This is a genomic window from Pollutimonas rozaliensis (assembly GCF_048751585.1).
Classification (GTDB): domain Bacteria; phylum Pseudomonadota; class Gammaproteobacteria; order Burkholderiales; family Burkholderiaceae_B.
The window spans coordinates 54,862-166,692 of sequence record NZ_JAZHOB010000004.1; the positions used below are offsets into that span (position 1 = coordinate 54,862).

The window sequence follows — 111,831 nt, forward strand, 5'->3', positions numbered from 1 at the left end:
GCCGATGTCAGGCTGGTTTGCCGAAGCAGGTCCGGCAACAACACGGAAAGGCTGGAAAACAGGGGCCTCAGGTTATAGGCAATCAGCATCAGGCTGAAGCCCAGCAGGATTTGCGCTGCGCGGCTCCGGACGGGCGAAGTCGTGGGCGCGCTGTCGGCGCGGATTTCTGCGGAAGTCATACCTGTTCGTATCGTTATGCGGGTGGAAATTTCCCCAGCCATGATGATACCCTGGCAGTTCCGCGGAAATCGACAGCTGCCGCGTGCAACGATCAGGACTTGACCGAAATACCCGCGTCCTTGATGACCGTTGCAAACTTGACCTGCTCGCTTTGCATGAACTGTGCCAGGCGCTCGGGCGACCCGCCGCCGTCCTCGGCGCCGGCCTGGGCCAGCCTGGCAATCAGCTCCGGTGTTTGCAGGGCTTTGTTGAGATCCGCATTCACACGCGCAACCATATCGGGCGACATGCCGCCAGGCCCGACCAACGCAAACCATATGCTTGCCTCAAAGCCAGGATAGCCCTGCTCCGCAATGGTCGGTACGTCGGGCAGGCTTTTGGATCGATTCTGCAATGTCTGCGCCAGCGCGATGACTTTGCCCGATTCAATCAGCGGCTTGGCGGTCGTCATCCCCTCGAAGGCATAATGGATGTGGCCGCCAATCACGTCGGTCATCAATGGCGCAGAGCCGCTATACGGCACATGCAGCACGTTGATGCCGGCCTCGGCCTTGAATATCTCCAGCGCCAGATGCTGGGCCGATCCTGTGCCGGCCGACCCGAACACGATCTCGCCCGGCTTCGCCTTGCACAGTTCCACCAAGTCTTTCAGCGTTTTGGCCGGTTGGTTGGCGCCGCCTATCAGTATGGTGGGCGTCTTGCCGATAAGACCGATGGGAGTGAAGTCCCGCTCCACGGAGTAGCCTAGATCGGTACGCAAGCCGGGCCCTATTCCATGGCTGTTCACATGCGCAACCAGCAGCGCCGTTCCGTCGTTTTTCTGTTTCGCGGTATGGCGCGCGGCAATCACACCCGCCGCGCCGGGACGGTTTTCCACGACAACGGGCACACCCCACATGTCGGAAAACTTCTGGCCGAGCAGGCGCGCCAGCACATCGGTGCCGCCCCCCGCCGGAAATCCCACCACCATGCTGACCGTGCTTTTCGGAGCCACGGTTTGAGCCTTGAGCGCGGGAGCGGCGGCTGCGGCGGCCAATGCACTGCCTGAAATAAGAAAGCTGCGACGATTCATTATTTGTCTCTCTATATATAGGTATGTTGAAGGAGCCGGATGCTGGAATGTTTACCCAGGCATGGCCTGCGGCGCGGCCGGCTCCAGCTTTTCCAGTTCCAGGCGTAATTGCCTGGATTGCTGGACGGTGAGTTCCACCAAGGGGGGACGCACGATGCCCCATTCAGGAACGCCAGTTTCCCATGCTATCGCCGCCTTCATTGCGGAAATCAGCGGATAGGCCTGGAAGGCGGCACGCTTGCGATTGATTCGGGCTTGCCGGTCCTTGGCGTCCGCATTCCGCCAAGAACGATAAAGCGACATGATTTCTGCGGCATTTACATTGGCCGTAGCGGTGATGCAGCCCGCACCGCCCGCTTTCATCGTATCGAGCAGGATGGTTTCGGTCCCTGCAAAAACCTGAAAACCCGCAGGCTGGAAATTTCGGATCAGCGATTCCGTATTGCTCCAGTCACCGCCGCTGTCCTTGATACCCGCGACAGTGCCGGGAAATGCATGCAGCAGCCTTTCAATAAGCGCATGACTGATGCCGACCTGGCTTACGGGCGGGATATGGTACAGATACAAGCGCAGCCGCTGGTCGGCCACGCCTTCGATCACCGATGCAAAATAGCGGAACAGGCCTTCGTCGCCGACGCCCTTGTAGTAAAAAGGCGGCAGCATGAGCGCTGCGGCGCAACCCGAAACGACCGCATGGCGAGTCATTTCAATGCTTTCGGGTATCGAGCAGGCGCTTGTGCCGGGCATCATGCGCAACGGAGGCAGTCCGTTTTCCAGCAAAGCGTCCAGAAGCCGGCGTTTTTCCGACAGACCCATGGAATTGGCCTCGGAATTGGTGCCGAAGATGGCCAGTCCGACATCGTGCGCCAGCAAAGACTTGCAATGCTCCAGGAAGCGCGGAATGTCCGGCTGTAAACCGGCCGAGAAAGGCGTCAGTACCGGTGAAAACACACCACTGAGAACCGTGCTGGATGATGACATGAAGAGTCCTTTCTAACGATGGAAATGACTCAACGGACCGTCGTCCAGGCGCCATATCTGGCCACGGCCTTTTCATCGAATCCGAACCCCAGCCCGGGCTCTTGATGCAGGATGACCCGGCCGTCCTTCTGCGATAGTTGCCGATCGATCAGGCGGCGGAAGTTCAGTACTTGATCGTCCCAGAAAAACTCCACATATCGCGCATTGGGCGTGGCGGCCACCAGCGGCGCATGCAAATCGTGGAACCAATGGGGGCAAACCACGACCCCGTAACTGGCCGCCGTGGCGGCAATGCGTTTCCATTCAGTGATTCCACCGCAAACGGCGGCATCGGTTTGAAGAATGGATGCCGCCTGCTTGTCCAGCAGCTCTTTGTGGTACCAGCGGCCGTAGCCGATTTCGGCGGTGGCGATCGGCAGGTGGGTCAGCCGCGCCAGCTTGGCATGGCTGTCGACATCGTCGGGGCCGAAGGGCTCTTCGATGAAGTAAGGCTCATATTGTTCGAAGCGGCGTATGTATTGCATGGCCTGCGTCACATCCTGCCAGGCGTTATTGCAGTCCATCATCAGTTCCACGTCGGGGCCGACCGCATCGCGCGCGGCCTTAAGACGCGCCTCTTCCTCTTTGGGCGAATGGCGCCCCGTTTTCATCTTTACCGCCTTGAAGCCCAATGCCACATAGCTGGCCATTTCCTCGCCAAGCTTCTCGGGTGTTTTTCCGTCCAGGTAGTAGCCGCCGCTGGCATAGGCGGGGACGCTTTCCAGTTCGAACGCTCCAAGGTATTTGTGCAGCGGCAAGCCGCCGGCTTTCGAATTCATGTCCCAGATGGCCGTGTCCAGGGCGCTGATGGCGCGCATGACCGTACCCTGGCGGCCTTGCAGCAAGGCTTCCTGGTACATGGATTGCCAAAGGCCTTCGACACCATAAGAGTCTTTTCCTATCAGGACCTTACCCAGCAGGTGTTCCACGGCCGCCGTGAAAATCGGCCCTCCGTCGCTGCCTATATAGCAAAAGCCGATGCCCTCGATGCCTTCTTTGGAACGGACTTTGACCAGCCCGTAGTAGCGTGTGCTGACGCTGCGGTTGGAGAAAGAGGTGACGCGGTCCAGCGGTACCGATACCGCTGAGACGTCAATGGATTCGATGATAGGCACGGTCAACACTCCAAGATAAAAGAATGACCGTATTATTTAGTTTTTAAAAAGATGCCACAACCCATCTAAAACTTCTTTAGAATAAGGAAAAACCATCTTTTAAATGATGACGCTTCCATGGATCTACGCTTTCTGCAAACCTTTGTGCATGTGGTCGAGCTCGGTTCCATCGCCAAAGCCGCGCGCTTTCAAGACTTGACCCCCGCATCCGTGCAGCAAAGGCTCCGCGCCCTGGACGCATCGATGGGCAGTCAGTTGCTGACCCGCGCGGGGCGCACCGTGCAGCCGACTGTAGCCGGACGCCGGATACTGGAACTGGCCAAGAAGATACTTGGCGACGCGCGCGATTTACGCTCGCTGGCGTCGGACACCGACCTGCCAGCCGGCCCGCTGCATCTGGGCGCTACGCCCACAGCCTTGAACGGCGTCGTCCCGGGCACGCTTAAAAGCTGGTTTGCCCGATACCCGGCCATCGAGGTTTTCATCGAGCCGGGCTCATCCAAATCGCTCTATTCGCGTGTGCTCGAAGGCGCGCTGGATGCGGCCATTCTCGTACACCCCCAGTTCGATCTGCCTAAAAACTGCATCTGGATGGAAATCCATAAAGAGCCGCTCATGCTGATCGCCCCGGCTTCGCTGAAGGTCGCAGACCCATTGGAGACATTGCTGGCTCAACCCTACATCTGCTATGACCGTAGCGTGGTCGGAGGAAAAATGGCCGATGACTATCTGCGCGGGCGGTCCATCCGTCCACGCATAAGGCTGGAGTTGGACGGCATCGACGCAATAGGAAAATTGGTTTCCGAAGGGCTGGGCGTATCCATCCTGCCCGATACCGGCACGCTCGATACAGGTCCGCAAGGCGTGGCCAAATGGGCTTTGCCCGGCCCCGTTCCCATTCGCTCCATAGGCATGTGCTGGACCCGAAGCAGCATCCGCGCCCCCTTGGCGCAAGCGTTCGCGCAACTGATCCGTTAGCGTAATGTTGCTTCCTGGAAGCCTGTCATCATACAAGCGGACAGCTATAATGAATGATTGCAATCCCTTGGCGCGCGACCATGGCAACACTGATCCGTCCATCTCTTTCTCTTCAGCGGCCCAAAAGCCTGGCAGCCCAGCTGGCCAAGGACTTAAGCGACCGCATCGCCCGGGGCGAGTTGAAGCCAGGCGATAAGCTCCCCAGCGAACACGAGATGGTCGCCTCCTACGGCGTCAGCAGGACCGTTGTGCGCGAAGCCGTTTCCAGCCTTAAAAGCGCCGGACTGGCATCGGCCCGGCAAGGTGTGGGCGTGTTCGTCCTGGACGCCTCGTCCATCGCGCCATTTCGTATCGACCCCGAGGAGCTGGACACTGTCAAGGAAATCATCAGCTTGCTCGAGCTGCGCACCAGCCTCGAATCCGAGGCCGCCGCGCTGGCGGCGGAACGCCGCAGCGCCGCGCAACTTGAACGTTTGCGCCAGGCGCTGGAACTGATGGGCCGCGCCGTCGATACGCAGCAGGACGGCGTCGATGCGGATTTCAGCTTTCATCAAGAAATCGCGCAGGCCACCAATAATCGCTATTTCATTGAATTGTTCGCTTATCTGGGCATGATGGCCATTCCGCGATCGCGTATCGGCATGTATAAAAGCGACATTGCCGCACGAAACGCCTATCTGAAAAAAGTGGATCTGGAACACCACGCCATTTTTCAGGCCATAGCCGAAAAAAATGCGGAGGCCGCGCGCCTTGCCATGCATAGGCATCTGAGCAATAGCCGCGACCGGCTCAAGCGTGCCTCCGAAACAGCGTCCGGCTTGGGGACACATAAGACATAAAAGGCGAAAATTTTTCGAAAAGCTCATAATTTCTCTTGTACGACAACTGACAAGTAGATATGATGAACGCACGCAATAAAAATTCGATCACCCCATAAGGAAGCGGCGCCCTGGGCGCTGTCGAGGAGATAATCATGAAAACCTTCGTCAAAACAGCCATCGCGGCCTGCTGCATCGCCGTATTCGGCGCGCCTGCGCTGGCCCAGTCCGGCGCTGCAAACTATCCCGATAAACCCATCAAGCTGATTGTGCCCTTCCCCGCGGGCGGCACATCGGACGTGCTGGGCCGATTGGTGGGCGATAAGCTCGGTCAGGCGCTGGGACAGACTGTTGTGGTGGAAAATCGCGCCGGCGCCAATGGCAATATAGGCGCCGACTATGTCGTGCGCTCCGCGGCCGACGGCTATACCTTGCTGCTGGTCGACTTGGGCAACCTGAGCATCAGCCCCAGCGTCTATCCCAATATGCCCTTCGATCCCATCAAGGATCTGGCACCGGTTTCCATGCTGGCCTATTCGCCTCACTTGCTGGTGACCACCAACGCCCTGCCGGTCAAGACCCAAGAGGAACTCGTCGCTTACGCCAAGGCAAAGAAAGGCGCAATGAACTTCGCCGCCGCTGCCGGCATAGGCAGCGCGCCGCATATGGCCGGTGTGCTTTTCGCCCAGAAAACCGGCGTGGAGTGGGGCTATATACCCTATAAAGGCGGCGCCCAGGCACTCACCGACCTGATCGGCGGCCAAGTCGACGCCACCACCAACGGCATGGTTGCCACTTATCCGCATGTCAAGAGCGGCAAGATCAAGCTGCTGGCCGTGACCAGCAGCAAGCGCTTGCCTCAATTGCCCGACGTGCCGACCGTCAGCGAAATGATTCCCGGCTTCGTTACTGGAAGCTGGCAAGGCGTGCTGGCTCCCGCGGGAACGCCCAAGCCCGTCGTCGACAAGTTGAACACCGAAATGGCCAAGATCATGAAGATGCCCGATGTCCAGGCAAAATTGGAAACCCTGGGAGCCCAGCCGATCGAAATGACGCCGGACGAGTTTGGCGGCTGGTTGAAGACGCAAGTGGCCGACTGGGCCAAGGTGGTGAAGGATGCAGGCATAAAGCTGGAATAAAATCCCGCTCCCTGGCGCCGCCATGGGCCACATAAAGCGCGGGCCTGTTTAAGGGCCCGCGTTTGCGTTGCGGCGCCAAACGCATCACGCTCCGGCGATGCTTTTCAGCGCCTGTGTTGTGTGCCGGCCCCGGATTCAATACAAAACCATTACAAAACCGCCCTGGAAGGCGGCAAATATTTCAGCGCGCTGCAAAAACGCTTTACGTCCTTGTCCATATAAACCTGCATGGCTACTCTGGCTTCATCGACCATCAACAGGAGTTCGCCATGAAGCTACAGCGCAACGTCGCCCGCATCGCCGCCATTGGCCTGATGTCGCTGGCCGCCGCCGGCTGCGCCACTCATTACGATCGAAAAACCAATAACACCCTGCTCGGAGCCGGGCTGGGCGCCGCAACCGGAGCGGTATTTTCGGGCGGCGACCCTCTTTACACCCTGGGCGGCGCCGCGGCGGGCGGCGTGCTTGGCAACATACTGACCGAAGACCGGAGCGACCGTCGGGGACGCGATTGGGACAGGAAACAACGATCGTCCCGTCAAAAATCATACGATCGCGACAGCCGGCGCTGGGACGATCGCCATGACCGCCGGCGCCGCTGATCTTATGCCGTAAAACCTTGGCCGGCGATCCGCCATGTTAATCTACGGCCTCGGCGCGCCTTTGCGGAAAAGGCTGCCCGGATCCCGCCGGCCATTTGGTTATTCGCATGAGCTTCGACCCCCTTGTATCCCTATTGGCGGCGATCGGCATGCTCCTTATCGGGGCGCTGGTCAACCGCAAAATTTCTTTCCTGTCCCGCTACAACATACCGGATCCCATCACCGGCGGCCTGCTCTTTGCGATATTGGCGTCCATAGCGTTGGCCGCCGCCGATTTCAAGATAACGTTCGACCAGCCCATCAAGCCCATTTTCCTGCTGATGTTTTTCAGCGGCGTCGGCTTGTGCGCCGATCTGCGGATGCTAAAGCGCGGCGGCAAGGCCTTGCTTGTTTTCCTGGTACTGCTGCTGCCTTTTATCGTGCTGCAAAACGCAGTGGGCGTGACCTTGGCGAAGCTGCTGGACCTGCACCCCATCTTCGGCCTGGTGGCCGGCTCGATCACCTTGGTGGGGGGCCACGGCACAGGCGCCGCTTACGCGGATCGCTTCGCCGAAGTAAACAATCTGCAAATGGTCATGGATCTGACCATGACGGTGGCCACCATCGGACTGATTGTGGGCGGGCTGATCGGCGGCCCCATCGCGCAATACCTGATCAAGCGCCATAGATTGCGCTCATCCGCTGAAGAAGCCGCTGAATCGCATGAGTTCAATGAACCCGCCGCACCCTTGGACACCATCTCGGCCCTGACCGCCCTGGCGGGCATATTTGCCGCCCTGATTGCCGGCCAGTCGCTGGCCAGCCACTTCTCTGGTGGATCGGTCACCATCCCGGCATTCCTGTGGTGCATGCTTATCGGCATTGCCATCCGCAATCTGCTGCCCTTCATAGGCGTCCGGTTCGATGATCGCGCGGCGGAACTGATAGCGAACGTTTCCCTGTCGCTATTCCTGGTCATGACCATGATGACCTTGAATCTGGTCGAAGTCGCGCTATCCGCCGGCCCATTCCTGGCCATCATCCTGGCCCAGGTCGTCGTGATCTTCCTGTATGTCGTTTTCGTATGCTTCCGCTTCATGGGCCGCGATTATGAGGCGGCCGTCACGTCGGCGGCCTTTATCGGCTTCAACATGGGATCGACGGCAACCGCCATGGCCAATATGCAGGCCATTACATCCAGGCATGGCCCCGCTCCCACCAGTTACCTGATTGCACCTTTGGCTGGAGCTTTCTTTGTGGACATCATGAATGCATTCATCCTGACCGCAATGCTGGCCCTGCCCTTTATCGGAGGCTGACGATGCGGGCCGTTCTTGCTTGTCTGTTTCTTTTGTTCCTGGCCGCATGCGGCGCCGGTCCCGATACCGACACCTTGCGCGCGGATGTGGCCAAGCGGCTCGAGCTGGCTTTACCCAATAACGCCGTCGAGCTCGCCAGCCTGGAGCGGCGCGGCTCCCAGGCCGACACCAAGGCTCCCGTCGGTGAAGATCGCCGGACCATCTACTTTGACGCCGAACTCCGGCTCAAGCGAGATATCGACTTCGGCGCATGGAACGCCCCTGGTATCGCGGGACTCATCTCGGCGCTCGGCGCCGGCCCGAAAGGCATAGAGGGGATACGGTCGGGAGGGAACCGGGCGGGAGACCTGATAAGCGCCCACGGCATCGCCGTGTACCGCCAGGACGATGGGCAGTGGACGCCCGTTATGCCGGCCGGCTACCAGCCCCCTGTCGCGCCCGGATACGCCACGGGCGAAGGCCAAGGCACGGGCGCCATCCTTAGCGCCCTGCGCAAAGTGGTGGATGCCTTTCCCCGGGACAGCTCGCCGGCACAGCATGCCGCCATCGGAGAAGAACTCGCCGCCGCGCAGGCCAGCATACGGGCGCGGCTGGCCCGCATAGCAAATGGCTACGCCATCGCGGCGGGGGCCGAACATGGGCAATATCTGCGTCTGGCGCGTGCGCTGTCGCATGAACAGGACTCACGCATCGTGCCGCTGATTACGCACGGCGGTGAAGAGAATCTACAGCTGCTGCGTTCGGGCAAGGCCTCGGTCGCGCTGGCACAGGGAGACGCCGCCCTGGATGCCTACCAGGGAACGAATGCATTTCAGGACCAGGGGCCTTATTCCGCCCTGTGCGCCATTGCCAGCCTGTACCCCGAGCCCATGCATATCCTGGTCAGAGCCGATGGCAAGCTGGCATCGGTTGCCGACTTGAGGGGCAAGCGCGTGGCCATCGGCGAGCCCGGCTCGGCCTCGCGCACGACAGCGCTGCGCGTCCTGAAGGCCCATGGCCTGGAACTGCATGACATCTCTGCCCGCGAACTGAGCATAGGCGCCGCGCTGCTTGCCCTGCAAAACCAGGAAGTCGACGCGATAATGCAGGTCATCGGGGTACCCGCCGACAGCGTGCGGGACTCGCTGCGCGACATGCCCCTGCGCATGCTGCCACTGTCCGAAAACGCGGTGACCCTGCTTGCGGACAGCAAAACAGGCTACTTTCCTTATACGGTTTCCAAGGGCAGTTACCCCGGCCTGGATCGCGACATTCCAACCATCGCCACCGCCGCCCTTCTGCTGGCCGATGCCAGCCTATCGGATGCCGAGGTTGCATCACTGACACGCGACCTCTTCCGCGAAGGCCGCGATTTTTCGGCACTGGGCAGCGCACAGGGCGCACAGATATCGATTGCCTCCAGCCGCATCGGCCTTTCCGTGCCCCTGCATCCCGCCGCCGCCAAGGAACTGGAAAGCCTGGCGGCATCGGCAAAGGCATCGGAAGCCGGCGCAGAGCCGAGCGCATCACGATAGAGGGGAGCCTGGCATGAATACCGAGCGCCCGTTTCGCTGCTGCATGTATTGCTTCTGAAGTTACGGCTTCGCTTCAGAGTTTTCGATGAAATAGGAAGGAACTTGCGGCCCCCATAGGTAAAGGGAGTTCTCAGGCGGGTGATCACGCCCCGCCCATTGATAACCGGCCTCTATATAGTCTATGTGAGCCGAGTACTCTGCGAACGAACCCCAGGGGTCGCGCACATAATGGAAATAATTCGATCCGAGCACATGGCGTCCTGTTCCCCATCCTTCTGTATACCCTGCTATCGCCATTTGCTCCGCTCCCAACCCCACCTCGTCAACGCCATCGACATCCCAGGAAGAATGATGCCAACCGCGTACCGAGCTCTTGGCGAATGCAACCAAGTGGTGATCACAACCATGAGGAGCGTGCAGAAATGCCACTATATCTTGCGACCTATCGGAAAGCCGCAATCCGAGCCCTTGACAATAAAAATCGATACTGCGGGAAACATCGGACGAAAACAGCAGGACGTGAGAAAGTCGGCGAGGCCGCACTTGTGCCGCATCTCCGCGCCTTGGCGCCCCCCGCTCATTCGCGGCGATATTTACCCTTGGATTAGGGGTCTTGGCATCGGGGGATGTTTTAGGCCCGACCTGTAGATGGAGCAAATTGCCGTCAGGGTCATAAAACCAGTAATCAGTCGAACCTGTTAAGTCCAGGGGCTCCGCGTCGCGCGCACCCGCCGTTTTCAATTGCTTGCGAAACAAAGGCAAGTCGGCCTCGAAGCAATTAAAGCTTAGATACTTTAACGCTTTGCGCTGGCCTTGCTCGACCACGCCCCAGGCATGGCCATCCGCTGCTTTGATGATCAGCTTGCCGCCTTCATCCGACACATCAAGGCCGAAGGCCGTATAAAACCGCACTGCGGCCTTCAAGTCGGGCACAGTCAGGGCGAACCGATCAATTGAATGTACGCTGACACCAGCCAAGCCGGCGCTTTCGTTTGTGGAACTCATAATCTGCTCCTCTCCTTGCGGGGATATCCCATGGGGATCCGCTCGCTTACCGCTCGTTTTCGATTGAGTTTCGCAAGGTGCCAATTTGTGAGATCGACACCTCGCAGATGTCGCCTTCGCGCATCAGCAATCGAGGATCCCTAGCCCAGCCTATACCCGATGGCGTTCCGGTGACAATGACATCGCCCGCCTCAAGAGAAATGGCTTCGCTGAGAATGGAAATAAGCGTGGCAACATCGAAGAGCATGTCGTCGGTTGAAGCGCATTGCACCACCACGCCATTCAGGCGAGTCTCCAACGTCAATCCACGCCCTCCTGGGGGTAGCTCATCAGCCGTCACCAGGTCGGGACCAAAGGCGCCCGTATTGTCAAAATTCTTGCCTATCGTCCACTGCGGCGATTTGAATTGATATTCCCTTATCGATCCGTCGTTGAATACCGAATAACCGGCCACCCACCGCAAGGCGTCCTCTTTTGCAATATGCCGTCCGCCACCGGTAAGAACCACTGCCATTTCCCCCTCAAAGTCCAGCGAGTCCGACGCCAGTGGCCGGACAATGGGTTCTTGATGGGCAACCAGGCTGCTGTGGTAGCGAGGAAAAATAGTGGGATAGTCGGGCTGTTCGTAATCACTCTCCTTGGTATGGTCAGCATAGTTCAGGCCTACGCAGAAGATCTTGGGAGGCCGAACCAGAGGCGGAAGGAAATCCTTTATTTGCGCCTCATCCAGCGTAGCTGCATAAGGCTGATTTCGTCCGTACTCCGCCAGGTCCACTCCTCTTGCAAGCAAGGAATCAAGCAATTCATTGCCGAGTATATGAATCCTCTTCCCTTCCCTGATACCCAATACAGCCTGACCTTCGTGAATAAAACTGATGTAGCGCATGCATGTCTCCTTTGAGCGATAGAGGCCGTCCTAGTCATTGAATTTCAAATCATGCTTGACGGAAAATAATTAGATCACTAATATTATACTTAGATATCTAATTATATGCACGACTGATGATTTATCTGTGAAGACTTGATCCACAGAATCAGCGTCATGCGACACAGCAAGGGCAAGGAGAAAGCACGGTGTTGACCCACGAAGAAAATGAACTGCTGTGCCGAGTCGAAGGCGGCGCGGCAATGGGGCAGATAATGAGGCGCCATTGGCTACCAGCCTGTTTGGTGGAAGAGGTACCCGAGGCCGACGGCAATCCGGTACGAGTACGCATTCTGGGCGAGAATCTGGTTGCGTTCCGGAATAGCGATGGCCGTGTCGGGCTACTCGACGAGTTCTGCCCGCACCGGCGCGCCTCTCTGGTGTACGGCCGTAACGAGGAATGCGGACTACGGTGCCTCTATCATGGCTGGAAGATGGACGTGGACGGCAATGTGGTCGATATGCCGTCCGAGCCGGACGGCAGTGCGCTGGCGGAAAAGGTCAAACATAAATCCTACCCTGTGCGCGAAGCCAACGGATTGGTATGGGTATACATGGGGCCGCCTGACGCCATGCCCGAATTCGAACGTCCAGGTTTCGCCAATGGCTCAAAAGCCAAAGTAAGCATCGTCAAGGTGCATGTGGGATGCAATTGGGCACAGGTGCTGGAAGGGGCCATAGATTCAGCTCATAGTTCTAGCCTGCATTCCACCGATATCCGGCCGGCCCGCGTGGCAAACGCAGGAATGACCGAAGCATATATGACCCGTCCTTCAACGGATAAATCGCCACGCATTCAGGTCCAGCACACCGATTACGGGATGAGCTATGTTGCCATTCGGCGCCCAATTACTAACGCCGATACGCACAACTATTTACGGGTGACGAACTTCATCGCGCCCATCACCGTACAGATTCCGCCGAATAGCCAGTACAGCCTCATCCAGTATACGGTCCCGATCGATGACATCAATACCTTCCTGTATTTCATCGCCTGGAGCGACGATACGACGCCAGGCATTGGCATCGACCAGGAAAGCTGGCGCAAGTTCTGCGGAGCTCAGGTGGGCATAGACCTGGATGAAAAGTTTCACCGTATACGCTCACGCGACAACGATTATCTTCAGGATCGCAAGGCGATGAAGCTAGGCGACTTCACCGGTCTTCGCGGCATACCCAATCAGGATATTGCAATGTGGGAAACCATGGGAAGGATCGCTAATCGATCCGACGACAGGCTAGGCGCGAGCGATATCGCGATCGTCGAATTCCGCCGCATCATGGTCGAAGCAGCACAAGGCATCCTGGAAGGCAAACCCGCAATCGGCACTATTGGCCGCAGCACCCCGTTCGCAGATATCCGTTCGTACGAAGGAGTTACCGAAAAGGAAACGGATTGGCGCACGCTGATCACGGGCTTGCCCCTCAATCGCAGCAAGGAAATCAAAAGCGCCACATAAGGCAAAGCCGGACTCGATGCAGACATGATCCATTCGCGTCGACCTTACTTTACAGAAACTTGCTTGTGCGTCGACCGACGCAGGAGAAAGCCGTGAAAAAATTGTCCATTACCCTCGCCTGTGGTGATTATGATCGCGTTCAAGCGATACGTGATGGTCGCGTCCTTATTGAAGGCTGCGACCTGAACTTCATGACCATGGGGCCTGAAGAACTTTTCTTCCGCGCATACCGGAACGAAGAGTTCGATGTCTGCGAACTGTCGCTCAGCTCATATATATTGAACCTTAGTCGTGGTGTAGAAATGCCGTACGTTGCGATACCGGTTTTCATTTCTCGCACCTTCCGCCATTCGGCAATTTATATACGCACAGATTGCGGCATCGACTCCCCGGAAGACCTTAAGGGGAAACGCGTAGGAGTCCCCGAATACCAAATTACCGCAGCCTTGTGGGCACGCGCACTCCTGTCCCAGGATTACGGCGTGGAGCCTTGGGATTTCGAATGGTTCCAAGGCGGACTCGAACAACCCGGCCGTGTGGAGAAGCTCGCACTCAATCTGCCGCCCACCATACAAGTCTCCTCCATTTCATCAGACGCAACCCTGGACTCCTGGCTGCGAGAGGGAAAACTTGATGCACTGATCGCAATGCGCCCTCCCCGCTGCTTCACTGAAGGCGTGCCCATGGTTAAAAGGCTATTTCCGGATTACCAAGCGGCCGAGGCCACGTATTTCGCGCGTACAGGGATATTTCCCATAATGCATGTCATCGGTATCCGGCGAGATTTGGTGCATGCCCACCCCTGGCTGGCGAGCTCCGTCTACACAGCATTCATCAAGGCAAAGGAAATAGCGGTAACGGCGCTGGAGAACATTGCTGCATTGCCTATTACCTTCCCCTGGCTGGGCCCCTGGATGGAGCAAACCCGATCCCAGATGGGAGCCGACTATTGGCCATACGGAGTGGCCGAGAACCAGAAGGCATTGAGCGCCGTGGTGCAGTATGCGCACAAGCATGGCACAGCAGAGCGGCTTCTCAAGATAGAAGAACTCTTCGCACCTGGAACACTTGAGCGCCATAAGGTCTAACGGGACAAACGCCTGTCGATAGCCTGGAACCCGTCCTGCCGGGCTTCAAACAGAGAAATCACCATGTCAGAAGCAAAACAAATCGCAAATATGTCGCTGCTTGTTACCGCCGCCAACAAGATTGCGAGCGATACCATGAGTTTTCAGTTGCAGCGGCCGGACGGCGGCGAGCTCCCCACCTTCTCTGCGGGCTCTCATATATTCGTGGAGACGCCGAATGAGTTGTTGCGTCAATACTCGCTATGCAACGCGCCTACCGAGCTTAATCGCTATGTCATAGCCGTAAAGCGAGATGCCGCTGGACGGGGGGGCTCGAAGAGTATGGTCGATAACCTGAAGGTAGGCGACACCTTGCTCGCATCCGAGCCGCGAAACGCTTTCCCGCTCGTTCAAGACGCCGCCCGATACCTGTTCATCGCCGGCGGTATTGGGATTACGCCGATACGCTCAATGCTGCTGGCCTTGTCTGCCGCAGGAAGCAAACCATTCAAGCTCTATTACTGCACGCGCTCCTCGCAAGAAACCGCATTCCTGGGAGATTGGGAAAAACCGGAGTTCAAAGGGAAGGTCGTCATTCACCACGACGAAGGTAAGCCCGATCGCCGCCTGGACTTGTGGCCCATGCTGGAAAAGCCGGACCGCACCCACTTATATTGCTGCGGGCCGAACCCGCTTATGCAAGCCGTGCGCGATATGGCAGGACATTGGCCTTCGTCAAGCGTGCACTTTGAAGATTTTGGTGCGCTCAAACCCAAACCTCGGCTTGATGACCGGGCATTCACCGTGCGCCTGGCAAAGTCAGGAACGAAACTTACCGTGCCGGCCCAGGAAACCCTGCTGCAGACCTTGCGCAATGCGGGAGTCCGCATCGCCAGCTCTTGCGAGAGCGGTAGCTGTGGATCTTGTCAGGTGGGCTTGCTGGAAGGCGAAGCCGATCACCGCGATTTCGTATTGTCTGAAAACGAGCAACGCGATCGGATCATAAGCTGCGTGTCCCGAGCATGCTCTCCAGAGCTTGTTCTGGATATTTGAAATCAAGAGCCCCCGAATTTCTTTCCACGCCAGACATCCAAATTCAATGGAGGACGACGCTTATAAAGTATTGGTAGCCCAGCAGTGAAAACATAAGAAACAACAAGCAGTAAATAACCGCCTTCTTTCGATAGAGCGGGCAATACCATCATCCCAAAGGAGAGAAAATGTTAACCCTTTCAAAGAATATCGCTGTAGGTCTGCTAAGCTTGGCCACGTTCGCCGGCTGTGCATATGCGGCCCCGGACTATCCCAATCGACCTGTTAAGGTTCTTGTGGGTTACGCACCGGGCGGAACCCCTGACATCATTGCCCGCACACTCGGCGAGAAGCTGGGCAGCCTGCTGGGTCAATCGTTCGTTATCGACAACCGCCCTGGCGCTGGCGGCACGCTTGCGACCAGGCAACTGGCGAACTCGTCCCCCGATGGATACACATTGCTGGTTGCGGATATAGGACAGCTGGCTATCGCGCCTTATCTGTTCAAATCGGTCGGCTACGATCCTGTGAAGGACTTTGCTCCCATCAGCCTGGCTGGGATCACGCCCATGTTCATCGCCGCAAATGCAAAGACGACCTCGATCAAGACAATCCAGGACCTAGTCTCCCAGGCCAAGAAAGAACCGGGCTCCATTAACTATGGATCGTCCGGCGTGGGAAGCATTCATCAGATCGCGATGGAAGTGTTCAAGTCCGAGGCAAATATCAATTTGACGCATATTCCGTACAAAGGATCCGGTCAATCCGTTCCGGCCCTTCTTGCCGGCCAAGTCCCTGTTCTGATGACTGCACTGCCCACCGTCGGCCCTTATGCGACGACAGGGCAAGTCAATCTATTGGCCGTTACATCAGCAAAGCGATTTCCAGGAACACCGAATGTGCCAGCCCTGTCCGAGCTATTTCCCGGATATGACTTCCCCTCCGAAGTGGGCGTACTGGCTCCGGCAGGCACCCCGCCGGAAATTCTGGACAAATTATCCAAGGCCATCTCAAAGGCCCTTGATACAAAGGAAATGCGCGATCGTTTTGAAATCCTAGGGTCGATTCCGGTCTGGAGCACGCCTGAAGAATATGCGAAAAATATCCGTGAAAACCTTAAGAAATATGAGGCATCGGTCAAGCTGTCTGGCGTCGACCCGAACTAACCAGCATTGCCGGCCCACTGCTGCAAGAGTATGGGCCGGAAGATCCAAAAATCCATATCAACATCTGACGGAGCAACGGCTTGAACATTCCTGCGGATCACGCACAAAAAACCTCTGTGGCAATTGTCGGCGGCGGACCCGTGGGTCTGCTGCTGGCAATGTTTCTCGACCGGCACGGAGTCAACTGCACAGTCTTCAATACGGAGTCATCGGCGCGGATGCACCCCAAGGGAAGCACTCATAACTCGCGCACCATGGAGCATTATCGCCGCCTAGGTTTCGCCAAACGCATACGGGAACTTGGGCTACCCCTAGATCACCCTACCGATGTTGCATACTTTACCCGCTTCAACGAATGGGAGCTGGCAAGGCTACCTATGCCTTCCGAAACAGAAAAACGTCTAAGCGTAGCCGCTTCGAATCCGCTGGATCAAGTTCCCGAACCGATACATCGAGCCAACCAGATGTACGTAGAACAAGTCCTTCTGGAGGAGGCAGCCAAAAGGCCTCGCATAACCCTGAAGTTCGGCATGAAAGTCATAGGGATGCAAGAAGAATGCGATGGAGTCCGCGTTAATGCAATCGACGTCTCCACAGAAGCTCAATCTACCTGGAAAGCATCCTACCTTGTCGGCTGCGACGGAGGACGCAGCTTTACGCGAGGCGTACTGGGAGTCTCCTATGAAGGCTTTGACAATCTGCGCCAGGCTTTCTTTGGGGGGCGTATGGTATCCACCTATTTGCGCGCGCCCACGCTCTACCGCGACCATCTGCACGGGAAGCGGGCCTGGCAATATTGGATTGTCAATCCAACACTGCGCACAGCCTTGGTTCCATTGAATGGCGACGATGAGTTCTTATTGTGGACCCGCGACGAAACGCCTGATTCGGCCATCGATGAAACCGCCATTGTCGCGATATTGCGGCAATGCACCGGGACCGATCTTCCCGTTCAAGTGCTTGCGCATGCGAAATGGACCGCTGGCGTCGCACTTGTCGCTGAAAAATTCGCGCAAGGCCGTATCCTATTGGCGGGCGATGCCGTGCATCTGTTCACGCCGACAGGCGGCTTCGGAATGAACACGGGCGCCGATGATGCAGCCAATCTTGCCTGGAAGCTTGCGGCAGCCGTTCAAGGATGGGGAGGCAAGAATTTGCTTGCCTCCTACGAGCTGGAGCGCAAGCCGATCGCACAGCGCAACACGGCGGCAGCACGCGAACTGGCAAGAAATGTCGGTTTGGTGCCGGTACCGCCGGAACTGGATCACGATAGTCCCGAAGGTGCGCATGCGCGAATTGAAACAGGAGCCTTCCTGTCCACCTTCGGCGAAGAATATGCCTCGCTGGGTGTGCAGCTAGGCGCGCGCTACGACAGCTCGCCCATCATTGTCCAAGACGGGCGCACACCCGATGACGACTTAGCCAATTATGTACCGACCAGCGTTCCAGGCGGCCGCGCCCCGCACTTTTGGCTGGATAGAGGCCGAGAAGAAGGGGGTTCGCTATACGACCACTTGGGAATAGGCTTTACGCTGCTTTGCCTGAACAACGTGGGGTCCGATGTGGATGCTTTGCAGCGGGCGGCAAAAGCACGCGGCATACCACTAAAAGTGCTGCATATCGACAATAGCCAAGCTCTGGAAATGTACGGTGTGGGTAAAGCGCTCATACGTCCCGATCAGCATATCTGCTGGCGCGGCGACACGGTGCCCGAAGACGCCGAGGCCTTGCTGGATACGGTAACTGGAGCAAGCTAGTGGACGCCGATTCTCCGTCGCATGCAGCTTCCACCAAGAAAATAGAAGAGCCCCGGCGAAAACTGAAGCTTGGCGTCGCAGGGATGGGCCGCGGCTTTCTTGTAATGCAGCCCACCTTGGCCTTGCATCCTGATATTAATGTAGTAGCGGGTATGGATCCGCGTGCCGAGGCTCGCCAACGCTTTGTACAGGATTTCGGTGCGCACTCATATGAGTCGTTTGAAGCGCTTTGCGCCGATGCCGATGTCGATGCTGTCTATATTGCCTCCCCGCACCAATTCCATCGGGAACAGGTTCAGATAGCGGCTCGATATGGCAGACACATGCTAGTCGAGAAACCGATGGCGTTGACCTTGGATGATTGCCGCGCCATGACCGACGCGGCAAACGCAGCTGGCGTATGCTTAATCGTCGGACATAGCCATGGTTTCGATACGCCCGTTAGCAGAACCCGGCAACTGATTCAAAGCGGTGCCTTCGGACGGTTGCGCATGATCTCGGCATTGAATTACACCGACTTTCTTTATCGTCCTCGCCGTCGCGAAGAACTGCAAACGCAGCTAGGCGGCGGAGTGATATTCAGCCAAGGATCGCATCAAATAGACGTAGTACGAACTATCGCCGGAGGACGGGCAGCAAGCGTCCGGGCCTATTCTGGAGTCTGGGATCCGCAGCGGGCGGCCGAATCAGCCTATTCAGCGCTGCTCACATTTGAAGATGGCGCCGCTGCATCTATGGTCTACAGCGGCAACGCCCATTTTGACAGCGATGAGTTTTGCGGCTGGGTCGGCGAGACGGGGAAGCGTAAAGATCAACGCAGCTACGGTGCCGCGAGACGACTATTGAATAGCATGGCTCCTGGCGAAGAAGATACTTTGAAGCGGGATCGGGGCTACGGTGGACCGAAGTACATAGAACCCAACTTCGCATCCTCCAGCAATACTCCAAAGGTGCACCATGAGCATTTCGGCCTTCTGATTGCCTCTTGCGACCGCGCCGACCTCCGTCCAGGGCCTCGCGGAATCGCAATATATGATGACGAAGGCGTACGCTTCGATCAACTTGAAGATCCGGCTGTGCCAAGACGCGAAGTCATCGACGAACTCTACGCTGCCGTTATCGAAGAAAAAAAACCCATACACTCTGGCGAATGGGGTACGGCCAACTTGGAAATTTGCTTGGCAATACTGCAATCCAGCCGTGAAAATCGAGAAATCCCACTTTTGTACCAGATCAATGCAACCTAAGCATAAGTGGTGGTATAACCGTTCGATCATCTCTAATCGAACAGCGCTTCCATGCCTAAATCAAAGTTTGAAGCTCAATATGGGTCATCTCACGCGGTGCTGCGTCATTGGCGTGAAGCCGTGCCTAACGACCGGCTTGCCCACCTAATCAAAGATGCCATGCGAGGAGTGTCGCGAGCCCTTCAGATGCGCCTCATGGAACACTCCGTATCGTTCGGCCATTGGACCTTCCTGCGTATACTTTGGGAAAACGATGGCTTGACGCAGCGTCAGTTAAGCGAAGAGGCCGGCTTGATGGATCCCACAACACATTCAGCTCTTCGCGCAATGGAGAAGCTGGGATATATTTCTCGACGCAAGCTTCCGACCAATAATAAAAACATCCATATTTATTTAACGCCCAAAGGGCGTGCCCTGAAAAAAGTCCTGGTTCCGATTGCAGAAGAAGTAAACAACATCGCGGTTAAAGGCGTGTCTGAGTCCGCCATCCAGACAACCCGTAAAACGCTGCTCGCTTTAATCGAAAATCTTGCTCAGGACGAACAGGAATCACTCCAGAATAAACGCCATCAACCCTCTACGCGAGATCTGTCCGACCTGATTAATACAGCGGGCGCCGCAGACGACTAACATTAAGATTTGAACCACGTCACAATCCAGGATTAGCGCAACATCGCCGATTCCCTTGATATCCGTCATGTTTTTCTAAGACGTACCCGAGTAGCATGCTCGGGTATACCCCTAGAACTCAATACTGCATTGAGGCCCAGACATGGCCAAGAAATTTCCACTGAATCCCAAGCATCCCGAGCGCGTCTGCTGGGGCTGCGATAAATACTGTCCCGCCGACTCCATGCTGTGCGGCAATGGTTCCAGCCGCAGCCAGCACCCATCGGAATCGATGGGCGAAGACTGGTACGAGTTCGGAGATTGGAGCCTGGACTTCGAACCGCCGCCAGGTCGGCCGGGCCAAAAAACAGCGTAACCAGAACAGGCTCAAATACGAACGACTAAATAATTATCTTTCCGTTACCTGTCGTTATAAGGGCGGGACAGCCAGCCCTGGGCCAGCCTGATCCAGTAGCTGGCACCCAGGGGGATCAATTCGTCATTGAAGTCGTAGGCGGCGTTATGCAGCATGCAGGGGCCTTCGCCATGGCCCGGAATACGATGGTCGCCATGCCCGTTGCCTATCCAGATATAGCAGCCTGGCCGCTCCTGGAGCATCAGGGCGAAATCCTCGCCCGCCATCGAAGGCTGCACATTGGCATCCACATTACCGGCCCCGACCAGATCTTCAAGGACCTGGGCGCTGAAGGCGGTTTCGTCGGGATGGTTGTAGGTGGGGGGATACTTCCGATCGAAAACGTATTCAGCCGTACAGCCGAATCCCTCGCTGATGCGCTGCGCCAGCTCGCCTATGCGCTTGTCGATCAAGTCCACCGTCTGGGCCGTAAAGGCGCGTACCGTGCCGCGCAACTGGGCGCTGTCCGGGATGGCATTGTCGGCCGAGCCGGCATGAATCTGAGTAATGCTGAGCACAGCCGGGTCGTAGGGATTGCGGTTGCGGGTCACAATGGTTTGCAGGGCCTGGGCCAGATGGGTGGCCGCCATGATGGGGTCGCAACCCAAATGAGGCATGGCCGCGTGCGCCCCCTTGCCGGCGATGGTTATCGTGAAGTAATTGCTGGACGCCATGATGGGGCCGGCGCAAACCCCGAACTTGCCCGCCTCCAGACCCGGCCAGTTATGCATGCCGAAAACGGCTTCGGCGGGAAACCGGTTGAACAGGCCGTCCTCGATCATTTTCTTGGCGCCAAGCTGGCCCTCTTCGGCCGGCTGGAATATGACATACACCGTGCCGTCGAAATCGCGATGCTGTGCAAGATAGCGCGATGCCGCCAGCAGCATGGCCGTGTGGCCGTCGTGGCCGCAGGCGTGCATTTTTCCGGGATGCTTGCTGGCATGCTCGAAAGTGTTCAGTTCCTGGATGGGCAAGGCATCCATGTCGGCGCGCAGGCCGATAGACCTTCCGTTGGACGTTTTGCCGTGGATAACACCCACCACCCCCGTAATGCCCAGGCCGCGATGCACCTGCACGCCCCATGATTCCAACTGCCTGGCCACAAGATCGGAGCTGCGGTTTTCCTGGTAGGCAAGCTCGGGGTGCGCATGGATGTCGCGGCGAATGGCAATGATCTCGTCCTGCCACTCAAGTATGGGTTCCACTAGTCTCATGATGGCTGGTTCCTGTTATGTGCAGCGATCGTGCGCCGTCAGACAGCTGAAGTCTTGAACAATAGTGCTAATAATAATACCGGCCAAGCGCTGTGCGCACCCCTAGCCTCCATGGCCATACGCCGTGCTATTCGCCATCCCGCAAGGTATGCAGGAAGGCGGCGATGTCCCGCGCGTCCTGTTCGCTGAGGCCCAAATCGGGCATGGCCGACAATGGGTCGACCTTCGCGGGGTCGCGAAGCCAGCGCACCATGTTGGTCGGGGTGTTGGGAAGCACGCCGGCAATGTACTGCCTGTCGGCGATCCCGGCCAGCGGCGGACCCACATGGCGATTTGCACCCACGATGCCGGGAATCACATGGCATGTGGCGCACAGATACTGCTGCAGCGCCTTTTGACCGGCTACGGCATCGCCCAGACGCGGCTCTTGCGACGCATCCGTCGATGCCTCGGCTTTTTGAGCGGGCATGGGCGCATGCCGGCTGTCCCAGCTTTTGTAGTCCGCCGGAGATAAAGCGGGCAAGATTTTCATGAAGGCCACGACGTCCCATATCTCTTGGTCGCTCATCCGGTATTGCCATGCCGGCATGCCGCTCATCTTGATGCCATTGCGGATTATCCAGTAGGTCTCGGCGGCCGACCATTGCCGGGCTGCCTCGACCAGCGATGCGGGCGCGGGGGTCAGGCCCAACGCGAAAGGCTGCGGCGCGACGCCGGGAGCGCCGTGGCACTGCACGCAATGCGCACGGAAATGCCTGAAGCCGTTGACCATGCGAGCCGGGTCTTCCAGGGCCGGCGCCTCCGTGCCTGAAGTCCGCAGCTTGACCGAGCGCCGCAATGACGTTTCGAGCAGATGGTAAACAAACGCCGTGTGCTGGCTCGTCGCGCTGACGTCATACAAACCGGTGTACACAACAGCGCCTCCCAGCAGTGCGGCGGTGGCCGCCGATATTGCGAGAGTGATGCCGGCAATGCGTTTCCATGTCGTCATCTTGATGCGTCCGTGGCGTCAATGCAGGGTAAGCAGATAGGCGGCGATGTCCTTCGCGTCCGCTACGCTCATCCCCATATCGGGCATGGCGGTACGCGGATCCACCGCCGGAGGATCGAGCAGCCATCGCACCAGGTTTTCGGGCGTATTTGGCAACACGCCGCCCACATAGGCGCGTAATGCCATGTCTTTCAACGGCGGACCAACCCTGGATACGGGCCCCTTGACTCCTTCTATGGTGTGACAGGCAACGCAGCCATAGTCGGCGATAAGCTGCCGGCCGCGCATCACGTCGGCGCCCAACTGGCTGGCTTGCCCCCGTGGCGATAGTGGCGGACGCTTCTCTCCACAGCCTGTCAGCAGCAAGAGGACAATCATCCCGAGCAACATCGCTGCTCGGCGGGCGATCGGACTGGGCATCTGCGCATTTCACTATTCATGGATCCAAGCCAACACAGCAACTACTTTGCCAGGGGCGGATTACAAGGTTCGACCACCTTACACCTGAGCGACGTCCGGAGTGCGTGTAAATTTTTCAAAACAAGCCCAAAACATACCGAGAGGCGGCATCAGGCCGGCCGCAGCGATGCCGTTCCATTGGACGGACGCAGCGGAGCGGGCTCGGTACGGCATGTGCTGTATGCAAAGCCAGCGCCGCGCCGGCACGCCGTAAGCCGCGCTTCTTCGATAACGCCAATAGCCCGCCTCCATGCTCCACTCGCGCCCGACCGTACTGCTCGCCCTATTGCCGATTCAGGTATCGGCCGGCATGCAATCGGTTCTCCACCCCAATGGAGAGGGCGCCGGCCGCATTGCGGAAATCAGTTGGGTAATGTTTATCGGGGCGGGGATCATCTTTCTTCTTGTCATGATCTTGCTGACGCTGGTGCTATACGGCACGCCGCGAGCCAAAAGGCGCCTGGGCAGGCGCTCGCTGGTCGTGGCGGCAGGCCTTGCTTTTCCAGTGGCCGTCCTGAGCGCATTGCTTGCCTACAATTTGAAGGCGGCTTCATCGCTGATTGGAGCCGACGAGCCACCCGCGGTCCGCATTGCGGTCATCGGCGAAATGTGGTGGTGGCGGGTCCAATACCTGGATGCCGACGGCCAGTTGCTCTTCGAGACGGCTAACGACATCCGCATTCCATACGGGCTGCCCGTGGAGTTTGTGCTTCGGTCGGATAATGTGATCCACAGCTTCTGGGTACCCAGGCTGGCGGGCAAGCTGGACATGATTCCTGGCCATGTCAACCGCCTGCGCGTCCAGGCCAGCGAAGCAGGCCTGTTCCGAGGGCAATGCGCGGAATATTGCGGAGCCCAGCATGCGAAGATGATGTTCGACGTGCAGGCGCTTTCTCCGGCCGGCTTCCAGCGATGGATGACGGCGCAGCGTCAACCGGCGCGGGAACCGGCCAGCGCCAGCCTGTACCCGGGCAGGCGGCTTTTCATGCAGGCTTGCGCGCAGTGCCACACCATCCGCGGCACCCGGGCGGCCGGCACGCTGGGTCCCGATCTTACGCATATCGGTAGCCGCCGCTCGGTCGCGGCGGGAGTACTGCCCAACAACATCGGCACATTGGCCGGCTGGATAGCCGACAGCCAGCACATCAAGCCGGGCAACCAGATGCCGTCCTTCAAGCATCTATCCGGCCAAGATCTGCGCGCCCTGGCGCAATACCTGGAAAGCCTTGAATGATGCCGGGAAAACCGATGACTGGAACCACCATGCCGCCCAACCCCCTGCCTAGACCGGAAGGGGAGCTGGAGCAAATGCGGCGCATCTGGCAACGTCCCAGGGGCTGGCGTGCCGTCACCGTCGTCAACAACAACCATGTCGGACTGCTTTATATCGGTACCGCCGTGCTCTTCTTCCTGCTCGCCGGCGTGCTGGCGCTGCTGATGCGCACTCAACTGGCTGTGCCCGACAATGATTTGATCGGGCACGACCTGTACAACCAGTTGTTCACCATGCACGGCACGGTGATGATGTTCCTGTTCGCCGTGCCGGCGGTCGAAGCGATGGCTGTCCTGCTGCTGCCGAATATGTTGGGCGCGCGCGATTTGCCCTTCCCCCGTCTATCCGCCTACGCCTACTGGGCCTATGCCGTGGGCGGCATCATATTCTTTTGCAGCATCTTCGCCGGGTTGGCGCCGGATGGCGGCTGGTTCATGTATCCGCCGCTTAGCAGCTCCACCTATTCGCCTGAACTCAATGCAGATCTTTGGCTGCTTGGCATCGGCTTCATCGAGATATCGGCGATCGCCGGCGCCATCGAGCTTGCCATCGGCATACTGCGTACGCGTGCGCCCGGCATGGCGCTGGATAAGATGCCCATTTTCGCGTGGGTAATGCTGGTGTTCTCCGGTATGGTGATCATCGCCTTCCCCGCTGTCATCGTCGGCACCGCGCTGCTGGAGCTGGAGCGAGCCTTCGACATGCCGTTCTTTATCGCCCAGAGAGGCGGCGATCCGCTATTGTGGCAGCACCTTTTCTGGTTCTTTGGCCACCCCGAGGTCTACATTATTTTTCTTCCGGCGGCCGGCATGGTATCGATGATCGTCCCGGCCATGAGCGGTACGCCGTTGATAGGCTATCGGCTCGTCGTGCTGGCGGTCGTCGCCACGGGTTTTCTGAGCTTCGGCCTGTGGGTACATCACATGTTCGCCACCGGCATCCCCCAGCTTTCGCTAAGCTTTGCATCGGCCGCCAGCATGGCGGTATCGGTCCCAACCGGCATACAGGTATTCGCCTGGATCGCCACCATTGCCGCCGCTGTGCGATTGCGCCCCTTCAAGCTGCCCATGCTGTTCATCCTGGGTTTCTTCTTCATTTTCGTGCTGGGCGGGCTTACCGGCGTCATGGTGGCGGTTATTCCCTTCGACCTGCAGGCGCATGACAGCTACTTCATCGTCGCCCATCTTCATTATGTGCTGTTCGGCGGCATGGTGTTTCCGCTATTCGCCGCCTTCTACTACTGGGCGCCATTTGTCAGCGCGCGCGCCCTTTCCGACAAGCTTGGCCGCTGGGCGTTCTGGCTGATGTTCATCGGCTTCAATGCCGGCTTCTTCCCCATGCATTTCACCGGCCTGGCCGGCATGCCGCGACGGGTCTATACCTATGCCGACAGCCAAGGCTGGGGGATTCTTAACATGATGTCCACCGTGGGAGCCTATATGATCGCTGCCGGAGTCCTGGCATTCCTGATAGACCTGGCGCGCAATTTTCGGCCGGTTAGCGAATCCAATGCCGGCAATATCTGGGGCGCCGGCACCTTGGAGTGGCTGCCTAGCGGTCCTTACGGTACACGCAGCATTCCATTCGTGACGAGCCGCGAACCACTGTGGGACCAGGCCGGGCTAGCCGAAGACGTGGACGCGGGACGCTACTATCTGCCAAACGCGCCGACCGGTCGGCGCTCGACGCTGGTGACCAGCCCCATCGAGGCCAGCCCCCAGTATGTGCTGGAACTTCCCGGTCCTGGATGGTCGCCTTTGCTTGCGGCGCTGGGCACCGCCGGCTTCTTCCTGCTGCTTACCTTCAAGCTTGAGATTCTTGCGGGGGCTTGCGGAATTCTGGCCGTGGCGATGATATGGCGCTGGCTGTGGGACGCGGACACTGGCCCCATCCATCCTCCCGTCGACATCGGCGGCGGCCTACGCCTGCCGGTCTCGTGCCGCGGCAGCGCTTCCCATTCCTGGTGGGCGATGATCATTCTGCTCATGGTCTGCGCGAGCATCTTCGGCTCGCTGCTGTTCGCCTACCTGTTCCTGTGGCTCACGTCTCCAGAGGTCTGGCCGCCTGTGGCGAAGCTTCCGTCCTTGGCCGCGCCACTGATATCGGCCTGCCTGCTGCTTGCCAGCAGTGCATTGCTGCCATGGTGCAGCCGCGCCCTGGCGCGGGACAAGCAGGGACTGTTGGGATGGGCGTTACCATCCGCCATGCTGATGATCACGGCGGCGATAATCCTGGAGGCTTGCGGCCAATGGCAGACCGGCCTGCGGCCGCAAGATAGCGGCTATGCCGCCGCCGTCTATGCCATGATCGGCCTTCAAGGCGTGTTCGTGGCTGCGCTATGCTTGATGGGTGTTTTTACAGTGGCCCGATCCATGGCTGGAAGACTGGCGGCCGACCGACGCGCCTGCTTCGACAGCACGATGATCTTCTGGCATTACACGGTGGCTCAAGGCCTGCTTGGCCTTGGCGCGCTCCATGGTTTCCCGCGCATTCTGGGGTAAACGCCATGACAGGAAACTTCTCGCGCACATTCTTGTTCATGCTTGCCGGCCCGCTTATCTGGGCTGTGCATTTCTTGTTCATCTATGCCGTCAACGGCGTGAACTGTGCACGGCCGGCGCTGCGGGGCACAGGGATGGATGCGCAGGCGCCGCTGTGGATCATCGTCGCGGCCAGCCTGCTGGCGCTGCTTGCAATGGCCGCCATATTTCTACGCCAGTATTCGCGCAGGCCGCGAAGCGCCGACAATGGGTTCATCCTGTGGCTGGCCGGCGCGCTAAGCCTGCTATCGGCCGTCGCAATCATCTGGGAGACGATGCCCGTGCTGCTGGTGCCGGCTTGCGCTTAGAAAAGGATCAATCGACCGATGCGCCGGATTGCTTGACGGCCCTGCCCCATTTGGCGATTTCGGTGTCGATGAACTGCTTGCCCTCTTCGGGCGTATAGATCAACGGTTGGGCTCCACGATCCGTCAGCGTCTTTGCCGCCGCGGGCGATTTGAGAATCCCGTTGATTTTCTCGTTCAGGTATTTCACGACCTCGGCAGGGGTTTCACTGGGAGCGAAAACGGCCGCCCAGCCTACGGCCTCGAAACCTGGATAACCCGACTCGGCCACGGTAGGCACCTGCGGCAGTTGCGGCACACGCTCACGCGTGGTCACGGCCAGCGGATTGGCCGCCTTGGACTGCACATGGGGAAGAGCGGCGGTAACCGAGTCGACCATCAGCGGTACATGATTGCCCAGGAAATCAGCCTGCGCCGGACCACTGCCTTTGTAGGGAATATGCCGCAGTTCAATCTTGGCCTCGGCCTTGAACATCTCCGCCGACAAATGCTGGGTGCCCCCTATGCCCGCGCTGGCATAGGCCAGATCGTCGGGCTTGGCGCGCGCCTGCTCCACCAGTTGGGACAGCGATGTGATGCCGCTTTTCGGATTCGCCAGGAAAATCAGCGGCACGGTAAAGATGCCGCCCACCGGCACAAAGTCGGATTTCAGCGAATAACCCGGGTTGCTGTAGAGCGTCTGATTGACGGCGCCCGCGCTGCCGCCAACAGCCAGGGTGTAGCCATCGGGCTTGGCACGCGCCACGAACTGCATGCCGATATTGCTGCCGGCGCCGGCCTTGTTCTCGACGATGACGGGCTGGCCCACTTCGGCGGAAAGCTTTTCAGCTATGGCACGGGCGAAGATATCGGTCGCCTGCCCCGGCGGAAAAGGCACGACCATGGTGATGGGGCGATCAGGATAGGCGGCGTGCGCAATGCCGGCGGCGCCGATAAGTGCGCAAGCCAGCACGGTCTTGGGAAAAGGTAGGCGGTTCTTCATATACAGGTCTGGTAAGGTTCTTCAAGCGGTGTTGGTTTTCGCAACAATATACTATGCAAGCCGCAATCCAGTCCTAGTTGGCGACAATACCCGCCGACCGTATGACCCCAGACCAATGTTCGGTATCCGCCTTGACGGTTTTCCCTAGCGCATCGGGCGATTGATAGCGCGCCTCAATACCGGCGGCACGCGCTTTCTGAATGGTTTCAGGCTTTGCCAAACCGATCTCCAGGGCGCGGGTGATCCGCTCGATTGCGTCTGGGGGGGTTCCGGCGGGCGCGAATAGCGATACCCAGGCATCCAGTTCGAAATTGGCGAAACCCTGCTCAACCGAGGTCGGCACATCCGGCAGCATGGGGTGGCGCGATCCGCTGGCTACAGCGATGGCGCGCAATTTCCCTTGCTGGATATGGCCAATGATGGACGGCGGCGTCGTGATAAACAATTGCACTCGGCCCGAGAGCACATCCTGAATGGCAGGCCCCGAACCTTTGTAAGGCACATGCACCATATCGATCGCCGTCATCTGCTTAAGGAGTTCAGTGCCGACGTGCGGCACCGAGCCGCTTCCTTGAGAGGCGTAATTGATTTCGCCAGGATGGGCTTTGGCATACTCAACCAGCTCCTTCAAAGTGTGGACGGGCAGGGACGGATGAACCACCACCACATGCGGCGCCACAGCCAGCATGGCGACAGGCGTGAAGGATTCGGCGTTCCAGCGTAAATCTGAAAATAGCGACGGATTGCCGGCGTGATACATGGAGTACGACGCCAACAATGTGTAGCCGTCGGGCGCAGCTTGCGCGACATAACCGTAGGCAATATTTCCGCTTGCACCGGCGCGATTATCGACCACGACGGTCTGACTTAGTGCCTGGGTCAGGGGCTCGCTGGCCAGCCGTGCCGCCATATCGACGATACCGCCGGGGGGCACAGGCACGACAATCGTTATAGGCCGCGTCGGAAAGTCTTGCGCTGCCGCGCCCTGCATGAAGAAGGCCGACAGTGCGATGACAAGAAGTTTGATCATGGTGCGAAATCCATAGGGTTGTGCAATGGCGGGAAACATCAGCGTGAGAGCTCGTCCCGAACGATGCGCGCACCATCGACCATGGCCTTCATCTTGTCGTAGGCAACATGCCGGGGCAGATACTTCAGACCGCAATCGGGCGCGATCACCAGACGCTCGGCCGGCACATGAGGCAAGGCGCGGCGGATGCGCTGGGCCACGATTTCAGGCGTTTCGATGTCTTGCGTGGACAAGTCCAGGACACCGAGCATGATGGTCTTGGACGGCAGTTTCTCCAGAATGGCGCAATCGAGATTGGACTGGGCGGTTTCCACCGATATCTGGCTGGCCAGGCAGCCTTCCAGTTCGGCCAGGAAAGAGTACCCGGCGGGACGCTCATGGATGATGGCGGCATAGCCAAAGCAGATATGCACCGCGGTCGTGCCGGTGACGCCTTCCAGGGCGCGATTCAGCGTACGCACGCCATAGTCGCGTGCTTTTTCAGACCTGGCCTGCAAGTATGGCTCGTCTATCTGGACGACATCGGCCCCAGCGGCAAACAGATCCTTGATTTCCTCGTTGACGGCCGCGGCGTAGTCGTGGGCCATCTCTTCTTCCGACTTGTAGAAATCGTTCTGCGCCTGCTGTGTCATGGTGAAGGGACCCGGCACTGTGATCTTGATCTGGCGATTTGTATTGGAGCGAAGAAATTCGACATCGCGCACCTGTACGGAATGCCTGCGCCGGATCTTCCCGACGATGCGCGGCACGGGATTCGGATGCCCGCTGCGATCGAGCGCTACGCCGGGATTATCGATATCGACGCCGTCCAGGGCCGTGGCAAAACGGTTGGAATAGCTTTCCCGGCGCATTTCTCCATCGGTCAGCACGTCCAGGCCCGCGTTTTCCTGTGCCCGGATTGCAAGCAGCGTTGCATCGTCCTGAGCCTGCTCCAGCCAATCGGACTCAACGCGCCAAAGCTCCTTGGCCCGCACGCGCGGCGGAAAACGGCCACCCAGTTTGGCGCGATCAATCAGCCAGTCGGGCTGCGCGTAAGAGCCGACCAGAGTCGTAGGTAAAAGTATGGGCATGATTCGAGTCCAGTAAACGATGAGCCGGGCCTATGTGCCGCATGCCCACCGAAAAAATAAGGTGGCGCCGATAATACCCACTATCTTGAGCGTTTTTGTCAAAAACCGGAACTTGCGCCTCGACAAGCCTGATTTATAGGCGGATTTCGCGTCAATGTGAATTTCCCTCATGCAAACCATGAACGGAATAGAGACTGGCGATTCACCCGCGTTCGGCCCTTACACCGCCCGATCCAGGCCTTTCGCCCTCAGGCGGCTACCTTGCATAGCACCGGAGCAGAACGCAATAGACAACACCGGCGGCCAAGCTGGTGTGGCCGCTGTATACGACCAGCCCCAAGCCCCAACCCTGCCCGATCACCGCCACCCCCAATGCCGCCAGGAGCGCGCAAGCGCCCACCATGCGAAGTTTATGTGTAAGCGGGCGGGACAGGAGCCGGCCGAAAATGTCTTGTTGCTGGCGCTCCATGGCGCATGCCAGGGCGGCAAAACCAGCCAGGCACAACAGGATGGACAGCAGATGGTTCATGATTCGCCCAACGAAACCGGCGCTTGTCTTTGCTTGGGGTACCGTGGCCTTGCTCCGGGTGCACGCCGGGCCGTATGCCAAGCCAGCTTCGCATGCAGCAGCGCCAACGCCCAGCACATCAGGTCCATACCCGCGAATACCCAATCGCCATGACTCAGGCTGTGCCAAAACGGCCGAGAGGTGGTAAAGACATTCAGTACAGGCAATAGCGCCAGCATGATCGCCGACAGCCAGAGCTGTTCAATCCAGGCCGCCCTGGACGGACGCAGCACGGCATGTATCAAGGCGGCCGCCCACACCATGAAGAAAACCTGGATCTCGCTTGCCGCCCTTGCCGGCAGGTCTTGCGGCAGCAGCCGGTTGGCCCATAGGAAGGAAATCATGGCCACGGACAGGCCGGCAATGCTTGCGATATTCAGCCGCTCAACAAGGCGCAGGCCAAAGCCGGGCCGGCCGGCGCCGGACAGTTTCTGTCTTCGCTTTACCGTCCACAGCACCAGGCCGCTGCCCACCATGGCCGTGCCTGCCAAGCTGACCAGGAAGTACAGCCAGCGCGTCGCAACATCGCTAAAACGCCCCAGGTGCAGAGCGTAGAGCACGCCCCGCGTCTCGGCAGCCCGCCCCACTTGCTCACGGACTTCAAGCAACTTGCCGGTACTGCCTTCAAAGAGCAGATACTGCGGGCTTTTTGAGACTCTGCCGAAATCGCCCCGGGCGATGCTCACGCGCGAGGCGGTATCGCCGGGATGGGTGACGGTGACATTGCCGATATTGTCGCGTCCCCAACGGGCCTGGGCCTGCTGCACCATGTCCTGGATGGAAGCCAGGGCATGCGCTTCTCCATTGGCTTTCCCCGGGCGGATGAAGGCGCTCAGTTCCGAGCTAAGCTGCTGCCGTTCGGCGGCAGTCTGGATGGCCGCCTGCTGGCCCCAAGGCATGTACAGCGCCATCAATGTCACCAGGCCCGTGTAGGTGATCATAAGATGAAACGGCAGGCCGAATACGGATAGCGCATTGTGCGCATCCAGCCAGGAGCGTTGCCCCTTCCCCCGGCGGAAGGTGAAGAAATCGACAAAGATTTTTTTGTGGGTGATGATGCCGCTGATGATAGCCACCAGCATGAACATCGCAGCCAGGCCCGCAAGCCAACGGCCCCACTGCACAGGCATATAGTGAAACTGGAAGTGAAAGCGGTAGAAGAAATCGCCGCCCATGGTCTCGCGCGCACTGATGGCCTTGCCGGTGGCGGGATCGAAATGGCCCTCGGCAAAACCGCCGCGCCCCGCGCCTTGCGTGCGCCAGAACGCATAGACGCTGTTGTTGCGCTCGTCGGGCAGGCGCATGCTCCATTGCGAGCTGCCAGGCGCGATAGCCACGAGCTCGTCGGCGATGCGTTGAGCGGTCAATGCGGGGTCGGGTATTTGGCTTTGCTGCGCCAGTTCCGGGCGCATCCATTGCGAAAGCTCATCCTTGAAGTAGGCCACCGTGCCGGTCAGGAACATGGCGTAAAGCACCCATCCCAGCAGCAGGCCGACCCATGTGTGCAAGCCGGACATGTTCTGGCGCAGGCTTGGCGTTGCGCGGCGTGCTGCGCCGTCTTGCTTCACAAATAGCTTCCTGGAAACCAGACTGGCCAAGCGGCCGCCAAGAGAGGCATGGCCGCGGCCATCAATCCCGCCCAGGCCCGCAGGGCGCTACGGGCTGCAAAGACCCAGATCACGGCACCGGCATAAATAATGAAGCTGGCCAGCATTCCGGTCAACACCGCCTGCGGCTTGCTCATGGGCAGGACCAGCGCGGCTACGCTGGTCAGCGCTGCCAAGGCGTAGCCGCCGAACACGGCGGCTACGATGCGGGAGATGAGCGGAGCGATATCGCGCGTCCTGCGCAGTAATGCCTCCATGTAGCCGCCCTTGCCTCTTGCCGCTATGCTGCTTAGAAGTCCATCGAGGCGGACAGCATGACCGTGCGGCCTGCGGCGTTGGTTGCATAGGCACCCCTGACGGTGCTGACCAGCCAATACCTCTTGTCCGTGAGATTATCGATGTCGGCGCGCAGGACGACCGATTTACCTGCTACCTTGGTGCGGTAGCGGGCGCCTACTCCAAGGGTTGTGATGCTGGGAAGCTTCAGCGTATTGGCATCGCTGATGTACGTAGATGAAGTATAGGCAACGCGTCCATTCAAGCTCAGACCTTGCACCCAAGGTGTATCCCAGTCCAGTCCCAGATTAAATGTTCTGCTGGGCACACCCGGCGCCGTGTTGCCCTCGTTCAATCCGTTCCGGGTTTTTGTCAATTTGCCTTGAACAAAGGCCGCACTGGCCATCATCCGCAGGCCGGGTTGCAACTCGCCATAGGCACTGAGTTCCAACCCCCGGTTGCGCTGTTCGCCGGAATAATCATAGACTTTCTGGCTATCCGGCACACCCGCAGGCCCGTCAGCAAAAGCGCTGGGCCTTGCCAATTGATAGACCGCCATCGTCGTTGTCACGCGGCCCCAGTCCACCTTGACACCCGCCTCATACTGCTTGGACTTGTAGGGCTTGAGAATTTGGCCCGCATTTGCATAGGCGGGGCCCACTACGGAACCTGCTGTCAGCCCTTCGGTGAAATTACCGTATACCGAGACGTTGCTCAGCGGCTTGATCACGATACCTGCAACGGGCGAGACCGCGCTGGCCTTGTAGCTCCCTGTTTTGGCGCCGGTAGCCGTGCTGTAGCTATCGGTTTCCACTGTCTGCTTGCGTGCACCGACAGTAAGCAACACCCTATCCTCGGCAAAAGATAAGGTATCGGCAATCGCGATGCTGTCCAGCGTAGTTTCGCCGGAACGTTCCATTCCTTTACGGATCGCCGGAAGCGCAGGCAGCGGCGAAGGATCATAGATATTCGACGGCGCCGTACTAGTGCCTTGGGAATAGCCGTTACCGAGCTCTTGATGCAAGCGTGTGGCGCCCAATGTCACTGAGTGGCCGATGCTCCCCGTCTCGAAACGAGCCTGCAAGCCAACATCACCACTCAAGGATTTAGAGTAGGAGTCGTAGTAATTATTGCCCACACCGAAATTGCCGTTGGCATCGATGCCTCCACTGGTATTAGCTGGAAAAATCTGCTTCACCGTATTGTCGCGGTAGCCTAGGCCGACATGAGCCGTCAGACTGTCAGTCAGGTCATATTCGAGCCGTGAGGCGATGGTCCGATCCTTTTGCGTCAGCTCGGTGCCGGGATAGAAGGTGATATGTCCATCGGGAGCCGCCGGGATTTCCGTGATATCGGGTCGGAAGGCGATCTGTCCACGGAAATTGTCCATCTTGTCATCCGAGTAGATTGCGTCCAGCGACCAACGCAAGCGTTCTCCCCGATAGTCCAAGGCAAGCGCCCCTAATCCCAATTTCTGATTGCCGTCATTGATGGACGCCTCTCCACCGCGCAACACACCATTAAAACGTACGCCCCAGGCGTTGTCCTCTCCGAACCGGCGGCCTACATCCAGATGCATGCCTAGGTTGGCCTTACTGGTATAAGTGGTGGTCAGCCGCGTAAGCGGTTCATCATGGGCTCGTTTGGTCACGACATTGATGCTGCCGCCAATGCCGCCGTTAGGCGGAATGCCTCGCATCAGCGTACCCGGTCCTTTCAGGAGCTCGACACGCTCCACCATTTCGATCGGCACGCGGTTGGCGGACAGCAGACCATAAAGGCCATTCATGCCCGTGTCGCCCGAACCGATGGTAAAGCCGCGAATCATGAAGTCCTCGCTGAAACCTGCCGCGGACGTCGTCGTGCGCACCGAGGCGTCTTTGGTCACCACATCAGCCAGCGTCTTGGCCTGCTGATCCTCTATCAATTCCGATGTGTAGTTGACCGTGCTGAAAGGAGTATCCATGACATCGCCCGTTCCCAGCAGGCCCAGGCTTCCGCCCCGCGCCACCTGCCCGCCGGCATAGGGGGGCTCCAAGCCGTCTGCGCGATTGCCTTGAACGGTAACCGCGGGCAACTCAGTGGCGGGCGTCGCCGTCTGCGCTATCGCTCCACCCGATGCGACTAAAAGGCCGGCCGCCGCCATGTGGCGAAGCAAGGGTGTGTGGAGCAAGGGGCGATGGGGCATGTGATCACTCTTTATAGAAAGCAAGCCAGGGAAGGGAAAGCATCCGGAAACAGTCCGTGCTCGCTAGCCGTCGCGCAGCTTGATTGATCACGAAAGGAATGTCTGGGGGATGACGAAAACGCGTAACTATAGCAACATAATTGAAACAGAACAAGAATCAGTTGCATTAGTGTTGGTAAATGGGATAAGTCTGCTTCACCGTCAGAGAGCCATCCGGGGACACGGCCGCTGCTTGACGTGCCGCTCATGCGCTGCTTGATCTGTGTATAATTTCACAGCTCATTGATGGCAATCGTTCTCAATATCATTATCAATAATCTCAAAGCCAGAATACTGGCTTCCGGACCAGGAACCCCCCATGGCCTGTAGCGCTTCCCTCCGCCTTGCGGCGTCCATCGGCTTGGCTCCGGCATGCCAATTCATGTATTTAGCCATGGGCGGGTTCTGATCATGTTGTCTCCTGCGGCGCTGCGCGGTTGGTCCTGGGTGCACAAGTGGACCAGCCTGATTTGCACGGTCTTCATGCTGATGCTGTGTTTGACCGGCCTGCCCTTAATCTTTGAACATGAGATCGAGCACTGGCTTGACGATGGCGTTCAAGCCACCACGGCTGCCAGCGGCCTGCCCATGGCCAATCTGGATGCCGTCTTATCGGCGGCCCAAACACAGGTTCCCGGCAAAGCCGTCATGTATGTGGGCGACTTTACCGATGATGGCTTCTGGTACGTAAACCTTGCCGACACGGTCGCAGGCGAAGGCGCCCACGCCACAGTCACTGTGGATTACTACACGGCCCAAGTGCTGGATGCCTCGGCCCAGCGCAGCGGCTTCATGGCATTCATGCTGCAGCTGCATACCGACATGTTTCTTGGCTTGCCCGGCAAGCTGTTTCTGGGGCTGATGGCGCTGCTGTTGCTGGTGGCCATCGTATCCGGCGTGGTGCTCTATGCGCCATTCATGCGGCGGCTGCGCTTTGGCGAGGTTCGCCGCGACCGCGCGCCGCGCCTGAAATGGCTGGATCTGCACAACCTGCTGGGTATTGTCACCATAGTTTGGGCCGTTACGGTCGGCGCCACGGGAATGATCAATACCTGGGCGGAGTTGATCGTGAGCGCATGGCGATCCGACCAGATGGCCGAGATGGTTGCGCCCTATGCCGGCCAACCGCCCGTGACGCAGCCCGGCTCGCTCGAACAGGCAGTCCGGGCGGCTCAAGGGCTTGAGCCCAACATGCAATTGGGCTTTGTGGCTTTTCCCGGCTCGGCGCTGTCCAGTCCGCACCACTACGCCGTCTTCATGCGCGGCACCGAGCCGCTGACATCGCGCCTGCTCAAGCCTGTACTGGTGGATGCACAAACGCTGCAAGTCACGGACAACCGCCCTCCTCCGTGGTATATGACCGCACTGCTTCTTTCGGAACCGCTGCACTTCGGCGACTACGGCGGCCTGCCTTTGAAGATACTCTGGGCGGCCCTGGACATCATCACCATCATCGTGTTGGGCAGCGGCCTATATCTTTGGCTGGTCCGTGGCCGCAACACCGCCGCCCAGGAAGCTCGAGCCACGGCCAGTCCGCGCGCTGCCCGCCAATCGGCAAGCAGCCGCAAGGGCGCGCACAACACCCTGCGCCAAATGTGGCAGGCTCCGTCCATCATCGCGCTGGTCACACTGGTTGGACTGATTGCCGCACTGGTGGGCGATGGCTGGCATGATGCGCTGTCATGGGCAGCGCTTACCGTGCCGGTCGCACTGATAGCGTGGAAATGGGGACGGCGCTAAGCGGTACAAAGCGGATCAGATCAAGGCGGGGTGGGGCACGCCATTTGATGCGCGCCAAGCAACGCGGTGAGTCCATCGGCACACCTACCGCCCTCCGCCGCGACTCCTTACGATGACGACATATGGCCAGTCATTCGACTGACTCCCGAACCCGGGCAATCGGGTTCATCTTTGTGGGGTTCCATTATGTCCAATCTAAAACCAGCCGTTCTCCCCCTACTCATGGCGGCCTGCCTGTCAATGGGCGCTGCCCATGCGGCGCCGCCCGAGGCGATCGTCAAACAAGTCATGACCCAGCCGCTGAATGATTATCCCGGCAAGGAAGCACTCATGATTACGGTGGACTACCCTCCGGGAGCCGTGGATCCGGTTCATCGCCACAATGCGCACAGCTTTGTCTATGTGCTGGAAGGCTCGATCGTCATGCAGGTGCAAGGCGGCAAGCAAGTGACATTGACGCCGGGACAAAGCTTTTATGAGGGTCCGGACGATATCCATACCGTCGGACGCAATGCAAGCCAAACCGAGCCGGCGAAATTTTTGGTTTTGCTGCTGAAAGAGCGGGATATGCCGTTTTTCATTCCGGACCATTAAGTCCGAAGAAACAATATGTAACATAATCACGTAGCCGGCAATGTCACACGGCACGGCTCCCATACGTCTAGCACAGTATGGAAACCAGGACTTGCCCCTCATTGCCCGGCGTACGCTCGCGCCACCCCGCCTCTGGCGCGGCGGATCCTTTAGCGGGCAGCTTTGTCACCAGCTACGCGGGTGTTGTCGCCTTTCTGGCCGTGGCCGACGAAGGCAGCTTTTCCAAGGCCAGCGATCGCCTGGGCATAGGCCGCTCGGCGGTCAGCCGGAGCGTGCAGAAGCTGGAAGCGCAACTTGATGCCCGCCTGTTCCATCGCACGACACGCAGCACATCGCTGACCCGCGAAGGCGAACTGTTCTACGAAAACTGCCAGCCCGGCGTGGCGCGTATCGTTCAGGCTCTGGAAGACATGCGCGAATTGCGCAACGGCCCTCCACGAGGCCATCTGCGCATCCAATCGACGCCCGGTTTTGGACGCAAGGTAATCGCCCCGCTGCTGCAAGATTTTCATGCGCAGTACCCGGATATCACGCTGGAGCTTCTGCTGGACGAGCGCCCTGCCGATTTCACCGCGGATCGCATAGACGTATCCTTTCGGGACGGTCGAATGGAAGACAGCGACATCGTCGCACGGCAGTTGATTCCCATGCAGATGGTCGTATGCGCCTCGCCGGGATATGCAAAAGCTTACGGCCTTCCGCGCCATATGGACGACTTGGCCAAGCACCGCTGCATCAATTTTCGGACAGCGTCGGGCCGCGCCCGCGAATGGGAATTCAAGATCGACGGCTTTGCCAAGAAGCATCAGCCGCCAGCCCGGCACACCTTCAACGATCTGGACTTGATGTTGCAGGCGGTACTGCGGGATCAAGGGATCGCCCAGCTTCCCGCCTATCTGGTGTGCGATTTGCTCCGTGACAAGAAACTGGTCGCCTGCCTTGCGCAGCATGCCCCCGATGATGGCGGCCATTATCTTTGCTATCTCAGCCGCAAACAGCTGCCCGCGAGAATCCGCGTGTTCGTCGAACACATCACCGAACAAATACGCTCGCTTGATCTGCAATGCCCGCCCATCCTGACGAGCATCAACGCGGCCTGAGGGCCGCTCCATTGATGCTCCTGATGCAACACCGTGAGGCCCACTGCGGCCCTACCGCCGGGGCGGAGCCAATCCTACAATTTTTCCTACACACATCACCATCAGGAGAACGCCATGAAAATCGTCGTCATTGGAGGCACCGGACTCATCGGCAGCAAAGTGGTCAAGACTCTGCAAGCGCAAGGGCATCAGGTCATTGCGGCCTCCCCCGCCACGGGCATCAACACCATCACAGGCGAAGGCCTGGCGCAAGCGATGGCGGGCACCGATGTCGTGGTTGATCTTGCGAACTCGCCTTCCTTTGCGGACAAGGACGTCCTTGAGTTCTTCGAAACATCGGGCCGGAATCTGTTCGCCGCCGAGGTTGCAGCCGATGTACAGCACCATGTCGCGCTTTCCGTCGTCGGAACCGATCGCCTGGCGGACAGCGGCTACTTCCGCGGCAAGATCGCCCAGGAAAAACTGATACGCGAGTCGGGTGTGCCCTACACCATCGTCCAGTCCACGCAATTCTTCGAGTTCCTTGGCGGCATCGCGCAGGCCGGCGGCATGGGGGAAACCATCCGGATATCCCCGTCCTTTTTCCAGCCTATCTCATCTGACGATGTCGCCGCGGCCGTCGCGGATTATGCGGTCGGCGAGCCGCGCAACGGGATCGTGGAAATCGCCGGCCCGGAGCGCGTAAAGCTTTCCGAGCTGGTACGGCGCTACCTGGAAGCAAGCTCCGATCCCCGCAAGGTGGTGGAAGATGTGCAAGCCCGGTACTTTGGCGCGGAACTCAAGGACGATACCCTTCTTCCAGGCGCCAATCCACGCCTGGGTGCGATGAATTTCGATACCTGGTTCGCCCAATCCAAAGTGTCGAGGTAACAGGCGGACGCCGCCTATCATGGCCAAATTGCAAGCCCCGCCCTTATCCCTGCTGGACAGATATCGCGGGCACGACACACAAGCCCTGTACTCGGCCACCGTCATCGTTACGGGAGGCGAATCGGGCCATGGACGGGCGTCGGGTGTTGCGCGCTCGGACGACGGCAATCTGAATGTGCATCTGCGCCTGCCCAAGGCGCTAGGCGGACCCGGAGGAGGCACCAACCCGGAGCAATTGTTCGCGGCCGGATACGCCGCCTGCTTCCACGGCGCCCTGAGTCTGCTGGCGGCGCAGGCCGAAATCCCCATTCCCGGCAGCTCGGTGGAAGTCACGGTCGATTTCAGCCGCGATCCCATGGACGGCTTGTTCGTGCTGACCGCGTATACGCGCATTCGCCTGCCCGGCGTGGAAAGAGCCATTGCCGAAGAGCTGGTTCGTCATACCGAGCGCTATTGCCCGTATACCAAGATGGCACGCAACGGGATAAGGAATGTTGTGGCGCTGGTGCGTTCGGATCTGACTGACAAGCGATAGCCACGCCCGTATCCCGCAACTCAACAACATCAATCTCTTTTTTTTAGCATTCTTATGAACCAATTCGAAAACCAGGTAGTACTGGTGACCGGCGGCGGCGCCGGCATCGGCCTGCGCGCGGCGGAAAAATTTGTCCGCCATGGCGCACGCGTCATCATCACCGGACGCAGGCAAGCTGCATTGACGCAGGCGGTCCATGCCACTCCCGGCCTGGGCTATGTGGTGGCCGATGCCGGCAATCCAAGCGATGCCGCTCGGACCATAGACGAGGTGGTGCATCGATACGGGCGCCTGGACGTGCTGGTCAACAATGCCGGAGCCGGAGCCATCCTGCCCTTGCCGGATGCTGGTTTTGCTCAAATCAACGAAATTTTCTCCGTCAATGTCATCGGGCCTTCCTTGCTGGCAAGCGCCGCGCTTCCTCATTTGAAGCAGTCCGCCGGCAACATCGTCAACGTATCAAGCACTTTTGGACACAAGGCCGGAGCGGCGCTATCGCACTACGCAGCCAGCAAGGCGGCGCTGGAGCACTTGACCCGGTGCTGGGCGCTTGAGCTTGCCCCTGATGGCATACGAGTGAACGCCGTTGCGGCTGGCCCCACGGAAACCGACTTCCTGTCCGAGAGAATGAAACTCTCGGCCGAACAGATCGAAAGCGTCAAGGCGAGCGAACGCGCCCGCATTCCGTTGGGCAGACGCGGATTACCCGAAGATGTTGCCGGCTGGATCGTTTCGCTGGCGTCCCCCGACGCGGCCTGGATCACCGGCCAAGTGTTTACCGTTGACGGCGGGCTTAATGTGAGCTGATAAGGGTCAGCCGCTATGCCATCGGGATTGCGCAAGAGGCCTGATGAAAAATCAACGAATTACGACTGTGTTGGTTTTTGAGTTTGTCACTCGTTGAACGTTGAGTTTGTAACTTCTGGGGGCATACGTCACTTAGCTTGGCAATTTTGCCACCGTAATTTGCAAACTCAGTGGCAATCGACAACAAATGTTGCCAAATGCAACATTCTCCCTCCCCCCTCTTGAAGATCCCGGCTTCGTCCTTATAATTAGCACTCGAAGGGGTTGAGTGCTAACATCGCCCCTCTGCCTATTGATTAATCATTTATTGAACAGGAGTTCCTCCATGGCACTGCGTCCTTTGCACGATCGCGTGATCGTCAAGCGTCTGGACAACGAGCGCACAACTGCCTCGGGTATCGTCATCCCTGAAAGCGCCGCTGAAAAGCCCGATCAGGGTGAAGTCATTGCTGTTGGTCCCGGCAAACGGTCCGACGACGGCAAAGTTCAGCCTGTTGACCTGAAAGTGGGCGACAAGGTTCTGTTCGGCAAATACGCCGGCCAAACGGTCAAGGTCGATGGCGAAGAAGTTCTCGTCATCCGCGAGGAAGAAATCCTCGCCGTGGTTCTGTAATCACACCCGAATCAATCAAGGAATTTTACAATGGCTGCTAAACAAGTTTTATTCGGCGACGACGCACGTGTGCGCATCGTCCGTGGCGTAAACATTCTCGCCAATGCTGTGAAGACCACGTTGGGCCCCAAGGGTCGCAACGTCGTTCTGGATCGCTCTTTCGGCGCACCCACCGTCACTAAAGACGGCGTGTCGGTTGCCAAAGAAATCGAACTGAAAGACAAATTCGAAAACATCGGCGCCCAGTTGGTCAAGGAAGTCGCTTCCAAGACCTCCGACAACGCTGGCGACGGCACCACCACGGCTACCGTCCTGGCCCAGTCCATCGTTGAAGAAGGCCTGAAGTACGTTGCCGCCGGCATCAACCCCATGGACCTGAAGCGCGGTATCGACAAGGCTGTTGCCGTTGCCGTCGACGAACTGAAGAAACTGTCCAAGCCTTGCACCACCAGCAAGGAAATCGCCCAGGTCGGCTCCATTTCGGCCAACAGCGATTCCTCGATTGGCGAAATCATCGCCAATGCGATGGACAAGGTCGGCAAGGAAGGCGTCATTACCGTTGAAGACGGCAAGTCGCTGGACAACGAGCTGGACGTCGTCGAAGGCATGCAATTCGACCGCGGCTACCTGTCGCCCTACTTCATCAACAACCCCGACAAGCAAGTTTCCGTGCTGGAAGATCCGTATGTCCTGATTTTCGACAAGAAAATCAGCAACATCCGCGACCTGCTGCCCATCCTGGAACAAGTTGCCAAGTCCAGCCGTCCCCTGCTGATCGTGGCTGAAGACGTCGAAGGCGAAGCTCTGGCCACTCTGGTTGTCAACAACATCCGCGGCATCCTGAAAACGACTGCTGTCAAGGCTCCTGGCTTTGGCGATCGTCGCAAGGCCATGCTGGAAGACATCGCCATCCTGACCGGCGGCGTCGTCATCTCGGAAGAAACCGGCATGTCGCTTGAAAAAGCCGCGCTGGAAGATCTGGGCCAGGCCAAGCGCATTGAAGTCGGCAAGGAAAACACCATCGTTATCGACGGCGCTGGCGACAGCAAGTCCATCGAAGCCCGCGTCAAGCAAATCCGCGTGCAAATCGAAGAAGCCACGTCCGACTACGACCGTGAAAAACTGCAAGAACGCGTTGCCAAGCTGGCAGGCGGCGTTGCCGTGATTCGCGTCGGTGCCGCCACCGAAGTCGAAATGAAGGAAAAGAAAGCACGCGTTGAAGATGCCCTGCATGCTACGCGCGCCGCTGTCGAAGAAGGTATTGTTCCTGGAGGCGGTGTTGCTCTTATCCGCGCCAAGGAAGCCATTGCCAAGCTGAAGGGCGACAACGTCGACCAGGAAGCCGGCATCAAGCTGGTCCTGCGCGCTGTTGAAGCTCCGCTGCGCACCATTGTTGCAAACGCGGGCGACGAGCCTAGCGTTGTGGTCAACAACGTGGCAAACGGCAAAGGCAACTACGGCTACAACGCCGCTACCGGCGAGTACGGCGACCTGGTCGAGCAAGGCGTTCTGGACCCCACCAAGGTTACCCGCACCGCGCTGCAAAACGCGGCATCGGTTGCCAGCCTGTTGCTCACGACCGAAGCCGCTGTGGCCGAAATCGTGGAAGACAAGCCTGCTGGTGGCGGTATGCCCGACATGGGCGGCATGGGTGGTATGGGCGGCATGGGCGGCTTCTAAGCCACTGCCTCTCCATTTCCCCGGCCCGGGCTCGCGCCCGGGCATGCAGTTCAAAGCCTCCGATCCGTCGGAGGCTTTTTCATTTGCGCCACTTACGCAAAGCGGACACAACAAAAAACCTATAATGCAGCGTCGACTTTCAACGCGGCCCCGCTGCGCTACCCTGGCCCTATGACTTCGAATCAATCTCCCTATAAAAGCAAAGGCGGCCTGGGCCGCCTGGTTAATGCGCTGCGCTACTCGGCCCAAGGATTGGGCGCGGCCTTCCGGCATGAAGCGGCCTTCCGGCAAGAACTGCTGCTGGTGGCGGTGCTGGCGCCGGTTGCGATCTGGCTGGGCCGCAGCCTGGGCGAAGTGCTCATGCTGCTGGGCACCTTGTTCTTCGTGCTGATCGTCGAACTGCTGAATTCCGGACTGGAGGCGCTTGCCGACACCATCACGCTGGACAATCATCCACTGATAGGCCGCGCCAAGGACCTGGGCAGCGCCGCGGTCATGCTGTCCATCGTATTCGGCACCCTGGTGTGGCTGACCGTGATCGCCTCGCACTTCCTGGCAAGCTAGCCGCCTATAATTCCCGGCGGTACCCCCACGGCACAATTTCACAAAGTTTCTCATGACCTTCACGCAAAAACTCGACCAGGCCTGGGCCACAAGCGGCTCGATGCTGACAGTGGGACTGGATCCCGATCCTCAACGCTTCCCCGCCGAATTGCAGGGCCGTCCGGATGCCATTTACGAATTCTGCCGCGCCATCGTCGATGTGACCTCCCAATACGCCTGTGCAATCAAACCGCAGATCGCCTATTTTTCGGCGCAGCGCGCCGAAGACCAATTGGAAGCCCTGTGCGACTATGTCCGTGCACAGCACCCCGGTCTGCCCATCATCCTGGATGCCAAGCGGGGCGATATCGGCTCGACCGCCGAACAGTATGCCCTGGAGGCATTCGAGCGCTATCAGGCCGACGCCGTAACGGTCAATCCCTACATGGGCTTCGATTCCCTGGAACCCTACCTGGCCTGGGACAGCAAAGGCGTGATCATCCTGTGCCGCACATCGAACAAGGGCGGTTCCGATCTGCAGTTCGTGACGGCTGGCGACGGGACTCCCCTATACCTGCATGTGGCCAGCCTGGCCGCCGAGCGCTGGAACACCAACGGCCAATGCGCCTTGGTTGTGGGCGCCACATTTCCTGAAGAAATCGCAAAGGTTCGCGAGCGCGTTGGCGACATGCCGCTGCTGGTTCCTGGAATCGGGGCTCAAGGCGGCGACATTCCCGCCACGGTGAAGGCGGGATGCGATAGCCGGGGAACAGGAATGATGATCAATTCGTCGCGCGCCATTCTGTATGCCAGCGGCGGAGACGATTGGCGCGAGGCGGCGGCGCTGGCGGCGCGATCGACCCGCGATGCGATCAATGCTGCCCGATAAGGGCAATCGCCGTATTTAACGCGAAGGCTACCGAGGCATGGCGGATCTGCGTGCGATCGCCTTCGAATATCTTGGTCATGGCGCGAGTGACCACCCCTTGCGATGCGCGCTGCGCAAAACCGAAGCACACCATGCCCACCGGCTTGCCGGGGGTGCCGCCATCGGGGCCGGCAATGCCGGTGGTGGAGATGGCAAATTGCGATAGCTGGGCGGCGGACAGCACACCGGCCGCCATTTCCATGGCGGTTTCCTCGCTGACCGCTCCAAAGCGCTCCAGCGTATCCACATTGACTCGCAATTGCTCGACTTTGGCCGCATTGCTGTAGGTGACGAAGCCGCGATCGAACCACTGGCTGGAGCCGGGCGTGTCCGTCATCGCGGCGGCCAGCAATCCGCCGGTGCAGGATTCGGCGCAGGCAAACATCCAGCCGCGATCGATCAATAATTGGCCCAGTTGCGGAGCCTGTGCCGGCGAGTCGTTGACCATCATAGAAACACCTCGAGTCTGACCAGGATGGCGATAAGCAGCAAGCTATATGCCGCCGCCACGATATCGTCCCACATGACGCCGAAGCCATTCTTGAAATGGCTATCAAAGAAGTGGATGGGCGGCGGCTTCACGATGTCGAACAGGCGGAACACCACGAAGGCCAGCAACTGGGCGCCAAAAGTATCGGGCGTCAGCCAAAGCACCAGCCAGAAAGCGACGATCTCGTCCCAGACCATGCCTCCGTGATCGGGACGTCCCATTTCCTTGCCGACCCTGTGGCAGGCCCAGCAACCCAGCGCGAAGGACCCCAAGAGCGCCGCGCCGATGTAGAAGTCGGGCAGGCGGGAAATGGCCAGCGCCCACAACAACCATGCCAGCAGCGTGCCCCAGGTGCCGGGAGCGGGACGGATCAGGCCGCTGCCGAACCCGAAGGAAAGCATGCGGGGAAAGGAGTGGAATACCCAGGCCGTCGTTGGCGGGGGTGCTTCTTGAGTGTCGGAGGGATGATCGGGGGACGGCATACGATATCTTATTTTATCCGCGGGAAATTCACGAAAAATGATCGAAGCCGCCGGCGGCCACGGTAATGGGATTGCCTTGCGCATCTTTTGTCACCAGCCCGGCCCGGCCGGTTATCCGGCCCACGCGCGTGACGCGCACAGACGCCTGGTCGGCCAATTGCTGGATGAGCGGGCGCCGGTCCCGCGCCGCGGTAAAGCATAACTGATAAACATCGCCGCCAGCCAGGACGGCCGCCCGCAGCAGCGCGTCATCCAGTTCCCCCAAGACGGGATCGACAGGCAGCGCATCGTAATCCAGTTCAGCGCCGCAGGCGCTGGCGTCGAGGATATGTCCGAGATCCTGCAACAAGCCGTCCGAAATATCCAGCGCCGAGTGCGCGACGCCCGCCAATGTTTCCGCAAATCGCCACGGCGGCAAAGGCCGCTCAAGGGCAGGCCGCGTTGCGGCCAGCAAGGCTGGATTGCCGGGCAGGGAACCCTGCAATAAACGCAAGGCGATATCGGCTGCGCCCAGCGTACCGGTCACCCAGATATCATCGTCCGGCTTGGCGCCCGACCGCAACAAGGCTTCTTGCGGCCTGACCTGCCCCATGACGGTAACGTTGATGACGACGCCAGCAACACTGCGCGTCGTGTCGCCGCCAATCAAGGGACACCGCGCCTGATCGGCCAGAGCATGAAAGCCGCCCGAGAATGCGGCAAGCCAATCATGATCCACGACCGGCAAGGACAGGCTAAGCAGGCAGCCCAGCGGCTGGGCTCCCATGGCGGCCAGGTCCGACAGGTTGACCGCCAGCGCCTTGTGGCCAAGGGATGCGGGGTCGACATCGGAAAAGAAATGCCGGCCCTCAATCAGAAGGTCGGTGCTGCATGCCAGCTGATAGCCAGGCTCCACCGTCACCAGCGCGCAATCGTCGCCGCCTCCCAGGATGCCGGGTGGCGCGGGACGGGAAAAATAACGCGCGATGAGGTCGAACTCGTTATTCAACAGGTCCTCTAGCGGCGCGTGGCGGCTTGAACCTCGTCGGGTCGGACGTCGGCCACCATCTTGTCGAGCACCCCATTCACGAACTTGAAGCCGTCGGTGCCGCCAAACGATTTGGCCAGCTCGACCGCTTCGTTGATGGCCACTTTGTAGGGGACTTCGATGTGATGGATGAGCTCGAAGCTGCCGATCAGCAAAATACCATGCTCGATGGGCGAGAGCTCTTCAAGAGGCCTGTCCACATAAGGCATGAAGCGTTCGCGCAATGCGGGCGCTTCGCGCAGGACGCCATGCAACAGCGTTTTGAACCAGGTTGCATCCGCTTCCTGGAATTCGTCATCGTCGCGGATGTGCGCGTCGATTTCGCCGGCATCCTGCAGGCCGGCATCGCCGCGCAGCAACCAGGCGTACACGCCCTGCAAGGCGAATTCGCGCGCGCGCCGGCGGGCGCTGCGGCTGTTGCCGCGGGCGGCTGCGCCCGCCGGCGCAGCCGGTGTTCTACTTGTCGTCAAAATCTTCGTCCTCGTCGTCTTCGTCTTCATCCTCGTCGTAGTCTTCGTCGTCATCGGTTTCCGGCTCGAGAGCCGCCACCAGATTGGCCATTTCAACCGCGCTGCGCGCGCAATCGCGACCCTTCTCCGCAGCGCGCTCTTGCGCCTGCTCGTCGGTGTCGGTGGTCAGAACGCCATTGGCCACGGGAATGCCTGTTTCGAGCGCCACGCGGCTGATCGCCGATGCGCTTTCGTTGCTGACGATTTCGAAATGATAGGTTTCGCCGCGGATGACGGCGCCAAGGGCAATCAGCGCGTCGAACTCGAATGTTTCGGCCATCTGCGCCAAGGTGACGCCCAATTCCAGCGCGCCCGGCACGGTAACCAGCATGACATCGCGCTCGTCCACGCCCAGTTCAGCCAATTCGGCAAGGCATGACTCGAGCTCGGCCTGGCCGATTTCTTCGTTGAAACGGGACCGGACAATCCCTATATGCAGACCTTCCCCGTTCAGGTCGGGGGACAGAGTGTAAGGGTTCATAGTCAGTAATTCCAGTTAAGGGGTGGCAGAAGGTTCACTATCGTAACCCGTTATGGTCAGGGAAAAGCCGGCCATGCTCGGCATTTTTCTTGGGCGGGCCAGAAGGCGCGCCTTCCCTACATTAAGATCGCGCATGATCTGCGCACCAATACCGTAGGTGCGCAAGCCATAGCGGCTTTCGCGGTCGGAAACCGGCGCCTCGGGCGCCGATTCATGGTTCCAGGCATCAAACTGGCTGAACAGCAATTCCGAGTCGCCCTGGCAATTCATAAGGATCAGCAAGCCGGATGGAGCCTGTGCGATCGCCTTGAGGGCATTGGGCACGCTCCAGCTATGCGCCGTGGCGCCCTCGAACAGGACATCGATGAGGCTGGTCGGCTCGTGCACCCGCACCAGTGTCTCGGACTCGGGGGTAATGGAGCCATGCGCCAGGGCCAGATGCAGGGCGCCCGAGGCCAGGTCGCGGTAGGCGACCGCCTGGAATTCGCCCCAGGCTGTCTGCACCTGGCGGCTGGCCAGGCGCTCGACCATGGATTCGTGCTCGCTGCGGTACTGGATAAGGTCGGCGATCGTGCCGATCTTCAAGCCATGTTCTTGCGCGAAGACCTTCAGGTCGGGCAGACGCGCCATGGTGCCATCGGGCTTCAGTATTTCGCAGATGACGGCGGCGGGCGTCAGTCCCGCCAGCGCCGTCAGATCGCAGCCCGCCTCGGTATGGCCGGCACGCACCAGAACGCCGCCGCGCACGGCCTGCACCGGAAAAATATGGCCCGGCTGGACCAGGTCGGCCGGCTTGGCGTCGCGCGCCACCGCCATCTGAATGGTACGGGCACGGTCCGCTGCGGAAATGCCGGTCTCCACCCCTTCAGCCGCCTCGATCGACATGGTGAAGTTGGTGCCGAAACGGGTGCCATTGCGGCTTGCCATGAGGGGCAGATCCAGTTGGCGGCAGCGCTCTTCGGTCAGAGTCAGGCACACCAGGCCGCGCGCATGGGTGACCATGAAATTGATGGCCTCGGGGGTAACGAATTCAGCCGCCATCACCAGGTCGCCCTCGTTCTCGCGGTCTTCTTCATCGACCAGTATGACTAGCCTGCCGGCGCGCAACTCGGCGACAATCTCGGGAACAGGTGATATTTCGTAGGACTGGACCGGACTCAAATCCGCATCGGAGGGCTTGCTCATAACATTCGGCTCGGTAGAAAGTTGGCTCATTTTAACGCCTGAACGCGGCTCGGCACTGTATTGTCGCCCGAAGCGGCAAGCCGTGCTCGATGCCAGGGCGCCAGGCGGCCGGATCGGTGTTCCGCCCATATGGCCAAAGCCGGGTAATATCGCCCCTAACGCATCAAGGGCCTGTCAACGCTAAAAGGCAAAGCAATCATGCTCGGAAGTAAAAAAACCGCCGGCCCGCAAGACGGACGCCGCAGCATCCAATCCGTGGAAACCGGCTTTCCCCTGCTGGCGGCCCTGGTCGACGCGGGCGTACCCCTGACACTGCGCGACCTGGCGTCGCGCGCGGGAATGACATCGGCCAAAGCGCACCCCTACCTGGTCAGCTTCACCCGCGTCGGCCTGGTCCAGCAGGACGCCTCCACCGGCCAGTACGAATTGGGGCCTTTCGCCCTGCAAATGGGCCTGGTCAGCCTTCAGCGCCTGGACCCCGTGCGCGTCGCCCTGCCCCATGCCAATCAACTGGCCGGAAAAATAGGCCATACCCTGGCCATTGCGGCGTTGGGTTCGCACGGCCCGACCATGATACATATCTCGCAAGCCAGCTATCCCGTGCATGTCAACATGCGCAACGGCACCGTCATGTCCATGCTGCATACCGCCACCGGCCATGTGTTCGCGGCCTGGCTGCCGCCCAAGATCGCCCAGCATTACATCGAGCGCGAGATCGGCGATAAGGCGGTCGTGACCAGCATCAGTCCGCTGCTTCCCAGTCCCGACGCGCTGCAAGCCCTGCTCGCCGACGTGCGGCGCGCCGGCATCGCCCGCGCGCTGGGCAATCCTCTGCCTGGCATCGACGCCCTGTCGGTGCCCGTCTTCGATCACTCCGGCAATATTTCGCTGGCATTGACCAGCCTGGGCCCCAGTTCCCTGTTCGACGCCAGCGAAGACGGCCCCATCGCCCAAGCCCTGCGGCAATGCGCCGCGGACATCTCGCGGCAACTGGGATACCGGCCTGCGCCGTCCTGACGGCGGCTGCCGCCGGCCCGGCCTTTCTTGCCGGGCACGCAGCGGCGCCTTTGTCATATACCTGTCATCCAAATCGGCGTCAAAGCGGGTATCATCCGGCCAGATTACCTGGGACCCCGAATGCTTGAACGCGAACTCAAACTCCACGTGCCCGCAGCCAGCCGGGCAGGCCTGGAAGAAGAACTGAAACAACGGGGCGCCGCGGAGCTTGCTTTGCATGCCCGCTATTTCGACACCGCAGACCGCGACCTGGCCAAGGCCGGGATAGCGCTGCGCCTGCGCCAGGAAGGCGAACAATGGGTGCAGACCGTCAAGGCGCCCGGGCCCGACGAACTATCCCGCATCGAAACGAACCACGAACGCCCCGGCCCCGAGCTGGATTTGTCGGTCTATCGCGGTACTCCTCTGGAGCCCTTGTTGGCGCCATGGGGCAAGACGCTGGCGCTGCGCTACGAAACGCAGGTCAGCCGGCTGGCATTCCAGCACGACACTGGCCAGGGCATCATCGAGCTTGCTTACGACCGGGGATGGATCAAGGCAGGCGGGCTGCAGCTTGCCGTGCATGAACTGGAGCTCGAGCAACTTTCGGGCGACGCTGCCAATCTGTTCAGGCTGGGCCGCGAATGGCTGGAAAAGTACAGCTTGATCATAGACCTTCGCAGCAAGGCGGAGCGCGGCGACGCCCTGGCCCAGGCGGCCTGGACATTCCGCGATGCCATCCCGCGCAAAGGCTTGAAGCGGCTTCCCGAGCCGGTGCTGGCGCAACTGCTGAAAGCGCGGCGAGCGGAACCCGTAACGCTGGAACCGTCGGCAAGCACGCAGCAAGCCTATCATCAATGCACAAACGAGTGCCTGAGTCAGATTATCCGCAATGCCGCCTTCCTGGCGGGTGTGGACTGCCCCGACGCGAATCAGGATATGCGCGTCGGCTATGTTCATCAATTGCGCGTGGGCATGCGGCGCTTGCGCTCATGCTGGAAATTCTTCGGCAAGTGGGTCCGGCTTGACGAGGCTTTGCCCCTGGACGAGTTGCGCCGCTACTTTTCGCTGCTGGGCCACACGCGCGACCAGGATATCGTTCAGTTGATCATTGCGCCGCGCCTGGTCGAAGCGGGCATGCCCGCCTTGTCCGAAACCGCCGTGGCGCTCGATACCGGTGTGCACGATATGCGCGCATTGGCGGCCAGCGCCGAATTCCAGTCCTTTGTGCTGACTTTGCTTGAACGCCTGCTTGAGCGCGGCGGCGGCGATGCGGATGCCGATTCCGAATCCTCTCGAACGCTGGGCAGGCAGCTTGCCAGACGGCTTAACAAATGGCTGACCCAGGTTTGCGATGCCGGCGAACACTTCCGCCAATTGCCCGGCGAAGCGCAACATGACTTGCGCAAAGATGTGAAACGCTTGCGCTACGGCCTGGATTTTTCATCCAGCCTGCTAAAGGGAAAACGGCTGCTTGCCGTCCGCGGCGCCCTGGCGCTGGCACAGGAAAAACTGGGCGAACTGAACGATCTGTACGTGGCCCAGGCGCATTACCAGGCCCTGGCCGCCTCGCAGCCCAATGCGCTGTTTGCATTGGGCTGGCTGAAAGCCGCGCAAGAGCACAAGCAAGCGGAAGCCCAGGCCAGCTTCAAGCAATTAAGCAAGGCCGGCCCGCTGAAAACGCGCTAATCGCCCAGTAAAGCGGCCGCAAATTCGCGGGCCACAAAAGGCTGCAGGTCGTTAAGCCCTTCGCCCACCCCTATCCAATACACCGGCACGGGCCGCACGCCCTGGCTTCCCGCCGCGACCGCGGCCAAAGTCCCACCCTTGGCCGTGCCGTCCAGCTTGGTCACTACCAGGCCAGTCAGGTTGATGGCGGCATCAAAGGCCCGAATCTGCGCAATGGCATTCTGCCCCGTGTTGCCGTCGATGACCAGCAGCACTTCGTGGGGCGCGGCTCCATCGGCCTTGCCGATGACCCGCTTGATCTTCTTGAGCTCTTCCATCAGGTGCAATTGCGTGGGCAAGCGGCCGGCGGTATCGACCATGACGACACCCGCTTCGCGGGCGCGCCCCGCATTCACGGCATCGAACGCGACCGCCGCGGGATCGCCGCCTTCCTGCGCAATCACCGTCACATTATTGCGCGCGCCCCATTCCATCAATTGCTCGCGCGCGGCCGCGCGAAAAGTATCGCCCGCCGCCAGCAGGACCTTGGCGCCTTGCGCCTGGAAGTGATTGGCCAGCTTGCCGATAGAGGTGGTCTTGCCCGCTCCGTTGACTCCGGCAATCATCACGATCAAGGGCTGGGCTTGCCCCAAGGGGAATTTCTTTTCCAGCGGCGCCAAATGGTCGGTCAATATGTCGCACAGGGCCGCCTTGACCTGGGCGGCGTCATCCAGGCGCTCCTTGCGTACATGGGCGCGCAGGGCGGTCAACAATTTCTGCGTAGCCTCCATGCCCGCATCGGCCATGATCAGGGCCGTTTCCAGCTCTTCGAAAAGGGCTTCGTCGACCTTGACTCCGACAAAAAGGCCGCCAATGCTCTGCCCCGTGCGCGACAGGCCTTTTTTAAGGCGTACCAGCCATGATCCTTTCTCCGGCGCCGCCGTGGGCTCCGGATCGACGCTGGCGGGCTCGGCGCCAAGCCCCTCCGCCCGCTCTTGCACAGGAGGTTCCAGCCAGGCTTGCGGCACGTCGGTCGCGGACGGCTCGTCATGCGGCATCTGACCCAAATCGGTGTCCAGGAACGCATCCGCCAGCCCGGCGCCGGCATCCTGATCCTCCGCCGGGACGGGCGCCTGCCCCTTGCTTTCATGGGGATCCGGCTTCTTTCTTTTAAAAATACTGAACATACGTTTTACACTACCTGAATAGTTTTAATTCAAAACTCGACGATCCCTGACCGCGCATGAAGAAGCATGTAGTACGTATTGTAGGCGGTGATTACCGCAAGACGCCCATTCCCGTGGTGGATGCCGCCGGCCTGCGCCCGACTCCCGATCGCGTGCGGGAAACACTGTTCAATTGGCTGCATCACTTCTGGGGCGGCGAATATGCGGACAAACGCATTCTGGATTTGTTCGCGGGAACGGGTGCGCTGGGATTCGAAGCGGCGTCGCGCGGCGCCGGGCATGTGCAAATGGTGGAAATCAACCCAGCCGCGGTGGCCGCATTGCGAGCTCTCAAGGCGCGCCTGAAGGCGGAAAACGTACGCATCCACGCGGGCGACGCCCTTGTCGTCCTGGACCGCCTGGATAGTGCCCCCTTCGACCTGATCATGCTGGACCCGCCCTTCGAGCAAGGATGGCTGGACCGCATCTGGGCGCGGCTTCCGGCTGTTCTCAGGCCCGACGGCTTGCTGTATATTGAATCTGAAGCCGCGCTGGAGCCGCCCGGCGGCTTCCAGCTTCTACGCCAGTCGAAGGCAGGCCATGTGCATTTCCACCTGCTTCGATTTGCTGCAACGCAAAAAACAGTCAATAATCCCGCAATAAGTTGAAAAACAGATCTGATTCAATCGGCCGGATTCCCTGAATTCGGCCCTGCCATTCCGGCGCACATCTTTTTCAAAATTCGGAATTTGCATGATTACTGCAGTCTACCCCGGAACGTTCGACCCCCTTACCCGCGGTCACGAAGACCTGGTGCGTCGCGCTGCCGGCCTGTTTGACCACGTCGTCGTGGGCGTGGCCCACAGCCAGGCCAAGAAGCCGTTTTTTTCGGTGAAGGAAAGGGTCGAAATCGCACAAGAGGTGCTGGGCCACTATCCAAATGTCGAAGTCAAGAGCTTTGCGGGATTGCTCAAAGACTTCGTCCGCGAGCAGAATGGCCGCGTGATCGTCCGGGGCCTGCGCGCCGTGTCCGATTTCGAGTACGAGTTCCAGATGGCCGGCATGAATCGCCATCTGCTGCCCGAAGTCGAAACCCTGTTCATGACGCCGTCCGATCAGTATCAGTTCATTTCCGGCACCATCGTCCGCGAGATCGCCATTCTGGGCGGCGACGTCAGTAAATTCGTCTTCCCTTCGGTCGAGCGATGGCTGCACAGCAAAGCCAAGGCGCGCCGCGAAGAGCAAGAGCAGGAACAGGAATAAGGCCGGCAGGGGTAATCGCCTGCCGCCGGGCGAACTGCCTTACACTAGGGAAGGCCCGACCCTAGCACGGCGGCCTGTCTCTATGTCAGTTTGTATTTGCAGGAAATAATCATGGCGCTGCGCATTACCGACGAATGCATCAATTGCGATGTTTGCGAGCCGCAATGTCCCAATAACGCAATTTCGATGGGCGTGGAAATCTACGAAATCGAACCTTCGCGATGTACCGAATGCGTGGGGCATTTCGACGAGCCCCAATGCCAGGTCGTATGTCCCGTCGAATGCATTGTGTTCGACCTGGATTGCCCCGAAGATAACGATACCCTGCTGGCCAAATACCAGCAGCTTACCGCCACCACCTAGATATAAGGGTATAAGGGCGGCGTCCCGAAGCGGTCAAAGCTCGGGCCAAAGCACCCGTCCCGCGTCCGGGTGTATTTTCACCAATCGGCACGGCTGGCCCAGGAACTTGGCAAACCAGGCGGCGGCAAGCTCGCCTTCGTCCACGACATCGATGCTCTGGCTTCCTATGCTGGCCTGCCGCCGCACGCTATCGTCGTCCTCGATGACATCCAGGGGAATATCCAGCCGCAGCATGCCGGGCGCCTTCATGACCAGGTAGCCCAGGTTGACATCCACCTTGATGTCGGCCAATTTTTCGCAATGGCTGGGCGTCAGCCATGCACCGGCTTCGTCAATGACCAGCCAGCGCTTGTTGTAAGGCGCCGCATCGGGGTTGCCCAGCCCGCCGCAGCCGGCAATAGGGAAATAAAGCGGGGTCGTCATTGTCCGAGTAATCCTTTTAATGCGTCGCCGATGCTCTTGACCGGATCGACCGGTTTCTTGGGGGCCGCCTGGCCCGCGCCGGCCGGCGCTCCGCCCTCAGCGGGCTTGGCTGCCTGATTGGACAGCAGATCGATAAGGCCGCCTTTCACGGCTTCCTTGACAGCCTTGCTGCCGATCTCCTTCCATTGCACTTGATACCCCAGCTTGTCGAAGGGGCCTGACACGCGGATGGGAACCGCAACGCCTTGCAGCTCGGACAGGTCTTTTCCGTTCTGCCCCGTCTTGGTGTTCACCACCCTGACATTCATCACCATATCGAGTTGGTCATTGACCAGATCGACCGACGCGGGCGTTCCTTGCGAAATACGCAGCAAAGGCGCCGCAAGGCTAAGCTTCTTGACGGTTCCCTGACCATGATCGAAATCGATATCCGCATCCAGCGAGGTGAAATCCGTCTGCCGCGCCGCATCGAACTGCGAGGCGACATCGGGTAGCTGGCCGCTGAAGACATTGCGCACGGCCTCGTTGGCTTCACGCAGCGTCTGCGCCACATTGATACCCTTGATGGCGCCATTCCTGACGCGAGCCTGGACCGTTCCGCTCAGGCCGGCTTCCAGCGCCGCCGTGGTCTGGCCCTGGCTATTCAGGTTGAACTTCAGGGATCCCTGGCCCAGTATGCGCCCCTCCTTCGCGAAATCGCGCAGCAGCGGCTCCAGGGCCACATTGTCAAGCGCCATGTCCAGCGCCAGCGAATTGGAGGAATCGGCTTTTAGCGTGCCTGCAAGCTTGCCGCCATACAGGTCCGCCTTGATGCCATTGACGGCAAGCTTGCCTTCGGCGGCCCGCAACGACGCGGCGAATTTCGCGGCCTTGACTTCTTTTATCTTGAGATCGCCAATGGCGATCGTTCCGGTCAGGTCGACAGAATCCAGGAAAGAAAGATCCAGCGCCGTCGAAGCGGCCTGAGCGGCCGGTTTCGGAGCCGGAGCCGGCGCGGCTTCAGCGGGTTTATCGCCCTCTTTAGCCGCCTTGGCCGGGGCTTCCTTGGGCGATACGGGCGGGAACAGCGTATTGAAATCGAGCTTGTCGGCAGCCAGCCCAAATGTCACCTTGGGGCTCTTCAATTGGGTCGCCTTGACCTTGAAGTCCAGCTTGCTGCCGCTAAGCACCGCATTGATCTCGCTGACCAGCTCGTCTTTGATCAGGTCGGCCTGCAGGCTGCCTATAAAAGGAAACTCGAAACTTCCGCCCGGCAATGCGGCGTCCTCGATCCGGACGTCTCCCTTCATGGCCGACAAACCGCCTTTTTCCTCAAAAACATCCCAATTGGCGGGCGACGTCATCTTCAACTGCACAAGACGGTCGCCTTCCTTGAGACCGCCATCGATCTTGAGTTCCTTCAAGGTCAAATTTCTTGCGTTGCCGCCCAGGCCGCTCATGCCCAACGCAACACCCAGCACGTTCTGCTGATTGCTGAGCTTGATGGTGCCGGACACCGGCTCGCCTTTGGCGGCTTCGGGCGATACCGCCAGCCGGGGCGCGTCGAACGCGATATCGAAAGACTGATGAGGCTGGGTGCCCTTGGCGCGATAGGCCAGTTTCTCGACCTGGAATTCGGCCTGGCTGCGATCCACCTTCAACTGCGGCACCGTCAGGCTGCTGTCCAGGCCCTTGATGGGATTCGGACCATCGACATCGCCCTGCACCACCAGCTCCACGCCGCTTGCGCTGAACATTTCCGAATAAGCGCTGTATGCCAGGTTCCCGCGCAAGGTGACCGCCTTGGCCTGCAAAGGCCCCAGCTTGCCGGCCACCACCAGATTCAGCTTCTGGGCGGAATAGGTCTGCTGCTCGGGGTTGAACTTGATGAGCGCCTGCCCATCGACATTCGCATCGGCCAACGGAAACTCGCCGATAAGCTTGCCTTTCAGGGCGACATCGAATGCCTGGTCGAACGTCATGCGGCCGGTGTTGACATCAAGCTTCACGATGCGGCCGATCGACCCGGTAACTTGATCGTACAGGTGGATTTCGCCGTTCTTCAAGTCCAGGCCGGCGATATCTATCTGGAAATCGGCGCCCGAAGCGGCGCCCACGGTGTAAGCGACCGGCGCCGCAGCGGCCGGCGGTTCGGCCGCGTGCGCCGCCCCCATGGGCAAGGCCAGCATGGGGCTGGCGGGGCCGAGCGCCGCGGAACGCTGGATCAGGTCATGAAAATTGAAATCGCCGTCGCCATCGCGCGTTATCCACGCTTTGAAGCCAGTTACCGCCACGTGGTCGACGACCAGGCGATTGAACATCAGCGGCCAGATAGCGACCGCGAAACGCGCGCTATCTACAGACGCAAACGTCTCCGTGCTATTCCTGTTCGATAGCGAGACGTCCTGGACGGACAAGCCTATGCGCGGAAAAAGCGATAGCTGGATATCGCCATCGATGGCCAGGGTGCGCTGATATCGGTTATAGACAATTTCCTCGAGCTTGCTTTTATAAGCGTTCGGATCGAACGTCAGGAGAAAAATGGCGATGCCCACCAACGCAACAATAACCACGACCACGAGACTGATCAGTACCCGTTTCAACCAAACTTTCATTTACGGCCTCAAAAACCACGGGAGAGCCCCCGTGTTGCTCACAGCGTTACGTAGAATGCTAACCCATGTAGCATCTTGTGTTCAGGCAAAGCCAGGGCGGCCGGACGCATAAGCTAATAAAACGCAAAGGGTGGCATACGTGTCCACATTTTATTACTATGCCCGATGATGGAATCGGGCAAACGCCCGACGGCGGCGCACCACCTTGCCGCAATGTATCCCTCTTTACCCCTATTCCCTAAAACAACTTACACGGCGACACACATGAAATTCGAGACATTGGCCATTCATGCGGGCTACCAGCCCGACCCCACCACCAAATCCGTGGCGGTGCCCATTTACCAGACCACGTCGTACGCATTCGATAGTACCCAGCACGGCGCCGACCTGTTCGACTTGAAGGTGGCGGGCAATATCTACACCCGCATCATGAACCCGACCAACGCGGTGCTCGAGGAACGCGTCGCCGCCCTGGAAGGCGGGATTGCCTCCCTGGCCGTCGCTTCGGGAATGGCGGCGATCACCTACGCCATCCAGACCATTGCGCAGGCCGGCGACAATATCGTGTCAGTCGCCAAGCTGTACGGCGGCACCTACAACCTTTTTGCGCATACCTTTCCACGTCAGGGCATCACGGTAAAGTTCGCGCCCCACGACGACGTGGCCGCGCTGGAGGCCCTGATCGACGAAAACACCAAGGCGGTGTTCTGCGAAACCATAGGCAATCCGGCGGGCAACGTCGTGGACATCCAGGCCATCGCGGATGCGGCCCACCGTCACGGCGTCCCCCTTATTGTAGACAATACCGTGGCGTCGCCAGCGCTATGCCGTCCCTTCGAGCACGGCGCCGACATTATCGTGCATGCGCTGACCAAATACATGGGTGGACATGGCACGACCATCGCCGGCGCCGTGGTCGATTCCGGCAAGTTTCCATGGACGGAGCATAAAAAGCGTTTCCCCATGCTCAACGAGCCCGATCCTTCCTATCACGGCGTGGTCTATACCGAGGCATTCGGGCCCGCCGCATTCATCGGCCGCTGCCGCGTGGTGCCGCTGCGCAATACCGGGGCGGCTCTATCGCCCTTCAACGCCTTCCTGGTCCTGCAAGGCATCGAAACGCTGCCGCTGCGCATGGAGCGCCACACCGAAAACGCCTTGACGGTGGCCCAGTACCTGAAAGGGCATGAACAAGTATCGTGGGTGCAGTACGCTGGCTTGCCCGACCACCCTGAACACGCGCTGGCCCAAAAATACCTGGGCGGCAAGCCGGCCAGCATCCTGTCCTTCGGCATAAAGGGCGGCAGCGCGGCCGGCGCACGCTTCATCGACGCGCTACAGCTTATCCTTAGGCTGGTGAACATCGGCGACGCCAAGTCGCTTGCCTGCCACCCCGCGTCCACGACGCATCGCCAGCTAAGCCCCGAAGAGCTCGCCTCGGCCGGCGTCGGCGAAGACATGGTAAGGCTGTCGATAGGCCTGGAACATATCGACGACATCCTGGCCGACCTCGCCCAGGCCCTTGAAGCCAGCAAGGCATAAAGGAAAAGGGACGGCGTTCGACAGAGCGCCGTCGCGGGGTCCCGGCCCGGCCCGGTCAGGCCGGGAATCGGCCCTAACGCCTGCCCAGCATGCTCGACAAGGAGCTCAACAGGGAACCGTCCAGGCCGGCATCGACGCTGGCCTGACCGTTGGGCGTGGCCTGATCCACCAGGCTGGGCAGCATGACGCTAAGATTGCTGAGCACCGATGCCGCATCCAGACCTGAACCTTGCGCCAGCTTGCCGACGAGGTCGTCGCCAAGCACCGGACCCAATTGCCCAGGCGTAACGGGCAGGTTCTGCCGACTGCTTATCCACGAAGCAATCACATCGCCCAAGCCGCCCTGCTGAAATTGCTCGATCAGCCCGGGCAGGCCGCCCGGGTACGCCTTTACCTGCTCAATAAGAGCAGGCAGCAAGGCCGCCTGTTCGGCAGCCTGGGGATTCTGCGCACCTACGGCAGAAACTATCGAATCCAAAAGTCCCATGTATCACCTCGTAAAACCGGACAGCGCCTCAAGTCTAATGGATTTTGGGCGGACGGACTGCAAATAACTGTCATGACTTCGGGTATAGTTGTTCCCAGCAAAAATAAACCGGTGGTGGAGAAGCTTTATGATCATAGGAATTCCCCGTGAAAGCGCGGAGGGCGAAACGCGGGTGGCCGCGACGCCTGAAACGGTCAAGAAATATGTGGCGGCCAAACACACCGTCATTGTCGAAAGGGGTGCCGGAGAGCGCGCCCATTTCCCCGACGACGCCTACGCGCAAGCGGGTGCCCAATTGGCCGATGGCCCGCAGGCCTTGAGCGCCGACATTGTCCTGAAGGTACGGTCGCCCAACGCGCAGGAACGCCAGCACATGAAGGCGCAGGCCGTGCTCATCGGCATGCTCGATCCCTTCAACGCCGCCGGCCTGGCCGAGCTTGCCCAGGCCGGGCTGACCGCCTTCGCCCTGGAAGCCGCTCCGCGCATCACCCGCGCGCAAAGCCTGGACGTCCTTTCGTCCCAGGCCAACCTCGCCGGCTACAAAGCGGTACTGCTGGCCGCCAACCAATACGGCCGCCTTTTCCCCATGATGATGACGGCCGCCGGCACGTTGAAGGCCGCGCGCGCCGTAGTCCTGGGCGCCGGCGTCGCCGGCTTGCAGGCCATCGCCACCGCCAAGCGCCTGGGCGCCGTGGTCGAGGCCTCCGATGTCCGCCCCGCCGCCAAGGAACAAATCGAATCGCTGGGCGCCAAGTTCATCGACGTTCCCTTCGAAACCGATGAAGAGCGCGAGATCGCCCAAGGCGTGGGCGGCTATGCGCGGCCCATGCCGCCAGCATGGATGGCGCGTCAGGCAGCCCTGGTGGCCGAACGTTGCAAGCAGGCCGACATCGTCATCAGCACGGCGCTCATTCCCGGGCGGCCCGCGCCCGAGCTGATCAGCGCGGAAACCGTCCAGGGCATGAAGCCGGGCTCCGTCATTGTCGACCTGGCGGTCGAGCGTGGCGGCAATTGCCCTCTGTCCGAAAAAGACAAGATCGTGGAAAAACACGGGGTCGCGCTTATCGGCTACAGCAATCTGGCGGCGCAAGTGCCGCACGATGCCTCGGCGCTTTACGCCCGCAATATTCTGGACTTCATGAAACTGGTCACCGACCCCGAGGGTCAACTGGCCATCCAGCATGACGACGAAATCATTACCGCCTGCCTGATGTGCAAGGACGGCAAGGTCTTAAGGAGCGCCTGATGGACGCAGTCAGCCCTACCCTGATCAACTTCATTATTTTCGTGCTGGCGGTCTACGTCGGCTTCCATGTGGTGTGGAACGTGACCCCCGCCCTGCATACGCCTCTTATGGCGGTCACCAACGCCATCTCGGCCATTGTCATCGTGGGCGCCATGCTGGCCGCCGCGCTGACCGAGAGCAGCCTGGCGCGCTATATGGGCGTATTCGCCGTGGCGCTGGCCGCCGTCAATGTCTTCGGCGGTTTTTTGGTTACCCGGCGCATGCTGGAAATGTTCAAGAAAAAAGATAAGAAACCCCGCGCCGGAGGCCAGGCATGATATCCACCGATCTGGTTACGCTGTTTTATCTTGTCGCCTCGGTATGTTTCATCCAGGCGCTAAAAGGCTTGTCGCACCCCACCACCTCGCGGCGCGGCAATGCATTCGGCATGATCGGCATGGCCATTGCCGTGCTGACCACCGCCGCGCTCATCGTCAGCCTGGCCGCCGACGGCACGGCCGGCATCGGCCTGGGCTGGGTGTTGCTGGGCTTGCTGGTTGGCGGAAGCGTAGGCACGGTAATGGCCAAGCGCGTCGAAATGACGAAAATGCCCGAACTGGTCGCCTTCATGCACAGCATGATAGGCCTGGCCGCGGTCGCCATTGCCATTGCCATCGTGGCCGAGCCCCACGCCTTCGGCATCACCGCGGCCGGCGGCCCCATCCCGGTGGGCAATCGCCTGGAGCTTTTCATCGGCACCTTCGTTGGCGCCATCACCTTTTCGGGTTCGGTCATCGCCTTTGGCAAGCTGTCGGGCAAATATAAATTCCGGCTGTTCCAGGGCGCCCCCGTGGTGTTTTCCGGCCAGCACATGGTCAACCTGGTACTGGCGCTGGCCATGCTGGCCTGCGGCCTGTGGTTCATGGCGACCCAGGAATGGCTGCCCTTCATCATCATGACCGTCCTGGCCTTCGTGCTGGGCGTGCTCATCATCATTCCCATCGGCGGCGCCGATATGCCGGTGGTGGTGTCCATGCTCAACAGCTACTCCGGCTGGGCGGCGGCGGGCATCGGCTTTTCACTGAACAACCCCATGCTCATCATTGCCGGTTCGCTGGTGGGCTCGTCGGGCGCCATCCTGTCCTACATCATGTGCAAGGCCATGAACCGGTCCTTCTTCAACGTGATCCTGGGCGGCTTCGGCGCCGAGCCGGGCGCCGCCGCAACCGGGGACCAGGTGCAGCGCAACGTCAAGTCGGGCAGTCCCGACGACGCCGCCTTCCTCATGAGCAATGCCGAATCGGTCACGATCGTGCCGGGCTACGGTCTGGCCGTGGCCCGCGCCCAGCATGCTCTTAAGGAACTGGCCGAAAAACTGACCGAAAAGGGCGTCACGGTCAAATACGCCATCCATCCCGTGGCGGGCCGCATGCCCGGCCATATGAACGTCCTGCTGGCTGAAGCCGAAGTCCCCTACGACCAGGTTTTCGAAATGGACGACATCAACAGCGAGTTCGCGCAAACCGACGTGGTGCTGGTACTGGGCGCCAACGACGTGGTGAACCCGGCCGCCAAGAACGATCCGCAATCGCCGATAGCCGGCATGCCCATTCTCGAGGCCTACAAGGCGCGCACCGTCATCGTCAACAAACGCTCGATGGCGGCGGGCTATGCCGGCCTGGACAATGAATTGTTCTATATGGATAAAACCATGATGGTCTTCGGCGATGCCAAGAAAGTCATCGAAGACATGGTCAAAGCGGTCGAGTAAAGCCTGGACCATGAGCACCGCCAAGCCGCTTTCCGTCTTCGATGCCGCGCAAACGGCCAGGCTGCTCGACTTTGCCGATATGGTCGACGCCCTGGCCAAAGCGGCGGCCGACTATGCGGCGGGCGGCATACATGCGCCGGAACGGCAGGTCGTTCCTTTCCCGCAAGGCGGCGTGATGCTGTCCATGCCGGCCACGGCGCAGGACATCGGCATACACAAGCTGGTCAACGTGGTTCCCGGCAACAAGGCGCTGGGCCTGCCCACCATCAACGGCGTGGTATCGGTCTACAACAGCCGTACTGGGCAGGCACTTGCCGTGCTGGACGGTCCCACCGTGACGGCGCGGCGCACCGCCGCGGTATCCATGCTGGGCATCCGTACCTTCCTGGCCCGTGCGCCCCGGTGTGTCGCGCTGATGGGCAGCGGAACGCAATCGGCCGGCCACGCCCAAGCCCTGGCGGCCCTTTATCCCGGCTTGCGCACCGTGATCATCGGCAGCAGCCTGGCCAATGCACAGGCCTTCGTGAAGGCGCATCGAAGCCTGGACCTGATGCTTGCAGCGGCGGACTCGGTACCAGCCGATGCCGACGTCGTCATCACCCTGACCACAAGCGCCGTGCCCGTCTATGCGCAGCCAGCCCAGGCGGGACGGCTGCTCATCGGAGTCGGCGCGTTCAAGCCCGAACTGGCCGAGATCGCGCCGGATACCCTGCACCACAGCCAGGTGTATGTCGATGATCCGGCCGGCGCCCGCCACGAAGCCGGCGATCTTATTCAGGCGAACCTCGACTGGAGCCGGGTCGGGTCCCTGGCCACGGCATTAAGCCAAGGCGCCCCGCTGGAAAAACCCATTGTTTTCAAGACTGTCGGATGCGCCGCATGGGATCTGGCGGCGGCCAGATGCGCCCTGCAAAAAAAAGAATACTTACAACTCGTCAACTAGGGTAATTGTCATAGAAAAAGCACAACAAACGGGGTAGACTTGGGAACAAGAGTCATTTCGTGCACTTGTTCATCGTTTAATCCCGAGCACACCCGCCCATGCCTATCGCAACCTACGCAATCCCCCACACAGAAGACGATACCCAAGCCGCCGCTTCGCGGCTCGAAATCGCCAAGCTTTTGCGTTCCGTTGAAGAAAAAAAATCGTTGATGAAAATCTATATTCAGCAACGCGCCGTGGCCGTCTCCGCAACCATTCTCGACGTCGATCCTGAAAACCACGCGATCATCCTGGACGATTCCCCCGAAGGCGAGCTAAAAAACTTCCACGAGAACGAAGACGTCTCTTACGAGATCACGCTCGATACCGCGCGCATCCTGTTTTCGTCTCAACAGGTCGCGCCCTGCGAGCACGACAACCGCCCCGCCCTGCGCCTTAGCCTGCCCAAATCGCTTACACGCATACAGCGCCGCGAATCCTACCGCCTGGATGTTCCCGTCACGGATCCGGCCACTTGCCGAATCACCCTGCCGGGAGGCGCCGGCACCATCTCGCTGCAAGTCAAAGACATCAGCACCGGGGGCGTCTCGGTGGTCGACAATCAACGGCAATTGGGCTCCTCCGCCGGCACCCTGTATTCTTCGTGCCAGCTCGATCTTCCCGGCACCGGTACGCTGTCCGTCAAGCTGCAGGTCATGCGCTTCATGAGCGAAGCCCTGCCCTTCGAGCAGGAAAGCCGCCACGTGGGCTGCAAGTTTGTCGACCTGCACAACTCCACCGAAATCCAGGTGCAAAACTATATCAGTTCGCTGGAACGGGCCATCAACGCCAAACGCCGGGGCTTCGATTGATGCGGCCCGCCAGTTCAGGCCATTGGCAATATCCGTAAATGAAAGCCGATTTCTGGCTGGAGCGCTGGCGCGAGGGCCAGACGCACTTCCACCAAAGCCGCATCACTCCCTTGCTGCAAAAATATTGGCCCGCGCTGGATCTGGACGCCGGCAGCCGTGTGCTTGTGCCCTTGTGCGGCAAAACGCTGGATATGATCTGGCTGGCCGAACAGGGCCATCAGGTACTCGGGGTGGAATTGTCTCCTCTGGCGGTGGAGCAATTCTTTTCAGAAAACGGATTGAATCCAGGCACGCATGAATCCCACGCCGGGCGGCATTACACCGCCGGAAACATCGAAATCATATGCGGAGACATTTTCGCCATGGATGCGGCCAGCCTGGCCGCCTGCACGGCTGTCTACGACCGCGCCGCCCTGGTCGCCCTGCCCAGGCCCATGCGCGCAGGCTATGTCGACCATGTGTATGGACAGCTCTCCAGGCAATACCGCGGGCTGCTGTTGACCCTGGATTATCCGCAAGACCAAATGGACGGCCCGCCCTTTTCGCTTGACGATACCGAAGTCCAATCGCTGTACGCGGCTCATTCCCGCGCCCAAATCATCGATAGGCGCGGCATACTGGACAAAGAGCCCAAGTTCGCCGCGCGCGGGCTGACCCGCCTGGACACTGCCGTTTATCGATTGAGCGCCAAGCCTTAGCAAGCCCTGGCTTCGCGCTCAATCGGTCTATCAGCCGGCAACGATCGCCGACACGTCTATCTCGTACATCTGCCGCTCGTTCTCGTGGACGGAGTCGATGCATACGCGGGTTCCATCGCGGTTCCAGCGCGGATGCAGATCGCAGCGGTTTTCCTTCTTCAGGTCCGGATCGGCATAGAAACTGCCCAGATCGATCTTCCTGTTGTCGACCACATTGAAAAGAAAAAGAATGCGCTCATGGGTAGTCGAATCCGGATACGTATCGCTTAGCAGCCAGCGTTTGTCGGTGGGCGAAAAGCTCATATGCCCGTTTTCGGTCAGTATCCCCTCGCCTATCACCCGCACCGCGGCGTCATCGCGATCCTGGTACAGATGGTAGTGTATGGAGCCGGCATGCGGCCCCCACACAATGATGCGCTCATCGTCGCACCAGAGCGGATGCGATATCTGGTATTCCGACTTTTCGTAGTCGAAGGTACCGACGGAGGCCGGGTCAAAATCGTCAGCCAATTGCGGCAAAGGATGATCGGAGCATTCCAGCAGGCGGATATCGGAGCCGTCCGGACTGATCGTGATCAGCCGATGCAGGAAGCAGGTCTCGTCCTCGACACGCTCGGTCCAGCGATGCAGGAATAGTATGCGTGAAGATGCCGGATTGATCTCGATATGGCTGACCCAATGAATCGCCTTGTCCATCGATGCGCGGTGATGGAATTGCTTCAGCGCGTCGTAGCTTACCAGCATGCGATGCTCGCCGGTGTCCAGATCCATGACGCGGATGCCGTCGTCGGCGGGGCACAGGTCGACGTCGAACGGGCCGCCATACTCGCTGTAGCCTATCGTCTCGTGCGTAATGTAAAGACGGCGGTAGTCCACGCTTAGCGCGTATTCGCCATTGGGCGCCACGACATAGATCGGCAAGGGCAGCTGGCGGACATGGCCGGAATGAATGTCGCGTATCCGGCTGCCGAAGCCGGCATAGACTGCATCCTTGCTATCGCTGCGGACGTTATATATGACCTTCGAATCCGAGATGCCATCCACCCATTGCAACTGCGCACCCATTTGCCAGTTCCAGGCGCAGGTGGTATCCACGACATGGAATGCATCGCCCTGCGCCGTATCGAAATAACCGACCTCGGCTTCAAGCTCCGGATGCAGGCGGGCATCCATAACGGGCACCTGAAGGGCCAGCACCCGCCGGTTGTCGCGGTCCCAGGTGGATTTGTTGTAGTAACCGAAAAAATGATGCTTGTCCTTGCCGCCGAATCGACGGCAAGGGGGATAGAGTGCAACGGTCATACGTCTTAGGAACCTACGGTGATCTTGGCGGTATTGATGACTTTGTCCCAGCGAGCCTTCTCTTTATTGATATAGGCCCGGGCTTCGGACGGTGAATTACCCACGGGAGTCATGCCCAGGTTCTCCAGCCCCTTGCGGAAGTCGGGATTGGCATAGATCTTCTGTATGTCCTTATTGATTTTTTCGACCAATGCGTCGGGCACATCCTTGCTGGCTACCAGCGTGGTGAACGACATGACCTCCAGTCCCGGCAGACCCGCCTCTTTGGCTGTCGGCACATTCGGAAGCTGGGGAGCGCGCTTATCGCCGGTAATGGCAAGCGCCTTGAGCTTGCCCGTCTGCACATACGAGATCACCGTCGGGATGTTCTCGAACAACAGGTGGATCTGCTCGCCCATCAGGTCATTCAGGGCGGCCGAACTGCCCTTGTACGGAATATGCGTGATGGGCGCGCCCGATTCCATCTTGTAGAGCTCGCCTATCATGTGCACGGAAGAACCCACCCCGGCGGAACCGAAATAAATCGAGTCGGGCTTTTCTTTGGCAAGCGCGGTCAGCTCGGCCAGCGTATTGGCGGGCAGGCTGGGCGTGGCGACCACCACATGAGGCATCTGAGCCACGATGGTGATGGGCTTCAGGTCTTCGCCTGGCTTGTAGTTCAAGGCGGGATACACGCCATAGGTCGCGTGCAGGCCTATCGATCCCAGCAGCAGGGTATAGCCATCGGGACCGGAATCAGATACCAGGCGGCCGCCTATGTGTCCGCCCGCGCCGGGCCTGTTCTCGACCACAACGGACTTGCCGTAAAGCTTGCCCAGGTAGTCGGCGATAAGGCGCCCCTGGATGTCGGAGCTGCCACCGGCCGAAAAGGGAACGACGATACGGATCGGCTTTGTCGGATAGTCTTCCTGCGCATTGGAAACTGGCGCAAGCGCGCAAATGGAAGCCGCAAGAACTGCCTGGCTGGCCGCTTTGGCCCATGTCGAAAATAATTTCATCGGATTACCTTTCACGATTACTTAAGAAGAAGCTGCGTCATCAGGCCAACATGCCGCCGGATTCAACAAAAGTGTAAAGATCATACCCAATTCATGAAAATGCTATTTTGCCCACCATCTATGCAAAATTGGTATAGCATTGCCATGTCAACCTTATTGCAGCCTTGCCTGCACAGGCTTCCAGCTCCACCCAGACCACCATGAGCCGTCCTCTTAATTTTCGCCAGATCGAAGCATTCCGCGCCGTCATGCTCACGGGCACCACGACCAGCGCGGCGCGCATGCTGCATACCACGCAACCATCCGTCAGCCGGCTGATCGGCCAAATCCAGTCGGCCACCGGCATCGCGCTGTTCGACATGCAGCACGGCAGGCTGAGGCCAACGGCGGAAGCCACCGAGTTGTTCGACACCATACAGCGCCATTTCCTGGGACTGGAAAGCATAGAGGCGCGAGTCGATGCCATGCGCCGGTCAGGCAGCGGCATTCTGCGCATCGCCTGCACGCCGTCGCTGGGTCTGGGGGTGGTGCCCGCGGCCATTGCCGCGTTTTCGGCGGAACATCCCGACGTCCAGGTAAATATACAGACCCTGGGCAGCCACTATCTGCGCGATGGACTGCAGCACGGCCTGTTCGACCTGGTATTGAGCACGGCCGCTTTCGACGCCATGTCGTTCCATGAGGAAAGAATCCACCAAAGCGATGCCGTATGCGTCATCCGCCCTGGCCATGCGCTGGCGGACAGGAAGAAAATCCACGTGCGAGACTTGCAGGGCATCCTGCTGTTGTCCTTGAATGCAAACGACGAGCTGGCTGTTTCACTGGACGAGTTGATGTCCAGGCACCAGATCGCGCCGTCCGGTAAGATAGAAACCACTTATTCCTCGACCATATGCTCGATGACTATGCGCACCGATGGCGTCGGCATCGTCAACGAGTATGTCGCCGATGTGTTTGCCGAGAAGCTGACGATACTCCCGTTCTTTCCGCGCATCCCAGTCGACATGTACCTGGCCTATCCGCCGCAGCGGGCTCCATCCCGGCTGGCCAAGGTGTTTGCGGATGTGGTCCGGTCGCAACTTTAGCCAAGTCAGGGGGCCGACGCCGATGAAACAATCCGATTCCGCCAGGCCCAGAGGCCGCCGCTCTCGCTACACCGCCGTGCTGGGCCTGGCCCTTGCGGCTTGCGCGGCCGCGCTGGCCACCTATTCGTTATATACGGCTTCAGCTCCCCGCATTATCCATACCGAGCCCTCGCAGTTCTCACCAGTGCTTGTAATAGAAGAATATGGCGAGCGGTGCCTGAACTTCAGTGAAACAAAAGGCGGCGGACGGCAAACCTGCTTCGATCTGGACGAGCCGGACAAAATGGTGTTTGCCTACACACGCATGATGGCCAGCGCGCTTTTCCTGAACCCCAAGCCCGAAAATGTCCTGATTGTCGGCTTGGGAGGGGCAACCATACCGCTAGCCTTGGAAAAGATACTGCCTGATGCCGTTATAGACACCGTCGAAATCGACCCTAGCGTTGCCCGAGTGGCCGAACGCTACTTCGGATACAAGCAGGGTCCGCGACAGCGGCTGTTTTTGGAGGACGGCCGCGCGTTTGTGGAACGCGCGCGAGCCGAAGGCCGGCAGTACGACATGGTGATGCTGGATGCGTTCGATGTGGACTACATTCCACCCCACCTGCTCACCCGCGAGTTCCTTCAGCATGTATACGCGATCCTGTCGCCCAACGGGGTATTGGTGGCCAATACCTTCACCAACAGCCATATGTACGACCAGGAATCAGCCACTTACGCCGACGTCTTCGGCGACTTTTTCAATCTGCGCGCTGGAAACCGTGTGATCATCGCCGCCCGCGGCAAGCTGCCCGATGACGAGACGCTTGAACGCAATGCGACGGCCCTTGCCGACACATTGGCGCCGTTTGGAATAGACCTGCGGCAGGCGCTACAGCGGTTCTCGCGCAAACCCGACTGGAACGAGAATGCGGCCGTCCTGACGGACGCCGACTGAGCAGGCCTAAGCCGCCGCCCATAAGCCTCGCATACACTTGCTGTTTATTCATCACCGCTCCCGAGGGTGCATACGGATGGCAAAACAAGGAAATCGGCTCGGCGGCAGTACCCTGGTCTATTCGACGGAGTCGGGCCGTATGTGCCCCGCATGTCAAAACCCGATAGCGGCCTGTACATGCCGGGCCGCCAAGAATCTTTCGCCCTCTGATGGTATCGTGCGCGTCTCGCTTGAAACCAAAGGGCGACGCGGCAAGGGTGTGACTGTCATCAAGGGCATTCCGCTGGAAGCCGCGGCCTTGTCCGAACTGGCAAAACAGCTTAAAGCGGCTTGCGGTTCGGGCGGTACCGTCAAAGAAGGCATTATCGAAATTCAAGGCGATCATCGCGATGCCGTGATCCCGAAACTGGCGCTGCGCTGGGTCGTCAAACGCGCGGGAGGTTAGCCCGCATATTGAGTATCACTTGGTGCTTGAACGGTGCTACGCTTGAAACAAGCCGTTCATGCCGAATTGGCGAAAGCCGGACTAAAGGAAGAAGCATGGGAAAGAAGAAAGGCGCCGCCGACCCGGACGAAGTCGCACTGATTGAATGGTGTATCGAAGTCGAGGGATTGCTGGTGGCCGCCGGTTCGACACAACGTCAGGCGCAAGAGTACATCGAAGAAGAGGCCGAGTGGTTTACCGACCTGTTTTATAACGGCTTGACCCCTGAAGAGGCCGCCAAGGAAGCGCTTAATTAAATCGGAGAACCGGCCTTTCCTGGCCGGCTTCTGTGCGGCCTTTCCTTGACCAGATCGTCTTCCATCATCTGGCCGGCCCGGCGCACGATGCGATCCAGCATGGACCCCAGCGCCTGCAGCTCATTCGCATCCAGGTCCTGGAAGATGACATCATTCAGCGATGCCACCACCGGCATGATTTCCCGATACATATCCACGCCCTGCCGAGTGACGGATATATGCACCGTCCTGGCATCACCCGGGTCGCGGCTGCGCGCCAGCAATCCTTTACCGTAAAGCGAGCCCACCGCGCGCGAGGTGCGCGGCGCGTCCAGGGCAGCCGCCTGGGCCAGTTGGGTGGAGGTCAGGCTGTCGTACTGGACCGCGATCGCCAGCAAGCGCCACTCGCGTCGGGTGATATTGAAGCGGCCCTCGCATAAACGCGTGAAAATGGGATTGCCCGCCGACCATGCGCGGTACAGCCTGAACATCATCATGTCACCCAGCGTAGGCAGGCGGCCCGGCACATCGGCCGCGCGGGCCGATCCCTGTATGGAATCCGTCGTTTTGATGCCCATGGATCGGAACTTTCCCTGACTGTCGGATACTTGATTAGAACAATTAATACCCAGCTTGGTAAGCTGCCATCCAATATTAAGACATATCAAGTCCGAGGAGACCAACCATGATCAAGAACGCATTTCGAACCGTCCTGCTGCCTTGCATCCTGTTTGCGGCATGCACCGCCGGCGCCGCACAGGACAATGCCGCTAAATTAACCTCCCCCCTGACCATAGTCGTCGGCTATGCGCCGGGCGGGGCCACCGATCGCGCCGCGCGCATCGTGGCCACCAGCTTGCAGGCCAAGCTGGGCGTACCGGTTGTCGTCGAGAACAAGACGGGCGCGGGCGGCCGCATTGCCGCGCAGCATGTCAAGAATGCGGGACCAAATGAAAATATACTGCTGCTTGGCAACCCGGCGGTCATGGTGGTGGCGCCCTTGGTATTCGAAAGCCTGGCCTACGATGCCGTAAAGGACTTCCAGCCCGTCTCCATGGTGACGGAATATGGCTTTGGCGTCGCCGTCTCGGCGGACAGCCCGATCAAAGACATGAAAGGGCTGGTGGAATGGGCCAAGTCCAATCCGGACAAGTTCAACATCGGCGTTCCCGCAACAGGCAGCCTTCCGCACTTCTTTGGCCTGATGCTTTCCAAGCAGATCGGAGCCGAAGGCCAGATCATCGGCTATCGGGGCTCGGCGCCGGTCATCACCGACCTGATCGGCGGCGCTGTTCCGTTAGCCATCGACACGCTGGACGTTTTGACCCGCCAGCATCAGGGCAAGCGCATCCGCATACTGGCCACGTCGGGTCAAGAGCGCGAAGCGGCCTTGCCGGACGTACCCACATTCAAGCAAGCCGGTGTCGACCTTCAGGCCGCGGGCTGGAACACCTTTTTTGCCTCGTCCTCCATGCCCAAGGACAAGGCAGCCATGCTGGGCGAGGTCGTCAAGTCGGTAACGGCGGACCCGGCCGTACGTAAGACGCTGCAAGAGAACGACCTGATTCCGGTATCCGCCAATGCGCGGGAAACCGGCAAGCTGGTGGAGGCGTTCCGCGCGCAGTGGGCGCCCGTCGTCAAGGCATCGGGTTTCGTCGTCACCAAATAGATACACAGCAGGCAACACCGATGAGCCAACCCAGGAATGTTCTTTTCATCATGGCGGACCAGTTGCGCGCCGACCACTTGGCATGCTATGGGCACCCGCATATACGCACGCCGAATATCGACGCGCTTGCCAAGCGAGGCGTACGGTTCGATCGCGCTTTCGTGAACTCCGGCGTGTGCGGGCCATCGCGCATGAGCTACTACACCGGCCGCTACCCCTCCACGCATGGGGCGACCTGGAACCGCGTGCCTTTGTCCGTGGGCGAGGTAACGCTGGGCGAATACCTGCGTGAAAGCGGCCGCAAGCTGGTGCTGGCCGGCAAGACCCACGTCATGGTGGACCATGCCGGGCTGGAGCGCCTGGCGCTGGACGGCGGCAGCGAACTGGGCCGCCTGCTAAGCACAGGCGGCTTCGAGGAAATCGATCGCTACGACGGCCACCATGAACCCGGCAAAGAAAGCGGCTACCCGGCCTACCTGCGCCGCCACGGCTATGTGTCGGACGATCCCTGGACGGATTTCGTTATTTCCGCGAAGGGCCCCGACGGCAAGACTGTCAGCGGCTGGCACATGCGAAATGCGCGCTACCCATCCCTGGTTCAGGACGAGCACTCCGAGACCGCCTACATGACGGACCAGGCCCTACGCTTCATGCAGCAGCAAGGCGACCAGCCCTGGGTCATGCACTTGAGCTACGTAAAACCCCACTGGCCCTACATTGCGCCCGATCCCTACCACAACATGTACAGCCCGGACCAGTGCCTGCCCGTGGTGCGCAACGAAGCCGAACGGGGCAATGCGCATCCCGTACTGGCGGCCTATCGCCAGCACGAGGAAAGCATCAGCTTTTCCATGGACGAATGCATACGCACGGTGCGTCCCGCCTACCAGGGTCTGATCACGCAGCTGGACGATCATCTGGGCCGGCTGTTCGAGCACATGGAACGCACGGGCCTCATGGAAAATACGCTCATCATCTTCACGGCCGATCACGGGGACTTCCTGGGAGATCATTGGCTGGGCGAGAAAGAGCTGTTCTACGACACCGTGCAGCGCGTGCCGATGATCGTGGTCGATCCATCCGCGGCGGCGGACGGGACCCGAGGAAAGACAGAGTCAAGAATGGTGGAGTCGGTGGACGTGCTGCCCACCATCCTGGCCTGGCTGGGGCTGCCCCTGCCCATGCATCGCCTGGAGGGACGCAACCTGCTTCCCGTCTTGCATGGTCACCCGGTCGAATGGCGTGATTGCGTTTTTTCCGAGCTGGATTACAGCTATCGGCTCTCGAGGCTGCTGGTCGAAAAAACGCCGCAAAATGCCCGCGCCTGGTCCGTCCGTACAGACCGGTGGCGCTATGTGTACTGGATGGATGAGCCCGAGCAACTTTACGACCTGCACGCGGACCCCGACCAATTCCACGACCTGGGCCAGGATCCCGCCTATGCCCAGGTTCGGGCCGAATGCCGCGGACGCCTGCTGGCCTGGTTCGCCGGCTTGAAGCGGCGCACGACGGTCAGTTGCGAAGCCGTCGAGAAAGGAACCAACGCCTATAAGAAAGCAGGCGTGTTTTTTGGCCAGTGGTGATCGCATCCGAGCGCGAGGCGCAATTACGCCAACACGGCTTTCAGCGCATCAACCGCGGCTCCCGTCATCTTCGCGCTGATATCCAGATGAAAGACCGCGCGCATCAAGAACTGGCTCTCCACGCCGATGCGTATATCATGCTGGGCCAGACCCCGCGCTATTTCCGCCGCTGTCTTGCCGCTATCGGACACGTCAAAAAAAACCAGGTTTGTATCGACTCGACCGAACTGCAAGCGGACACCGGGCAGATCGCGAATCCGCTCGGCGAATGCACGCGCATTCAGATGGTCTTCGGCCAGGCGGCCTACGTTGTGCTCGAGCGCGTACAAGCCGGCAGCCGCCACAATGCCCGCCTGGCGCATGGCTCCGCCGAAACGATGCTTCCAGCGATTCGCCTGTTGGATAAACTCAGCGGACCCAGCCAGGACCGCGCCGATGGGGCAACCCAGACCCTTCGAAAGATCCAGCCAGACGCTGTCGAAAGGCTTTGCGTAGGATTCGGCTGAAACATTGGTGGCCACACATGCGTTCAACAAGCGCGCGCCATCCATATGCAAAGCCAGCTTCAAGTCCCTTGCGGCACCCACAACCTCATGCACCGTTTCCAATGGCCATACCGCGCCTCCACCGCGATTGCTTGTCTGCTCGATGCAAACGACTTTTGAGAAAGGGGTCTTGATCCCCTGGGGCCTTACCGCCGCAGCGAGCTCCTTGGCATCAAAAATTCCGTATTCGGTACCTATGCCGCGAATAACACTGTGAGCGAAAACCGATGCGCCGGCTCCTTCGGAGGATACGATATGGCTATTACGGGCGGCGATGATCTCATCGCCCGGCCGACAATGCACTGCCAAGGCTATCTGATTGCACATCGTGCCCGATGGCAGGAAAATGGCCGCCTCTTGGCCCAGGATTGCGGCAACCTTTTCTGTCAGCGCGTTGACGCTGGGATCTTCGCCGCGCTGCTCGTCGCCAACCTCGGCGCGAGCCATAGCGTCCCGCATGCCGAGTGATGGTCGAGTGGCGGTATCGCTGACCAAATCTATCGCGAATGGTGGACGCACAGACATGGCTATATCGCGGCAACGCCTTTGATCATGCGCAGGCCGTCTCGCACCGCGTCCAGCGCCGCGTCGATATCGGCCTCATTGTTGTATCCATGCAGTCCAAATCGAAGTTGGCCGCGCCTTATGGTGTGTGCGACCTTGCGCTCGACAAGATGCTCTGAAAGAGGCTGTATCAGAGGATCGGTTGAGAATCCATGGCCCCCGGCGTTCAGCGCGCCCAACGTAACAATGTGCGATTGCTTGGGACCGCGGCCAGGTACCGCCGGTGTCATGCCCAGGCCGCACAGCCCATCATGAAACTTGCCTATAAGTTGCAGGACATGGGCTTCGATATTAACGGTACCGAGCTCCAGCAGCATATCGAGCGAGGCATCAGCGGCATACGCCCCCGCCAAGTTGAAGCTGCCTACTTCGAAGCGGCGGCTGTCCGGCTGATACTCATAATCAAAGCCGCCCATGGTTGAATGGTCGTCCGTTTTCTGGATGATCGCCGGACGCGACAAATAGGCGGGCTTGAGCCGGTCTATCCACTTGGGCGACACATACAGGAAGCCGTAGCCGTACAGGCCAAGCAGGCCTTTCGATACGGAAGTGGCGAATCCATCCACCATCTCGGCGGAAAGATCGTGGTGCATGATGCCGGCTGTCTGTACGCCATCAACCAGCAGGAAAACGTCGCGCTTGCGGCATGCCTCCCCCAGCTTCCGCAAGTCGGTACGGTGCCCAGGCGCAAAGGTGGCGGAGGCCACCGTCATCAACCGTGTTCGCGCGTCCATGGCCGATATCAGGCCGTCGATATCGATTGAACCGTCCGGCATAGGATCAACGACGCGCACCTCCAGTCCACGCTGCCGCTGCCGCAACCAGGGATAGACATTGTTTGGATGCTCGCAGTCCGAAGTCAACACAACGTTGTCGCCCGATTCCCATGGAAAAGCCCACGCAATGCTGTTCGTCCCATCGGAAACATTGCGGATCGCCGCAATGGTGTCTGGAGCAACATTCATAAGCTTGGCGAATTTACGGCGGGACGACGCCACCTGGACTTCATGTTGCACACGATTCGCGGATGCCAGCTCAAGATGGTCGAGAAACGCCTCGACCGAGGAGCGCACCCGGCGATGCAGAATCATCTTGTCGCATATCGACAGGTAAGTCTGGGTGGCCAACGCAGGGAAGCCGCTGCGAAAGGTACTGAAGGTCAGTGGCGCGTCCGTGGAAGCCTCTGGGAAAACAGCATGCGAAGTCATTGGGGGTCCGTCCTAATTGAAACAGGGAACAAAGCGTCAGTGCAAAATCTGGCTAAGGAACAAGCGAGTCCGTTCGCTGGAGGGCGACTCGAAAAACTGGTCGGGTGGCGCTGCTTCGACGACCTCCCCGTCAGCCATGAATACGACGAGATCGGCTACCTTGCGCGCGAAATTCATTTCATGCGTTACGCATATCATCGTCATGCCCGCCTCGGCCAGTTCAGTCATGACATCGAGCACCTCGTGGATCATCTCAGGATCCAGGGCGGATGTCGGTTCATCGAACAGCATGACATCAGGCCTTAGCATCAATGCGCGGGCTATCGCCACACGCTGCTGCTGGCCGCCTGACAATTGGCCGGGAAATTTCCTTGCCTGCTCGGGTATGCGTACGCGACGGAGCAGCTCCATGGCCCGATCCTGGGCTTCCGCCTGGGGCACTCCTTGCGCCAGCATGGGGCCCAGAGTAAGGTTGTCCAGGATCGTAAGGTGGGGAAACAGATTGAAGCTTTGGAACACCATTCCGACTTTGCGGCGCACGGCCTCGATTTGGCGGATATCCGAGCTCACCTCTATGCCATCGACAATGATGCTTCCTTCCTGGTGCTCCTCGAGCCTGTTGATGCAGCGGATCGCGGTCGACTTTCCAGAGCCGGAAGGGCCGCAGATGACTACTTTCTCGCCACGGCCGACCACCAGGTTAACGTCGCGCAGCACATGGAAATCCCCGTACCATTTGTTCACTTCATGCAGTTGAACCGCTGCGCCCTCGATGGGGTCCATTGATTCTGTCATTTCAACGCCTTACCTTGAGTCTGGATTCCAATCCCTCGCTGTACTTGGACATGGCGAAGCACATCACGAAGTACAGCAGGAAAATAAACAGATAGGCCTCGATGCTGTAGCGCACCCAGACGGGATCTTGTATTGCGGTCGATGTCGCGCGCAGCACATCGAACAAGCCGATGATGCCGACGAAAGTCGTATTCTTGAAAGCCCGAATAATCTCATTCATCATGGATGGCAGCACAATGCGTCCCGTCTGCGGCAGGATGATGCGCAACATTTTCTGCCAGTAGGTCAAACCGACGGTATCCGCCGCCTCGTATTGGCCTCTTCCTATGGCTTGCAGTCCGCCGCGGATTACCTCGGCGGCATAAGCCGCAAAGAACAGCATCATCGCGATCTGGGCCCTCATGAACTTATCGATGCTGACGCCCTCTGGCAGGAACAGCGGAAACATCAAAGAAGCCATGAACAATATAGTCACCAGCGGCAAGCCCCTGACTATCTCGATGAAGCCCACGCAGAGCGCCTTGATCGCCGGCATCTGCGAGCGGCGCCCCAGGGCCAGGAGGACACCCGCCGGAAGGCCTCCAACGATGGTTCCGACGAACATGATCAAGGTCAGCGGCAGTCCGCCCCATTGATGAGTCGGGACCGGCGCCAAGCCGAACACGCCGCCAAGCATCAGCAGAAACACCACGCTCATGGCGGCAAGCCAGGAAATGACCAAAGCGCGGGCGGACAAGATACGAAGCGCCGAAATAATAGCCAGCCCGACAATAATCGCAATGACCGCTATGCCGCGCCACTGTTCTTCATAGGGAAAGGTACCGAACAGCATCACGCTGTATTTTTCGGGAATGACGGCCCAGCAGGCACCCGCGGCAGCCTTGCAGGCTTCGGCATTCGTCGTGAACCAGACGGCGTCGATGAACGCCCAGCGGATGAGCCGTGGCAAGGTGACGAACAACACCCAAAGCGCCAGCAAGGTCATGGCGCCATTGAACCAGCCCCTGAAAAAATTGCTTCTAAGCCAAGCCTGGGGGCCCTGTTCGCGCAAGGGAGGCGAACGGCGCGCTGTCGGCTTGATGATCGCCCGGGAAATGCACTGTCCTGAAGCCATGTCTCACCGCTCCTTTATCTGTACTTTGCGGTTGTACAGATTCATGACGATCGCAATGCTGAACGAGATGGCCAGATAGATCGACATCATGATGGCGATAGCCTCGATCGTGTGGCCGCTGAGCGTGACTATGGTGTTGTTCACGCTGAACAGCTCCGGATACCCAACGGCAACGCCCAGCGAACTGTTCTTCACGATACTCACGTACTGGCCCGCGGCCGGCGGCACCATGACCCGCAAGGCCTGCGGAAACACGACCCTGCGGTATATGCTGAAGGGTCGCAGGCCAACAGTCTGCGCCGCCTCCAACTGGCCCGCGCTGACTGACTGAATCCCTGACCGGACGATCTCGGCGATAAAAGCGCCTATGTACAGGGACAAACCCAGCAACAAGGCAAGAAATTCGGGCGATATCGTCGTCCCGCCCTGGTAATTGAAGCCGCGCAAAGCAGGAATAGTGATCTCGTACCCGGGTCCCAGCAGCATGGCCAAGGCAATCGGCACCGCAGCGGCCATCAGGCCCAACACCAGAACTACAGGCTGTTTCCGGCCCGATTTCCTGCGTCGGCGATCTAACAATCCAAGCATCGCCCACAGCAGAAAGCAGCTTGCTAGCACCGCCGCCAGCAGCAGCCATGGCGCAAGGTCATTGGTCAGCCAGGGCATGACGAGACCTCGATTGCTAAGGAAGGCCATATCTCCAAACGAGAACGCCTGGCGCGGATGTGGAAGCTTGGTAATGAGCGTGTACCAGAAGATCAGCTGCACCAACTGCGGAGTATTGCGGAACACTTCGACGTAGATCGAGGCGAATTTGCGCCACATCAGATTGGAAGAAAGGCGGCCCAGACCGACTATCACGCCTATCAGCGTAGCCAAAGCGATGCTTGCCACCGATACCTTCAACGTATTAAGCAGTGCAACGCCATATGCCTTCAGAAAGGAATCGGTGGACTGGAATGCAATGGAATGCTCGCCTATCTCGAATCCGGCATCGTTGCCCAGGAAGGCAAAGCCGGTTGATATCCCCTGCTTGCTTAACGCTTCCTGGGCATTCCCAATCAGGAACGATCCAAGGGCAATGACGCTTATCAGCACTACCGCCTGGTATATCCAGGATCTGACACCCAGATCATGCCAGGCACTCTTCCATGAAAGACGCTGCCTGACGGGCAATCGAGGCGGCCTGCGACTAAGGACTGCTGCTGTCTGCATGGCGGCAAGGCTCAATTGAAGGGCGGCGCATATAACAGGCCGCCATCAACCCATTGACGGTTCAGGCCACGATCCAGCTTCAGCGGCGAAGCTTTGCCGACCGTACGCTCGAAGACCTCGCCATAGTTGCCTACCTGCTTGATGATCTGATAAGCCCAGTCATTGTTCAGAGCCAGCTGCTTGCCCAGTTCATCCTTGGCGCCGAGCAAACGGGCAACATCCGCATTGTCCGATTTCTTCATTTCGTCCACGTTCTTCGAGGTGATGCCAAGCTCCTCCGCGGCAATCATGGCGTAGACCGTCCAGTTGACGATATCCCGCCATTGCGCATCGCCTTGCCTGACGACCGGGGCCATGGGGTCTTTACCAAAGACCTCCGGCAGGATGATGTAATCGTCGGGATTGCTGGCTGCCGTCGCGCGGCCCGAGCTCAAGCCTGAAGTCGATTGGACATGCACATCGCAGCGGCCGCTGAAAAAGGCATTGTTCAGCTCCTTCCGATCTTCGATGACCACGGGCTTGTACTTCATGTTCTTGGCGCGAAAAATATCGGCAACAATTTTTTCCGACGTGGAGCCGGGCTCGATGCAAATCGTGGCGCCGTCCAGCTCGCTTACGCTTTTTACGCCCAACTGCTTGCTAACCATGAAGGCCTGCCCGTCATAGAAGATGGGGGCTACGAAATCCAGGCCCAGGTTGGTGTCACGGCTGTAGGTCCAAGTAACATTGGCAGCCAGCAGATCCACCTCTGATGTCTGCAACGCGGTGAATCGTGTCTGGCTGGAGACTTTGACGAGTTCCGCTTTTTTGGCGTCGCCCAGTGTCGCGGCGGCAACAGCACGGCAAACCTCCACGTCTATGCCTTGCCATTGCCCTTTGCTATCGATGCCCGAAAATCCCGGCCGGCCGCCATTGGCGCCGCAAACCACCTTGTCCTTGTTCTTGACCGAGGCAAGGGTGGGGCCATCTTCCGCAGCGATCGCCACGGTTCCAAAAACGAGCGTGCCTATAAGGACGGCAGCAGTGCTGATCAATTTCATTGGTTTGTCTCCAGTTTTATAGCGAAGCAGTTCTTGCTTTCAAATTTTGTATCGATCCCTGTGAAGCAGCATCTCGATACGCCAATCAAGCCCCTTGCGCAGGTGCTCGCACATCAAATGGCGTGCATGCTCCGCGTCTCTGCGCATGATCGCCTCCAGTAAGTCTTTGTGTTCCAGCAATGCGGCGCGTACGCGTTCCGGCGTTCTGTTCCGGACAATGCCGAAGGGGATTCGGAAGCGGAGCCGGAATGGGTAGTACATCTCGAGCAGGCGCTTGTTGCCTGACAGGCGCATCACCTCCTTGTGGAATTCGACGCCGTCGTCGTGGACCTGCACCACGTCGAAGCCATCAGGGTCGGCCAGAGCCTGGTCAAATGCCACGGCGAACCGTTGAAGCTGCTCGACCTCTCCCCGTTGGGCGGCAAGCGCCACGGCAATTCCCTCGATCGCGTATCGGATTTCGTATAGATCCTGCAAGTCAGGAATGGTGAGCGGCCGCAGGATCGTTCCCCGCATCGGATGGCTTTCCAGCACGCCTTCGCGGACAAGGTCGCGCACCGCCTCGCGTATGGGAGTACGGCCAAGGCCAAGAAGGTCAGAAAGATTACGTTCTGAAAGCGGCTGGTCTTCCGTGATGCTTCCGTTAAGCAGCATCTCGACCAGTTTTTCGTATGCGCGTTCGCTATCACGCTTGACTGCTGTTGGTATCATGCTGGAATACTACTGGTATACCAGTTGATTTAAAAATAGGTATTCACCCTAGATAACACTGAAATCACAGCAAGACAGCAGCGGATATACACCACCTTCACCACAGCATTGCAAACGCTAGGGTTTCTCCCAACATAGCTTTCGCCTAATCCTCTATCAATAAACAGTATTTGATCCACCCAAACGCTGCTCTATACACTCGTCGCATCAAGCATCCAGCGTGAAGTCCATAAATACTGAGGTAGAGCGATATGACCGACGGCGTCAAAACTATTTTCATCAATGGCAAATGGTCAGAATCCCATGGCCGCAACACAATAGACGTGCTTTCGCCCAGCAATGGCGAATCGATAGGCCGGATTTCTCGAGGCGGACAGGCGGACATCGATGCAGCGGTGGCTGCGGCCCGGCAAGCGTTTGATGGCATTTGGAGCAATACCCCGGCGGTGGATCGCGGGCGCCTGCTGTCCAAGCTCGGGTTGAAAATCACTGAGCACGCCGAGGAGCTAGCCCAGCTTGAAGCATTGGATACAGGCAAGGCCATGAAACTCGCTCGTAGCGATATTGCAGCGACCGCGCGTTATTTTGAGTACTACGGCGGCGCGGCCGATAAGCTTCACGGGGACACAATTCCATTCCTGGAAGGCTACCAGGTGCTCATCATCCGCGAACCGAGAGGAGTGGCGGGCCATATCATTCCATGGAATTATCCGGCTCAAATGTTCGGCCGCACGATCGCGGCTGCGTTGGCCGCAGGTAACACGACTGTTTTAAAGCCGGCAGAAGAAGCTTGCTTGAGCATCATTCGGCTGACCGAGCTTGCCGAAGAAGTCGGTATTCCGGCAGGTGTGCTGAACGTTGTCACCGGCCTGGGGGAAGAAGCGGGCGCAGCGCTCTCCTCTCATAAAGGGATCGACTTCCTGTCGTTCACCGGCTCGCCTGAAGTTGGAACGCTGATTCAGAAAGCCGCCGCAGACAACCATGTTCCCTGCGTTCTCGAGCTCGGCGGCAAATCGCCCCAAATCGTGTTCGATGACGCCGATATTGAAAAAGCCCTACCGGTCATCGTCGGCGCGATTATCCAAAATACCGGGCAGACATGCTCGGCCGGCAGTCGGGTGCTAATCCAGCGCTCGATCTATGAGGAATTCGTGGCCGCCTTGGCCAAGCGCATCAATGCCGTGCGTGTAGGTTCACATGGCGCAGATCTGGACTGCGGCCCGGTGATCAGCGCGGTGCAGTGCGAACGCGTCAAAGGCTTTCTAGAACGTGCCCGAGCCGATGGTATCAGCATCATCGGCGAAGGCAAGCTGGATGCCAGCGCAGTGAACAGCGGCTTCTACGTCAAGCCAACATTGCTTGGACCAGTTGAAGAAACCCACGAGTTGGCGCAAGACGAAGTCTTTGGCCCGGTATTGGCCGCCATTCCTTTTGATGATGAGGAGGATGCCATCCGTATCGCCAATGGAACCGACTTCGGGCTTATAGCGGGAGTCTGGTCAGAGAATGGCTCCCGGCAAATGCGCTTGGCCAAGAAGCTGCGTGTAGGCCAAGTGTATATAAACGGCTACGGGGCTGGCGGCGGCATCGAACTGCCGTTTGGCGGTTTCAAGCGCAGCGGCCACGGTCGGGAAAAAGGCTTCGAAGCGCTGCGTGAATACACCGTAGCCAAAACAATAGTAATCAATCACAAATAAATCTTATCAGGAGACAAGACTAATGCTAAACATTCTAAAAAAATCGACATTAACGGGGCTATTTGGCTCGGCTGCGGTACTAATCGCATTAATGGCGCCGGCCAGTGCCGCAACGACGAAACTGCGTCTGGGACACGTATTCGCCATTAACAGCCCCGTCGACCAGGCCAGCCAGGATTTTGCCAAATTGGTGAAAGAACGTACCAATGGCGAAGTGGAAATCACTGTCTTTCCCAACAGCCAGATAGGAGGCGATGAGTCGCTGGCGCGAGACCTGTCGCGCGGTTCTCTTGACTTGGCATTTATCAACCCTGGGTCGCTTTCAGGTTTGGATCCACTGCTGGACATCCACTACCTGCCGTATATCGTGACAAGCTTCGAAGAAGCGGACAAGATCTTCTATAACCCGAACGGAATCTTGCAAAAGACCTTACGCGAAACCTTGGCTAAGCATCGCATGCAGGCACTGGGTTTTTTCGAACTGGAGTTCCGAGCGGTGACCAACTCCAAGCGAGCCGTGGCAAAACCTGCCGACTTGCAGGGGCTGAAGCTGCGTGTACCGGGCTCTGCCGGGATACGTGACTTCTTCATAGCCGCCGGCGTCCAGGCCGTGGCCATGCCTTTTCCTGAGCTCTTCACCGCGCTACAACAGGGCACCGTGGATGGTCAGGACAATGGAGCCAGCATCACCTATAACTCACGCCTGTTTGAAGCCCAGAAATTCATGACGGAGACAAATCACGTCTATGCGATGGGCGCTATTGCGGCGAGCCAGCGGCTGTGGGGCAAGCTTAGCGATGCCCAGAAAAAAATCCTTCAGGACACCGCCAATGAAGTGGCGGCCAAGGAAATTAAGGTAAATCGCAGTCAGCATGATGAATATATGAAAAAAATCGCGGCGGCGGGCATCACAGTGACCACTCTATCTCCCGAAGCCTTGGCCGAGTTCCGCAAAATAGCAGACGGAGTTTGGACCAGCCTTGAACCGGTCTACGGCAAAGAGCGCGTTGCAGCGTTACGCCAAGAAGTCAAAGCTTTGGGCAAGTAAGCAACGTCGAATAGCATAGCGTGGGAGAAGAGCATGACTGGCTGGACAAACACATTCGAAAATCGTCTTTACTCATTGGAAAGTGTCGTATGTGCCGCAAGTCTCCTGGTCATGCTTGCAGCGGTGGCATTCGGGGTCTGCATTCGATTCTTCGATCTGCCGATCCCCAATGTCGCCGAATGGGCAATCGTGGCGATGTCCCCTCTGACATTCGTAGGATCGGCCATGTGCTCACGCATGCAAATGCATATTTCGGTGGATTTCATCGAGCAGGCCCGCTCTGAACCGATCAAGCGCGCCGCTCACCTGATAGTAGCCATTCTCATGCTGGTATTTTCAGCGATCTATGCATGGTTAGGCTGGAGTCTGTTCGAAGACGCGATGTTGACTGGTGAGCGATTGCTGGATATGGGCACCCCACTATATGTCCCCGCGTGCTTCTTCTTTATCGGCATGGTGTTCATGGCGGCTCATAGCATATTCGACCTGGCCCGATTCATTTGTCTCAAGCGGACTGCCGCTGGAGTTGTGGAGGTAGCGCGGTGATTGTTTCTTCTTTATTGCTCTTGCTGGTGTTGGGCGTACCCATTGCAGCCGCCTTTGCGTTGGTTGTCATTGCCAATGCCGAAGCATGGAATATCGATCCGTTCTCGCTGGCTGCCATGCCGTTCGACACAGTATCAAACTTTTCTCTGTTGGCAATCCCGTTGTTCCTGCTGGTGGGCGAACTCATGAATCGAGGCGGACTGGTCAAGCAGTTGACAGCGGTCTGCGACCTATTTATGTCCCGCATACGGGCACCCATGGGCCATATCATGGTGATGGCCAGCGCCTTGATGGGAGCCATCACTGGCTCGTCTGTCGCCACGGTTGCCGCCATTGGCGGCACCGTTGGCGTAGAAATGCGCCAGCGAGGCTATTCAAGGGGTTACACCGCAGCTCTCAACGCCGCCTCGGGTTTGCTGGGCGTGCTTATCCCGCCTTCGATTCCCCTAATCTTGTATGGCGCAATTGTCGGAGTGTCGATCACTAACCTATTCATTGCCTCAATCGTTCCCGGCATTCTGACGATACTCGTCTTTTCGTTCATTCATTCCATTCTCTCCAAGCGCGTACTGCCCGACGGGCAGGAAGCTCTGCCCGCGTCCATCGCAGAAGAGCGGACCCGCGGAACCACTACCAAGCTTTCGGTCCTGGTTCGCGCCCTGCCTGCTCTAATGCTGCCGGTGCTGGTACTGGGCGGTATTTACTCGGGAGTGTTCACCGCCACTGAAGCAGCAGCCATCGCCGGCATATACGCCCTAGCGGTCACCATATTGACCCGCCAAGCATCCACCACCGACCTGAAAAAAATACTGGAGCACGCTGCCTTGGCATCAGCGGCAATACTGGCCATTATCGCTTTCACCAGCATCTTCAACCGAGCGATGATCCTCGAGCAGGTGCCACAATCGATCACAGAGATCGCCACCAGTTTCACCGGAAACCCTATTCTGTTTCTCCTGGCCATCAATGGAGCGTTGCTGTTGATCGGCATGTTCATGGAAACCAATGCCGCAACCCTATTGATGGGCCCCTTGCTGGCACCAGCCGCGATGAACTATGGCATCGATCCAGTTCATTTCGGCGTGATCCTGGTTACCAACATCGAGATTGGTTTGCTAACTCCGCCCTTGGCCGCCAATCTGTATGTGGCTCAGCGCACAAATGAAGCCAGACTGACAGAAATGTTCGGCCACCTGATCTGGTTTCTGTTGGGCTCTCTGCTCGTATTGGGCTTGATTACTTTCGTACCCGCCTTCACGACGTGGTATCAATTTCTTTGATATAGGTTGAATAAATGTCTGCAATACCTGAATTCGCACGGGCTGCTGTCTTAAGGAAGTTCAAGGATCAGTTAAGGGTTGAAGACGTGCCCATACCCAGGCACCTTGAGCCGCGCGCTGCACTGGTAAAGATGGAAGCATGTTCGATTTGCGGTACCGACATCCATCTTTGGCAAGGTTCCCTATCCTTGAAAGTGGACCTTCCAGTGATAATTGGGCATGAAATGGTAGGCCGCATCGTATCGCTCGGCGAAGGTGTGCGCAATGATTCAGTAGGCCAACCCTTGGAGGTCGGGGACCGTATCGTTTATACGCATACGTCTTGCGGCAGTTGCTTCTACTGCACAACCGCGCGTCAGCCCACATTGTGCTCGCACCGCCGCGCCTATATGTACGAAACGATGGCAAAGTCACCCTATTTGTTGGGTGGATTTTCCGAGTATGGCTACGTGCTGCCCGAATCTGGACGCCTGAAAGTGCCAGAGAGCGTATCCAGTGAACTAGCGAGCCTTTCCAGTTGTGCGCTGCGTTCCGTCATGAACGCGATGACTCAGGTCGGCAAGATAGAACCCTATGAAACAGTGGTGATACAAGGCGCGGGGCCGTTGGGCCTACTTGCCACAGCGAACGCCAAGGTGCGCGGTGCGCGAAAGGTGATCGTCATCGGTTCGCCCTCTGCTCGCTTGGAAATGGCCCGGGAGTTCGGTGCTGACGAATGCATACCAGTGGAAGGAACCACCGCGGCTGAGCGTCTGGATCGCGTGCTGTCGCTGACGGAAGGACGCGGCGCGGACATTGTCATGGAATTCACCGGCGTCCCTTCCGCCTTCAATGAAGGATTGCAACTGGCTCGCAAAGGGGCGAAGTATTTGATTGTCGGTCAATTGGGCGAGGGAACAACAGAAATGCAGCCGTCCATGATCGTCAAGAAGAATATCAACGTCATCGGTTCTTTCTCGGGCGACGCACGCAGCTATTCCCTGGCTTTGCAATTCATTGAAAAACATCAAACAACATTCCCTTTCCAGAAAATGATTACTGGGCGCTACAAGCTGGACGATGTCAACACGGCAATGGAGCGCATGAGGGCCTACCAGGAAATCAAGCCTGTCATTACGTTCTAAGAATTTACTGAACATGTATTTGGTATTAAGGGCAGCCCATGAAAAAATTTGATCCTACGCAGGACGGCCCACTTAAAGATCTGCGGGTACTTGATTTATCGCGTCTGGTGGCGGGCAACATGCTGACCTTGTTCCTTGCGGATTTCGGTGCGGATGTCATCAAGATTGAGCGTGAGGGCAAGGGAGACGATCTGCGTAATTGGCGCGAAGCCAACGAACCCGTTTATTGGAAGGTGTATGGCCGCAACAAGCGCTCTGTTGTGTTGGACCTGAAGTCCGAGGAAGGCCTGCAGGCACTGAAGCGCCTGGTCCGCCATTCCGATGTGCTCGTGGAGAACTTCGTCCCAGGCGGGTTGGAAAAAATGGGCCTGGCGCCTGAGCTGCTGCTGGAAATCAATCCGAAGCTGGTCATCGTACGGGTGTCTGGCTGGGGACAAACGGGACCATACAGCCACAAGCCAGGCTTTGGTACGCTGGTCGAAGCCATGTCGGGCTTTGCGTACCTGAACGGCTATGCCGACAAGCCCCCCGCCCTGCCGCCGCTGGCCCTGGCAGACATGATTGCCGGAGTCTACGGCGCCGCCGGTGTCATGACCGCCCTGCGGGTAGCGGAACGCGACGGCAAAGGTCAAGTTGTGGACCTTTCATTGTTTGAACCGATCTTTTCTTTTATTTCATCCGAAGCCTTGAAATACCAGTTAGTAGGCGAAGCCACTATTCGATCAGGAAACCAATCGGCGCATACCGCACCGCGCAATGTCTATATATGCCGCGATGGCAAGTATGTAGCAATGTCTGGGTCCATGCAGTCCATGGCCATGCGCATCTTCGACACCATCGGCAGGCCTGACTTGAAAACCGATGAAAAATTCCGTGACAACGATGCCCGGGTCAGAAACAAGGATGAACTGGACGGGATCATCAGCGGCTTTATTGCTCAGCGCACACAGCAGGAAAACCTAGAGGTTTTCGAAGCCGCCTCGGTCACAGTGGGGCCGGTGTGCTCCGTGGCTGATCTGATCGACCATCCTTATGTTATTGGCCGCGAAGCGATGGTATCTCTGGAAGATGCCGATCTGGGTCAGATTACTACTCACAATATCATCCCACGATTGAGCACGACTCCAGGCAGTTTTCGGCGGTCCGCTCCCTCCCTGGGAGAACATACCGAGCAGGTTCTGAAAGAGCTTGCACAATTGGAAGAAGAATCAATCCCAAAAAGCGAACAAAATCATGCTTGACACCCATCTTTGGCGGTCCATATTGTTTGTGCCCGCCACCAACGACCGCTTCGTCCAAAGCGCATTACGCCGGCCAGCGGACGTGTTGCAGATTGATCTTGAAGACAGCGTCGCGCCCGGCGATAAAGCAATGGGCCGCAGCCGTGTACGCGCCATAGCGCACAAATTCGCCGCCGCTGGCTATGATGTCACCGTGCGTATCAACCGCCCCTGGCGCATGGCCCTATCCGATATCGAGCAGTCGGTCGGCGCTGACGTGGCAGCGTTGACTCTGCCCAAAGTGCCCGATGCATCTTATGTCCGCTTCATCGGTGAAATCCTTGATGAAGTGGAAGCCGAAAAGAACCTTTCCATCGGTCATACCAAACTGATCGCCATGGTAGAAGATGCTGAAGGGCTTGAAAACATGGCCGAGATTGCTAACGCCGGCCCACGCGTCTGCGGATTGATCGTCGGTGCTGAAGACCTTGCCGTCAACATGCGTATGGCTGTCACCGACGACTCACTGTATATTCCCAACGCGATGGCGGTGGCATCATGCCGGCGTGCCGGCATCTTGCCTATAGGCTTTGTCGGCTCTGTGGCGGACTTCAAGGATGAGGATGAGTTCCGAAAGAAGATCAGGCGGGCACGCGGACTGGGCTTCGATGCCGCCTTCTGCATTCATCCCCGACAGGTCGAAATTGTTAATGAAGAGTTTTCGCCAAAGGCATCCGATGTGGGCACCGCGAAAGAACTGATCAGGGAGTTCGAAGCACAGAAAGCCCAGGGCAAGGCAGCTTGTACTTTCAACGGCCGGATGGTCGATCTGCCGGTAGTGTTGCAGGCCCGTCAACTGATAGAACGCCACGAAGCATTTCAACAGCGGCAAGCACGGTACTGAACGTACCCAAAGAAAAAAGGGGCTGGCGTCAATGCCGGTCCGCCTTGTTTCAGAGGGGGACTAGAATAACCACTTAAGGCGGCAACTAGCATGAACTTGCGCCAGCTTTCGTATTTCATCGCGGTTGCAGAGCAGCGCTCCATCATCAAAGCGGCGCAATTGCTACATATTTCACAACCAGCCGTCAGTACGCAAATCAAGCTTTTGGAAGAGGAGCTCGAAGTTCAGCTATTCGAGCGTCGACTGGATGGCACCATTTTGACTCCTGAAGGCAAGGAGTTTCTAAGCTACGCGCGCGTGGCCCTGGACACCCTGGACGCAGCCAAAGCCAGCCTGCGGGCACACCAAGTAACAGAAGTCGGCACTGTAACCGTCGGGATCCCGGGCTCATTAAGCCCTCTGCTGACCCTCTCCCTGATTGAACAGGTCCGCCAGCAGTGTCCGGGCATCAAAATCAAGGTCGTCAGCGGCCTTTCGGGCCATTTGGCTAAATGGATCATAGACGGAACCATAGACTTCGGCTTGGTGTACAGCAGTTCTTCCCTGAGCGGTCTGGATTTCGAACTGTTGATGAAGGAACACCTTTTCCTTGCCGTGGACAATAGCAATGCTGAGGCCATCAAAAGCATGTGCGTCAACGACAATAGTGACATTGCCTTCGCCAACCTACGGCATGTGCCGTTGGTTATGCCTAGTCGCGAGCATGGTTTGCGGTCATTAGTCGAGAAATCATCCGCCGCAGTCGGCATAAAGCTGGATGTGCGTACAGAACTGGATGCACACGAACTATTGCTGGAACGTGTTTTGCGCAGCGCTGAGGCCACTATCTTGTCTCTGGCGGCGCTAAAGAACATACGGATTTCCCACAAGGAGATATTTACCGCTCATATCATCGATCCCGCTATTGAACGCCGCGTCTGTGTTGCTTATGCATCTGACAGGCCTTTGACCCGGACAGCTCGTCGCGTCGAAGTCATATTGCGTGAACTGATCAAAACCGAATTCAACTCGGGTTGGTGGCGGTTCGCGACCATCAACGAATGACGTCATCCGGCACAGCAAAGCAAACATAGTAGATACCACACCTAAGGACACCCTACAGCATGTCCGCCCCGGACAGTGCAGGCGTCTCGGCGATGCGCCGCGTAATGGCCCGGCAAGCCTCAAGCAATGGTGTCACGTAGGCCTGCTCGGGGTCGGGTTTTTGGCGGAAACGCAGTGTACTGACGCTGATGGCGGCTATGGGTTTTCCGGCTTCGCCGAAAATCGCTGCGCCAAAGCAGCAAATGCCTTCTTCATTTTCCTCGTCGTCCACCGACCAGCCGCGCCGGCGGACCTGTTCCAGCTGCTTGCGCAATGCCGCCGAATCCTTGACCGTGTTGGGAGTTTGAAGCGAGAAGGGTTGGGGCAAAGCGTCCAACGCGGCATGTAAAGCGGCCTCATCCAGCATGGCCAGATAGATCTTGCCCACCGATGTCGAGTGCATCGAAACATTCGTGCCGATACGAGAGCTCATGCGCACCGCGCTTGGGCTTTCCAGCTTCTCGATATACACCATATGCTGGCCGTTGGGCACGGCCAGGTGAACGGTTTCCCCAGTAAGATCGCGTAAGCGTTTGAGCTCTTCGACCGCAGCCAGCCGTAGTTCGGAACGCCCCCAACTACGGCTGGCCAGTTGAATCAGTCTAGGTCCCAGAGTCAGTTTGCCGCTGCGGGGGTGTTCAGCCAGCAAGCGCTCGGCCACCAGCGCGGCCACCGTGCGATAAACCGTGGGCCTTGGGTAGCCGCTAATCTTGCTAAGCTCGGGCACCGTCATGGGTTCGGGTGTGTCGGCGACCAACTGCATCAGATGCATGAATTTCGAGAAGGCGGCGGTCCCCGCCACTTGCGAGGCGGGAGTGCTGGAAGCGGGTTGTCGTGCAGGCATATCAAGCCACCATGTATCCGCCATCTATGGGCAGGATGACGCCGGTCATGAAGGCGGCGGCCGGCGTGCACAAGAATACGGTTCCCTCGGCGACATCCTCGGGTTTGCCCCAGCGCCCCAGCGGTGTACGAGCCAGGATGGGGCCCGAACGCGTGGGATCGTCCTGCAAGGACTGCGTCATCGGCGTGGCGATCCAGCCCGGCGCGATGGCATTGACACGTATGCCATCGACGGCATAGGCCAATGCCAGCGATTTGGTCAATTGAGCGACCCCGCCTTTGCTGGCCGAATACGCCGGCACAAGCGAGCCGCCGAAGAAGCTGAGCATCGACGCGGTATTGACGATACAGCCGCCGCGCCGCGCCAGAAGACCGCGCGCAGCGCTGCATACGCGCATGGTGCCGGTAAGGTTGACGGCCAGCACTTGTTCAAACACCGCCGGGTCATGTTCGTCGCCACGGCGGATGATGCCCGCGCAATTGACGACGATATCCAGCTCGTCCAGCCCGGCCAGAAAACGATCCACGTCCTCTTGCTTGCTGACATCGCCAACTCGCACTTCGATCCCCGGGTCCAGCGAATCTGTCGAGGCACCCAATCCGGCGGCAATGGTGCGCGCCCCCAGGGATGCAAGTCGATTGGCGATTGCAGCGCCTATGCCCCGGGTTGCGCCTGTCACCAATGCCGTCTTTCCGGCGAATATATTTTCTTGATAAGTCATGAATTATTGATTCGAAACGTTCAGTTGAAAGCCGCGGCGACCCGCCGCGCAGCTCTTGTATCTTGTTGTGATGCTTGTGTAATTACCGTATGAATTGGCGCACATAATCTTCGCCCAAACCCACCTCGGCAAAGTGCTTGCGGCACATATCTATTTTCGTGAAAACGTCTTCGTAGCCCATCCCCTTGCCCCATGGGTCACAGTAGTACATGATTCCGTTGACTTGAAAATACGTGATCATTTCTTCTACATCGGGTGGCACGTAAAGCGTATGCGTCTCGCCGGGCGGCTCGAAAACATAGCTGCCTTCAGTCGCTTCCCAATCATGTTCCAGGTAGCGCCAGCGGCCCTTGAGCACAAAGCCATGCACGGCTTGGGGATGCCGATGCCGGCTAAGCACGCCAGATTTTCGCACCCGCAACAAATTCATCCAATAACCCTGGCTGGCGTTCAGGCAGAGAGGCCGGAACCATACATTCTCGCCTTGAGGAACCCATAGCCGTTCGTCTGTGGGAATGGCGTTCGGAATGACCAGTTCGGGCAGGGCCTCCGGCGGGTTGGGGTATTGATACGGCATCATCTTGTCGCTATCAGGCCGGCTTACAGGCATCGCTCTCTCCTTATAAATCCATATTGCGGACATTATGTTTATTATATGGACAATTCTCCAGAAATCGAGACAAATTTGTTACTCCCTTCAGCTTGAAGTTCAGCGCTAAAAAGAATGCACGACCAAGCAAGGGTAGTTAAAAGCACTCGATTAAAGGAGCGTAACCATGATCGACCTTAATGCAGATAAGCGTCCCCCGATGTCTACACCACCCGTGGTGTCGCCCGAGGCATGGCAGGCCGCGCACGGGCAGATGCTGGAAAAGGAAAAGGCCATGACGCGCGCCCGCGACGCGCTGGCAGCCGAGCGGCGGCGGATGCCATGGATGGCCGTCGACAAGGGATACGAATTCATCGGTCCCCAAGGCAAGGCCAGTCTGTTGGATTTGTTTGAGGGCCGTCGTCAGTTGATTGTCTACCGGGCCTTTTTCGAGCCAGGCGTGCACGGCTGGCCCGATCATGCGTGCATCGGCTGCTCGCTGGGTGCCGATCAAGTATCGAACCTTGCCCATCTGCATGCACGCGATACGACACTGGCATATGCATCGCGTGCACCGCAGGCGGACATCGCACGCCTGAAGGCCCGGATGGGATGGCAGCACATTCCCTGGTACACGATTACGGACGGCTTCGATAAGGATTTCGACGTGGACGAATGGCACGGCCACAACGCCTTCATACGGGACGGCAATTGCATATTCCGCACTTACTTTATCAACGGCCGCGGCGACGAAGCGATGGGCACAGTCTGGAGTTATCTTGATATGACGGCACTCGGGCGCCAGGAATTATGGGAAGACTCACCGCAAGGTTATCCGCAAAGCCGGCCGTATAAATGGTGGAACTGGAATGACAGTTATGTGCCTGGCGCTTCCGTCGACCCGGAATGGGATGCGGTGTCGGAGGCCGGCGAAGCCGCGTTCCGCAATAAAAAGACCGAAGCATCATGACCGGTGCCAAGACTTATGCAGGCGGCGCAGCGCAGCACAAACGGCTTGGCGGCACCCGCAACAACGGCTTCCCGATGACTGCCCGCCTGGTCAATGGATTGCACTTGGCCGCCACGCCGACTTTCGCCGTAATGGCTCTGCTCACGGGCCTGAGTGATGACCCCATGAACCAGATTTGCTCGATTGGGGCCGGCTCGCCGATCGCCGGAATGCTTCCGATGTACCTGCTGATGAGCGTGTTTCATTCGCCGCCGTGGATCAGGCTCATGAGGGTTTCCACACGAAAATGGAAATGATCTCGCGCCGTGCATGCGGGGCTCAAGAATTTTGAGAATTTCTGGTGGGCGGTACTGGGTTCGAACCAGTGACCCCTGCCGTGTGAAGGCAGTGCTCTACCACTGAGCTAACCGCCCCAAGGACGCAGCGCCGGCTAGCTGAAGGTATCGGCTTGGCGCAAACGATTGGGAAGGCCGTAATTGTACACCAAAGATCAGAGCTCGATGGCGCGCCATACGCTGGGTTTGCCTGCGGCTTTGTCCAGCTCGATCAGATAAGCATCATGGGCCTCTTGTTCCGTCGGATCGGCCAGCACGATTTTCAGCAGGGACGCATCGAATTTCTCCAGCCGCAGGCCATCCAGGCCTGTGCCGCCCTCTTCATCGAAATCCATCAGCAACGCATCCTGCCCGCGCGTCATGGCCAGCCATACATCGGCCAGCAGTTCCGAGTCCAGCAAGGCGCCGTGCAGCGTACGGTGTGCGTTGGATATGCCGTAGCGTTCGCACAAGGCGTCCAGCGAGTTGCGCCTTCCCGGATGCAGTTCGCGCGCGTGCAGCAGCGAATCGGTGATCTTCAGGCACATGGTGTCGAACTTGGGCAGACCTATGCGCGTCAATTCGGCGTTCAGGAACTTGACGTCGAACGCGGCGTTGTGAATGATGACTTCCGCATCCTTCACGTATTCCACCAACTGATGCGCGACTTCTTCGAATCGGGGATGGCCGGACAGGAATTCGGTGGTCAGGCCATGCACGGCCAGGGCCTCGGGATCGCTGTCGCGGTCGGGGTTCAGGTATAGATGCAGATGCCGGCCGGTAAGGCTGCGGTTTTCCATTTCGACGCAAGCCAGTTCGACGACGCGATGGCCTTGCGCCGGATCCAGTCCGGTCGTTTCCGTATCCAACACTATTTGACGCATAAAATTCCTGTTGCTTCCAAACTATTGCACTTGCTGCGGCGCCAGGTGTTCGGTAGGAGCCGACGCCGTGGTGGTCGCCTTCAACTTTACCTTGCCGGCAATAAGCGTATAGGCCACCGGCACCACGAACAAGGTAAGCACCGTGCCCAGGCTCAGGCCGCCTACCAGCACCCAGCCTATTTGCTGGCGCGATTCGGCGCCGGCGCCGGTGGCGTAGGCCAGCGGCAAGACCCCCAGCACCATTGCTCCGGTAGTCATAAGTATAGGCCTTAGGCGCAATACGCTGGCCTGCATGACGGCTTCGAATTTCTCGACGCCCTCGGCCCGCAGCTGATTGGTGAACTCGACGATCAGAATCCCGTGCTTGGTAATCAAGCCCACCAGCGTAATCAGTCCGATCTGGCTATAGATGGACAAGGTGCCGCCCGACAACCATAGGGCCAGGAGCGCCCCGGTCATGGACAAGGGCACCGAGAACATGATGATCAGGGGATTGCGCCAGCTTTCAAACTGGGCGGCCAGCACCAAATAGATGAAAGCCAGCGCCATCATGAAAACCAGGTAGATCCCGCCGGAAGAGTCGCGGAACTCGCGCGATTGCCCATCCAGGTCGATCTGCACAGTCGGCGGCAGGGTGTCCCGCGCCACGGCGTTCATGTGCTCAAGCACTTCCCCCAAGGCGTAGCCGGGAGCAATCGAAGCCTGCACCTTCACGGCGCGCAGGCGGTTGAAGTGATTCAGCGACTGCGGCGATACCCCTTCGGACACCTTCAGGAAGTTGGACAGCTGGACCATGCCGCCGGCGCTGGTCCGCACATAGATGTCGGAGATGTCCGCGGGATCGGCCCGGTCCTGTTTCTTGACCTGAACGATGACGTCGTATTGCTCGCCGCTATCGCGAAAGCGCGTTACCTGCCGGCCGCCCAGCATGGATTCCAGCGTGCGGCCGACTTCGCCGACATCTATGCCCACATCGGCCAGTTTGTCGCGCTGGACCACCACCTGCAGTTCAGGCGTATTCAGCCGCAAGTCAGTATCGACGTTCTCCAGGCCGGGGTAATCCTTGAGCTTGTCCAGGAAACCGTCGACCAGCTTGGCCATCTCCGGATAGGTCACCTGGCTCATGATGACGAAATCGATGGGCTTGGAAGTGGCCCGCTGCCCCAGCGACGGCGGATTCGTGGGGAAGGCCCGAACGCCCGGCAATGCCGCGAACTCGGGCTGGAGAGAGCTGGCGATGCTCTGCTGCGAACGGTCTCGTTCGCCCCAGGGCTTCAGGCGCAGGATGGCGAAGGAATCGACCACCGTCGGATAGCCGATGATGGACTGGTTGCCCGCGGACTCCGGTATGTCCGCATACAGGCGCTCGATCTGCTTGACGCTTTGCAAGGTGTAGTCCAAGGTCGAGCCCTCAGGCCCGCTGACCACGCCGAACACCACGCCGCGGTCTTCGATAGGCGCAAGCTCGCTTTTTACCGTCTTGAACAAGACCGCGCTGCCCATTGCCACGGCCAGCCCCAGCAGCAGCACGATAGCGCGATGGCGCAAGGCAAGCGCCAGCCCGCTGCGATAGCGATTGGTCAGCGAAACCAGCAAACCTTCGATAAAGGTATAGATGCGCCCATGGCCGGCCTGATGCCTGAGCAAGGTGGAGCACATCATGGGCGTCAGCGTCAGCGCCACAAAGCCCGATACCAGCACGGCGCCCGCCAGGGTCAGGGCAAATTCGATGAACAGGCGCCCGGTACGGCCCGTGGCAAAGGCCAGCGGCGCATAGACAGTGACCAGTGTCAATGTCATGGCGATCACCGCGAAGCCGATTTCCTTGGCGCCCAGGAAAGCCGCCTCTATCCGCGTCTTGCCCTCTTCTATGTGCCGGAAGATATTCTCCAGCACCACGATGGCATCGTCCACGACCAGGCCGATGGCCAGGACCATGGCCAGCAAGGTCAGCGTATTGATCGAAAAACCGAAGAAATACATGATCCCGAAGGCGCCGATCAGCGAGACCGGTATGGTCACGATGGGAATCAGGCTGGCGCGCAGGCTGCGCAGGAAAAAGAAAATCACCAGCACGACCAGGATGATGGCTTCGGCCACCGTGTGATACACCGAATTGATGGATTCCTGGATGAAGATGGACGTGTCGTAAGACACATTAAGCTTCATGCCCGCCGGCAGGTTTTCGTTGATCAGCTGAACTTCCTTGCGCGCCTCCTTGGACAGGTCCAGGGGGTTGGCGGTGGATTGCTTGGTAATGCCTATGGTCAGGCTGGGCCGTCCATTGAATCGCGCCAGCACGCGATCGTCCAGCGGGGCTATCTGCACATCGGCCACGTCGCTCATGCGCACCGGATAGCCTTTCACCGTGGCCACCACGACATTGCGGAATTGCTCGACGGTTTGCAGATCGGTGGATGAAACCACCGAGAATTCGCGCTGCTGCGATTCGATGCGCCCGGCCGGAATAAGCACATTCTGCTGGCGCAGCGCTTCTTCGACATCCTGCACAATCAGGCCGTAGGCCGCAAGCTTGCCGCGGTCGATGAAGATCCGCATCGACGGCAGGCGTTCGCCATAGACCCGCACCTCGGCCGCGCCGGGCAGCACCGACAAACGGGTCTTCACATAGCGGTTGATATAGTCCGAGGCCTCCATCTGCGAAAACGTGCCGGTCGATACGCCTATATAGATAATAGGCGTCGAGTCGGCTTCCACCTTGCTGATGATGGGCTCATCGATTTCATCGGGCAGATAGCGGCGGGCGCGCGAAACCTTGTCGCGCACGTCGGCCGCGGCGGCATCGGGATCGCGCGCGAGATTGAACTTGATGTTGATCAGGCTGCGTTCCGAACGGCTGCGCGAAGTCATGACATCCACGCCTTCCATGCCGGCCAGTTGATCTTCCAGCGGCTTGGTAACCTGCGACTCGACCACTTCGGGGGATGCTCCCTTGTAGCCGGTGATCACCGAGACCACCGGCTCGTCGATGGCCGGATATTCTCGCACCGTCAGCCTGTCGTAGGAAATCAGGCCGATCAGCACGATGACCAGCGACAGCACAGTGGCGAATACCGGGCGCTTGATGCAGATGTCGGAAAGGACCATGGTGCTCTCGCGGCTCAGGAAACGGCAGCGTTTTTGGGCGTGGACAGTATCTGGACCAGATCGCCGTCACGTACTTTTTGCAGGCCGGCGGTAATCACCTGATCGCCGGGCCGCAGCCCGGAGACGATCTCGACCCGGCCGCTGCGGCGCTGGCCGACCTGCACGACGACCCGCTGGGCATGCCCATCGACGATGCGGAAAACATACTGCTCTTCGCCGGAAGGAACCAGCGCCGTCTCGGGAACCACCAAGGCCTTGTCGTCGGCAAACTGCAGCCGCACGCGCGCGAACATGCCGGGACGCAGCGCGCCGTCGGCGTTGGGCACATTGGCGCGCAACAATATGGATCGGCCGCCGACATCGACCAAGGGACTGATGGCGCCCACCTCGCCCTCGCGGCTTTGCCCCGGCAGCGCGTCGAAACTGAGCGCCAGCTTGATGCCTTCGCGAACTTCGCCCAGGAACTGCTCGGGTATGCGGAAGTCGACCTTCAGCGGGTCGATGGACTCGATGGGCACCAGGTCTATGCCCGGGCTGACGTAATCGCCCACCGAAACATTGCGCAGCCCTATCATGCCGTCGAAGGGCGCCAGGATAGCGGTCTTGTCCAGGTGGGCCTTGGCGAGCGCCTGCGCGGCCTGTTGCACCTTGAGCTGGCTGCCGGCCTCGTCGCGCGCCTGCTTGCTGATGAAACCCTGCTTGTCCAGCTCCACCGCCCGCCGATACTGGCTGTTGGCAAGATTGAGGTTGGCTTGGGCCTGCTGCAATTGAGCCTTGGCCACGCTGTCGTCCAGGCGCACCAGCACCTGTCCTTTCTTGACCTTGCCGCCCTCGTTGAAATTGATTTCGGCGATGCGCCCGGTGATTTCGGGGCGCAGCATGACGGAGTTTTCGGAACGCAGGCTGCCCACCGCCGACACGCCGCGCGGCATCGCCAACTGCTCAACGTCGGCAACCTCGACAGCCACTTTCTTTTTTGCCTGCTCGGACTGCGTCGCGTGAGCCGAAGCCGGGGGCTTGCCCGCACCGTTGGCGCCGCGTCCGGCCAGCCAGCCGGCGCCGCCGGCACCCAACGCAATGCCCACTGCAAGCACCAGAAAAAGTCCGAAAGAGGAGTGTTTCATGAGGATAGGATATGAAAGAGGATGCCGACACAATTTGTGACTTTAGCATTGCTTTGCTTTTAATTACATGCTTTTATTCATCAAATCGGCGCGCGCCAGCTCCACCCCCAAATTGGCCAGCTGATCGGCCTTTTCATTGCCTGGATCGCCGGCGTGGCCGCGCACCCATTTCCAGGTCAGGACGTGCTGCTGGACCAGGCTGTCCAGCTCTTGCCACAAGTCGGCATTCTTGACCGGCTTCTTGTCGGCGGTTCTCCATCCCCGGCGCTTCCAGTTCGCCAGCCATTCATTCATGCCTTTCTGCACATACTGGGAATCGGTGTGCACCACCACGTCGCAGCGCCGCTTCAGGGCCTTGAGCGCCTGGATCACGGCCATCAACTCCATGCGGTTGTTGGTGGTGTCGGGTTCTCCCCCATACAAGGTCTTTTCATGCCGGCCCTGGCGCAGCAACGCGCCCCAGCCTCCCACCCCGGGATTGCCCTTGCAGGCGCCATCGGTCCAGATTTCAACTTGACTGCTATTTATTGTCATTGAGAGTATTGCGCGAATTGCTTCCTGATATTTTTACGGTAATGGCACGCAGATGCCGGCGTGCCGGCGCTACAGTCCAAGATCGGAGTGGCGCCCGGTTACAACCGCCTGGCGCTGGACGCGTTTTTTTGCCGTTTTCCATTTCGGTCCCACCAGCGTCATGCCGGCGACGCGCTTCACAGCCGATACGACATAGACCGCGCCGCATACCGGCCACCATCGGTCGCCCGCCGCGTCCATGAACGACCAGCGGTCCAGCCATGCCTGGCTGTTGCAAGGCGGGGCATAGCATCCGAACCGGCCCCTATCCAGCTCGAAGGATAAAAGCTTGAACCAGTCCTTCAAGCGCGGCAGCGATACCTGCAAATGCGCCGGAACGGGCAATAAGGGATCCAGCCCCGGGATGCGATCGCTTGCGCCCCAGAGGCTCCAGGGATTGAAGCCGGAAATCACGACGCGGCCTTCAGGCATCAGCACCCGTTCGGCCTCGCGCAGTATCTGATGCGGCTTGGCGGAGGTTTCCAGGATGTGGGGAAGGACCAGCAAATCGATGCTTTGCGTATCGAACGGCAGATTCTCCGGATCGGCAACGACCGCCGCATCGGCATGGGCGGCTGTATCGAAAAGCACCCGTGTCCTGCCCTTGTACGGAATGCGGTTGGCGCGCAGCAAGTCCCACTGCGGCAGGCCGATTTGTATGGCATGATAGCCGAATACATTGCTGACCATGGCATCGATCTGCTTTTGCTCCCAGCCTTGCACATACTGTCCCGCAGGGGTGCTCAGCCATTCGGCAAGCTCTAATATAAGAGGTTGTTCCACCGCTACGCTAACTCCCGCCTTACGCTATGACTACTACTGAATTGATTCCGCTGCCGGCCTTCACAGACAACTATATCTGGATGCTCTGTAAAAACGGCCGGGCCGTTGTGGTGGACCCCGGCCAATCGGCCCCCGTCGAAGACCTGCTTGAACAGCGCGGGCTGACGCTGGACTCCATTTTACTTACCCACCATCATCACGATCATGTGGGCGGGGTGCTGGCATTACAACAGCGAACCGGGGCTGTCGTCTATGGCCCCGCGTCCGAAACCTTGCCAGCCTGCGACCATCGGATGCGCGAAGGAGATACGGTACAATTGCCCGCCGTCGGCCTGACGCTCAAGGTTTTCGATATTCCCGGCCATACCGCCGGCCATATCGCTTACTACGGCCAGCTCGATACAGGAAAACCCTTGGTTTTTTGCGGCGACACCCTGTTTGCGGGGGGTTGCGGACGCTTGTTCGAGGGAACACCCATCCAAATGGCGAATTCTCTGGGTAAACTAAGCGCTTTGCCGCCTAATACGTTAGTATGTTGCGCCCATGAATATACACTGGCAAATTTACGTTGGGCGCTGCATGTCGAGCCCGGCAACACCGTTTTGCAGCAACGATTGGAAGCCGCCACGCAGCTTCGATCTCGTGGACAGCCCACTTTGCCGTCCACGATCCAAGCCGAGCTTGATACCAATCCCTTCCTGCGGACCTCGCAGGCTTCGGTGGCAAAGGCGGCAAGCGCTTACGCAGGAACCTTGCTGGACTCACAGGTAGAAATATTTGCCGGTTTACGCGAATGGAAGAACAACTTTAAATGAATTGCCAATGAACTGCTTACGACTATTCATTCTGCTTATCGTAGCAGTACTGGCTGGTTGCGCCACCAATAACACGCAAAACCCCTATGCCTCCGCCAAGAAAACCTACACGGCGGCCGAAACCTCGCGCACGATAGACCTTACCCACCCGCCGCGCGACATGTGGGACAGAATCCGGCGGGGCTTCGCCATACCCAACCTGCACAGCGAACTTACCGAGCGCTGGACCGATTACTACGCCTCGCACCCTGAGTCCGTGCTGCTCATGAGCCAGCGGGCGGGCAAATACCTGTACTACATCGTCGACGAACTCGATCGCCGCGGCCTGCCCACCGAACTGGCCTTGCTGCCTTTCGTCGAAAGCGCCTACAACCCCACCGCCTACTCGCGCGCTCATGCTTCGGGGCTGTGGCAGTTCATTCCCAGCACCGGCAAGCACTACAACCTGGAGCAGGACTGGTGGCGCGACCAACGCCGCGACCCCATAGCGTCGACCAACGCGGCGCTGGACTACCTTTCCTATCTGTACGACTTCCAGGGCGACTGGTATCTGGCGCTGGCCTCGTACAACTGGGGCGAAGGGTCGGTGAAGCGGGCCATGGAGAAAAACACGAAAGCGGGACAAGCGGCGGACTACGCCTCGCTGAACATGCCCGACGAAACGCGCAACTACGTGCCCAAGCTCCAGGCCATCAAGAACATCATCGCCAATCCCAAGAAATTCGGCATCACGCTGCCCGAAGTCAGCAACACGCCTTATTTCACCACTGTACAGAAACGCGACTTCGATATCGATATCGAGGTCGCCGCCAAGCTGGCCGAGATGTCGGTCGAAGAATTCAAGTCGCTCAACGCCTCATTCAACCGGCCCATAATTCTTGCCGAACATAAACCCACCCTGCTTCTTCCCACCAACCGCGTGGATATTTTCAACGCGAACCTGCAGGCCTACCAAGGCAGGCTCAGTTCCTGGGATACATACAGAAGCAAGAAAGGCGAATCCTACGCCGCGATCGCCAAGCAACATGGCATCAGCCTGGGCAGATTGCGGGCCGTCAATGGCCTGAGCAAAAAGCAAAGCCGCGCTGTGGCGCAAACCCTGCTGGTTCCGGCCAAGGGCGCCCGCGGCTCCATCCAGTTGGCATCGCTCGAAGTACCCGACGCCGACACGGCTCCCACTCGCGGCAAGACGGACGGGAAAAAAGACGTCGTCGTCCTGCAGCGCAAAGCCAATGTCCGAACCCATACCGTCAAAGGCGGCGACACGCTGTTTTCTTTGGCCAAACGCTATAACACTTCGGTCAACGAGCTGCGTAAACTCAACAACCTGAAGAACGACAAGCTGGCCAAGGGCAAGCGCTTGCGCGTTCCGGGCACAAGCATACGCGGCTAGCTCTCATTATTAAAAAGGATCATCACATGGGTTTCCTGAACGGTAAGCGCATTCTGGTTACGGGCGTGTTGTCGAACCGCTCGATCGCCTACGGCATAGCACGCGCCTGCAAGCAACAAGGCGCGGAACTGGCGTTCACATACGCCGGCGAGCGCTTCAAGGATCGCGTTACGGAATTCGCCAAGGAACTGGACAGCAGCATCGTCATATCCTGCGACGTCGCCGAAGACCAGCAAATCGACAATGCCTTCAAGGAACTCCAGGGCCAATGGGATGGCCTGGACGGCCTGGTCCACTCCATAGGCTTCGCACCGCGCGAGGCCATTGCCGGCGATTTCCTGGAAGGCATGACGCGCGAAGGTTTCCGCATCGCCCACGATATCTCGGCCTACAGCTTCCCGGCCATGGCCAAGGCCGCGCTGCCCTTGCTCAAGGGCCGCAACAGCTCGGTGCTGACGCTTACCTATCTAGGCGCTGAGAAAGCCATCCCCAACTACAACACCATGGGCCTGGCCAAGGCATCGCTGGAAGCCAGCGTGCGTTACCTGGCGGCGTCCCTGGGTCCGCTGGGGATACGCGCCAACGGCATTTCCGCAGGCCCCATCAAGACCCTGGCGGCAAGCGGCATCAAGGATTTTTCCACGATACTCAAATATGTGGAAACCCATGCTCCCTTGCGCCGCAATGTCACCATTGAAGATGTCGGCAACGTGGCCGCCTTCTTGATGTCGGACCTGGCGGCAGGCGTTACCGGCGAAATCACGCACGTGGACGGCGGTTTCTCCACAGTCGTTCCCGGCATGGAATAAGTCCCGCTAAGGAAAGCGCGTAGGCGGATCGCCCTCTTGCCATGGCGGATACTTGGCCATGACGATCTGGAACAGGCCGCTTTCCTTCCAGTCCGACAGCCAGCGCTGCAGGCCAGGCCAAGGCTGGGCCTGAAACCAGGCTGGATCGACATGGGCGAATTGGCGGACAAAAGGCGCAATGGCCATATCGGCCAACGCCGGCCGGCCGCCGAACAGGAAAGCTTGATCGGCCAACCTGAAGCACAATGATTCAAGCCAAACCGCGGCTTCATCGCGAAAGCGATCGCCATTTGCCTCTTGGTAGCGCTGCGGATACTTATAGCGATCAAGCCGGTATTTGAAGGGGCCGTCGCACTCTTCCACAAGCGCCAGCATGGCTTGCAGATCGCCCCGCTCCGGCGCCAGCCAGGCATCGGGATCATTACGCCGCAAAGCCCACAACATAATGTCCAGGCTCTGGTCTACGACATGGCCCTCGGTATCCACCAGCACAGGCACGGTCGCCTTGGGCGACGCATCAAGCAGGGCCTGGGGCTTGGCCTTCAAGACAATCTCTCGAAGTTCGCAGGCCTGGCCGCTGGCGGCGATAGCCGATCGCGCCCGCATGGCGTAGGGGCAGCGGCGAAAGGAATACAGGATGGGAAGAGGAATTCCGGGCTGAGGACTCATACCCAAGGTTATACCGCAGGCCGGCAATTTCCGGAGCGGATAGGAAGCGGGCTATTTATCGCGCTTTCTGCCGTAGCGCTCGTTGCCGACGCTGGCCATGCAGATGATCTGCTTGGTTGAAGCCTGTTTCGCGCGTTCCTGGTTGATACGCTGCTGGGCTCCCGTTTGCAACGGACGAAACGGCGTGGGAGTACGGGGTTTTACAAGCATGACGACAGCCTCACAGTAAGAATTCCATCCCGTTATGAACGGATGAAGATGGCAAAAACTGCTAACAAGCTATTACCATACCCTGTTTTGGCGACAAGCGTATGAAAACGCTCTATTTCATGCGTACTCCGATATGGCGCTGGCGCCGCTTGCGGGCCAGCTCAACCTGCTTCTGCCGCTCCCTGAAGCGCTGTTTCTGCTCGTCGCTATGCGTATCGTGGCAATGTGGGCAACTGACGCCCTCTTCATAGAGTTCCGAAGCCTTGTCCTTGGCATCCAGCGGCAAGCGGCAGGCACGGCACAGCTCGTAGCTGCCCGGCGCCAGGCCGTGCCGCACCGAAACGCGCTCATCGAAGACAAAACATTCGCCCTTCCAGCGGCTTTCTTCGGCCGGCACGGTTTCCAGGTATTTGAGTATGCCGCCTTCCAAATGGTAGACGTCGTCAAAGCCCTGGGAGCGTAAATAAGCCGTGGATTTTTCGCAACGTATGCCGCCGGTGCAGAACATCGCGACCCTGCGCCCCTCGGCCAGCACCCCGCCTTGGGCGGACTGCTCGGCCACCCATTGGGGAAACTCGGAAAAGCTGGTCGTATGCGGATTGACCGCAAGGTTGAACGAGCCGATGGATACCTCGTAATCGTTGCGCACATCCACCACCACGACGTCCGGATCGTCGATCAGGGCATTCCATTCGGCGGGCTTCACATAGGTGCCGGCCATGGTGCGCGCATGTACATTGGGCACACCCATGGTCACGATCTCGCGCTTGAGCTTGACCTTCATGCGATAAAACGGCATTTTTTCGGCCCAGGATTCTTTGTGCTCTAGGGTTGCCAGCCGGGGATCCGTCCGCAAATGATCGAGCACCGCCTCGACGCCGTCTTTGCTGCCGGCGATGGTCCCGTTGATGCCTTCCTCGGCCAGCAGCAAGGTGCCTTTCACCTGCAGAGCCTCGCAAAACTCGAACAAGGGCTGCTGCAATTGCTGATAGTCGGAGAGCTCGACAAACTTATAAAGCGCCGCGATGAGAAAATTAGCCATAAACCTGAAACAATGTAATAAGGCAAAGCCGATCCCGGCCGGCCGTCGGCGCCTATTTTAACGTTATCGGCACCCCCCGGTTTCCAGTATCATTAATACGCAACAACGTATAAAGAGGAACACTTATGACATGGAAACTGATGCCCGGCGCCATTGCGGCGCTTGCCTTGCTGGCGGGCTGCGCAGCGAATCCGGCCGGCCCCTCCAGCGAACAAAACGCTGACGCGTCTTCCTCCGCGCCGCAGGCATGCAATGCCGATATGGCGGAATCCGCCGTCGGTAAAAAGATAAGCTCCGCCCTCGTGGAAGATTATCGCAAGCAGTCGGGTTCAAAGACGGCTCGGGCGCTGCGCCCGAACGACGTCATGACCCTGGAGTACAACCCTCAGCGGCTCAATCTGCGTACCGACGACAAGGACATCGTCATCAGCGTCAACTGCGGCTGATACAAGTAAACAATGGATTCTCTTACACAGGCCGTGCTTGGCGCCGGCATCCAGGGTGCCATGCTGGGCCGCTACCAGGGACGCAAGGCCCTGGGGGCCGGCGCTTTGCTGGCCACCCTGCCCGATCTGGATGTGCTGATCGATTACGGCGACCCCGTATCGGGCATGATCAACCATCGCGGCTTTTCGCATTCGGTATTCGTTTTGACCGCGCTGGCCCTGGCGCTTGCCGCGCTATTCCGTTACTGGCGGCCATCGCCCCAGTACAGTGCCGGCCGGCTGTTCCTGACCTTATGGCTGGTACTGATCACCCATCCGCTGCTGGATGCCTTCACCAGCTACGGCACGCAATTATGGTGGCCGCTGAGGCCCACGCCCACCAGTTGGTCCAGCATATTCATTATCGATCCCTTTTTTACCCTGCCGCTGTTCGCCGCCGTGGCGGCCGCATCCATCGTGGGCTTGCCTGCCAAGGCACGCGCAGCGCTATGTTGGACCTTGGGATGGTGTGCCGCTTATCTTGCTTTGTCGATGGCCGCCAAATCGACCATCGAAGCCCAGATCAGGCAAGATATGGAAAATAATGGCCTTGCCGTAAAGGCCATGTTCTCAACCCCCGAACCGTTCAACATCGTGCTATGGCGCGTCGTGGCCAAAACCGATGATGACAGCTATGTCGAAACAGTGCGCAGCCTGCTCGACACCGGTCCGTCGGAAAGCATACGCCGCCCGCTGAACACTCAACTGGCCCACGCGCTGCCAGGGTCCAGCCGGCTTGCCGGCTTGCAATGGTTCACCGACAATTGGCTGCGCTACGACGATATCGCAGGCCGGCTGGTGGTTACCGACCTGCGCATGGGCTTGGGCGGCGGTTTCTATTCTTTCCGGTTCGAAATGGCCCGGCGCATAGGCCCAGGCAACGGCTGGAGCGCCATAACCCCCGCCTACTGGCCCAACGAACGCGGAACCGATCACTTGTCCGCCGTTTTCACGCGGGCATGGCAGCGCATGCCGCCATTGCCGCTCGCCCTATGGGAAAAAAACATGACGCGCACGCCGGCACCCGCGCCGGCCGACCTGCCCTGAACTAGCTGGCCAGCGGCCCGCTACGCCGGTACACCAGCAAACGGCCCTTGTAGGCGTCCGGTTCCGTGGCGGCTGCGGGATCCGGCAGCCGCAGCTCCCGCTCCATCAGAAAGCCGCGGGCCGCCATATGGCGATTGAAGGCGGGCCGATGACCCCGATTGGGATCGACCATCCAGACCTCGGCGCCGTCGGCCGCGTGGCGATCGATGAACTCCGCCAAGCCATGAGGCGCATCGCGTTCGTACAGCAGATCGCTGCCTATGATCAGGTCGTAACGATCTTGCAGCGCCATTTCAGGCGGCTCCGGGTGAAGCGACAGACTGTCCGCCCCCCATTGTCCATACCGATACTCCAACAGCGGCAACTCGTTAAGGCGCGCGTTCTCGTCGAGGAAATGCTCGGTGAGCGGATGGCAATCGCTTGCGGTGACGAGCGCACCCCGTCGCTGGCCGACCAGACTGGCCAGTCCAAGGCCGCAGCCTATCTCGAGTATGCGCTCGTGGGGGCTTACCGGCCGCAACGCCAGCTGTATGGCCAACTGGATGCCGGACGGCCATAACATGCCGAACAAAGGCCATGTGGCGGAACTGATGCCGCGGCGCTGCGCGGCGCCGCAAGGGTCGTGGAATTGCTGGCGGTCCAGCAAGGAACGGATGACAAGATCGTCGACACCCGCTATGGCGATACTCTCTAGCTTGGTTTTATAGCCGGGCATCGTCATGGAAGCAACATAAGGCAAGACTCGCGCACTGATACAGGACAGTCGAGTATGCCTTAAATGTACGAAATGAGCTAATTTATTCCTGATTTGGCGGAAATTGCTGAAAATTAGGGACGATTTATTGCATCTTAATATATGCCTTGAACCGCCCCTCAGCGGGATGGCGAAGAGCTATCGCGCGCCGCCATTCGTCGACCGCCGCCGACGCTCCCAGAACGGCTGATCAGACCAGCGGGGCTGAATGCCATAATAGTAATCTCGCTGCGACAAGTACGTTTGCCAGAGTTGGCGCTGCTGTTCATCGTACTGATGAACGAAGGTATTGCGGCTGCCCAGTCCCGACGAGCCCCGCGGACAGTCCGTCAACGCGTAATGAATCATATGTCCGGCATGGCTGGCCGTCTTGAGCGCCTTGGCTATGCCTTGCGAAGATAGCGGATCATAGGCTTGCGCCGCATCGCCCACCGCCATCCAGGCGTCACCGCGGAAGTCCCGCAATCGCTGGCTGTTGGCTGGCGCCCCCCGGATGGTCCCGCAAGGGTGGTAGCCCCTGGCTTTAAGCATCGGCGCGATATGCGTCGAGCCATCCAGCAGTTGATCGAAGCCTTGCCGGGACGCCGCCAATCTTGCTTCGGCCAGGTCCTTGTCGGAATGGAAAACCACCAGCCGCCTGGTTTCATTGCCTTCCGTGCCCGGCAAGCGGTTGCTGTACCACCAGCCTTGCCGCGCGGCCTCGATCCGGGTGTAGCGGTCATCGTCCTCGCCCGCGCAGGAAAACCATTGCGCATAGGCGAACAAGCGATCATCGTTGTGGATGGTCGGGACATCGAGCACTTTGGCCACGGCCGCCCGCCGGCCGGAACAGTCGACCAGATAACGGGCGCGATGCCGCCAAGCCTGCGTTTCGGAAGCTAGCGTCAATTCCCAATTGAAAGAATGGTCGGCGATACGGCCGCAGGATTGGAAGCGGACGCCCTTGATCAAAGTGGCACCGGCCGCAACCGCGCGCGACCGCAAGGCTTCGTCGAAAGCCAACCGTTCAACGCACAGGCCGAACCCGGCCGATGTGAAGAAAAAGTCCGCTATGTCGGCCTGCTCGCTTGCCCATAGCGAAACGTTGCCGGCCGTTCTGAAAAGACCTGGAAGCTGATGTTCCGGAACATCAGGGTCGCCCAGGAAGTGTTTGACCAGGCCGACGGAGGCCGGCGCCAGCGATTCACCCAGCTTGAAGCTCGTGGAGTTACGCTCTTCCACCAGAAGCACACGCTGGCCGAAGCTGGCCAGCGTGATCGCGGTTGCGGCTCCCGCCGGTCCGGCACCGACGATGACAACGTCCCATGTTGCATCGAGCCCATCATGCCGGGTCGACGGCACGAGTTATTTTCCTTTGGCGGGCGGCCGGTTCAGTGCCGGGGCACGCTCTTGTTCGACGAACACGGTAGCACCCTGGTCTTTCAAAAACCCGCCGTCCGCGGTCTTGACCGGAAGCACCATCCCCAGCTTCGACCACGCATACTCCATCTGGTGGTAACCGTCGGTGGACGATAGCGGCTCGCCGTCGGCATCGTATCCGCGGAACCATTCTTTATAGGTTCTGGTCTGGGTCTTTGGGTCGTACTCGAAAACGATATCCGGCCGTTGGGTCGGCCACCATGCCATATTGCACGACCAGAAGTCGCCCTGCCAGGGGCTGGACATGTAGGCGGAGATGGCGCCGGGCTCGTTGTCTTTGCCCACGCGAAACGCCTCGGCGAAATATTCCCGATAGAGAATCAGGTAGGGAAATTCAATACCCGGGTGAAAGCCGCCGCCGATGGTCGGTTCCAGCGCCGAGCTATCGAGCGCATGCGGCTGTTCGGCCAAGGGCAATTGCTCCAGGTCCACGGGCTTCTGTAGAGCGCCCACCTCGAAATTGCCGTCCGCCCAGTTCTTCAGATGCTTCAACTGCCAATCGGTCAGGCTCAAGAATTGGTCTGGGAAATTGTTGCCTAATTGCTGATTCTGCAAAGGCTTGCCGGCAGTGCCCCACAGCTTGGGCATTTTGGAGCTGTCTTCGGTGCGTTGGAATTCTTCGTTCTTCCAACTGGTTGGCCGCTGCGGCGGAGCGGGCAGCAGCGAATCGACCAGCCGCCCGTTCTTGCCGGGAGCATGCCGCATCAGAGCATAGATTCTTTGCCTTATCGGCTTGCTTTGTTCGCTTGGATCGGCCAACAACGACATGTACTGGGGAAGGAGCAAGTTGCCCGGCTGCCCCGGGCCATGGGCACGGTTCTTTGTTTCGGGCTGGACGCCCGACGCCTCGGCGCTGACCCAACCGTAGTTCACCGCATTGGCGAATACCGGATACACATCGCGGTAGAAATTCGTCTTTTTCCCCGTGTAGGGGTAGGACTCGGGAAAGGCCTCGTAGACGCGATCCAGAATGGACACCACGTGGTACATATGAGGTGCGAACTTCGGCGGTGCGGTAACGATCCATGCTCCCGCCCGGGGATTCCTGGTGCCCTCGTCCGTTGCCGATTTCACGTTGTCGCGTGTGCTCAAGACCGTGCCGTCCTTGAGCGTGACCGTGACATCGATTTCACCGCCACAGGTATCGTCCCACCAGCCCGGAATATTGAAATAGGCGAACTGGTTGGTGAGCGGATTCTGGCCGTTATCGGGACCATTCGGCGGATTTGCCGTCTCGCTTGGATTGGACAGCTCCACCTTCGGTGTCGTGACGCATTCGCCTTTCCCGGGCGCGGGAACGAACAGCAGGCGATCCTGAGAATCGAGGCGGAGCTGGCCCAGTTCGATGTCCTTGGCGGCTTTATAAGTAACCTCGACTTCTTTCGAAGGATCTTTGGGCGTGAACCCCTCGAAACGCAATTCGCCCGGCAAGGTGCCTTTTTCGATGCCGGTGAAAACATCGCCTTTCATGACAACCGGTCCGGTCTGCCCCGACGCGATCGTATGCACACCGGGATCGATGATCAGCTTATCGCGCTCGATCGGTTTTTTGCCAGGCTGAATGGATGGGTTGCGCAACTTATCAGGATCAAACAGGTAGGCACCCTGAAACGCATAATTCGCCGCTTTCATGTTCCTGACATGAACCCGCCAATGCACGGACTGGACCAGGCCCGAATCCGACGTCAGCTCCGCGACGACCTTGTCGTTGGCATCGTAGGCATACACCCGATACCGTTGCGCCTGGCGCTTCAATCGCGCCCCGCTGTCGCGGTAGCTTCCACCGTTAGGCCCCGGTCCGCCGCTACCGCCGGGATCAACAACCACCCCCGGCGCCTCCGGGCCGATGTAAAACTCGTCACTGTCCCCCAAGCGGGCAATGCCGATACCGGGATGAATGCGAATGCTCTTGATGTTTTCTGACACGGTTCATTTCCTATACAAACTGCTTTATTAATTCGGCGCTGAAAGGACACCTGAATCGTGGTTCAGGTGTTCCCCCTTCATGGAATCAACAATCCGCCGGCGGAAGAAAATGCAAAGTCTGCTTGCTCAAAGGGTACGCACGACCTTCCAGTCCAGCAAGTCTGCGGAAGCGACCGCGTACCGGGTGCCAAAATGCTCGATGTTGGCGTGGGTCAGTCCGTTTGATTGGGTATGAGTCTGTACCGAAAAGCCACCGCCGAAGCTGGCCTTGATCGATTTCTGGATAATCGAATCGGCATCCGGGCCAAGTGCGTGGCTCGCGTCGCCGCCTTTCGCGGCGCTGGTGATTCCCGGCAGCAACAGCACACAGGCCGCCGCGCAACCCTTGACGAAATTTCTACGCTTGATATACATGTTCCATCCCCCCTGGGTTCCGGCGCCCTCTTGAATTCCAGCACCGTTGCGCCGATTATGGCATGACTTTGTTGCAAAGCCGAATCATGCGCAGTCCGGAGCCGCAACGAGGGCCGTGGCTTATGCAAGCATATAGCCGTCAGTAGTATGCTGTCCCCGTCCTACGCACATCACTGACTGCTAATGACCCGCATAAATTGCGTCCCCGTCGACGAGCTGAGCGGCCCACATCTGGTCGCCGAATACAGGGAACTGCCCCGGGTATTTGCCCTGGCGAAGAAAGCGGCCAAGCGTGCGAATCTGAATCAGCCTGACAGCTATACGCTGGGCAAGGGCCACCTGCTGTTTTTCTATACCCGGCTGGCATATCTGACCCGGCGCCACGGCGAATTGATATCGGAGATGAAGCGGCGCGGCTATAAGCCCTCGTTCAGCGGTTTGCGGCGCCAGGACTTCCCCGACATTCCCGATCAATTTTGGAGCGACTGGCAGCCGACGCCGCAGGCTTTGCGATTGAATCGCCAACGGATCAAGGAAAGAAGCGGCGTCAAAAAAGAAAGCCCTTGACGAATCAAGGGCTTGGATATAATTCCTGGCGGACAGAGGGGGATTCGAACCCCCGATACGCTATTCACGTATACACGCTTTCCAGGCGTGCGCCTTCAACCGCTCGGCCACCTGTCCTAGTTCGCCTCGATATTCAAGCAAAGCGAAGTCCGCTATTCTAACAGAATCAATTGGTTTTGGTTTGAGCCACCATGCGCTCCACGTAGCGCGCGATCATGTCGATCTCCAGGTTGACCAGCGCGCCCACCGACAGGTCCTTCAGCGTGGTGACCTGCAGGGTATGCGGTATCAGGTTGATGTGGATCTCGCATCCGCTGATATCGTCGTCCACCTCATTGACGGTAAGGCTTACGCCATTGACGGTAATGGAACCCTTGTAGGCAAGGAAACGCGCCATGTTTTGGGGCACCCGGATGCGCAAGTCCCAGGACTCGCCCAGGGGTTCAAAATGACTGACTTCGCCCAGGCCGTCGACATGGCCCGATACCAGGTGGCCGTCGAGCGAGTCTCCCATCCGCAAGGCATGTTCAAGGTTGACGTCGCCCTGCGCATCCAGGCCGGCCGTGCGGTTCAGGCTTTCCCGCGATACGTCGACGCTGAACGTATCCGCGGCCAATTCGACCACGGTCATGCATGCTCCCTGCACGGCGATGGAATCGCCCAGCTTGGTGGAATCGCGCAAAAAACCCTGCGCCTGTATCTTCAGATGAACGCCGGCATCTTCTTGGCCTTCATTGAATGGAGATACTTCGATGATCCTGCCCACAGCGGCGACGATTCCCGTAAACATCTTTCTAATTCCCCTATAGCCGCAATACATGCAGCAAAGCGTTCCAATGATCTATGTGCCGCGCCCGGATACGGATATCCGGGGCGACGTTTTTTGTATCCAAGAATTCGAACCGCTGAGCCTGCGCAAGGCTTTGCAGCGCATCGATGCGGGCCATGCCTATGCCGTCGCCCAGCAGCACGGGAGCCATGTATAGCAAGAGCTCATCCACGCATTGGGCCTGCAGCAGCGCCCCGCTAAGCCGGGAACCCGCTTCCACGTGCACCTCGTTGATGTCGTGCTCGCCCAGCCAACGCATCATGGCTTGAAGGTCGACCCGCTGCCCCGCGGGGGGCAGTTGCACAACCTGCGCATTCTTCGCCGCCAGCCGCGAGGCTTTTTCCGGCTTGGACGCGCAGGTGAATACCCATGTCGGGATGCCGTCGAATATCCGAGCATTCTCGTCGACCTCGAAACGCGTATCGACGATAGCCTTGAAAGGCGGGCGGGCGGTCTCCACATGCCTTACATTCAATTGCGGATTATCCGCGAGCACCGTTCCAGCCCCCGTCAGCACGACGCAACTGCGTGCGCGCCAATGATGGCCGTCCGCACGGGCGGCGGGACCGGTTATCCATTGCGACTGCCCGTCGGGCAAGGCGATGCGGCCATCGAGCGA

At 59.1% G+C, this 111,831-nt stretch carries 114 protein-coding genes and 2 tRNA genes (2 of these 116 cut by a window edge); 61 read left to right on the plus strand and 55 right to left on the minus strand.

Annotated elements, in window-relative coordinates:
• The 4 genes from V0R37_RS08420 to V0R37_RS08435 form a co-directional block, all read right to left on the minus strand.
• Window positions 1-179, minus strand: the 5' end (the start) of a protein-coding gene (locus V0R37_RS08420) for a CynX/NimT family MFS transporter (RefSeq protein ID WP_420374102.1). 1,072 nt of this gene lie to the left of the window's left edge; the window shows 179 of its 1,251 coding nt (coding positions 1-179); its start codon is at window positions 177-179; its stop codon lies off the left edge, out of view.
• A 92-nt stretch (window positions 180-271) separates the two neighbouring features.
• Window positions 272-1,252, minus strand: coding sequence for a Bug family tripartite tricarboxylate transporter substrate binding protein (locus V0R37_RS08425; protein ID WP_420374103.1), 981 nt, complete (start codon window positions 1,250-1,252; stop codon window positions 272-274).
• A 51-nt stretch (window positions 1,253-1,303) separates the two neighbouring features.
• A complete protein-coding gene (locus tag V0R37_RS08430; RefSeq protein ID WP_420374104.1) occupies window positions 1,304-2,233 on the minus strand; it encodes a dihydrodipicolinate synthase family protein in 930 nt (309 codons plus the stop codon).
• 29 nt (window positions 2,234-2,262) lie between these two features.
• On the minus strand, window positions 2,263-3,387 hold the full coding sequence (locus V0R37_RS08435) for a mandelate racemase/muconate lactonizing enzyme family protein (RefSeq protein WP_420374105.1): 1,125 nt from the start codon (window positions 3,385-3,387) through the stop codon (window positions 2,263-2,265).
• A gap of 117 nt (window positions 3,388-3,504) precedes the next feature.
• Between V0R37_RS08435 and V0R37_RS08440 the strand changes: the two genes are divergently transcribed.
• The 6 genes from V0R37_RS08440 to V0R37_RS08465 all read left to right on the plus strand — a co-directional run bounded on the left by V0R37_RS08440 (window position 3,505) and on the right by V0R37_RS08465 (window position 9,736).
• Window positions 3,505-4,365: a LysR substrate-binding domain-containing protein gene (locus V0R37_RS08440; RefSeq protein ID WP_420374106.1), complete on the plus strand. Its 861-nt coding sequence runs from the start codon at window positions 3,505-3,507 to the stop codon at window positions 4,363-4,365.
• An 80-nt stretch (window positions 4,366-4,445) separates the two neighbouring features.
• Window positions 4,446-5,204 (plus strand): FadR/GntR family transcriptional regulator, encoded by a 759-nt coding sequence (locus V0R37_RS08445; protein WP_420374107.1) that lies wholly within the window; start codon window positions 4,446-4,448, stop codon window positions 5,202-5,204.
• 134 nt (window positions 5,205-5,338) lie between these two features.
• On the plus strand, window positions 5,339-6,322 hold the full coding sequence (locus V0R37_RS08450; RefSeq protein WP_420374108.1) for a Bug family tripartite tricarboxylate transporter substrate binding protein: 984 nt from the start codon (window positions 5,339-5,341) through the stop codon (window positions 6,320-6,322).
• A gap of 269 nt (window positions 6,323-6,591) precedes the next feature.
• Window positions 6,592-6,924 (plus strand): YMGG-like glycine zipper-containing protein, encoded by a 333-nt coding sequence (locus tag V0R37_RS08455; protein WP_420374109.1) that lies wholly within the window; start codon window positions 6,592-6,594, stop codon window positions 6,922-6,924.
• Between the two features lie 107 nt (window positions 6,925-7,031).
• Window positions 7,032-8,222, plus strand: coding sequence for a sodium/glutamate symporter (gltS, locus tag V0R37_RS08460; RefSeq protein ID WP_420374110.1), 1,191 nt, complete (start codon window positions 7,032-7,034; stop codon window positions 8,220-8,222).
• A 2-nt stretch (window positions 8,223-8,224) separates the two neighbouring features.
• Window positions 8,225-9,736: a TAXI family TRAP transporter solute-binding subunit gene (locus V0R37_RS08465; RefSeq protein ID WP_420374111.1), complete on the plus strand. Its 1,512-nt coding sequence runs from the start codon at window positions 8,225-8,227 to the stop codon at window positions 9,734-9,736.
• A gap of 60 nt (window positions 9,737-9,796) precedes the next feature.
• On the opposite strand, the gene V0R37_RS08470 is transcribed toward V0R37_RS08465, so the two are convergent.
• Window positions 9,797-10,741, minus strand: coding sequence for a VOC family protein (locus V0R37_RS08470; protein ID WP_420374112.1), 945 nt, complete (start codon window positions 10,739-10,741; stop codon window positions 9,797-9,799).
• A 46-nt stretch (window positions 10,742-10,787) separates the two neighbouring features.
• Window positions 10,788-11,627, minus strand: a complete 840-nt coding sequence (locus V0R37_RS08475) for a fumarylacetoacetate hydrolase family protein (RefSeq protein WP_420374113.1) — start codon at window positions 11,625-11,627, stop codon at window positions 10,788-10,790.
• A gap of 188 nt (window positions 11,628-11,815) precedes the next feature.
• Here V0R37_RS08475 and V0R37_RS08480 point away from each other — a divergent pair, with 188 nt between their 5' ends.
• The 8 genes from V0R37_RS08480 (at window position 11,816) to V0R37_RS08515 (ending at window position 20,380) form a co-directional block, all read left to right on the plus strand.
• Window positions 11,816-13,126, plus strand: a complete 1,311-nt coding sequence (locus V0R37_RS08480; RefSeq protein ID WP_420374114.1) for a Rieske 2Fe-2S domain-containing protein — start codon at window positions 11,816-11,818, stop codon at window positions 13,124-13,126.
• A 92-nt stretch (window positions 13,127-13,218) separates the two neighbouring features.
• Window positions 13,219-14,214, plus strand: a complete 996-nt coding sequence (locus V0R37_RS08485; protein WP_420374115.1) for an ABC transporter substrate-binding protein — start codon at window positions 13,219-13,221, stop codon at window positions 14,212-14,214.
• A gap of 63 nt (window positions 14,215-14,277) precedes the next feature.
• Entirely contained in the window at window positions 14,278-15,246 is a 969-nt protein-coding gene (locus V0R37_RS08490; RefSeq protein WP_420374116.1) for a PDR/VanB family oxidoreductase, read from the plus strand.
• Between the two features lie 167 nt (window positions 15,247-15,413).
• Window positions 15,414-16,391: a Bug family tripartite tricarboxylate transporter substrate binding protein gene (locus V0R37_RS08495; RefSeq protein ID WP_420374117.1), complete on the plus strand. Its 978-nt coding sequence runs from the start codon at window positions 15,414-15,416 to the stop codon at window positions 16,389-16,391.
• Window positions 16,392-16,471: 80 nt separating this feature from the next.
• Entirely contained in the window at window positions 16,472-18,148 is a 1,677-nt protein-coding gene (locus V0R37_RS08500) for an FAD-dependent monooxygenase (protein ID WP_420374118.1), read from the plus strand.
• Window positions 18,148-19,395, plus strand: a complete 1,248-nt coding sequence (locus V0R37_RS08505) for a Gfo/Idh/MocA family oxidoreductase (protein ID WP_420374119.1) — start codon at window positions 18,148-18,150, stop codon at window positions 19,393-19,395. Before V0R37_RS08500 ends, V0R37_RS08505 begins: the two co-directional genes overlap by 1 nt.
• Before the next feature lie 51 nt (window positions 19,396-19,446).
• Window positions 19,447-20,025 (plus strand): MarR family winged helix-turn-helix transcriptional regulator, encoded by a 579-nt coding sequence (locus V0R37_RS08510; protein ID WP_420374120.1) that lies wholly within the window; start codon window positions 19,447-19,449, stop codon window positions 20,023-20,025.
• A gap of 142 nt (window positions 20,026-20,167) precedes the next feature.
• Window positions 20,168-20,380: a DUF3079 domain-containing protein gene (locus V0R37_RS08515; RefSeq protein ID WP_420374121.1), complete on the plus strand. Its 213-nt coding sequence runs from the start codon at window positions 20,168-20,170 to the stop codon at window positions 20,378-20,380.
• A 44-nt stretch (window positions 20,381-20,424) separates the two neighbouring features.
• On the opposite strand, the gene V0R37_RS08520 is transcribed toward V0R37_RS08515, so the two are convergent.
• The 3 genes from V0R37_RS08520 to V0R37_RS08530 all read right to left on the minus strand — a co-directional run bounded on the left by V0R37_RS08520 (window position 20,425) and on the right by V0R37_RS08530 (window position 23,044).
• Window positions 20,425-21,633, minus strand: a complete 1,209-nt coding sequence (locus tag V0R37_RS08520) for a M20 aminoacylase family protein (protein WP_420374122.1) — start codon at window positions 21,631-21,633, stop codon at window positions 20,425-20,427.
• Between the two features lie 127 nt (window positions 21,634-21,760).
• Window positions 21,761-22,624, minus strand: a complete 864-nt coding sequence (locus V0R37_RS08525) for a c-type cytochrome (protein ID WP_420374123.1) — start codon at window positions 22,622-22,624, stop codon at window positions 21,761-21,763.
• Between the two features lie 18 nt (window positions 22,625-22,642).
• Window positions 22,643-23,044, minus strand: coding sequence for a c-type cytochrome (locus V0R37_RS08530; RefSeq protein ID WP_420374124.1), 402 nt, complete (start codon window positions 23,042-23,044; stop codon window positions 22,643-22,645).
• A 349-nt stretch (window positions 23,045-23,393) separates the two neighbouring features.
• Here V0R37_RS08530 and V0R37_RS08535 point away from each other — a divergent pair, with 349 nt between their 5' ends.
• The 3 genes from V0R37_RS08535 to V0R37_RS08545 are packed head-to-tail and all read left to right on the plus strand — an operon-like array spanning window position 23,394 to window position 27,204.
• Window positions 23,394-24,317: a cytochrome c oxidase subunit II gene (locus V0R37_RS08535; protein ID WP_420374125.1), complete on the plus strand. Its 924-nt coding sequence runs from the start codon at window positions 23,394-23,396 to the stop codon at window positions 24,315-24,317.
• 14 nt (window positions 24,318-24,331) lie between these two features.
• The gene (locus tag V0R37_RS08540; RefSeq protein ID WP_420374126.1) at window positions 24,332-26,857 is read left to right on the plus strand and encodes a cbb3-type cytochrome c oxidase subunit I; all 2,526 of its coding nucleotides are present in this window, start codon (window positions 24,332-24,334) and stop codon (window positions 26,855-26,857) included.
• A 5-nt stretch (window positions 26,858-26,862) separates the two neighbouring features.
• A complete protein-coding gene (locus V0R37_RS08545) occupies window positions 26,863-27,204 on the plus strand; it encodes a hypothetical protein (protein WP_420374127.1) in 342 nt (113 codons plus the stop codon).
• A gap of 7 nt (window positions 27,205-27,211) precedes the next feature.
• On the opposite strand, the gene V0R37_RS08550 is transcribed toward V0R37_RS08545, so the two are convergent.
• From V0R37_RS08550 to V0R37_RS08580, 7 genes are all read right to left on the minus strand, one after another.
• Window positions 27,212-28,183: a Bug family tripartite tricarboxylate transporter substrate binding protein gene (locus V0R37_RS08550; protein WP_420374128.1), complete on the minus strand. Its 972-nt coding sequence runs from the start codon at window positions 28,181-28,183 to the stop codon at window positions 27,212-27,214.
• A gap of 73 nt (window positions 28,184-28,256) precedes the next feature.
• Window positions 28,257-29,213, minus strand: a complete 957-nt coding sequence (locus V0R37_RS08555) for a Bug family tripartite tricarboxylate transporter substrate binding protein (RefSeq protein ID WP_420374129.1) — start codon at window positions 29,211-29,213, stop codon at window positions 28,257-28,259.
• 38 nt (window positions 29,214-29,251) lie between these two features.
• Window positions 29,252-30,283 (minus strand): uroporphyrinogen decarboxylase family protein, encoded by a 1,032-nt coding sequence (locus V0R37_RS08560; RefSeq protein WP_420374130.1) that lies wholly within the window; start codon window positions 30,281-30,283, stop codon window positions 29,252-29,254.
• Window positions 30,284-30,539: 256 nt separating this feature from the next.
• Window positions 30,540-30,812, minus strand: coding sequence for a DUF3325 domain-containing protein (locus tag V0R37_RS08565; RefSeq protein ID WP_420374131.1), 273 nt, complete (start codon window positions 30,810-30,812; stop codon window positions 30,540-30,542).
• Window positions 30,809-32,368 (minus strand): PepSY-associated TM helix domain-containing protein, encoded by a 1,560-nt coding sequence (locus V0R37_RS08570; protein ID WP_420374405.1) that lies wholly within the window; start codon window positions 32,366-32,368, stop codon window positions 30,809-30,811. The genes V0R37_RS08565 and V0R37_RS08570 overlap by 4 nt, the downstream gene beginning before the upstream one ends.
• Window positions 32,369-32,415: 47 nt before the next feature.
• On the minus strand, window positions 32,416-32,715 hold the full coding sequence (locus V0R37_RS08575) for a DUF3649 domain-containing protein (RefSeq protein WP_420374132.1): 300 nt from the start codon (window positions 32,713-32,715) through the stop codon (window positions 32,416-32,418).
• A 32-nt stretch (window positions 32,716-32,747) separates the two neighbouring features.
• Window positions 32,748-34,922: a TonB-dependent receptor gene (locus V0R37_RS08580; protein ID WP_420374133.1), complete on the minus strand. Its 2,175-nt coding sequence runs from the start codon at window positions 34,920-34,922 to the stop codon at window positions 32,748-32,750.
• Window positions 34,923-35,372: 450 nt separating this feature from the next.
• On the opposite strand from V0R37_RS08580, the gene V0R37_RS08585 reads away from it, so the two are divergent.
• The 10 genes from V0R37_RS08585 to pyrF all read left to right on the plus strand — a co-directional run bounded on the left by V0R37_RS08585 (window position 35,373) and on the right by pyrF (window position 44,332).
• Window positions 35,373-36,701, plus strand: coding sequence for a PepSY-associated TM helix domain-containing protein (locus V0R37_RS08585; protein WP_420374134.1), 1,329 nt, complete (start codon window positions 35,373-35,375; stop codon window positions 36,699-36,701).
• Window positions 36,702-36,887: 186 nt separating this feature from the next.
• Window positions 36,888-37,295 (plus strand): cupin domain-containing protein, encoded by a 408-nt coding sequence (locus V0R37_RS08590; protein ID WP_420374135.1) that lies wholly within the window; start codon window positions 36,888-36,890, stop codon window positions 37,293-37,295.
• A 77-nt stretch (window positions 37,296-37,372) separates the two neighbouring features.
• Window positions 37,373-38,395, plus strand: coding sequence for a LysR family transcriptional regulator (locus V0R37_RS08595; RefSeq protein ID WP_420374136.1), 1,023 nt, complete (start codon window positions 37,373-37,375; stop codon window positions 38,393-38,395).
• Between the two features lie 114 nt (window positions 38,396-38,509).
• Window positions 38,510-39,265 carry an SDR family oxidoreductase gene (locus V0R37_RS08600; protein WP_420374137.1) on the plus strand — a complete coding sequence of 252 codons (756 nt, stop codon included), beginning with the start codon at window positions 38,510-38,512 and terminating at the stop codon, window positions 39,263-39,265.
• A gap of 19 nt (window positions 39,266-39,284) precedes the next feature.
• Window positions 39,285-39,800, plus strand: coding sequence for an Ohr family peroxiredoxin (locus V0R37_RS08605; protein ID WP_420374138.1), 516 nt, complete (start codon window positions 39,285-39,287; stop codon window positions 39,798-39,800).
• Between the two features lie 54 nt (window positions 39,801-39,854).
• A complete protein-coding gene (locus V0R37_RS08610) occupies window positions 39,855-40,607 on the plus strand; it encodes an SDR family NAD(P)-dependent oxidoreductase (protein WP_420374139.1) in 753 nt (250 codons plus the stop codon).
• A gap of 325 nt (window positions 40,608-40,932) precedes the next feature.
• The gene (locus V0R37_RS08615; protein WP_264131330.1) at window positions 40,933-41,220 is read left to right on the plus strand and encodes a co-chaperone GroES; all 288 of its coding nucleotides are present in this window, start codon (window positions 40,933-40,935) and stop codon (window positions 41,218-41,220) included.
• Window positions 41,221-41,250: 30 nt separating this feature from the next.
• On the plus strand, window positions 41,251-42,900 hold the full coding sequence (groL, locus tag V0R37_RS08620) for a chaperonin GroEL (protein ID WP_420374140.1): 1,650 nt from the start codon (window positions 41,251-41,253) through the stop codon (window positions 42,898-42,900).
• Window positions 42,901-43,071: 171 nt separating this feature from the next.
• Window positions 43,072-43,464 carry a diacylglycerol kinase gene (locus V0R37_RS08625; RefSeq protein ID WP_420374141.1) on the plus strand — a complete coding sequence of 131 codons (393 nt, stop codon included), beginning with the start codon at window positions 43,072-43,074 and terminating at the stop codon, window positions 43,462-43,464.
• Window positions 43,465-43,516: 52 nt separating this feature from the next.
• Window positions 43,517-44,332, plus strand: coding sequence for an orotidine-5'-phosphate decarboxylase (gene pyrF, locus V0R37_RS08630; protein WP_420374142.1), 816 nt, complete (start codon window positions 43,517-43,519; stop codon window positions 44,330-44,332).
• On the opposite strand, the gene V0R37_RS08635 is transcribed toward pyrF, so the two are convergent.
• From V0R37_RS08635 to ribBA, 6 genes are read right to left on the minus strand one after another with little or no spacing between them, the layout of a single operon-like run.
• Window positions 44,316-44,822: a CinA family protein gene (locus tag V0R37_RS08635; protein ID WP_420374143.1), complete on the minus strand. Its 507-nt coding sequence runs from the start codon at window positions 44,820-44,822 to the stop codon at window positions 44,316-44,318. The two genes, pyrF and V0R37_RS08635, sit on opposite strands and share 17 nt — an antisense overlap.
• Entirely contained in the window at window positions 44,819-45,343 is a 525-nt protein-coding gene (locus V0R37_RS08640) for a phosphatidylglycerophosphatase A family protein (RefSeq protein ID WP_420374144.1), read from the minus strand. Before V0R37_RS08640 ends, V0R37_RS08635 begins: the two co-directional genes overlap by 4 nt.
• Window positions 45,344-45,371: 28 nt before the next feature.
• Complete coding sequence (thiL, locus tag V0R37_RS08645) at window positions 45,372-46,331, minus strand: thiamine-phosphate kinase (RefSeq protein WP_420374145.1); 960 nt, start codon at window positions 46,329-46,331, stop codon at window positions 45,372-45,374.
• Between the two features lie 8 nt (window positions 46,332-46,339).
• Window positions 46,340-46,840, minus strand: a complete 501-nt coding sequence (nusB, locus tag V0R37_RS08650) for a transcription antitermination factor NusB (protein ID WP_420374146.1) — start codon at window positions 46,838-46,840, stop codon at window positions 46,340-46,342.
• Window positions 46,827-47,360, minus strand: coding sequence for a 6,7-dimethyl-8-ribityllumazine synthase (gene ribH / locus V0R37_RS08655; RefSeq protein ID WP_420374147.1), 534 nt, complete (start codon window positions 47,358-47,360; stop codon window positions 46,827-46,829). Before ribH ends, nusB begins: the two co-directional genes overlap by 14 nt.
• 15 nt (window positions 47,361-47,375) lie before the next feature.
• Window positions 47,376-48,545 (minus strand): bifunctional 3,4-dihydroxy-2-butanone-4-phosphate synthase/GTP cyclohydrolase II, encoded by a 1,170-nt coding sequence (gene ribBA, locus V0R37_RS08660; protein WP_420374148.1) that lies wholly within the window; start codon window positions 48,543-48,545, stop codon window positions 47,376-47,378.
• Window positions 48,546-48,743: 198 nt separating this feature from the next.
• On the opposite strand from ribBA, the gene V0R37_RS08665 reads away from it, so the two are divergent.
• A complete protein-coding gene (locus tag V0R37_RS08665; protein WP_420374149.1) occupies window positions 48,744-49,562 on the plus strand; it encodes an IclR family transcriptional regulator in 819 nt (272 codons plus the stop codon).
• Window positions 49,563-49,682: 120 nt separating this feature from the next.
• A complete protein-coding gene (locus V0R37_RS08670) occupies window positions 49,683-51,230 on the plus strand; it encodes a CYTH and CHAD domain-containing protein (RefSeq protein ID WP_420374150.1) in 1,548 nt (515 codons plus the stop codon).
• Here the strand turns inward: V0R37_RS08670 and ftsY are convergent.
• Entirely contained in the window at window positions 51,227-52,267 is a 1,041-nt protein-coding gene (gene ftsY, locus V0R37_RS08675; protein WP_420374406.1) for a signal recognition particle-docking protein FtsY, read from the minus strand. The two genes, V0R37_RS08670 and ftsY, sit on opposite strands and share 4 nt — an antisense overlap.
• Before the next feature lie 185 nt (window positions 52,268-52,452).
• On the opposite strand from ftsY, the gene rsmD reads away from it, so the two are divergent.
• From rsmD to V0R37_RS08690, 3 genes are all read left to right on the plus strand, one after another.
• Entirely contained in the window at window positions 52,453-53,043 is a 591-nt protein-coding gene (rsmD, locus tag V0R37_RS08680) for a 16S rRNA (guanine(966)-N(2))-methyltransferase RsmD (protein ID WP_420374151.1), read from the plus strand.
• A gap of 85 nt (window positions 53,044-53,128) precedes the next feature.
• Window positions 53,129-53,638: a pantetheine-phosphate adenylyltransferase gene (gene coaD / locus V0R37_RS08685; RefSeq protein WP_420374152.1), complete on the plus strand. Its 510-nt coding sequence runs from the start codon at window positions 53,129-53,131 to the stop codon at window positions 53,636-53,638.
• 111 nt (window positions 53,639-53,749) lie between these two features.
• Window positions 53,750-54,001: a YfhL family 4Fe-4S dicluster ferredoxin gene (locus V0R37_RS08690; RefSeq protein ID WP_420374153.1), complete on the plus strand. Its 252-nt coding sequence runs from the start codon at window positions 53,750-53,752 to the stop codon at window positions 53,999-54,001.
• Window positions 54,002-54,034: 33 nt separating this feature from the next.
• Here the strand turns inward: V0R37_RS08690 and V0R37_RS08695 are convergent, their stop codons facing one another.
• Entirely contained in the window at window positions 54,035-54,424 is a 390-nt protein-coding gene (locus tag V0R37_RS08695) for an MOSC N-terminal beta barrel domain-containing protein (protein ID WP_420374154.1), read from the minus strand.
• Window positions 54,421-57,018, minus strand: coding sequence for an AsmA family protein (locus tag V0R37_RS08700; RefSeq protein WP_420374155.1), 2,598 nt, complete (start codon window positions 57,016-57,018; stop codon window positions 54,421-54,423). The genes V0R37_RS08695 and V0R37_RS08700 overlap by 4 nt, the downstream gene beginning before the upstream one ends.
• 264 nt (window positions 57,019-57,282) lie before the next feature.
• Between V0R37_RS08700 and V0R37_RS08705 the strand changes: the two genes are divergently transcribed.
• A complete protein-coding gene (locus V0R37_RS08705; protein ID WP_420374156.1) occupies window positions 57,283-58,560 on the plus strand; it encodes a bifunctional O-acetylhomoserine aminocarboxypropyltransferase/cysteine synthase in 1,278 nt (425 codons plus the stop codon).
• A gap of 73 nt (window positions 58,561-58,633) precedes the next feature.
• Here V0R37_RS08705 and V0R37_RS08710 read toward each other — a convergent pair whose 3' ends face one another.
• Window positions 58,634-59,047 carry a YidB family protein gene (locus V0R37_RS08710; protein ID WP_420374157.1) on the minus strand — a complete coding sequence of 138 codons (414 nt, stop codon included), beginning with the start codon at window positions 59,045-59,047 and terminating at the stop codon, window positions 58,634-58,636.
• Window positions 59,048-59,174: 127 nt separating this feature from the next.
• Here V0R37_RS08710 and V0R37_RS08715 point away from each other — a divergent pair, with 127 nt between their 5' ends.
• From V0R37_RS08715 to V0R37_RS08740, 6 genes are all read left to right on the plus strand, one after another.
• On the plus strand, window positions 59,175-60,293 hold the full coding sequence (locus V0R37_RS08715; RefSeq protein ID WP_420374158.1) for a Re/Si-specific NAD(P)(+) transhydrogenase subunit alpha: 1,119 nt from the start codon (window positions 59,175-59,177) through the stop codon (window positions 60,291-60,293).
• The gene (locus V0R37_RS08720) at window positions 60,293-60,610 is read left to right on the plus strand and encodes an NAD(P) transhydrogenase subunit alpha part 2 (protein ID WP_420374159.1); all 318 of its coding nucleotides are present in this window, start codon (window positions 60,293-60,295) and stop codon (window positions 60,608-60,610) included. Before V0R37_RS08715 ends, V0R37_RS08720 begins: the two co-directional genes overlap by 1 nt.
• The gene (locus V0R37_RS08725; RefSeq protein ID WP_420374160.1) at window positions 60,607-62,043 is read left to right on the plus strand and encodes an NAD(P)(+) transhydrogenase (Re/Si-specific) subunit beta; all 1,437 of its coding nucleotides are present in this window, start codon (window positions 60,607-60,609) and stop codon (window positions 62,041-62,043) included. The genes V0R37_RS08720 and V0R37_RS08725 overlap by 4 nt, the downstream gene beginning before the upstream one ends.
• A 10-nt stretch (window positions 62,044-62,053) precedes the next feature.
• Window positions 62,054-62,986 carry a bifunctional Delta(1)-pyrroline-2-carboxylate/Delta(1)-piperideine-2-carboxylate reductase gene (gene lhpI, locus V0R37_RS08730; protein WP_420374161.1) on the plus strand — a complete coding sequence of 311 codons (933 nt, stop codon included), beginning with the start codon at window positions 62,054-62,056 and terminating at the stop codon, window positions 62,984-62,986.
• Between the two features lie 98 nt (window positions 62,987-63,084).
• The gene (locus tag V0R37_RS08735; RefSeq protein ID WP_420374162.1) at window positions 63,085-63,837 is read left to right on the plus strand and encodes a flagellar brake protein; all 753 of its coding nucleotides are present in this window, start codon (window positions 63,085-63,087) and stop codon (window positions 63,835-63,837) included.
• Between the two features lie 38 nt (window positions 63,838-63,875).
• Complete coding sequence (locus tag V0R37_RS08740; RefSeq protein ID WP_420374163.1) at window positions 63,876-64,535, plus strand: thiopurine S-methyltransferase; 660 nt, start codon at window positions 63,876-63,878, stop codon at window positions 64,533-64,535.
• 30 nt (window positions 64,536-64,565) lie between these two features.
• On the opposite strand, the gene V0R37_RS08745 is transcribed toward V0R37_RS08740, so the two are convergent.
• Window positions 64,566-65,837 carry a hypothetical protein gene (locus V0R37_RS08745; RefSeq protein ID WP_420374164.1) on the minus strand — a complete coding sequence of 424 codons (1,272 nt, stop codon included), beginning with the start codon at window positions 65,835-65,837 and terminating at the stop codon, window positions 64,566-64,568.
• Window positions 65,838-65,842: 5 nt separating this feature from the next.
• Window positions 65,843-66,835, minus strand: coding sequence for a Bug family tripartite tricarboxylate transporter substrate binding protein (locus tag V0R37_RS08750; protein WP_420374165.1), 993 nt, complete (start codon window positions 66,833-66,835; stop codon window positions 65,843-65,845).
• Between the two features lie 200 nt (window positions 66,836-67,035).
• Between V0R37_RS08750 and V0R37_RS08755 the strand changes: the two genes are divergently transcribed.
• The 4 genes from V0R37_RS08755 (at window position 67,036) to V0R37_RS08770 (ending at window position 69,598) form a co-directional block, all read left to right on the plus strand.
• Complete coding sequence (locus tag V0R37_RS08755) at window positions 67,036-67,920, plus strand: LysR family transcriptional regulator (protein WP_420374166.1); 885 nt, start codon at window positions 67,036-67,038, stop codon at window positions 67,918-67,920.
• A 22-nt stretch (window positions 67,921-67,942) separates the two neighbouring features.
• On the plus strand, window positions 67,943-68,857 hold the full coding sequence (locus tag V0R37_RS08760; RefSeq protein ID WP_420374167.1) for a spermidine synthase: 915 nt from the start codon (window positions 67,943-67,945) through the stop codon (window positions 68,855-68,857).
• 76 nt (window positions 68,858-68,933) lie between these two features.
• Window positions 68,934-69,302 (plus strand): translation initiation factor Sui1, encoded by a 369-nt coding sequence (locus tag V0R37_RS08765; RefSeq protein ID WP_420374168.1) that lies wholly within the window; start codon window positions 68,934-68,936, stop codon window positions 69,300-69,302.
• A gap of 95 nt (window positions 69,303-69,397) precedes the next feature.
• A complete protein-coding gene (locus V0R37_RS08770; protein WP_420374169.1) occupies window positions 69,398-69,598 on the plus strand; it encodes a hypothetical protein in 201 nt (66 codons plus the stop codon).
• Here the strand turns inward: V0R37_RS08770 and V0R37_RS08775 are convergent.
• Window positions 69,595-70,155: a MarR family winged helix-turn-helix transcriptional regulator gene (locus V0R37_RS08775; protein WP_420374170.1), complete on the minus strand. Its 561-nt coding sequence runs from the start codon at window positions 70,153-70,155 to the stop codon at window positions 69,595-69,597. The two genes, V0R37_RS08770 and V0R37_RS08775, sit on opposite strands and share 4 nt — an antisense overlap.
• Window positions 70,156-70,262: 107 nt before the next feature.
• Here V0R37_RS08775 and V0R37_RS08780 point away from each other — a divergent pair, with 107 nt between their 5' ends.
• The gene (locus tag V0R37_RS08780; protein ID WP_420374171.1) at window positions 70,263-71,246 is read left to right on the plus strand and encodes a tripartite tricarboxylate transporter substrate-binding protein; all 984 of its coding nucleotides are present in this window, start codon (window positions 70,263-70,265) and stop codon (window positions 71,244-71,246) included.
• A gap of 20 nt (window positions 71,247-71,266) precedes the next feature.
• Window positions 71,267-72,829, plus strand: coding sequence for an alkaline phosphatase family protein (locus tag V0R37_RS08785; protein ID WP_420374172.1), 1,563 nt, complete (start codon window positions 71,267-71,269; stop codon window positions 72,827-72,829).
• A gap of 23 nt (window positions 72,830-72,852) precedes the next feature.
• Here the strand turns inward: V0R37_RS08785 and V0R37_RS08790 are convergent, their stop codons facing one another.
• The 7 genes from V0R37_RS08790 to V0R37_RS08820 are packed head-to-tail and all read right to left on the minus strand — an operon-like array spanning window position 72,853 to window position 80,021.
• Complete coding sequence (locus tag V0R37_RS08790) at window positions 72,853-73,899, minus strand: threonine aldolase family protein (protein WP_420374173.1); 1,047 nt, start codon at window positions 73,897-73,899, stop codon at window positions 72,853-72,855.
• 2 nt (window positions 73,900-73,901) lie between these two features.
• The gene (locus tag V0R37_RS08795) at window positions 73,902-75,146 is read right to left on the minus strand and encodes an aminotransferase class V-fold PLP-dependent enzyme (RefSeq protein ID WP_420374174.1); all 1,245 of its coding nucleotides are present in this window, start codon (window positions 75,144-75,146) and stop codon (window positions 73,902-73,904) included.
• A gap of 36 nt (window positions 75,147-75,182) precedes the next feature.
• Window positions 75,183-75,941 carry an amino acid ABC transporter ATP-binding protein gene (locus tag V0R37_RS08800; protein ID WP_420374175.1) on the minus strand — a complete coding sequence of 253 codons (759 nt, stop codon included), beginning with the start codon at window positions 75,939-75,941 and terminating at the stop codon, window positions 75,183-75,185.
• A 1-nt stretch (window position 75,942) separates the two neighbouring features.
• On the minus strand, window positions 75,943-77,037 hold the full coding sequence (locus V0R37_RS08805) for an amino acid ABC transporter permease (RefSeq protein ID WP_420374407.1): 1,095 nt from the start codon (window positions 77,035-77,037) through the stop codon (window positions 75,943-75,945).
• Window positions 77,038-77,058: 21 nt separating this feature from the next.
• Entirely contained in the window at window positions 77,059-78,270 is a 1,212-nt protein-coding gene (locus tag V0R37_RS08810) for an amino acid ABC transporter permease (protein ID WP_420374176.1), read from the minus strand.
• An 11-nt stretch (window positions 78,271-78,281) separates the two neighbouring features.
• Complete coding sequence (locus tag V0R37_RS08815; protein WP_420374177.1) at window positions 78,282-79,310, minus strand: amino acid ABC transporter substrate-binding protein; 1,029 nt, start codon at window positions 79,308-79,310, stop codon at window positions 78,282-78,284.
• A 39-nt stretch (window positions 79,311-79,349) separates the two neighbouring features.
• Window positions 79,350-80,021, minus strand: coding sequence for a GntR family transcriptional regulator (locus V0R37_RS08820; protein ID WP_420374178.1), 672 nt, complete (start codon window positions 80,019-80,021; stop codon window positions 79,350-79,352).
• A 251-nt stretch (window positions 80,022-80,272) separates the two neighbouring features.
• Between V0R37_RS08820 and V0R37_RS08825 the strand changes: the two genes are divergently transcribed.
• The 8 genes from V0R37_RS08825 to V0R37_RS08860 all read left to right on the plus strand — a co-directional run bounded on the left by V0R37_RS08825 (window position 80,273) and on the right by V0R37_RS08860 (window position 88,884).
• Window positions 80,273-81,718 (plus strand): aldehyde dehydrogenase family protein, encoded by a 1,446-nt coding sequence (locus tag V0R37_RS08825; RefSeq protein ID WP_420374179.1) that lies wholly within the window; start codon window positions 80,273-80,275, stop codon window positions 81,716-81,718.
• A gap of 22 nt (window positions 81,719-81,740) precedes the next feature.
• Entirely contained in the window at window positions 81,741-82,766 is a 1,026-nt protein-coding gene (locus tag V0R37_RS08830; RefSeq protein WP_420374180.1) for a TRAP transporter substrate-binding protein, read from the plus strand.
• A gap of 33 nt (window positions 82,767-82,799) precedes the next feature.
• Window positions 82,800-83,312, plus strand: a complete 513-nt coding sequence (locus V0R37_RS08835) for a TRAP transporter small permease (RefSeq protein ID WP_420374181.1) — start codon at window positions 82,800-82,802, stop codon at window positions 83,310-83,312.
• Complete coding sequence (locus tag V0R37_RS08840; protein ID WP_420374182.1) at window positions 83,267-84,592, plus strand: TRAP transporter large permease; 1,326 nt, start codon at window positions 83,267-83,269, stop codon at window positions 84,590-84,592. Before V0R37_RS08835 ends, V0R37_RS08840 begins: the two co-directional genes overlap by 46 nt.
• A 14-nt stretch (window positions 84,593-84,606) precedes the next feature.
• Window positions 84,607-85,716 carry a zinc-binding dehydrogenase gene (locus tag V0R37_RS08845; protein WP_420374183.1) on the plus strand — a complete coding sequence of 370 codons (1,110 nt, stop codon included), beginning with the start codon at window positions 84,607-84,609 and terminating at the stop codon, window positions 85,714-85,716.
• Window positions 85,717-85,754: 38 nt separating this feature from the next.
• Window positions 85,755-86,957, plus strand: coding sequence for a CaiB/BaiF CoA transferase family protein (locus V0R37_RS08850; RefSeq protein ID WP_420374184.1), 1,203 nt, complete (start codon window positions 85,755-85,757; stop codon window positions 86,955-86,957).
• On the plus strand, window positions 86,950-87,840 hold the full coding sequence (locus V0R37_RS08855; protein WP_420374185.1) for an HpcH/HpaI aldolase/citrate lyase family protein: 891 nt from the start codon (window positions 86,950-86,952) through the stop codon (window positions 87,838-87,840). The genes V0R37_RS08850 and V0R37_RS08855 overlap by 8 nt, the downstream gene beginning before the upstream one ends.
• A 90-nt stretch (window positions 87,841-87,930) precedes the next feature.
• The gene (locus tag V0R37_RS08860) at window positions 87,931-88,884 is read left to right on the plus strand and encodes a LysR substrate-binding domain-containing protein (protein WP_420374186.1); all 954 of its coding nucleotides are present in this window, start codon (window positions 87,931-87,933) and stop codon (window positions 88,882-88,884) included.
• A 52-nt stretch (window positions 88,885-88,936) separates the two neighbouring features.
• Here the strand turns inward: V0R37_RS08860 and V0R37_RS08865 are convergent, their stop codons facing one another.
• From V0R37_RS08865 to V0R37_RS08875, 3 genes are all read right to left on the minus strand, one after another.
• Complete coding sequence (locus V0R37_RS08865) at window positions 88,937-89,767, minus strand: IclR family transcriptional regulator (RefSeq protein WP_420374187.1); 831 nt, start codon at window positions 89,765-89,767, stop codon at window positions 88,937-88,939.
• A 1-nt stretch (window position 89,768) separates the two neighbouring features.
• The gene (locus V0R37_RS08870; RefSeq protein WP_420374188.1) at window positions 89,769-90,488 is read right to left on the minus strand and encodes an SDR family NAD(P)-dependent oxidoreductase; all 720 of its coding nucleotides are present in this window, start codon (window positions 90,486-90,488) and stop codon (window positions 89,769-89,771) included.
• 82 nt (window positions 90,489-90,570) lie between these two features.
• Entirely contained in the window at window positions 90,571-91,098 is a 528-nt protein-coding gene (locus V0R37_RS08875) for a 2,4'-dihydroxyacetophenone dioxygenase family protein (RefSeq protein WP_420374189.1), read from the minus strand.
• 166 nt (window positions 91,099-91,264) lie between these two features.
• Between V0R37_RS08875 and V0R37_RS08880 the strand changes: the two genes are divergently transcribed.
• Entirely contained in the window at window positions 91,265-92,047 is a 783-nt protein-coding gene (locus V0R37_RS08880) for a DUF899 domain-containing protein (protein ID WP_420374190.1), read from the plus strand.
• Window positions 92,044-92,343: a hypothetical protein gene (locus tag V0R37_RS08885; RefSeq protein ID WP_420374191.1), complete on the plus strand. Its 300-nt coding sequence runs from the start codon at window positions 92,044-92,046 to the stop codon at window positions 92,341-92,343. The genes V0R37_RS08880 and V0R37_RS08885 overlap by 4 nt, the downstream gene beginning before the upstream one ends.
• A 42-nt stretch (window positions 92,344-92,385) precedes the next feature.
• On the opposite strand, the gene V0R37_RS08890 is transcribed toward V0R37_RS08885, so the two are convergent.
• The 6 genes from V0R37_RS08890 to V0R37_RS08915 form a co-directional block, all read right to left on the minus strand.
• Window positions 92,386-92,460, minus strand: a tRNA-Val gene (locus V0R37_RS08890).
• A gap of 77 nt (window positions 92,461-92,537) precedes the next feature.
• Entirely contained in the window at window positions 92,538-93,245 is a 708-nt protein-coding gene (dnaQ, locus tag V0R37_RS08895; RefSeq protein ID WP_420374192.1) for a DNA polymerase III subunit epsilon, read from the minus strand.
• Between the two features lie 21 nt (window positions 93,246-93,266).
• A complete protein-coding gene (locus V0R37_RS08900; protein WP_420374193.1) occupies window positions 93,267-96,353 on the minus strand; it encodes an efflux RND transporter permease subunit in 3,087 nt (1,028 codons plus the stop codon).
• Window positions 96,354-96,367: 14 nt separating this feature from the next.
• Window positions 96,368-97,477: an efflux RND transporter periplasmic adaptor subunit gene (locus V0R37_RS08905; RefSeq protein WP_420374194.1), complete on the minus strand. Its 1,110-nt coding sequence runs from the start codon at window positions 97,475-97,477 to the stop codon at window positions 96,368-96,370.
• A 63-nt stretch (window positions 97,478-97,540) separates the two neighbouring features.
• Window positions 97,541-98,011, minus strand: a complete 471-nt coding sequence (gene rnhA, locus V0R37_RS08910) for a ribonuclease HI (RefSeq protein WP_420374195.1) — start codon at window positions 98,009-98,011, stop codon at window positions 97,541-97,543.
• A 69-nt stretch (window positions 98,012-98,080) separates the two neighbouring features.
• Window positions 98,081-98,833: a class I SAM-dependent methyltransferase gene (locus V0R37_RS08915; protein WP_420374196.1), complete on the minus strand. Its 753-nt coding sequence runs from the start codon at window positions 98,831-98,833 to the stop codon at window positions 98,081-98,083.
• Window positions 98,834-98,859: 26 nt separating this feature from the next.
• On the opposite strand from V0R37_RS08915, the gene gloB reads away from it, so the two are divergent.
• From gloB to fabI, 3 genes are read left to right on the plus strand one after another with little or no spacing between them, the layout of a single operon-like run.
• Window positions 98,860-99,648, plus strand: coding sequence for a hydroxyacylglutathione hydrolase (gene gloB, locus V0R37_RS08920; protein ID WP_420374197.1), 789 nt, complete (start codon window positions 98,860-98,862; stop codon window positions 99,646-99,648).
• Window positions 99,649-99,655: 7 nt separating this feature from the next.
• On the plus strand, window positions 99,656-101,041 hold the full coding sequence (locus V0R37_RS08925; RefSeq protein WP_420374198.1) for a transglycosylase SLT domain-containing protein: 1,386 nt from the start codon (window positions 99,656-99,658) through the stop codon (window positions 101,039-101,041).
• 26 nt (window positions 101,042-101,067) lie between these two features.
• The gene (gene fabI / locus V0R37_RS08930; protein ID WP_420374199.1) at window positions 101,068-101,850 is read left to right on the plus strand and encodes an enoyl-ACP reductase FabI; all 783 of its coding nucleotides are present in this window, start codon (window positions 101,068-101,070) and stop codon (window positions 101,848-101,850) included.
• Between the two features lie 6 nt (window positions 101,851-101,856).
• Here the strand turns inward: fabI and V0R37_RS08935 are convergent, their stop codons facing one another.
• The 3 genes from V0R37_RS08935 to trhO form a co-directional block, all read right to left on the minus strand.
• Entirely contained in the window at window positions 101,857-102,519 is a 663-nt protein-coding gene (locus V0R37_RS08935; protein WP_420374200.1) for a glutathione S-transferase, read from the minus strand.
• A gap of 51 nt (window positions 102,520-102,570) precedes the next feature.
• Window positions 102,571-102,729 carry a hypothetical protein gene (locus V0R37_RS08940; RefSeq protein ID WP_420374201.1) on the minus strand — a complete coding sequence of 53 codons (159 nt, stop codon included), beginning with the start codon at window positions 102,727-102,729 and terminating at the stop codon, window positions 102,571-102,573.
• Window positions 102,730-102,841: 112 nt separating this feature from the next.
• The gene (gene trhO / locus V0R37_RS08945) at window positions 102,842-103,771 is read right to left on the minus strand and encodes an oxygen-dependent tRNA uridine(34) hydroxylase TrhO (RefSeq protein ID WP_420374202.1); all 930 of its coding nucleotides are present in this window, start codon (window positions 103,769-103,771) and stop codon (window positions 102,842-102,844) included.
• Window positions 103,772-103,896: 125 nt separating this feature from the next.
• Here trhO and V0R37_RS08950 point away from each other — a divergent pair, with 125 nt between their 5' ends.
• The gene (locus V0R37_RS08950) at window positions 103,897-104,217 is read left to right on the plus strand and encodes an I78 family peptidase inhibitor (protein ID WP_420374203.1); all 321 of its coding nucleotides are present in this window, start codon (window positions 103,897-103,899) and stop codon (window positions 104,215-104,217) included.
• A 12-nt stretch (window positions 104,218-104,229) separates the two neighbouring features.
• Window positions 104,230-105,303 (plus strand): metal-dependent hydrolase, encoded by a 1,074-nt coding sequence (locus V0R37_RS08955; RefSeq protein WP_420374204.1) that lies wholly within the window; start codon window positions 104,230-104,232, stop codon window positions 105,301-105,303.
• Between the two features lies 1 nt (window position 105,304).
• On the opposite strand, the gene V0R37_RS08960 is transcribed toward V0R37_RS08955, so the two are convergent.
• The 4 genes from V0R37_RS08960 to V0R37_RS08975 form a co-directional block, all read right to left on the minus strand.
• Complete coding sequence (locus tag V0R37_RS08960) at window positions 105,305-106,018, minus strand: class I SAM-dependent methyltransferase (protein WP_420374408.1); 714 nt, start codon at window positions 106,016-106,018, stop codon at window positions 105,305-105,307.
• A gap of 177 nt (window positions 106,019-106,195) precedes the next feature.
• The gene (locus V0R37_RS08965; protein ID WP_420374205.1) at window positions 106,196-107,398 is read right to left on the minus strand and encodes an NAD(P)/FAD-dependent oxidoreductase; all 1,203 of its coding nucleotides are present in this window, start codon (window positions 107,396-107,398) and stop codon (window positions 106,196-106,198) included.
• A gap of 3 nt (window positions 107,399-107,401) precedes the next feature.
• Window positions 107,402-109,402 carry a LodA/GoxA family CTQ-dependent oxidase gene (locus V0R37_RS08970; RefSeq protein ID WP_420374206.1) on the minus strand — a complete coding sequence of 667 codons (2,001 nt, stop codon included), beginning with the start codon at window positions 109,400-109,402 and terminating at the stop codon, window positions 107,402-107,404.
• A 126-nt stretch (window positions 109,403-109,528) separates the two neighbouring features.
• The gene (locus V0R37_RS08975) at window positions 109,529-109,816 is read right to left on the minus strand and encodes a twin-arginine translocation signal domain-containing protein (RefSeq protein ID WP_420374207.1); all 288 of its coding nucleotides are present in this window, start codon (window positions 109,814-109,816) and stop codon (window positions 109,529-109,531) included.
• A gap of 183 nt (window positions 109,817-109,999) precedes the next feature.
• On the opposite strand from V0R37_RS08975, the gene V0R37_RS08980 reads away from it, so the two are divergent.
• A complete protein-coding gene (locus V0R37_RS08980; protein ID WP_420374208.1) occupies window positions 110,000-110,383 on the plus strand; it encodes a pyrimidine dimer DNA glycosylase/endonuclease V in 384 nt (127 codons plus the stop codon).
• A 26-nt stretch (window positions 110,384-110,409) separates the two neighbouring features.
• Here the strand turns inward: V0R37_RS08980 and V0R37_RS08985 are convergent.
• From V0R37_RS08985 to ribD, 3 genes are all read right to left on the minus strand, one after another.
• Window positions 110,410-110,500: transfer RNA gene (locus V0R37_RS08985), tRNA-Ser, on the minus strand.
• Between the two features lie 49 nt (window positions 110,501-110,549).
• On the minus strand, window positions 110,550-111,173 hold the full coding sequence (locus V0R37_RS08990) for a riboflavin synthase (RefSeq protein ID WP_420374209.1): 624 nt from the start codon (window positions 111,171-111,173) through the stop codon (window positions 110,550-110,552).
• 13 nt (window positions 111,174-111,186) lie between these two features.
• On the minus strand, window positions 111,187-111,831 hold the 3' portion of the coding sequence (gene ribD / locus V0R37_RS08995) for a bifunctional diaminohydroxyphosphoribosylaminopyrimidine deaminase/5-amino-6-(5-phosphoribosylamino)uracil reductase RibD (protein ID WP_420374210.1). It continues 492 nt past the right edge of the window; 645 of the gene's 1,137 nt are visible here — the last part of the coding sequence; the start codon falls outside the window, past its right edge; the stop codon is at window positions 111,187-111,189.

What these genes read in the sequence shown, in the direction of transcription:
- V0R37_RS08425 (WP_420374103.1), bottom strand. Translation starts at nt 1,252, where the DNA reads ATGAATCGTCGCAGCTTTCTTATTTCAGGCAGTGCATTGGCCGCCGCA.
- V0R37_RS08430 (WP_420374104.1), bottom strand. Translation starts at nt 2,233, where the DNA reads ATGTCATCATCCAGCACGGTTCTCAGTGGTGTGTTTTCACCGGTACTG.
- V0R37_RS08440 (WP_420374106.1), top strand. Translation starts at nt 3,505, where the DNA reads ATGGATCTACGCTTTCTGCAAACCTTTGTGCATGTGGTCGAGCTCGGT.
- V0R37_RS08445 (WP_420374107.1), top strand. Translation starts at nt 4,446, where the DNA reads ATGGCAACACTGATCCGTCCATCTCTTTCTCTTCAGCGGCCCAAAAGC.
- V0R37_RS08450 (WP_420374108.1), top strand. Translation starts at nt 5,339, where the DNA reads ATGAAAACCTTCGTCAAAACAGCCATCGCGGCCTGCTGCATCGCCGTA.
- V0R37_RS08455 (WP_420374109.1), top strand. Translation starts at nt 6,592, where the DNA reads ATGAAGCTACAGCGCAACGTCGCCCGCATCGCCGCCATTGGCCTGATG.
- gltS (WP_420374110.1), top strand. Translation starts at nt 7,032, where the DNA reads ATGAGCTTCGACCCCCTTGTATCCCTATTGGCGGCGATCGGCATGCTC.
- V0R37_RS08465 (WP_420374111.1), top strand. Translation starts at nt 8,225, where the DNA reads ATGCGGGCCGTTCTTGCTTGTCTGTTTCTTTTGTTCCTGGCCGCATGC.
- V0R37_RS08470 (WP_420374112.1), bottom strand. Translation starts at nt 10,741, where the DNA reads ATGAGTTCCACAAACGAAAGCGCCGGCTTGGCTGGTGTCAGCGTACAT.
- V0R37_RS08475 (WP_420374113.1), bottom strand. Translation starts at nt 11,627, where the DNA reads ATGCGCTACATCAGTTTTATTCACGAAGGTCAGGCTGTATTGGGTATC.
- V0R37_RS08490 (WP_420374116.1), top strand. Translation starts at nt 14,278, where the DNA reads ATGTCAGAAGCAAAACAAATCGCAAATATGTCGCTGCTTGTTACCGCC.
- V0R37_RS08495 (WP_420374117.1), top strand. Translation starts at nt 15,414, where the DNA reads ATGTTAACCCTTTCAAAGAATATCGCTGTAGGTCTGCTAAGCTTGGCC.
- V0R37_RS08510 (WP_420374120.1), top strand. Translation starts at nt 19,447, where the DNA reads ATGCCTAAATCAAAGTTTGAAGCTCAATATGGGTCATCTCACGCGGTG.
- V0R37_RS08515 (WP_420374121.1), top strand. Translation starts at nt 20,168, where the DNA reads ATGGCCAAGAAATTTCCACTGAATCCCAAGCATCCCGAGCGCGTCTGC.
- V0R37_RS08520 (WP_420374122.1), bottom strand. Translation starts at nt 21,633, where the DNA reads ATGAGACTAGTGGAACCCATACTTGAGTGGCAGGACGAGATCATTGCC.
- V0R37_RS08525 (WP_420374123.1), bottom strand. Translation starts at nt 22,624, where the DNA reads ATGACGACATGGAAACGCATTGCCGGCATCACTCTCGCAATATCGGCG.
- V0R37_RS08530 (WP_420374124.1), bottom strand. Translation starts at nt 23,044, where the DNA reads ATGCCCAGTCCGATCGCCCGCCGAGCAGCGATGTTGCTCGGGATGATT.
- V0R37_RS08535 (WP_420374125.1), top strand. Translation starts at nt 23,394, where the DNA reads ATGCAATCGGTTCTCCACCCCAATGGAGAGGGCGCCGGCCGCATTGCG.
- V0R37_RS08540 (WP_420374126.1), top strand. Translation starts at nt 24,332, where the DNA reads ATGACTGGAACCACCATGCCGCCCAACCCCCTGCCTAGACCGGAAGGG.
- V0R37_RS08545 (WP_420374127.1), top strand. Translation starts at nt 26,863, where the DNA reads ATGACAGGAAACTTCTCGCGCACATTCTTGTTCATGCTTGCCGGCCCG.
- V0R37_RS08550 (WP_420374128.1), bottom strand. Translation starts at nt 28,183, where the DNA reads ATGAAGAACCGCCTACCTTTTCCCAAGACCGTGCTGGCTTGCGCACTT.
- V0R37_RS08555 (WP_420374129.1), bottom strand. Translation starts at nt 29,213, where the DNA reads ATGATCAAACTTCTTGTCATCGCACTGTCGGCCTTCTTCATGCAGGGC.
- V0R37_RS08560 (WP_420374130.1), bottom strand. Translation starts at nt 30,283, where the DNA reads ATGCCCATACTTTTACCTACGACTCTGGTCGGCTCTTACGCGCAGCCC.
- V0R37_RS08565 (WP_420374131.1), bottom strand. Translation starts at nt 30,812, where the DNA reads ATGAACCATCTGCTGTCCATCCTGTTGTGCCTGGCTGGTTTTGCCGCC.
- V0R37_RS08570 (WP_420374405.1), bottom strand. Translation starts at nt 32,368, where the DNA reads ATGTCCGGCTTGCACACATGGGTCGGCCTGCTGCTGGGATGGGTGCTT.
- V0R37_RS08575 (WP_420374132.1), bottom strand. Translation starts at nt 32,715, where the DNA reads ATGGAGGCATTACTGCGCAGGACGCGCGATATCGCTCCGCTCATCTCC.
- V0R37_RS08580 (WP_420374133.1), bottom strand. Translation starts at nt 34,922, where the DNA reads ATGCCCCATCGCCCCTTGCTCCACACACCCTTGCTTCGCCACATGGCG.
- V0R37_RS08585 (WP_420374134.1), top strand. Translation starts at nt 35,373, where the DNA reads ATGTTGTCTCCTGCGGCGCTGCGCGGTTGGTCCTGGGTGCACAAGTGG.
- V0R37_RS08590 (WP_420374135.1), top strand. Translation starts at nt 36,888, where the DNA reads ATGTCCAATCTAAAACCAGCCGTTCTCCCCCTACTCATGGCGGCCTGC.
- V0R37_RS08595 (WP_420374136.1), top strand. Translation starts at nt 37,373, where the DNA reads ATGGAAACCAGGACTTGCCCCTCATTGCCCGGCGTACGCTCGCGCCAC.
- V0R37_RS08600 (WP_420374137.1), top strand. Translation starts at nt 38,510, where the DNA reads ATGAAAATCGTCGTCATTGGAGGCACCGGACTCATCGGCAGCAAAGTG.
- V0R37_RS08605 (WP_420374138.1), top strand. Translation starts at nt 39,285, where the DNA reads ATGGCCAAATTGCAAGCCCCGCCCTTATCCCTGCTGGACAGATATCGC.
- V0R37_RS08610 (WP_420374139.1), top strand. Translation starts at nt 39,855, where the DNA reads ATGAACCAATTCGAAAACCAGGTAGTACTGGTGACCGGCGGCGGCGCC.
- V0R37_RS08615 (WP_264131330.1), top strand. Translation starts at nt 40,933, where the DNA reads ATGGCACTGCGTCCTTTGCACGATCGCGTGATCGTCAAGCGTCTGGAC.
- groL (WP_420374140.1), top strand. Translation starts at nt 41,251, where the DNA reads ATGGCTGCTAAACAAGTTTTATTCGGCGACGACGCACGTGTGCGCATC.
- V0R37_RS08625 (WP_420374141.1), top strand. Translation starts at nt 43,072, where the DNA reads ATGACTTCGAATCAATCTCCCTATAAAAGCAAAGGCGGCCTGGGCCGC.
- pyrF (WP_420374142.1), top strand. Translation starts at nt 43,517, where the DNA reads ATGACCTTCACGCAAAAACTCGACCAGGCCTGGGCCACAAGCGGCTCG.
- V0R37_RS08635 (WP_420374143.1), bottom strand. Translation starts at nt 44,822, where the DNA reads ATGATGGTCAACGACTCGCCGGCACAGGCTCCGCAACTGGGCCAATTA.
- V0R37_RS08640 (WP_420374144.1), bottom strand. Translation starts at nt 45,343, where the DNA reads ATGCCGTCCCCCGATCATCCCTCCGACACTCAAGAAGCACCCCCGCCA.
- ribH (WP_420374147.1), bottom strand. Translation starts at nt 47,360, where the DNA reads ATGAACCCTTACACTCTGTCCCCCGACCTGAACGGGGAAGGTCTGCAT.
- ribBA (WP_420374148.1), bottom strand. Translation starts at nt 48,545, where the DNA reads ATGAGCAAGCCCTCCGATGCGGATTTGAGTCCGGTCCAGTCCTACGAA.
- V0R37_RS08665 (WP_420374149.1), top strand. Translation starts at nt 48,744, where the DNA reads ATGCTCGGAAGTAAAAAAACCGCCGGCCCGCAAGACGGACGCCGCAGC.
- V0R37_RS08670 (WP_420374150.1), top strand. Translation starts at nt 49,683, where the DNA reads ATGCTTGAACGCGAACTCAAACTCCACGTGCCCGCAGCCAGCCGGGCA.
- ftsY (WP_420374406.1), bottom strand. Translation starts at nt 52,267, where the DNA reads ATGCCGCATGACGAGCCGTCCGCGACCGACGTGCCGCAAGCCTGGCTG.
- rsmD (WP_420374151.1), top strand. Translation starts at nt 52,453, where the DNA reads ATGAAGAAGCATGTAGTACGTATTGTAGGCGGTGATTACCGCAAGACG.
- coaD (WP_420374152.1), top strand. Translation starts at nt 53,129, where the DNA reads ATGATTACTGCAGTCTACCCCGGAACGTTCGACCCCCTTACCCGCGGT.
- V0R37_RS08690 (WP_420374153.1), top strand. Translation starts at nt 53,750, where the DNA reads ATGGCGCTGCGCATTACCGACGAATGCATCAATTGCGATGTTTGCGAG.
- V0R37_RS08695 (WP_420374154.1), bottom strand. Translation starts at nt 54,424, where the DNA reads ATGACGACCCCGCTTTATTTCCCTATTGCCGGCTGCGGCGGGCTGGGC.
- V0R37_RS08700 (WP_420374155.1), bottom strand. Translation starts at nt 57,018, where the DNA reads ATGAAAGTTTGGTTGAAACGGGTACTGATCAGTCTCGTGGTCGTGGTT.
- V0R37_RS08705 (WP_420374156.1), top strand. Translation starts at nt 57,283, where the DNA reads ATGAAATTCGAGACATTGGCCATTCATGCGGGCTACCAGCCCGACCCC.
- V0R37_RS08710 (WP_420374157.1), bottom strand. Translation starts at nt 59,047, where the DNA reads ATGGGACTTTTGGATTCGATAGTTTCTGCCGTAGGTGCGCAGAATCCC.
- V0R37_RS08715 (WP_420374158.1), top strand. Translation starts at nt 59,175, where the DNA reads ATGATCATAGGAATTCCCCGTGAAAGCGCGGAGGGCGAAACGCGGGTG.
- V0R37_RS08720 (WP_420374159.1), top strand. Translation starts at nt 60,293, where the DNA reads ATGGACGCAGTCAGCCCTACCCTGATCAACTTCATTATTTTCGTGCTG.
- V0R37_RS08725 (WP_420374160.1), top strand. Translation starts at nt 60,607, where the DNA reads ATGATATCCACCGATCTGGTTACGCTGTTTTATCTTGTCGCCTCGGTA.
- lhpI (WP_420374161.1), top strand. Translation starts at nt 62,054, where the DNA reads ATGAGCACCGCCAAGCCGCTTTCCGTCTTCGATGCCGCGCAAACGGCC.
- V0R37_RS08735 (WP_420374162.1), top strand. Translation starts at nt 63,085, where the DNA reads ATGCCTATCGCAACCTACGCAATCCCCCACACAGAAGACGATACCCAA.
- V0R37_RS08740 (WP_420374163.1), top strand. Translation starts at nt 63,876, where the DNA reads ATGAAAGCCGATTTCTGGCTGGAGCGCTGGCGCGAGGGCCAGACGCAC.
- V0R37_RS08745 (WP_420374164.1), bottom strand. Translation starts at nt 65,837, where the DNA reads ATGACCGTTGCACTCTATCCCCCTTGCCGTCGATTCGGCGGCAAGGAC.
- V0R37_RS08750 (WP_420374165.1), bottom strand. Translation starts at nt 66,835, where the DNA reads ATGAAATTATTTTCGACATGGGCCAAAGCGGCCAGCCAGGCAGTTCTT.
- V0R37_RS08755 (WP_420374166.1), top strand. Translation starts at nt 67,036, where the DNA reads ATGAGCCGTCCTCTTAATTTTCGCCAGATCGAAGCATTCCGCGCCGTC.
- V0R37_RS08760 (WP_420374167.1), top strand. Translation starts at nt 67,943, where the DNA reads ATGAAACAATCCGATTCCGCCAGGCCCAGAGGCCGCCGCTCTCGCTAC.
- V0R37_RS08765 (WP_420374168.1), top strand. Translation starts at nt 68,934, where the DNA reads ATGGCAAAACAAGGAAATCGGCTCGGCGGCAGTACCCTGGTCTATTCG.
- V0R37_RS08770 (WP_420374169.1), top strand. Translation starts at nt 69,398, where the DNA reads ATGGGAAAGAAGAAAGGCGCCGCCGACCCGGACGAAGTCGCACTGATT.
- V0R37_RS08775 (WP_420374170.1), bottom strand. Translation starts at nt 70,155, where the DNA reads ATGGGCATCAAAACGACGGATTCCATACAGGGATCGGCCCGCGCGGCC.
- V0R37_RS08780 (WP_420374171.1), top strand. Translation starts at nt 70,263, where the DNA reads ATGATCAAGAACGCATTTCGAACCGTCCTGCTGCCTTGCATCCTGTTT.
- V0R37_RS08785 (WP_420374172.1), top strand. Translation starts at nt 71,267, where the DNA reads ATGAGCCAACCCAGGAATGTTCTTTTCATCATGGCGGACCAGTTGCGC.
- V0R37_RS08790 (WP_420374173.1), bottom strand. Translation starts at nt 73,899, where the DNA reads ATGTCTGTGCGTCCACCATTCGCGATAGATTTGGTCAGCGATACCGCC.
- V0R37_RS08795 (WP_420374174.1), bottom strand. Translation starts at nt 75,146, where the DNA reads ATGACTTCGCATGCTGTTTTCCCAGAGGCTTCCACGGACGCGCCACTG.
- V0R37_RS08800 (WP_420374175.1), bottom strand. Translation starts at nt 75,941, where the DNA reads ATGACAGAATCAATGGACCCCATCGAGGGCGCAGCGGTTCAACTGCAT.
- V0R37_RS08810 (WP_420374176.1), bottom strand. Translation starts at nt 78,270, where the DNA reads ATGCAGACAGCAGCAGTCCTTAGTCGCAGGCCGCCTCGATTGCCCGTC.
- V0R37_RS08815 (WP_420374177.1), bottom strand. Translation starts at nt 79,310, where the DNA reads ATGAAATTGATCAGCACTGCTGCCGTCCTTATAGGCACGCTCGTTTTT.
- V0R37_RS08820 (WP_420374178.1), bottom strand. Translation starts at nt 80,021, where the DNA reads ATGATACCAACAGCAGTCAAGCGTGATAGCGAACGCGCATACGAAAAA.
- V0R37_RS08825 (WP_420374179.1), top strand. Translation starts at nt 80,273, where the DNA reads ATGACCGACGGCGTCAAAACTATTTTCATCAATGGCAAATGGTCAGAA.
- V0R37_RS08830 (WP_420374180.1), top strand. Translation starts at nt 81,741, where the DNA reads ATGCTAAACATTCTAAAAAAATCGACATTAACGGGGCTATTTGGCTCG.
- V0R37_RS08835 (WP_420374181.1), top strand. Translation starts at nt 82,800, where the DNA reads ATGACTGGCTGGACAAACACATTCGAAAATCGTCTTTACTCATTGGAA.
- V0R37_RS08845 (WP_420374183.1), top strand. Translation starts at nt 84,607, where the DNA reads ATGTCTGCAATACCTGAATTCGCACGGGCTGCTGTCTTAAGGAAGTTC.
- V0R37_RS08850 (WP_420374184.1), top strand. Translation starts at nt 85,755, where the DNA reads ATGAAAAAATTTGATCCTACGCAGGACGGCCCACTTAAAGATCTGCGG.
- V0R37_RS08855 (WP_420374185.1), top strand. Translation starts at nt 86,950, where the DNA reads ATGCTTGACACCCATCTTTGGCGGTCCATATTGTTTGTGCCCGCCACC.
- V0R37_RS08860 (WP_420374186.1), top strand. Translation starts at nt 87,931, where the DNA reads ATGAACTTGCGCCAGCTTTCGTATTTCATCGCGGTTGCAGAGCAGCGC.
- V0R37_RS08865 (WP_420374187.1), bottom strand. Translation starts at nt 89,767, where the DNA reads ATGCCTGCACGACAACCCGCTTCCAGCACTCCCGCCTCGCAAGTGGCG.
- V0R37_RS08870 (WP_420374188.1), bottom strand. Translation starts at nt 90,488, where the DNA reads ATGACTTATCAAGAAAATATATTCGCCGGAAAGACGGCATTGGTGACA.
- V0R37_RS08875 (WP_420374189.1), bottom strand. Translation starts at nt 91,098, where the DNA reads ATGCCTGTAAGCCGGCCTGATAGCGACAAGATGATGCCGTATCAATAC.
- V0R37_RS08880 (WP_420374190.1), top strand. Translation starts at nt 91,265, where the DNA reads ATGATCGACCTTAATGCAGATAAGCGTCCCCCGATGTCTACACCACCC.
- V0R37_RS08885 (WP_420374191.1), top strand. Translation starts at nt 92,044, where the DNA reads ATGACCGGTGCCAAGACTTATGCAGGCGGCGCAGCGCAGCACAAACGG.
- dnaQ (WP_420374192.1), bottom strand. Translation starts at nt 93,245, where the DNA reads ATGCGTCAAATAGTGTTGGATACGGAAACGACCGGACTGGATCCGGCG.
- V0R37_RS08900 (WP_420374193.1), bottom strand. Translation starts at nt 96,353, where the DNA reads ATGGTCCTTTCCGACATCTGCATCAAGCGCCCGGTATTCGCCACTGTG.
- V0R37_RS08905 (WP_420374194.1), bottom strand. Translation starts at nt 97,477, where the DNA reads ATGAAACACTCCTCTTTCGGACTTTTTCTGGTGCTTGCAGTGGGCATT.
- rnhA (WP_420374195.1), bottom strand. Translation starts at nt 98,011, where the DNA reads ATGACAATAAATAGCAGTCAAGTTGAAATCTGGACCGATGGCGCCTGC.
- gloB (WP_420374197.1), top strand. Translation starts at nt 98,860, where the DNA reads ATGACTACTACTGAATTGATTCCGCTGCCGGCCTTCACAGACAACTAT.
- V0R37_RS08925 (WP_420374198.1), top strand. Translation starts at nt 99,656, where the DNA reads ATGAACTGCTTACGACTATTCATTCTGCTTATCGTAGCAGTACTGGCT.
- fabI (WP_420374199.1), top strand. Translation starts at nt 101,068, where the DNA reads ATGGGTTTCCTGAACGGTAAGCGCATTCTGGTTACGGGCGTGTTGTCG.
- V0R37_RS08935 (WP_420374200.1), bottom strand. Translation starts at nt 102,519, where the DNA reads ATGAGTCCTCAGCCCGGAATTCCTCTTCCCATCCTGTATTCCTTTCGC.
- V0R37_RS08940 (WP_420374201.1), bottom strand. Translation starts at nt 102,729, where the DNA reads ATGCTTGTAAAACCCCGTACTCCCACGCCGTTTCGTCCGTTGCAAACG.
- trhO (WP_420374202.1), bottom strand. Translation starts at nt 103,771, where the DNA reads ATGGCTAATTTTCTCATCGCGGCGCTTTATAAGTTTGTCGAGCTCTCC.
- V0R37_RS08950 (WP_420374203.1), top strand. Translation starts at nt 103,897, where the DNA reads ATGACATGGAAACTGATGCCCGGCGCCATTGCGGCGCTTGCCTTGCTG.
- V0R37_RS08955 (WP_420374204.1), top strand. Translation starts at nt 104,230, where the DNA reads ATGGATTCTCTTACACAGGCCGTGCTTGGCGCCGGCATCCAGGGTGCC.
- V0R37_RS08960 (WP_420374408.1), bottom strand. Translation starts at nt 106,018, where the DNA reads ATGCCCGGCTATAAAACCAAGCTAGAGAGTATCGCCATAGCGGGTGTC.
- V0R37_RS08975 (WP_420374207.1), bottom strand. Translation starts at nt 109,816, where the DNA reads ATGTATATCAAGCGTAGAAATTTCGTCAAGGGTTGCGCGGCGGCCTGT.
- V0R37_RS08980 (WP_420374208.1), top strand. Translation starts at nt 110,000, where the DNA reads ATGACCCGCATAAATTGCGTCCCCGTCGACGAGCTGAGCGGCCCACAT.
- V0R37_RS08990 (WP_420374209.1), bottom strand. Translation starts at nt 111,173, where the DNA reads ATGTTTACGGGAATCGTCGCCGCTGTGGGCAGGATCATCGAAGTATCT.